General features: G+C 66.7%; 111 protein-coding genes, 1 tRNA gene and 1 pseudogene. 39 read left to right on the top strand and 74 right to left on the bottom strand.

Features of this window, described 5'->3' with window-relative positions:
• From RCH15_RS09960 to RCH15_RS09945, 4 genes and pseudogenes are all read right to left on the bottom strand, one after another.
• Positions 1–257 (bottom strand): annotated as a pseudogene (locus RCH15_RS09960) (aminopeptidase); the annotation flags it as partial.
• A 118-nt stretch (positions 258–375) separates the two neighbouring features.
• The gene (locus RCH15_RS09955) at positions 376–738 is read right to left on the bottom strand and encodes a hypothetical protein (protein WP_326960460.1); all 363 of its coding nucleotides are present in this window, start codon (positions 736–738) and stop codon (positions 376–378) included.
• 36 nt (positions 739–774) lie between these two features.
• On the bottom strand, positions 775–1,068 hold the full coding sequence (locus RCH15_RS09950) for a hypothetical protein (protein WP_326960459.1): 294 nt from the start codon (positions 1,066–1,068) through the stop codon (positions 775–777).
• A gap of 11 nt (positions 1,069–1,079) precedes the next feature.
• Positions 1,080–1,427 carry a hypothetical protein gene (locus RCH15_RS09945; protein ID WP_326960458.1) on the bottom strand — a complete coding sequence of 116 codons (348 nt, stop codon included), beginning with the start codon at positions 1,425–1,427 and terminating at the stop codon, positions 1,080–1,082.
• A 135-nt stretch (positions 1,428–1,562) separates the two neighbouring features.
• On the opposite strand from RCH15_RS09945, the gene RCH15_RS09940 reads away from it, so the two are divergent.
• Both RCH15_RS09940 and RCH15_RS09935 read left to right on the top strand, forming a co-directional pair.
• Positions 1,563–2,684, top strand: a complete 1,122-nt coding sequence (locus tag RCH15_RS09940) for an LLM class flavin-dependent oxidoreductase (protein WP_326960457.1) — start codon at positions 1,563–1,565, stop codon at positions 2,682–2,684.
• Positions 2,684–3,145 carry a MarR family winged helix-turn-helix transcriptional regulator gene (locus tag RCH15_RS09935; RefSeq protein WP_326960456.1) on the top strand — a complete coding sequence of 154 codons (462 nt, stop codon included), beginning with the start codon at positions 2,684–2,686 and terminating at the stop codon, positions 3,143–3,145. The genes RCH15_RS09940 and RCH15_RS09935 overlap by 1 nt, the downstream gene beginning before the upstream one ends.
• Positions 3,146–3,181: 36 nt before the next feature.
• On the opposite strand, the gene RCH15_RS09930 is transcribed toward RCH15_RS09935, so the two are convergent.
• The 5 genes from RCH15_RS09930 to RCH15_RS09910 all read right to left on the bottom strand — a co-directional run bounded on the left by RCH15_RS09930 (position 3,182) and on the right by RCH15_RS09910 (position 6,291).
• Positions 3,182–3,988, bottom strand: a complete 807-nt coding sequence (locus RCH15_RS09930; RefSeq protein ID WP_326960455.1) for a transglutaminase-like domain-containing protein — start codon at positions 3,986–3,988, stop codon at positions 3,182–3,184.
• 72 nt (positions 3,989–4,060) lie between these two features.
• Positions 4,061–4,867: a hypothetical protein gene (locus RCH15_RS09925; RefSeq protein ID WP_326960454.1), complete on the bottom strand. Its 807-nt coding sequence runs from the start codon at positions 4,865–4,867 to the stop codon at positions 4,061–4,063.
• 29 nt (positions 4,868–4,896) lie between these two features.
• Positions 4,897–5,268 (bottom strand): M20/M25/M40 family metallo-hydrolase, encoded by a 372-nt coding sequence (locus RCH15_RS09920; protein ID WP_326960453.1) that lies wholly within the window; start codon positions 5,266–5,268, stop codon positions 4,897–4,899.
• A gap of 301 nt (positions 5,269–5,569) precedes the next feature.
• A complete protein-coding gene (locus RCH15_RS09915) occupies positions 5,570–5,818 on the bottom strand; it encodes a hypothetical protein (protein ID WP_326960452.1) in 249 nt (82 codons plus the stop codon).
• A complete protein-coding gene (locus RCH15_RS09910; RefSeq protein ID WP_326960451.1) occupies positions 5,815–6,291 on the bottom strand; it encodes a hypothetical protein in 477 nt (158 codons plus the stop codon). Before RCH15_RS09910 ends, RCH15_RS09915 begins: the two co-directional genes overlap by 4 nt.
• A gap of 86 nt (positions 6,292–6,377) precedes the next feature.
• Between RCH15_RS09910 and RCH15_RS09905 the strand changes: the two genes are divergently transcribed.
• Positions 6,378–7,052 (top strand): DUF1684 domain-containing protein, encoded by a 675-nt coding sequence (locus RCH15_RS09905; RefSeq protein WP_326960450.1) that lies wholly within the window; start codon positions 6,378–6,380, stop codon positions 7,050–7,052.
• 4 nt (positions 7,053–7,056) lie between these two features.
• On the top strand, positions 7,057–7,578 hold the full coding sequence (locus RCH15_RS09900; RefSeq protein WP_326960449.1) for a GtrA family protein: 522 nt from the start codon (positions 7,057–7,059) through the stop codon (positions 7,576–7,578).
• 111 nt (positions 7,579–7,689) lie between these two features.
• Here RCH15_RS09900 and RCH15_RS09895 read toward each other — a convergent pair whose 3' ends face one another.
• Genes RCH15_RS09895 through RCH15_RS09875 form a run of 5 tightly spaced genes read right to left on the bottom strand, consistent with a single transcriptional unit; the run spans position 7,690 to position 13,550 of the window.
• Complete coding sequence (locus RCH15_RS09895) at positions 7,690–8,850, bottom strand: cysteine desulfurase family protein (RefSeq protein ID WP_326960448.1); 1,161 nt, start codon at positions 8,848–8,850, stop codon at positions 7,690–7,692.
• Positions 8,847–9,767: a carboxylating nicotinate-nucleotide diphosphorylase gene (gene nadC / locus RCH15_RS09890; protein ID WP_326960447.1), complete on the bottom strand. Its 921-nt coding sequence runs from the start codon at positions 9,765–9,767 to the stop codon at positions 8,847–8,849. Before nadC ends, RCH15_RS09895 begins: the two co-directional genes overlap by 4 nt.
• Positions 9,764–11,533 (bottom strand): L-aspartate oxidase, encoded by a 1,770-nt coding sequence (gene nadB, locus RCH15_RS09885; protein WP_326960446.1) that lies wholly within the window; start codon positions 11,531–11,533, stop codon positions 9,764–9,766. The genes nadC and nadB overlap by 4 nt, the downstream gene beginning before the upstream one ends.
• A complete protein-coding gene (gene nadA / locus RCH15_RS09880; protein WP_326960445.1) occupies positions 11,530–12,843 on the bottom strand; it encodes a quinolinate synthase NadA in 1,314 nt (437 codons plus the stop codon). The genes nadB and nadA overlap by 4 nt, the downstream gene beginning before the upstream one ends.
• Entirely contained in the window at positions 12,840–13,550 is a 711-nt protein-coding gene (locus tag RCH15_RS09875; RefSeq protein WP_326960444.1) for an NUDIX hydrolase, read from the bottom strand. Before RCH15_RS09875 ends, nadA begins: the two co-directional genes overlap by 4 nt.
• Before the next feature lie 257 nt (positions 13,551–13,807).
• On the opposite strand from RCH15_RS09875, the gene RCH15_RS09870 reads away from it, so the two are divergent.
• The gene (locus tag RCH15_RS09870; RefSeq protein ID WP_326960443.1) at positions 13,808–14,014 is read left to right on the top strand and encodes a DUF2945 domain-containing protein; all 207 of its coding nucleotides are present in this window, start codon (positions 13,808–13,810) and stop codon (positions 14,012–14,014) included.
• A 4-nt stretch (positions 14,015–14,018) separates the two neighbouring features.
• Positions 14,019–15,218, top strand: coding sequence for an NAD(P)/FAD-dependent oxidoreductase (locus RCH15_RS09865; RefSeq protein WP_326960442.1), 1,200 nt, complete (start codon positions 14,019–14,021; stop codon positions 15,216–15,218).
• A gap of 22 nt (positions 15,219–15,240) precedes the next feature.
• Here the strand turns inward: RCH15_RS09865 and RCH15_RS09860 are convergent, their stop codons facing one another.
• Positions 15,241–15,714: an Lrp/AsnC family transcriptional regulator gene (locus RCH15_RS09860; protein WP_326960441.1), complete on the bottom strand. Its 474-nt coding sequence runs from the start codon at positions 15,712–15,714 to the stop codon at positions 15,241–15,243.
• Between the two features lie 176 nt (positions 15,715–15,890).
• Between RCH15_RS09860 and RCH15_RS09855 the strand changes: the two genes are divergently transcribed.
• The 5 genes from RCH15_RS09855 to RCH15_RS09835 all read left to right on the top strand — a co-directional run bounded on the left by RCH15_RS09855 (position 15,891) and on the right by RCH15_RS09835 (position 20,694).
• Positions 15,891–17,273 carry an amino acid permease gene (locus RCH15_RS09855; RefSeq protein ID WP_326960440.1) on the top strand — a complete coding sequence of 461 codons (1,383 nt, stop codon included), beginning with the start codon at positions 15,891–15,893 and terminating at the stop codon, positions 17,271–17,273.
• A 139-nt stretch (positions 17,274–17,412) separates the two neighbouring features.
• Positions 17,413–18,459, top strand: a complete 1,047-nt coding sequence (locus RCH15_RS09850; RefSeq protein WP_326960439.1) for a thiamine pyrophosphate-dependent enzyme — start codon at positions 17,413–17,415, stop codon at positions 18,457–18,459.
• Positions 18,452–19,501: an alpha-ketoacid dehydrogenase subunit beta gene (locus RCH15_RS09845; protein WP_326960438.1), complete on the top strand. Its 1,050-nt coding sequence runs from the start codon at positions 18,452–18,454 to the stop codon at positions 19,499–19,501. Before RCH15_RS09850 ends, RCH15_RS09845 begins: the two co-directional genes overlap by 8 nt.
• Positions 19,494–19,823, top strand: a complete 330-nt coding sequence (locus tag RCH15_RS09840; protein WP_326960437.1) for a biotin/lipoyl-containing protein — start codon at positions 19,494–19,496, stop codon at positions 19,821–19,823. The genes RCH15_RS09845 and RCH15_RS09840 overlap by 8 nt, the downstream gene beginning before the upstream one ends.
• 4 nt (positions 19,824–19,827) lie before the next feature.
• Positions 19,828–20,694, top strand: a complete 867-nt coding sequence (locus RCH15_RS09835) for an alpha/beta fold hydrolase (RefSeq protein WP_326960436.1) — start codon at positions 19,828–19,830, stop codon at positions 20,692–20,694.
• Here RCH15_RS09835 and RCH15_RS09830 read toward each other — a convergent pair.
• Both RCH15_RS09830 and RCH15_RS09825 read right to left on the bottom strand, forming a co-directional pair.
• The gene (locus RCH15_RS09830) at positions 20,691–21,209 is read right to left on the bottom strand and encodes a hypothetical protein (protein WP_326960435.1); all 519 of its coding nucleotides are present in this window, start codon (positions 21,207–21,209) and stop codon (positions 20,691–20,693) included. The two genes, RCH15_RS09835 and RCH15_RS09830, sit on opposite strands and share 4 nt — an antisense overlap.
• Before the next feature lie 249 nt (positions 21,210–21,458).
• Complete coding sequence (locus RCH15_RS09825) at positions 21,459–22,814, bottom strand: MFS transporter (RefSeq protein ID WP_326960434.1); 1,356 nt, start codon at positions 22,812–22,814, stop codon at positions 21,459–21,461.
• Positions 22,815–23,141: 327 nt separating this feature from the next.
• On the opposite strand from RCH15_RS09825, the gene RCH15_RS09820 reads away from it, so the two are divergent.
• Positions 23,142–23,858, top strand: coding sequence for an IclR family transcriptional regulator (locus tag RCH15_RS09820; RefSeq protein WP_326960433.1), 717 nt, complete (start codon positions 23,142–23,144; stop codon positions 23,856–23,858).
• On the opposite strand, the gene RCH15_RS09815 is transcribed toward RCH15_RS09820, so the two are convergent.
• The 4 genes from RCH15_RS09815 to RCH15_RS09800 form a co-directional block, all read right to left on the bottom strand.
• Positions 23,855–25,198 (bottom strand): MFS transporter, encoded by a 1,344-nt coding sequence (locus tag RCH15_RS09815; RefSeq protein ID WP_326960432.1) that lies wholly within the window; start codon positions 25,196–25,198, stop codon positions 23,855–23,857. The two genes, RCH15_RS09820 and RCH15_RS09815, sit on opposite strands and share 4 nt — an antisense overlap.
• A 136-nt stretch (positions 25,199–25,334) precedes the next feature.
• A complete protein-coding gene (locus RCH15_RS09810) occupies positions 25,335–28,439 on the bottom strand; it encodes an SMC family ATPase (protein ID WP_326960431.1) in 3,105 nt (1,034 codons plus the stop codon).
• A complete protein-coding gene (locus RCH15_RS09805) occupies positions 28,436–29,623 on the bottom strand; it encodes an exonuclease SbcCD subunit D (RefSeq protein ID WP_326960430.1) in 1,188 nt (395 codons plus the stop codon). Before RCH15_RS09805 ends, RCH15_RS09810 begins: the two co-directional genes overlap by 4 nt.
• A 55-nt stretch (positions 29,624–29,678) precedes the next feature.
• Positions 29,679–30,632 carry an MIP/aquaporin family protein gene (locus tag RCH15_RS09800; protein ID WP_326960429.1) on the bottom strand — a complete coding sequence of 318 codons (954 nt, stop codon included), beginning with the start codon at positions 30,630–30,632 and terminating at the stop codon, positions 29,679–29,681.
• 168 nt (positions 30,633–30,800) lie between these two features.
• Here RCH15_RS09800 and RCH15_RS09795 point away from each other — a divergent pair, with 168 nt between their 5' ends.
• On the top strand, positions 30,801–31,913 hold the full coding sequence (locus RCH15_RS09795) for an ADP-ribosylglycohydrolase family protein (RefSeq protein ID WP_326960428.1): 1,113 nt from the start codon (positions 30,801–30,803) through the stop codon (positions 31,911–31,913).
• A gap of 53 nt (positions 31,914–31,966) precedes the next feature.
• Here RCH15_RS09795 and RCH15_RS09790 read toward each other — a convergent pair whose 3' ends face one another.
• The gene (locus tag RCH15_RS09790; RefSeq protein WP_326960427.1) at positions 31,967–32,515 is read right to left on the bottom strand and encodes a DUF4395 domain-containing protein; all 549 of its coding nucleotides are present in this window, start codon (positions 32,513–32,515) and stop codon (positions 31,967–31,969) included.
• A gap of 94 nt (positions 32,516–32,609) precedes the next feature.
• A complete protein-coding gene (locus tag RCH15_RS09785) occupies positions 32,610–33,629 on the bottom strand; it encodes an exonuclease domain-containing protein (RefSeq protein WP_326960426.1) in 1,020 nt (339 codons plus the stop codon).
• Positions 33,630–33,789: 160 nt separating this feature from the next.
• Here RCH15_RS09785 and RCH15_RS09780 point away from each other — a divergent pair, with 160 nt between their 5' ends.
• A complete protein-coding gene (locus RCH15_RS09780) occupies positions 33,790–34,557 on the top strand; it encodes a VTT domain-containing protein (protein WP_326960465.1) in 768 nt (255 codons plus the stop codon).
• A gap of 122 nt (positions 34,558–34,679) precedes the next feature.
• Here RCH15_RS09780 and rdgB read toward each other — a convergent pair whose 3' ends face one another.
• From rdgB to murI, 4 genes are read right to left on the bottom strand one after another with little or no spacing between them, the layout of a single operon-like run.
• Positions 34,680–35,357: an RdgB/HAM1 family non-canonical purine NTP pyrophosphatase gene (gene rdgB / locus RCH15_RS09775; protein WP_326960425.1), complete on the bottom strand. Its 678-nt coding sequence runs from the start codon at positions 35,355–35,357 to the stop codon at positions 34,680–34,682.
• Entirely contained in the window at positions 35,354–36,112 is a 759-nt protein-coding gene (rph, locus tag RCH15_RS09770; RefSeq protein WP_326960424.1) for a ribonuclease PH, read from the bottom strand. The genes rdgB and rph overlap by 4 nt, the downstream gene beginning before the upstream one ends.
• 59 nt (positions 36,113–36,171) lie before the next feature.
• The gene (locus RCH15_RS09765) at positions 36,172–36,969 is read right to left on the bottom strand and encodes an MBL fold metallo-hydrolase (protein WP_326960423.1); all 798 of its coding nucleotides are present in this window, start codon (positions 36,967–36,969) and stop codon (positions 36,172–36,174) included.
• On the bottom strand, positions 36,966–37,982 hold the full coding sequence (murI, locus tag RCH15_RS09760) for a glutamate racemase (RefSeq protein ID WP_326960422.1): 1,017 nt from the start codon (positions 37,980–37,982) through the stop codon (positions 36,966–36,968). The genes RCH15_RS09765 and murI overlap by 4 nt, the downstream gene beginning before the upstream one ends.
• Before the next feature lie 359 nt (positions 37,983–38,341).
• Here murI and RCH15_RS09755 point away from each other — a divergent pair, with 359 nt between their 5' ends.
• From RCH15_RS09755 to RCH15_RS09720, 8 genes are all read left to right on the top strand, one after another.
• Positions 38,342–38,656, top strand: a complete 315-nt coding sequence (locus RCH15_RS09755; protein WP_326960421.1) for a heavy-metal-associated domain-containing protein — start codon at positions 38,342–38,344, stop codon at positions 38,654–38,656.
• Between the two features lie 137 nt (positions 38,657–38,793).
• Positions 38,794–39,264 (top strand): hypothetical protein, encoded by a 471-nt coding sequence (locus RCH15_RS09750; protein WP_326960420.1) that lies wholly within the window; start codon positions 38,794–38,796, stop codon positions 39,262–39,264.
• Between the two features lie 133 nt (positions 39,265–39,397).
• A complete protein-coding gene (locus RCH15_RS09745) occupies positions 39,398–40,036 on the top strand; it encodes a DUF305 domain-containing protein (RefSeq protein ID WP_326960419.1) in 639 nt (212 codons plus the stop codon).
• Between the two features lie 77 nt (positions 40,037–40,113).
• Positions 40,114–40,980 carry a F510_1955 family glycosylhydrolase gene (locus tag RCH15_RS09740; RefSeq protein ID WP_326960418.1) on the top strand — a complete coding sequence of 289 codons (867 nt, stop codon included), beginning with the start codon at positions 40,114–40,116 and terminating at the stop codon, positions 40,978–40,980.
• 117 nt (positions 40,981–41,097) lie between these two features.
• Entirely contained in the window at positions 41,098–42,162 is a 1,065-nt protein-coding gene (locus RCH15_RS09735) for a spore photoproduct lyase family protein (protein ID WP_326960417.1), read from the top strand.
• Between the two features lie 128 nt (positions 42,163–42,290).
• On the top strand, positions 42,291–43,145 hold the full coding sequence (locus tag RCH15_RS09730; RefSeq protein WP_326960416.1) for a phosphotransferase: 855 nt from the start codon (positions 42,291–42,293) through the stop codon (positions 43,143–43,145).
• Positions 43,146–43,302: 157 nt separating this feature from the next.
• Positions 43,303–44,151, top strand: coding sequence for a class I SAM-dependent methyltransferase (locus tag RCH15_RS09725; protein WP_326960415.1), 849 nt, complete (start codon positions 43,303–43,305; stop codon positions 44,149–44,151).
• A gap of 35 nt (positions 44,152–44,186) precedes the next feature.
• Positions 44,187–44,834: a uridine kinase gene (locus RCH15_RS09720; protein ID WP_326960414.1), complete on the top strand. Its 648-nt coding sequence runs from the start codon at positions 44,187–44,189 to the stop codon at positions 44,832–44,834.
• Positions 44,835–45,107: 273 nt separating this feature from the next.
• Here the strand turns inward: RCH15_RS09720 and RCH15_RS09715 are convergent, their stop codons facing one another.
• Positions 45,108–45,641, bottom strand: coding sequence for a GNAT family N-acetyltransferase (locus RCH15_RS09715; RefSeq protein ID WP_326960413.1), 534 nt, complete (start codon positions 45,639–45,641; stop codon positions 45,108–45,110).
• Between the two features lie 155 nt (positions 45,642–45,796).
• Positions 45,797–45,856 (bottom strand): hypothetical protein, encoded by a 60-nt coding sequence (locus tag RCH15_RS19090; RefSeq protein ID WP_442784965.1) that lies wholly within the window; start codon positions 45,854–45,856, stop codon positions 45,797–45,799.
• A 419-nt stretch (positions 45,857–46,275) separates the two neighbouring features.
• Here RCH15_RS19090 and RCH15_RS09705 point away from each other — a divergent pair, with 419 nt between their 5' ends.
• Positions 46,276–46,941: a Pr6Pr family membrane protein gene (locus RCH15_RS09705; RefSeq protein WP_326960411.1), complete on the top strand. Its 666-nt coding sequence runs from the start codon at positions 46,276–46,278 to the stop codon at positions 46,939–46,941.
• Between the two features lie 469 nt (positions 46,942–47,410).
• Here RCH15_RS09705 and RCH15_RS09700 read toward each other — a convergent pair whose 3' ends face one another.
• Both RCH15_RS09700 and clpS read right to left on the bottom strand, forming a co-directional pair.
• On the bottom strand, positions 47,411–47,971 hold the full coding sequence (locus RCH15_RS09700; RefSeq protein WP_326960410.1) for a DUF2017 domain-containing protein: 561 nt from the start codon (positions 47,969–47,971) through the stop codon (positions 47,411–47,413).
• The gene (gene clpS, locus RCH15_RS09695) at positions 47,964–48,332 is read right to left on the bottom strand and encodes an ATP-dependent Clp protease adapter ClpS (RefSeq protein WP_326960409.1); all 369 of its coding nucleotides are present in this window, start codon (positions 48,330–48,332) and stop codon (positions 47,964–47,966) included. The genes RCH15_RS09700 and clpS overlap by 8 nt, the downstream gene beginning before the upstream one ends.
• A 37-nt stretch (positions 48,333–48,369) precedes the next feature.
• Here clpS and RCH15_RS09690 point away from each other — a divergent pair, with 37 nt between their 5' ends.
• The 3 genes from RCH15_RS09690 (at position 48,370) to RCH15_RS09680 (ending at position 50,798) form a co-directional block, all read left to right on the top strand.
• Positions 48,370–49,698 carry a nicotinate phosphoribosyltransferase gene (locus RCH15_RS09690; protein WP_326960408.1) on the top strand — a complete coding sequence of 443 codons (1,329 nt, stop codon included), beginning with the start codon at positions 48,370–48,372 and terminating at the stop codon, positions 49,696–49,698.
• Positions 49,698–50,378: an isochorismatase family protein gene (locus RCH15_RS09685; RefSeq protein ID WP_326960407.1), complete on the top strand. Its 681-nt coding sequence runs from the start codon at positions 49,698–49,700 to the stop codon at positions 50,376–50,378. Before RCH15_RS09690 ends, RCH15_RS09685 begins: the two co-directional genes overlap by 1 nt.
• A gap of 75 nt (positions 50,379–50,453) precedes the next feature.
• The gene (locus tag RCH15_RS09680) at positions 50,454–50,798 is read left to right on the top strand and encodes a hypothetical protein (RefSeq protein WP_326960406.1); all 345 of its coding nucleotides are present in this window, start codon (positions 50,454–50,456) and stop codon (positions 50,796–50,798) included.
• A gap of 83 nt (positions 50,799–50,881) precedes the next feature.
• Here the strand turns inward: RCH15_RS09680 and RCH15_RS09675 are convergent, their stop codons facing one another.
• The 8 genes from RCH15_RS09675 to RCH15_RS09640 all read right to left on the bottom strand — a co-directional run bounded on the left by RCH15_RS09675 (position 50,882) and on the right by RCH15_RS09640 (position 60,675).
• The gene (locus RCH15_RS09675) at positions 50,882–52,675 is read right to left on the bottom strand and encodes a DEAD/DEAH box helicase (protein WP_326960405.1); all 1,794 of its coding nucleotides are present in this window, start codon (positions 52,673–52,675) and stop codon (positions 50,882–50,884) included.
• A 190-nt stretch (positions 52,676–52,865) separates the two neighbouring features.
• Positions 52,866–53,174: a DUF3039 domain-containing protein gene (locus RCH15_RS09670; RefSeq protein WP_326962279.1), complete on the bottom strand. Its 309-nt coding sequence runs from the start codon at positions 53,172–53,174 to the stop codon at positions 52,866–52,868.
• Between the two features lie 100 nt (positions 53,175–53,274).
• Positions 53,275–54,057, bottom strand: coding sequence for a glucosamine-6-phosphate deaminase (gene nagB, locus RCH15_RS09665; protein WP_326960403.1), 783 nt, complete (start codon positions 54,055–54,057; stop codon positions 53,275–53,277).
• 140 nt (positions 54,058–54,197) lie between these two features.
• Positions 54,198–55,769 carry a transporter gene (locus tag RCH15_RS09660; RefSeq protein WP_326960402.1) on the bottom strand — a complete coding sequence of 524 codons (1,572 nt, stop codon included), beginning with the start codon at positions 55,767–55,769 and terminating at the stop codon, positions 54,198–54,200.
• Positions 55,751–56,557, bottom strand: coding sequence for an ABC transporter ATP-binding protein (locus RCH15_RS09655; RefSeq protein ID WP_326960401.1), 807 nt, complete (start codon positions 56,555–56,557; stop codon positions 55,751–55,753). The genes RCH15_RS09660 and RCH15_RS09655 overlap by 19 nt, the downstream gene beginning before the upstream one ends.
• Before the next feature lie 92 nt (positions 56,558–56,649).
• The gene (locus RCH15_RS09650) at positions 56,650–57,750 is read right to left on the bottom strand and encodes an NADH:flavin oxidoreductase/NADH oxidase (RefSeq protein WP_326960400.1); all 1,101 of its coding nucleotides are present in this window, start codon (positions 57,748–57,750) and stop codon (positions 56,650–56,652) included.
• Positions 57,750–58,766, bottom strand: a complete 1,017-nt coding sequence (locus RCH15_RS09645) for a tetratricopeptide repeat protein (RefSeq protein WP_326960399.1) — start codon at positions 58,764–58,766, stop codon at positions 57,750–57,752. Before RCH15_RS09645 ends, RCH15_RS09650 begins: the two co-directional genes overlap by 1 nt.
• A gap of 154 nt (positions 58,767–58,920) precedes the next feature.
• Complete coding sequence (locus RCH15_RS09640; protein WP_326960398.1) at positions 58,921–60,675, bottom strand: hypothetical protein; 1,755 nt, start codon at positions 60,673–60,675, stop codon at positions 58,921–58,923.
• 315 nt (positions 60,676–60,990) lie between these two features.
• On the opposite strand from RCH15_RS09640, the gene RCH15_RS09635 reads away from it, so the two are divergent.
• The gene (locus RCH15_RS09635) at positions 60,991–62,175 is read left to right on the top strand and encodes an AI-2E family transporter (RefSeq protein ID WP_326960464.1); all 1,185 of its coding nucleotides are present in this window, start codon (positions 60,991–60,993) and stop codon (positions 62,173–62,175) included.
• Between the two features lie 107 nt (positions 62,176–62,282).
• Here the strand turns inward: RCH15_RS09635 and RCH15_RS09630 are convergent, their stop codons facing one another.
• Both RCH15_RS09630 and RCH15_RS09625 read right to left on the bottom strand, forming a co-directional pair.
• Positions 62,283–63,089 carry an alpha/beta hydrolase gene (locus RCH15_RS09630; RefSeq protein WP_326960397.1) on the bottom strand — a complete coding sequence of 269 codons (807 nt, stop codon included), beginning with the start codon at positions 63,087–63,089 and terminating at the stop codon, positions 62,283–62,285.
• Positions 63,090–63,122: 33 nt separating this feature from the next.
• Positions 63,123–63,476 (bottom strand): ATP/GTP-binding protein, encoded by a 354-nt coding sequence (locus RCH15_RS09625; protein WP_326960396.1) that lies wholly within the window; start codon positions 63,474–63,476, stop codon positions 63,123–63,125.
• A 59-nt stretch (positions 63,477–63,535) separates the two neighbouring features.
• Between RCH15_RS09625 and nucS the strand changes: the two genes are divergently transcribed.
• The gene (nucS, locus tag RCH15_RS09620) at positions 63,536–64,231 is read left to right on the top strand and encodes an endonuclease NucS (protein WP_326960395.1); all 696 of its coding nucleotides are present in this window, start codon (positions 63,536–63,538) and stop codon (positions 64,229–64,231) included.
• Positions 64,232–64,495: 264 nt separating this feature from the next.
• Positions 64,496–64,699, top strand: coding sequence for a cold-shock protein (locus RCH15_RS09615; RefSeq protein WP_024365900.1), 204 nt, complete (start codon positions 64,496–64,498; stop codon positions 64,697–64,699).
• A 75-nt stretch (positions 64,700–64,774) separates the two neighbouring features.
• On the opposite strand, the gene RCH15_RS09610 is transcribed toward RCH15_RS09615, so the two are convergent.
• The 26 genes from RCH15_RS09610 to argS form a co-directional block, all read right to left on the bottom strand.
• Complete coding sequence (locus RCH15_RS09610) at positions 64,775–67,300, bottom strand: bifunctional lysylphosphatidylglycerol flippase/synthetase MprF (protein ID WP_409016966.1); 2,526 nt, start codon at positions 67,298–67,300, stop codon at positions 64,775–64,777.
• A 26-nt stretch (positions 67,301–67,326) separates the two neighbouring features.
• Positions 67,327–68,706: an alpha/beta hydrolase gene (locus tag RCH15_RS09605; RefSeq protein WP_326960394.1), complete on the bottom strand. Its 1,380-nt coding sequence runs from the start codon at positions 68,704–68,706 to the stop codon at positions 67,327–67,329.
• A 4-nt stretch (positions 68,707–68,710) separates the two neighbouring features.
• Positions 68,711–69,142, bottom strand: coding sequence for a DUF2550 domain-containing protein (locus RCH15_RS09600; RefSeq protein WP_326960393.1), 432 nt, complete (start codon positions 69,140–69,142; stop codon positions 68,711–68,713).
• 10 nt (positions 69,143–69,152) lie between these two features.
• Entirely contained in the window at positions 69,153–69,437 is a 285-nt protein-coding gene (locus RCH15_RS09595; protein ID WP_024366377.1) for a F0F1 ATP synthase subunit epsilon, read from the bottom strand.
• Between the two features lies 1 nt (position 69,438).
• Positions 69,439–70,893 (bottom strand): F0F1 ATP synthase subunit beta, encoded by a 1,455-nt coding sequence (atpD, locus tag RCH15_RS09590; protein ID WP_326960392.1) that lies wholly within the window; start codon positions 70,891–70,893, stop codon positions 69,439–69,441.
• A gap of 79 nt (positions 70,894–70,972) precedes the next feature.
• Positions 70,973–71,866 carry a F0F1 ATP synthase subunit gamma gene (locus tag RCH15_RS09585; protein ID WP_326960391.1) on the bottom strand — a complete coding sequence of 298 codons (894 nt, stop codon included), beginning with the start codon at positions 71,864–71,866 and terminating at the stop codon, positions 70,973–70,975.
• 76 nt (positions 71,867–71,942) lie between these two features.
• Positions 71,943–73,580, bottom strand: a complete 1,638-nt coding sequence (gene atpA, locus RCH15_RS09580; protein ID WP_326960462.1) for a F0F1 ATP synthase subunit alpha — start codon at positions 73,578–73,580, stop codon at positions 71,943–71,945.
• An 81-nt stretch (positions 73,581–73,661) separates the two neighbouring features.
• Positions 73,662–74,486, bottom strand: coding sequence for a F0F1 ATP synthase subunit delta (locus RCH15_RS09575; protein WP_326960390.1), 825 nt, complete (start codon positions 74,484–74,486; stop codon positions 73,662–73,664).
• Complete coding sequence (locus RCH15_RS09570; protein ID WP_326960389.1) at positions 74,486–75,037, bottom strand: F0F1 ATP synthase subunit B; 552 nt, start codon at positions 75,035–75,037, stop codon at positions 74,486–74,488. The genes RCH15_RS09575 and RCH15_RS09570 overlap by 1 nt, the downstream gene beginning before the upstream one ends.
• Positions 75,038–75,091: 54 nt before the next feature.
• Positions 75,092–75,310: an ATP synthase F0 subunit C gene (atpE, locus tag RCH15_RS09565; RefSeq protein WP_003804776.1), complete on the bottom strand. Its 219-nt coding sequence runs from the start codon at positions 75,308–75,310 to the stop codon at positions 75,092–75,094.
• Between the two features lie 80 nt (positions 75,311–75,390).
• Positions 75,391–76,191 (bottom strand): F0F1 ATP synthase subunit A, encoded by an 801-nt coding sequence (gene atpB, locus RCH15_RS09560; protein WP_326960388.1) that lies wholly within the window; start codon positions 76,189–76,191, stop codon positions 75,391–75,393.
• Between the two features lie 91 nt (positions 76,192–76,282).
• Entirely contained in the window at positions 76,283–76,588 is a 306-nt protein-coding gene (locus tag RCH15_RS09555) for a hypothetical protein (protein WP_326960387.1), read from the bottom strand.
• A 16-nt stretch (positions 76,589–76,604) separates the two neighbouring features.
• Positions 76,605–77,090 carry a hypothetical protein gene (locus RCH15_RS09550; RefSeq protein ID WP_326960386.1) on the bottom strand — a complete coding sequence of 162 codons (486 nt, stop codon included), beginning with the start codon at positions 77,088–77,090 and terminating at the stop codon, positions 76,605–76,607.
• Positions 77,091–77,212: 122 nt separating this feature from the next.
• On the bottom strand, positions 77,213–78,238 hold the full coding sequence (locus tag RCH15_RS09545; RefSeq protein WP_326960385.1) for an MraY family glycosyltransferase: 1,026 nt from the start codon (positions 78,236–78,238) through the stop codon (positions 77,213–77,215).
• Positions 78,235–80,109, bottom strand: a complete 1,875-nt coding sequence (locus RCH15_RS09540; RefSeq protein WP_326960384.1) for a polysaccharide biosynthesis protein — start codon at positions 80,107–80,109, stop codon at positions 78,235–78,237. Before RCH15_RS09540 ends, RCH15_RS09545 begins: the two co-directional genes overlap by 4 nt.
• Positions 80,110–80,207: 98 nt before the next feature.
• Entirely contained in the window at positions 80,208–81,161 is a 954-nt protein-coding gene (locus tag RCH15_RS09535; protein WP_326960383.1) for a glycosyltransferase, read from the bottom strand.
• A 6-nt stretch (positions 81,162–81,167) separates the two neighbouring features.
• Positions 81,168–82,076 (bottom strand): glycosyltransferase, encoded by a 909-nt coding sequence (locus tag RCH15_RS09530; RefSeq protein ID WP_326960382.1) that lies wholly within the window; start codon positions 82,074–82,076, stop codon positions 81,168–81,170.
• A gap of 1 nt (position 82,077) precedes the next feature.
• On the bottom strand, positions 82,078–82,845 hold the full coding sequence (locus RCH15_RS09525; protein ID WP_326960380.1) for an L-threonylcarbamoyladenylate synthase: 768 nt from the start codon (positions 82,843–82,845) through the stop codon (positions 82,078–82,080).
• 35 nt (positions 82,846–82,880) lie between these two features.
• Positions 82,881–83,753, bottom strand: a complete 873-nt coding sequence (prmC, locus tag RCH15_RS09520) for a peptide chain release factor N(5)-glutamine methyltransferase (protein WP_326960378.1) — start codon at positions 83,751–83,753, stop codon at positions 82,881–82,883.
• A 17-nt stretch (positions 83,754–83,770) separates the two neighbouring features.
• Positions 83,771–84,844 (bottom strand): peptide chain release factor 1, encoded by a 1,074-nt coding sequence (gene prfA / locus RCH15_RS09515; RefSeq protein WP_326960376.1) that lies wholly within the window; start codon positions 84,842–84,844, stop codon positions 83,771–83,773.
• Positions 84,845–84,934: 90 nt separating this feature from the next.
• Positions 84,935–87,229, bottom strand: coding sequence for a transcription termination factor Rho (gene rho / locus RCH15_RS09510; RefSeq protein WP_326960374.1), 2,295 nt, complete (start codon positions 87,227–87,229; stop codon positions 84,935–84,937).
• Between the two features lie 344 nt (positions 87,230–87,573).
• Positions 87,574–88,560, bottom strand: a complete 987-nt coding sequence (gene thrB / locus RCH15_RS09505) for a homoserine kinase (RefSeq protein ID WP_326960372.1) — start codon at positions 88,558–88,560, stop codon at positions 87,574–87,576.
• 2 nt (positions 88,561–88,562) lie between these two features.
• Positions 88,563–89,669 (bottom strand): threonine synthase, encoded by a 1,107-nt coding sequence (gene thrC, locus RCH15_RS09500; protein WP_326960370.1) that lies wholly within the window; start codon positions 89,667–89,669, stop codon positions 88,563–88,565.
• Entirely contained in the window at positions 89,670–91,016 is a 1,347-nt protein-coding gene (locus tag RCH15_RS09495) for a homoserine dehydrogenase (protein ID WP_326960368.1), read from the bottom strand. It abuts the gene before it with no gap.
• Complete coding sequence (gene lysA, locus RCH15_RS09490; RefSeq protein ID WP_326960366.1) at positions 91,017–92,507, bottom strand: diaminopimelate decarboxylase; 1,491 nt, start codon at positions 92,505–92,507, stop codon at positions 91,017–91,019.
• A 5-nt stretch (positions 92,508–92,512) separates the two neighbouring features.
• Positions 92,513–94,177 (bottom strand): arginine--tRNA ligase, encoded by a 1,665-nt coding sequence (argS, locus tag RCH15_RS09485; protein WP_326960364.1) that lies wholly within the window; start codon positions 94,175–94,177, stop codon positions 92,513–92,515.
• 183 nt (positions 94,178–94,360) lie between these two features.
• Between argS and RCH15_RS09480 the strand changes: the two genes are divergently transcribed.
• The 4 genes from RCH15_RS09480 (at position 94,361) to RCH15_RS09465 (ending at position 97,493) form a co-directional block, all read left to right on the top strand.
• The gene (locus RCH15_RS09480; protein WP_326960362.1) at positions 94,361–94,813 is read left to right on the top strand and encodes an FMN-binding protein; all 453 of its coding nucleotides are present in this window, start codon (positions 94,361–94,363) and stop codon (positions 94,811–94,813) included.
• An 81-nt stretch (positions 94,814–94,894) separates the two neighbouring features.
• Positions 94,895–95,767, top strand: coding sequence for an FAD:protein FMN transferase (locus RCH15_RS09475; RefSeq protein ID WP_326960360.1), 873 nt, complete (start codon positions 94,895–94,897; stop codon positions 95,765–95,767).
• Entirely contained in the window at positions 95,764–97,299 is a 1,536-nt protein-coding gene (locus RCH15_RS09470) for an FAD-dependent oxidoreductase (protein ID WP_326960358.1), read from the top strand. Before RCH15_RS09475 ends, RCH15_RS09470 begins: the two co-directional genes overlap by 4 nt.
• Positions 97,300–97,420: 121 nt before the next feature.
• A tRNA-Arg gene (locus tag RCH15_RS09465) sits at positions 97,421–97,493 on the top strand.
• A gap of 48 nt (positions 97,494–97,541) precedes the next feature.
• Here RCH15_RS09465 and RCH15_RS09460 read toward each other — a convergent pair.
• Positions 97,542–98,519: a cation diffusion facilitator family transporter gene (locus RCH15_RS09460; RefSeq protein ID WP_326960356.1), complete on the bottom strand. Its 978-nt coding sequence runs from the start codon at positions 98,517–98,519 to the stop codon at positions 97,542–97,544.
• A gap of 115 nt (positions 98,520–98,634) precedes the next feature.
• Between RCH15_RS09460 and RCH15_RS09455 the strand changes: the two genes are divergently transcribed.
• Both RCH15_RS09455 and RCH15_RS09450 read left to right on the top strand, forming a co-directional pair.
• Positions 98,635–99,693, top strand: coding sequence for a M4 family metallopeptidase (locus RCH15_RS09455; protein ID WP_326960354.1), 1,059 nt, complete (start codon positions 98,635–98,637; stop codon positions 99,691–99,693).
• A 26-nt stretch (positions 99,694–99,719) separates the two neighbouring features.
• Complete coding sequence (locus RCH15_RS09450; RefSeq protein ID WP_326960353.1) at positions 99,720–100,016, top strand: protealysin inhibitor emfourin; 297 nt, start codon at positions 99,720–99,722, stop codon at positions 100,014–100,016.
• Positions 100,017–100,040: 24 nt separating this feature from the next.
• On the opposite strand, the gene RCH15_RS09445 is transcribed toward RCH15_RS09450, so the two are convergent.
• The gene (locus tag RCH15_RS09445) at positions 100,041–101,006 is read right to left on the bottom strand and encodes a GlxA family transcriptional regulator (protein ID WP_326960351.1); all 966 of its coding nucleotides are present in this window, start codon (positions 101,004–101,006) and stop codon (positions 100,041–100,043) included.
• An 81-nt stretch (positions 101,007–101,087) separates the two neighbouring features.
• Here RCH15_RS09445 and RCH15_RS09440 point away from each other — a divergent pair, with 81 nt between their 5' ends.
• Positions 101,088–101,255 carry a hypothetical protein gene (locus tag RCH15_RS09440; RefSeq protein ID WP_326960349.1) on the top strand — a complete coding sequence of 56 codons (168 nt, stop codon included), beginning with the start codon at positions 101,088–101,090 and terminating at the stop codon, positions 101,253–101,255.
• A 58-nt stretch (positions 101,256–101,313) separates the two neighbouring features.
• On the opposite strand, the gene RCH15_RS09435 is transcribed toward RCH15_RS09440, so the two are convergent.
• Positions 101,314–101,979, bottom strand: a complete 666-nt coding sequence (locus RCH15_RS09435; RefSeq protein ID WP_326960347.1) for an SDR family NAD(P)-dependent oxidoreductase — start codon at positions 101,977–101,979, stop codon at positions 101,314–101,316.
• A 155-nt stretch (positions 101,980–102,134) separates the two neighbouring features.
• On the opposite strand from RCH15_RS09435, the gene hrpA reads away from it, so the two are divergent.
• Entirely contained in the window at positions 102,135–106,172 is a 4,038-nt protein-coding gene (hrpA, locus tag RCH15_RS09430; RefSeq protein WP_326960345.1) for an ATP-dependent RNA helicase HrpA, read from the top strand.
• Between the two features lie 57 nt (positions 106,173–106,229).
• Here hrpA and RCH15_RS09425 read toward each other — a convergent pair whose 3' ends face one another.
• The 3 genes from RCH15_RS09425 to RCH15_RS09415 form a co-directional block, all read right to left on the bottom strand.
• On the bottom strand, positions 106,230–106,658 hold the full coding sequence (locus RCH15_RS09425; protein WP_326960343.1) for an HIT family protein: 429 nt from the start codon (positions 106,656–106,658) through the stop codon (positions 106,230–106,232).
• Positions 106,655–107,818, bottom strand: a complete 1,164-nt coding sequence (locus RCH15_RS09420; protein WP_326960341.1) for an NAD(P)-dependent alcohol dehydrogenase — start codon at positions 107,816–107,818, stop codon at positions 106,655–106,657. The genes RCH15_RS09425 and RCH15_RS09420 overlap by 4 nt, the downstream gene beginning before the upstream one ends.
• A 431-nt stretch (positions 107,819–108,249) precedes the next feature.
• Positions 108,250–109,119, bottom strand: coding sequence for a sulfurtransferase (locus tag RCH15_RS09415; RefSeq protein WP_326960340.1), 870 nt, complete (start codon positions 109,117–109,119; stop codon positions 108,250–108,252).
• A 48-nt stretch (positions 109,120–109,167) separates the two neighbouring features.
• Between RCH15_RS09415 and RCH15_RS09410 the strand changes: the two genes are divergently transcribed.
• Positions 109,168–110,268, top strand: coding sequence for a PLP-dependent cysteine synthase family protein (locus RCH15_RS09410; protein WP_326960338.1), 1,101 nt, complete (start codon positions 109,168–109,170; stop codon positions 110,266–110,268).
• 20 nt (positions 110,269–110,288) lie between these two features.
• On the opposite strand, the gene RCH15_RS09405 is transcribed toward RCH15_RS09410, so the two are convergent.
• Positions 110,289–110,945 carry an MBL fold metallo-hydrolase gene (locus tag RCH15_RS09405; protein ID WP_326960336.1) on the bottom strand — a complete coding sequence of 219 codons (657 nt, stop codon included), beginning with the start codon at positions 110,943–110,945 and terminating at the stop codon, positions 110,289–110,291.
• A 105-nt stretch (positions 110,946–111,050) separates the two neighbouring features.
• Here RCH15_RS09405 and RCH15_RS09400 point away from each other — a divergent pair, with 105 nt between their 5' ends.
• Positions 111,051–111,509 carry a Fur family transcriptional regulator gene (locus RCH15_RS09400; RefSeq protein WP_326960461.1) on the top strand — a complete coding sequence of 153 codons (459 nt, stop codon included), beginning with the start codon at positions 111,051–111,053 and terminating at the stop codon, positions 111,507–111,509.
• The last annotated feature ends 96 nt before the right edge of the window (positions 111,510–111,605 follow it).

Genomic DNA, 111,605 nt, shown 5'->3' with positions numbered 1-111,605 from the left:
GCACGCAACTGCTCCTCCACATACCGGCCCGACGCCTCATACCCCGACGTCCCCGACGCCCGGTTCCCGCCGTTATCATCGGCAATGCGCTGCAAAGCCTCCAAATGCACCCCCATATCCCGGCCCCGAAACGCCGCCAACACCGCCCCCGCATCCACCCCACCCGCAGGCTCCAACCGCGGAGCCGTACAGCCGGACAGAAACAGACTGACGGCAACCAGGATTGCGGCGGCAGTACTTCCGGGCCTTCTGATCATGTGGGCATCCTCCAGGCTACGAAGATAACGTTCCTGTCGTGCCAGCGAAAGACCCTGTCGCGGCTGCGGACACCGCCCCGCCGGTATTGACCGGATTCAGGTCCCGGCGGGTGGCCCCCTAGTGGGGTCCGGCGGGCACGGGAACGGCGACGGGAGCCGGGTCCGAGAAGGCCAACTTCGGCACGAGGACCAGGGCAGCGGCTGCCGCCAGGCCGGTCACGCCGCAAATTGCCCACACCATGAGGTACCCGGCCAGGGGCGCCGCAGTTGCACTGCTCTCTGTCGCAACCGAGCCCGCCTCAGCCAGGACGTGGCTCAGCAGGGCGATGCCAAACACTGCCGAGGCAAAAGCACCGCCGATGGTCTTGGTGGTGTTGGTCAGGCCGGTGGCCATAGCCGTCCGGTTCAGCGGAGCAGCAGCTGCGGCCGCCGAGGGCAGCGCGGCCACGAGGGCTCCGGAGCCGATGCCGGCTACCGCCATATTTGCCCAGCATCGAGACGCCGAACAGGGTTGCAGTCAGCTGGATGGGCCACATGGCCTTCGCGCGCAGCATCCGGATGTCCACCAGCGGGTCTCCCGGCCCAGCCGGTAGCGCGTGAATGGAACGAAAACCAGGATCCCGGCGGTGACGAGCGCCCAGGGCCACCACGCGGCCGGCCCATTGAGCCGCATGAACGTCAGCCCCGAGGTGATCAGCAGGAGCCCGACCGCGAGGAAGGTGAGGCCCCGCGTATCCACCCGGCCGCCGCTGCGCGCGGTGGATTCCGGCACGCCCAAGCGGATGCTGAACCAGCAGGCGGAGACTGCCACTGCCGGAATCATCAGCACCAGCTGCAGCGGGCCGGCGAACGCCTCGACGAGGGACCCGGCGGCAAGCGCACGGCAATGACTCCGAATTCGAGGGCTCCGACCAGGAGCCCGGCCGCGCGCCTGGTGCGGGCAGCGCCGTCGGGCAGCTGGTGGACCCGGCTGAAGATCAGCGCGATTTCCAGCGGCAGTCGGACCACGTAAATGCCCTGCAGAGACCAGGCCGCGAGTAAGGTCCAGAAGTCCGGGGCGAACGCCACAGCCCAGGACGCCGCCGCGGTGAGCGCGGTGGACACCAGCAGAATTTTCCGGTGGCCGTACATGCCGCCGAGCTTGGCGAGCACCTGCAGCGTCCGGGCCACGGGCGGCAAGCCCGACGGGCGCCGGGGGAATATTCGGACAGGGCGGTGGTTATACCGGTCGATAGATGCAAATGCATCTATCTCGGTTATACTGGAAGCAGCTCCCGGAAGACTCCGGCCACGGAAAGGCACATTATGCAGATCGGCGTATTCAGCGTCAGCGATATCACTCCGGACCCCACCACAGGCCGCACCCCTTCGGAGCACGAGCGCATCAAGGCGTCGGTGGCGATTGCTAAAAAGGTCGAAGAAATCGGCATGGATGTCTACGCTCTCGGCGAGCACCATAACCGGCCCTTCTTCTCTTCTTCCCCCACCACCACCCTGGCCTACATTGCCGCGCAGACGGAGCGCATCATCCTCTCGACGGCCACCACACTGATCACCACCAACGACCCGGTGAAGATCGCCGAGGACTTCGCCATGCTGCAGCATCTGGCCGACGGCCGGGTGGACCTGGTCCTTGGCCGGGGCAATACTGCTCCCGTCTACCCCTGGTTTGGCAAGAACATCCAGGACGGCATCGAGCTCGCGGTCGAGAACTACAGCCTGTTGCGCCGGCTCTGGGACGAGGACACCGTGAACTGGTCCGGCAAGCACCGCACGCCGCTGCAGAAATTCACGTCCACGCCGCGCCCGCTCGACGGCGTCGCCCCCTTCGTGTGGCACGGCTCCATCCGCACACCGCAGATTGCCGAGGTGGCGGCCTACTACGGCGACGGCTTCTTCGCGAACAACATCTTCTGGCCCAAGGAGCACTACCAGCAGCTGATCGGCCTCTACCGTGAACGCTACGAGCACTACGGCCACGGCAAGGCCGACCAGGCGATCGTGGGCCTTGGCGGTCAGTTCTTTATGCGGAAGAATTCGCAGGACGCCGTCAAGGATTTCCGCCCCTACTTCGACAACGCCCCGGTCTACGGCCACGGCCCGTCCCTGGAGGACTTCACGTCCCAGACGCCGCTGACGGTCGGCAGCCCGCAGGAAGTCATCGAAAAGACGCTGTCCTTCCGTGAATACTTCGGTGATTACCAGCGCCAGCTGTTCCTGATCGACCACGCGGGGCTGCCGCTGAAGACCGTGCTGGAGCAGCTGGACCTCTTCGGCGAAGAAGTCCTGCCGGTCCTGCGCAAGGAATACGCCGAGAAGACGCCGGCGCACGTCCCCGAACCCCCCACCCACGCCGGACGCGTCGCCGCATCCCTGGCCGCGGCCGGGGAGCCGTCCGCCGCGACCGCCGGCGTTCAGGGGGTGTGATGCCCGCCAAGACGAGCACGTCGCCGGTGCGCCTGGCCGCGGAAACCTGGGAGTCGCTGTTCCGCGCCCAGGTGGCGGTGATGCGCCGGCTCCAGGCCGGACCCGCCTTCAAGGCCCTGGCCGTCAACGAGTACGACGTGTTGTTCACGCTTTCCCGCTGCCCGTCCGGGTGGCTCCGGCAAAATGAGCTCAACGACCACGTGCTGCTGAGCCAATCCAGCCTGAGCCGGCTTGTGGAACGCCTGGAAAAGCGCGGCCTGGTGGAGCGCATGCCGGCACCGGACGACGGCCGCGGAGTTCTGGTCAAGCTCACCGACGCCGGCTGGGAGCTGCAAAAACAGATCGGCCGGGAGCACGTCCGTGACATCGCCGCCCTGGTAGTCCCGGCCCTGACGCCGGCCGAACAGCAGGAGCTGCTGCGGTTGACCGAGAAGCTGCGGGCCTCAGTCACCGCCCGCTGAGCGCCCGGCGGCGGGTTGGGGGTGCCGTTCCCTCAGCTATCGGATGGTGGCGGGTTGGGCCGGGTCCTCGTCCGGCAGGGCGCCGTCGACGACGGCGGTGACGGTCAGGTGCGTCAGCGACAAGCTGCCGCCCACTGTCGAGAGGAATGCGGTATCGGAGGAATCCCGGCCGGTGGTGATCCGGAGGAGACTTTCCCGCGGGGCCAGGCCGGTGGGATCGATGACCTGCCAGACACCGTTGATGTGGGCCTCGGCCACCGCATGGAAGTCCATCGGGCTCAGGCCGGGGGCGTAGACGGCGGCGAGCCGGGCCGGAATGTTTTTGGCGCGCAGCAGCGCGATCGCCAGGTGGGCGTAGTCCCGGCAGACACCGCGGCGGTGCAGGAGCGTTTCGACGGCCCCATCTGTCCCGCGGGAGGATCCGCTGACGTAGCGCAGCTCGTTGAAAACCCAATGGCGCACTGCGAGCAACAGCTCCGCGCCCTGCAGGCCGCCGAATTCAGCGTAGGCGGTGGGCAGGAGCCGGTCGGACTCGGCGTAGCGGCTCGGCCGCACGTAGCGGATAAGTTCCATCAGCCCGGGCTCCTCCGGCACTGCGGCACCTGCCACCGTGGCCGTGTACTCCACGAGAACATCGGCGGAATCCGCGAACTCCATGTAGTGGAAGCGCCCGCCGTGGTGGTCCGACAACTCCGTCACCGGAACGTCGTCGCCGCCGGAAGTAACAGACAGCGTCTCAACGAAGCTGCTGTAGCCGGAATTGCGGGCCACGGACACCGCCAGGGCAACCCTGGTGCCGGCCACGGTCTTGAAACCCATGCGGGCAGCGACAGAGCGTTCCATGTTTCTCCGGGGGTGAGAGGTGAGGGCGGGGACGTCCCCGGTCCCGGCCCTCCGGGTGCGGGCGGAGCAGGACTAGGTGTTGATCTTCAGAGACAGTAGCATCCGCTGGACGTTGGCGAATTCCGAGCCCTCGTTAACGTATGCGGCGGCCTGGTCGAGGGTGTCGAAAGCCTTGGCCGGGGCCACCTTCTGGTCCGGGGCAAACGCCAGCAGGTCCGCCCGGTCACCAAAGGAGTAGTCGCCCTTGCTGTCGGGGCCGCGGACCAGGTTCTGCAGCACGCAGGCTTTTCCCTCGGTGCCTCCGACCACGTTGGTGATGCCGTACGAGCCGAAATACTTGTAGCCCTGGATTACCCGAAACACCACGCGCGGGTCGATGGTGCCCCCTCCGCCACGGTGCGGCAGGTCCACGGGAACGCTGTTGACCACGACGTACGGCTTTGCGGCATCAGCCGGGCAGGCCGCCGCGGGCCGGGGCTGAAGCCCGGTCTGCAGGGTGGCGAGGTAACCGCCGTCGGCGTCCTTGACCTCGATCTTCAGCGCCCCGGGCAGGGTTCCCGGCCCGGGGGTTACCGATTGGACGATCCATTCCTGCGGCAGTTCGAAGCTGATGGTCTTCGCCGGATCGGTGAAGACCTTCCAGCCCGCCGCCGTCGAGCCCGGCGACGCGGAGAGGGAGGGCGAGGCGCCCGGCGTCGTGCTGCCCGCGGACGGACCCGTCGGGGAGGCAGCCGGGCCCGAACCGGACGCGCCGCCCGCTGTCCACGCAGGGACTTCCGGTCCCGCAGCGCTGCAACCGGACAAGGCGGCCGCGGCGAGCGCCAGAGCAGCGGCGATGCGAAGGCCCTGTGTCCCCCGGCGGGTTTCCATCCCAGTCATGGTGCCAGCGTAACGGGACACCGGACTGCTCAGAGTTCCCGGATCAGTATTTCGTAAAAGCGGACGCCGCGCTCCAGCGTCTCCAGGAGGATCTTCTCGTCTGCGGCGTGGATGCTGCCCCTGGCCGCGGCGTCCATGAAGAACGGGGCGAAACGGTACACGGCGCCGCAAATTCCGGTGAAGCGGCGGGAATCCGTGCGGCCCATCATGATGTAGGGCGTCACGAGCGCCTCCGGAAAGACCAGGGCGATGCAACCCTCCAGCAGATCCCACTGCGCCCCGGAATATGGTGAGACCGGCGAGGGGTCATTGCCCTCCACGACGCGCAGTTCCACTTTCGGGTCCCGGATGATCCGCCGCAGCCGCGCCACGGTCCCCTCGACGGTGTCCCCCACAGCCACCCGGATGTTGGGCGTTGGCCCGGGCCGTCGCGGCCAGGACGTTGGCGGCGGTGCTGCCCTCCAGGGTGGTGATGGCGACGGGGGTCCGGGTTATCGCGTTGGTCTCGTTGCCCAGCCGGCCAAAGACCAGCGTCACGGGGGTCCGGAACAAGGACAGCCGGCCGAAGACGGACCGCAGGGGCGCCGGAGCATGCGGTCCAAAGCGCCGGAGCATGCGGTCCAAAGCGCCGGAGCATGCGGTCCAAAGCGCCGGAGCATTGCCACGGTCACGTCCGGCAGCGACGGTGGAAAGGGGCTGCGCTCAATCCTGGTGATGGCGGGCCAGCCGCGCTGTTGCGCCCATCCGGGGAGGAGTGGAGGCGTGGCCGCCGGGGTCCCTGGTCAGCAGTTCCACATCCAGGATCCCCTTTTCCGCGACGCCGACGACGGCGCCCGGGCGGGTCACGCCGGGGAACGCCCCGCCCGCGACTGCGCCTCCCTCGTCCAGCACCAGCCAGGGCTTCACACCGCGGCGTGCCAGCAGTCCGGCGCGGCGCCGCGGCGCTGTCACCGGCCGTCTCCTCGTTGTCGCCGAACGAGAAATAGAGGTCGTGGGCAGGGGCGAACCCTGCCCCGAGCAGGGTTTCGGCGGCCTCCAGGATGGCAGCCAGCTGGCCCTTGTCGTCGAGGGTTTCCCCGGCCCCACAGGTACGTGCCGTCGTTGTGACCGGAGAAGGGCGGGCGGGTCCAGGCGTCGGGATCGCCCGCCGGAACAACGTCGTAATGGGCCATCAGGACGGCCGGACGGGCCGCCGGGTCGGCGCCGGTGCCCGGCCAGCGGAACAGCAGCGCGTGGCCGTTAACGCGTTCGAGCTCCAGTGTGGCGTGGACGCCCGGATACAGCCGCGCGAGAGCCGCGATAAAGCCCTCGAACTCGGCGGGATCCGCCCCGCGCTCCAGCCGGGACGAGACCGTGCGGAACTGCACGAGTTCGGCCAGGGCAGCGGCAGCGCGGGCAACGGACGGCGCGGGAGTGGTTGGCATGCGCGAAAGTCTACGGCCCTGCCGGTACTGGAACCGGGCCACCGGACGCGCGATTCGCTGCTGTTAAAGCGGGATACGCTGGAGATATGGTTGATCAGGATTTTGGCAACGGGGATATCAGAACCCAGGACAACGTAGCGGACATCTCCGCCGTTGACATCGCGGACTGGCGGATCCGGACCTTCGCGCTCTACGCCCATGTGCGCACGGTCGCGGCGGAAGATCCGGCCGAGGCGCATTCATACTGGCGCCAGGAGCGGGACCGGATGTTCGGCACCCATCCCGCCTCACCGCTTACAGCGGCTGCGAAGTCCAGCTTTGACGGGCTTAAGACGGCGGACTACGATCCCATCTACCGTTTCCACATCCCGCTGACCGGCGAAGGCGCGGGGCGGGAAATGAACGTTGAAACGGGCACCGACGGCGTGGTCCGGTTCGTCCGGCTGGGCACCTTCGATTTGCCGGAGCTGGGCCAGCTCGCCGTGTGGAAGCTCCACGGCTACGGCGGCGGCATTTTTGTGCCGTTCCGCGATGCCACGGCCGGCCAGTCCGGCGGCAGCTACGGGGCAGGCCGCTACCTGCTGGACACCATCAAGGGCGCCTTCCATGGCGGCCACGGAACAGGGCCAGCCACTGAGTTCGTGGTTGATTTTAATTTTGCCTACAACCCTTCCTGCGCCTACAACGAGGCCTGGGCCTGCCCCCTCGCCGGCCCGTCCAACCGTCTGGCTGTGGAGATCCCTGTCGGCGAGCTGTACTGAGCGGATGGATGCCCAACTCGAACAGCACGCCCCTGCCCCGGACACGTCAGCTGGCACCGCCCCTGCCCCGGGCCGGCCGGCTGCCCGGCCCTCTGACCGGCGGCGGCACCGCGGCCTGCTCCGGTACCCGCTGGTCCGGCAGCTGCTGAGGTTCACCGCCGTCGGTGTTCTCTGCACAGTGACGTCATTGGCTCTTTATGCCTTCCTCCGCCCGTACCTGGGCCCGCAGCCGGCCAATGCTGTAGCCCTTGTTCTGACCTCCCTGATGAACACGGCACTGAACCGCCGGCTCACCTTCAAGATCACCGAACGCCACCGGATGAAGCGCGACCACCTCAACGGATTAATCGTGATCCTCGTGGCCCTGCTGATCACCGGCGGCAGCCTCGGCGTCCTGCACTGGATCAACCCGGACGCAACGGTCGCCGCCGAGCTGTGGACCACCACCATCTCCGGCTTCGCGGCCACGGCCGTGCGGTTCACCATGCTGCGGCACTGGATCTTCCGCCGGGCACGGCACCGCTAGCGTCCCGGCACCCCAAGTCCCGGCACCCCAAGTCCCGGCACCCCCGTTGCGCTATCAGATACCGTCCCTTTGGAGGCCTGGGAGCAGCATCAAGTGATAGGGCAACCGGGGTCAGGCGCCGGGGCGGAGGGACTGCACGCTGCCGACGGCGGTGCGGACCGCGGCCGCCGCCGCCTGCAGGTCCGCCGCCGTGACGGCGGAGTCGAAGCTGAAGCGGACCGCGGTCTGGGCGGTCGCGGCGTCGAAACCCATTGCCAGCAGCACCGCGGAGGGCTCGTCCGAACCCGCGGCGCAGGCGGATCCGGAGGAGCACATGACGCCCTGGCGTTCGAGCTCCAGCAGCACGGATTCGCCGCTGGCCCCCGGAAAACAGAAGGACGCCACGGAGGGCAGCCGTTCGTCCGGATGGCCGGTCAGGACCGCGCCCGGAACTCCGGCCTGCACGGCGCGGATGAAATCATTGCGCAGGGCCGCGACGCGGGCCGTCCGGTCATCCTGTGACGCCTGCGCGAGCGCCAGCGCTGTTGCCAGAGCTACGGCCCCGGCCACGTTTTCGGTGCCGGACCGGCGCCCGCGTTCCTGCCCGCCGCCGTGGATGACCGGTTCCAGCCGGATCCGGCCCCGCACAAACAACGCCCCGTTGCCTTTAGGCGCCCCAAGTTTGTGCCCGGAGATGCTCAGGGCGTCGACGCCGAGGGCAGCAGTATCGAGCGGGAGCCACCCGGCGGCCTGCACGGCATCGGTGTGGAACGGAATTCCGTGTGAACGGGCGAGCGCGGCCAGCGCCGCCACCGGCTGCACCGTGCCCACCTCATTGTTGGCGTACATGATGCTGACCAGGGCTGTCTCGGGCCGGAGCGCGGCTGCCAGGGCCGCTTCGGTGATGCGGCCATAGGAATCCACCGGCACCACGTCCACGCTGAAGCCGTGCACGCGTTCCAGGTAGCGGGCGGATTCCACCACAGCAGGATGTTCGACGGCGCTGATCACCACCCGGTCCAGCCCGGGGTCGGCTGCGTGGCGGGCAAGTGCGATGCCCTTGACCGCCAGGTTGTCCGCCTCCGTGCCGCCGGAAGTGAACACCACTTCGCCGGCCCGGCAGCCCAAGGCCCGGGCCGTCGCCGCCCGCGCCCCGGCGAGCGCCGTGGCGGCGGAGTCCCCGAGCGAGTGGTGGCTTGAAGGGTTGCCGAACTCCCCCGTGAGGAACGGCCACATGGCCTCGATGACCTCGCGGCGGACCGGTGTGGTGGCCGCAGCGTCGAGGAAGATCACGGCGCGCCGGGACCGAGGTCGATGTCGAGGCCCAGGTCCAGGGCGGTGACGCTGTGGGTGAGGGCGCCGATGGAGATGACATCCACCCCGGTGCCGGCGATACCGGCCACAGTGGCCAGGTTGACGTTGCCGCTGGCTTCAACCCGGGCCCGGCCGGCGACCAGGGCCACGCCGGCGGCGAGATCTGCGAGGGAGAAGTTGTCCAGCATGATGGTGTCCACTCCGGCGGCCAGCACGGGCCCGATCTGGTCCATGCGGTCCACCTCCACTTCGAAGTGTGTGGTGTGGCCGAGGCGCGCTTTGGCTTCCCGCAGGACGGCGGTCAGTTTCGCGGGGTCTCCGCCGGTCAGGACGGCCAGGTGGTTGTCCTTGGCCAGCACGGCGTCCGAAAGGCCAAAGCGGTGGTTCGCACCGCCGCCGCACCGGACGGCATAGCGTTCCAGCACCCGCAGGCCCGGCGTCGTCTTCCGGGTATCGGTGATCCGGGCCCCCGTGCCGTCGACCAGGGCGACAAACTCGGCGGTCCGGGTTGCGATGGCGCTCATCCGCTGGACGAGGTTCAGGGCCACGCGTTCGGCGAGCAGCACGGCGCGGGCGTTGCCGCTGACCCGGGCGAGGACCGCCCCGGCGGCGAAGGCGGAACCCTCCGGGACGAGAAGTTCGACGTCGGCGCCGGGGTCCGTGAGCTTCATCGCGGCCGCAAACACCTCCCCGCCGCTGAGCACGCCGGGGACGCGTGCGGCCAGGACCGCCGTCGCGCGGGCCTCCGCAGGGATAAGTGTCTGCGAGGTGATGTCTCCGTAGGGTGCGTCCTCCAGCAGGGCCGCCCGCAGGACGGCGTCCACGGCGGCGGCCGGCAGCGTTCCTGCGAGCGCCGGCACCGGGAGAGCGGGGCGGGCTGCGGCGGGTGCGGTCATGAGGAAATCCTTTGTTTCGTTCGGATGGCGGCGTGCCGGTGGGCGTGTGGCGCGGCCAGCGGAAAGGAGCGGGCGGGCGCGGCCAGAACGGCGGGTGGAAGGGGGGTGCCTTCCGGATGGTCGGCGTCCGCCCGGTAGTGTGCACCCACCGAGAAGGCCCGGTTCCGGGCGGCTGCGACGAGCAGCCGGGCGGCCAACAGCAGGTTCCGGTCCTCGTGCGCCTTCAGGTCTGCTGCGTCCGTCACTTCCTCGGGGCGGACGACGGCGGCCCACCAGGAAAGCACGGCCTCCGCCTCCCGCAGTTGCCCGCCGCTGCGCAGTATTCCGGCGTGCGCGGTCATCAGCCGGCCCAAAGCATCCCGCGAGAACGGCCCGGGGCCGGCCTCGGTGATCGCGACACCTCCGGGCGGACCAGCCTGGTAATTCGTCTGGCCGGCACCCATGGCTGCCTGCCCGCTGCCCTTGTCGCCATTGAAGAACGACTCCACCGCGCGGCGGCCGAAAACCAGCCCTTCGAGGAGCGAATTGCTGGCCAGGCGGTTGGCTCCCTGCGCGCCGGTGCACGCGACCTCACCGGCGGCGTAGAGTCCCGGCACGGAGGTGCGCCCCCAGAGATCGGTGGCCACCCCGCCCATCCAGTAGTGGGCCGCTGGTGACACCGGAAGCACCTCCGTGGCCCAGTCGTAGCCGGCGGCGCGGGTGGCGGCGGTGATGGTGGGAAACCGCCGGGCCAGGAATCCGGGGCCGCGGGCGGCTTCTATTCCCCGGGCGTCCAGGTATACCGGGCTGTCTGCCGGCGCGCCGGTGGCGGCGAGGTGCAGGGCGATGCTGCGGGAGACGACGTCGCGCGGGGCCAGCTCGGCGTCCGGATGGTAGTCCGGCAGAAAGCGGTGACCGGCGTCATCGAGCAGGACGGCACCTTCCCCGCGGACAGCTTCGGAGATGAGCAGCGCGGGCGGACCGCCGGGGGTCTCGTCGGCCGCAAGGGTGGTGGGGTGGAACTGGAAGAATTCGAGGTCCCGGACCGTTGCGCCCGCCCGCCACGCGAGGGCCAGGCCGTCCGCCGTCGCGACGGCGGGGTTGCTGGTCCGGGCGAAGAGCCGGCCGGCGCCGCCGGTGGCGAGCAGCACCGCATCGGCGGCCAGGTGCTTCAGCTGACCGTCAGAGAGGTAGGTGACGCCGGTGACCCGGGCGGCGCCTGCCGCCGGGCCCGGTTCCTGGGGGCCGGTGAGCAGGTCTGTGACGAACGCACCGGTCTCGACCCGCAGCCGGCCCTGCGCTGCGCGCTCCAGGACCGCGGCGGCCAGGGCACGTGCCAGGCATGCCCCGGTCGCGTCGCCGCCGGCGTGCAGGATGCGGGCGGCGGAGTGGGCTGCCTCCAGGCCCAGCGCCGGTCCCCCGCCGGGTCCGGCGTCGAACTCCACACCGAACCGCTGCAGGCCCGCGATGTCCCGGACGGCCTCGACGCACAGCACCCGGACGGCCTCGGGGTCGTTCAGCCCGGCGCCGGCGGCGAGGGTGTCGGCGATGTGGGCCGCTACGGAATCACCGGGGGCGGCTTCCTCCGGCAGGAGCACGGCCGAGACCCCGCCCTGGGCGTAAAAAGTGTTGCTCTGCTCGAGCGTGCCTTTGGTCAGAAGGACCACCTCGGTGGCCGGGCCGCCGCCTCCCACCGCGTCGGCCGCGGGATCTGCCCGCTCGGTGGCGAGCAGGGCGGCGTACAGTCCGGCGATGCCGCTGCCCACGACCACAAGCCGCCTGGTCACGGCCGCGCCGCCAGCATCCGCTCGAGGGCCACGCGCGCCGGGGCGGCGACGGTGTCCGCCACGGTGATGCGGTTGACCACCTCGCCGCGGACCAGTGCTTCCAGGACCCACGCCAGGTAGCCGGGGTGGATCCGGTACATGGTGGAGCAGGGGCAAATCACCGGGTCCAGGCAGAAGATGGTGTGCTGCGGATACTCCGCTGCCAGCCGGTTGACCAGGTTGATCTCGGTACCGACAGCGAACGTGGTCGGTTCGGTGGCGGCGGCGATCGCTTTGCGGATGAAGTCCGTGGAGCCGGCGGAGTCCGCGGCGTCGACCACCTCCATGGGGCATTCCGGGTGCACGATGACCTGGACACCCGGGAACTCGGCGCGGGCCTTCTGGATCTGGGCCACGTTGAAGCGCTTGTGGACGGAGCAGAAGCCGTGCCACAGGATCACGCGGGAGTCCTGCAGGGTCTGCCCGTCGTTGCCGCCGAGGTCCTTGCGCGGGTTCCACATCGGCATCTGGTCCAGCGGCACCCCCATGGCCTTGGCGGTGTTGCGGCCCAGGTGCTGGTCCGGGAAGAACAGGACCCGCTGGCTGCGCTCGAACGCCCATTCCAGTACCGTGGCTGCGTTCGAAGAGGTGCAGACGATGCCGCCGTGCTCGCCGCAGAAGCCCTTGAGGGCGGCGGAGGAGTTCATGTAGGTGACCGGGATGACCGGAACCCGGCCGTCGGCGTCGGGCTCGGAGCCGAAGAGTTCCTCCAATTGTTCCCAGCACTCGGTCACGGAGTCGATGTCCGCCATGTCCGCCATCGAGCAGCCTGCAGCCAGGTTGGGCAGGATGACCGCCTGGTCCGGGCGGGACAGGATATCGGCCGTTTCGGCCATGAAGTGCACGCCGCAGAAGATGATGGCCTCGGCGTCCGGGCGGGTCAGCGCGGCGTTGGCCAGCTGGAATGAGTCACCGACGAAGTCCGCGTATTCCACGACTTCGTCCCGCTGGTAGAAGTGGCCCAGCACCATGGCACGGTCCCCGAGCGTTGCCTTGGCGGCGCGGATGCGTGCGCCGAGTTCGGCGTCGCTGGCCCTCTTGTACTCCTCCGGAAGCTGGCCCTGCCGGGGGGTCGAGGCCGGGGCGGTGTCAGCGATGGAGGCCCCGGGGCCGTAGGCGGGCACGCCGGCGAGGGCTTCGGCGAGGTCGTAGTCCCAGGGCCCGCGGGCGAGCGCCGGGCTGCAGGTGGAGACTGGTGCCACGCCCTTGGCGGTGGTGCGGGCGGCCTGCTCGCGCGTGATCAGCTGGATGGCTGTGTTGACGCTGCTCATGGTGTGCTCCTGTTGTCCGGGTCAAGGCCTGGGCGGCCGGTAAAGCGGTAAAGGCGGGGCGGGCGGTGTTTGCCGCCCTGCAGGTACTGGTCGGTTTCTTCGATTTCGGGTGTGGCTTTGACCTGGCGGCGGAAGTTGGCCGGTTCCAGTTCACGGTCCAGAACGGCCTCATAGACCTCCCGGACCTGGGCGAGGGTGAAGTACTCGCCGAGCAGGTGGTAGGCGATGGATCCGTAGGCCATCTTGTTGCGCAGCCGCCAGAGCGCGTAGTCGATGATGGCGTTGTGGTCGAAGGCGAGGTCGCCGAGCCGATCGGCCCGGAACCAGCGGACGTTTTCGGATTCGTCCGCAAGTGCGGCCTCGGTGGGCTGGACCAGGGCCCAGTAGACGATCGAGACCACGCGCTGGGTGGGTGAGCGGTGCAGGCCGCCGAAGGCGTACAGCTGCTCAAGGTAGCTGGGAGCCAGGCCGGTGGTCTCCTGCAGGTTCCGCGAGGCTGCGTCCTGCAAGGACTCGGCATGGGTCAGCGGCCCGCCCGGCAGGGCCCACAATCCCTTGAACGGTTCACGGATCCGTCGAACCAGCGGAATCCAGAGGGTGGGGCGTCCGGAGCGTGCGCTGGGGCGCAGCGCAAAGATCACCGTGGAGATGGCCAGCGACGGCGGTGCGAACTGGCGCTCCGCGACGTTGGCGGCTGTGGTGTACATGGCGGGTCCCCCCGGCTTCCCGAGCTGCGGTCCGGCCGTCGGGGAAGGGGCGCGGCCGGTTCCGGCAGGACCGCCGGAGTAGTTACAGTCAAATTGACTAGAACTAAGTCTACGACGATCCGGATTGGGGGCAAAATGGTTCCGGTTCCGCCCGGCCCCGGAGTTAGCGCTACCCAATAAAGCTCATCATGCTTACGATTGAGGCTCCGGGTGCTGGGAACCCAGCGCTGCCGGTACCCCCGACCCAAGGAGCACCGATGTCGTTGACCAAGGGAACAGCCGTGGAATGGAACACGCACCAGGGCCCTACCCACGGCAAGGTCGTGGAGAAGAAAGTCAGTGATTTCGAGCTGGATGGCCATACCCACCGGGCAAGCGAAGACGAGCCGCAGTACGTGGTGGAGTCCGCCAAGACCGGCGCCCGCGCGGCGCACAAGGCCTCTGCCCTGACCGTTAAAAACTAACGCCGTGGCCGGCCAGCACCACGAAGTGCTCATCATCGGCGGCGGCAATGCCGGCGTCTCCCTCGCGGCACGCCTTCACCGTTACGGGGTGAAGGATGTGGCTGTGGTGGAGCCCGCGGACCAGCACTACTACCAGCCGCTGTTTTCCCACATCGCCGGCGGACGGGCGCAAGCCTCCGAAGCCGTCCGGCCGGAGGGCGCCGTTCTGCCCCGGAGTGTGGCATGGATCCGGGACGCCGCGGTGGACATCGACCCGCACGGCAAAACGGTGTCGTTGGCGTCCGGCGGCAGGCTGGGGTTTGAGCACGTGGTGGTGTGCCCCGGCCTGCAGCTGGATTGGGACAAAATACCGGGTCTGGGCGAGGCTGTTCATTCCCCGTCGGGTGCATCCCATTATGAGTTCGGCCTGGCGGCCAAGGCCTGGACCCTGCTCAGCGCCCTCACGGCGGGAACCGCGGTTTTCACCATGCCCGCCGGGCCGATCAAGTGCGGCGGCGCCGCGCAGAAACCGATGTACCTGGCCTGCGATTACTGGCGGGAGCAGGGAGTGCTGCAGGACATTCGGGTCATCATGGTGCAGCCCTACCCGACCGTCTTCGGCGTGGCCGGAGTGGACGAGGAGCTTAACCGCAAGGTTGCCGAGTACGGCATCGAACTGCGGTTGGACAGCGAACTGGTCGCAGTGGACCCGAAGGCCCAGACAGCGCTGATCCGCAACAACGCCGCCGGATCCACCGAGGAACTGCGTTACGACGTGCTCAACGCCGTCCCGCCGCAGTCGGCCCCGGACTGGCTCAAGGCCACGGAACTGCCCGCCCGGGGCGACGCCGGCGGCTTTGTGGAAGTGGATCCGCAGACCCTCCGGCACGTCCGCTTCCCGGCAGTCTGGTCTTTGGGGGATGCTGCGGCGACCAGCAATTCCAAGTCCGGCGGGGCGCTGCGGAAGCAGACAAAAGTCCTGGCGAAAAATCTGGTCGCGGCCCGGCAGGGAAAACCCCTGACCAACAAGTACGACGGATATTCGGTGTGCCCCTTCACGGTGTCCCGCTCCACGGTGGTCTTCGCCGAGTTCGATGACCAGTCCCGGCCCATGCCCACCGTCCCGAAGGTGCCGACGTGGAAAGAGAGCCGCGCATCGTGGGTGGTGGACCGCGACATCTTCCCGCAGGTCTACTGGAACCTGATTCTCAAGGGCCGCGCCTAGGTTCCGAAAATCCGTCCCGGTGTTACTGCCCGGCGGCGGCAGCCTCAAGCAGCGGCAGCGTGCGGCCCTGAAAGTGGGTATTGAGCACAATCACCGAGGACGAGCGAAGAACTGTCCGGGTGGCAATCATGGCGTCCAGCACGCGTTGTAGGTCAGGGTTGGAACGCGCCGCGATCCTGGCCATCAAGTCCGAGCTTCCGGACACCGTGTGGATTTCGATCAGCTCCGGAATCTCCGCGAGGGCCGCGACCACCGCATCGTGGCCCAGGTCCTGGTTGATGGTGAGCGAACAAAACGCCACCACGGGATACCCGAAGCGGGACGGATCCGGATGCGGGACCCAGGAGCCGATGACGCCGCGCTCCTGCATCCGGTCCAACCGCGACTGCACGGTGGCGCGGGCGACTTTCAGCACCCGGGAGGCCTCCAGCACCGAGGCGCGGGGCGAGTCGGTGAAGAATCGGACAATCTTTGCATCCAAAGGATCCACGTCCATCGAAAATCCCTTCTCCCGGGGAACGGGCAGTACAAGGCGCTGGGGATGGCGCGGTATTGGCTGACAATCTGTTCCCATGCTCTCACGGCCGGTGTGCGGGGTGCCCGCCGGGTGGCGGTAAATTCAATAGGTCCCAGAAGGACGTACAGATCCACACCACACAAAGGTTCGCCAGCATGACAATGAAGTCCACCGCGGAGCGCCCCGGCCTGAAACTCGGCCGCAGCATGAAGCCACGCCAGCTCACCATGATGGGACTCGGCAGCGCCATCGGCGCCGGCCTGTTCCTCGGTTCCGGCGCCGGAGTCCAAGCCGCCGGGCCGGCGGTTTTGATCTCTTACCTGGTCGCGGGCACCCTGATCATCCTCGTGATGTGGGCCCTCGGCGAAATGGCCGCGGCCAACCCCAACAGCGGCGCCTTTTCCGTCTACGCCGCCAAGGCGATGGGCAGGACCGCGGGAGCCACCGTGGGCTGGCTCTGGTGGCTCCAGCTGGTGGTTGTCATCGCCGCCGAAGCCCTCGGCGCCGCCGCCCTGCTGGTCACGGTGTGGCCCGTGCTCCCAGTGTGGGCCCTGTCCCTGATCTTCATGGTGCTCTTCACGGCCATCAACCTCGCCGGCGTCAAGAACTTTGGTGAGTTCGAGTTCTGGTTCGCCATCCTCAAGGTGGCCGCCATCCTGATGTTCCTCGGCATCAGTGCCGCCCTGCTGCTGGGCTGGCTCCCCAACGTCCCCTCCCCCGGGCTCAGCAACTTCACCACAAATTTCGCGCCCGCGGGCCTTGGCGGCATCGCCACAGCCCTCTTCGTGGTGATCTTTGCGTTCGGCGGCACCGAAATTGTCAGTGTGGCCGCCGCCGAAACCGAGAACCCCCAGCACAGCGTGGCCCAGGCGATCCGCACGGTCGTGTGGCGCATTCTTGTCTTCTACATCGGCTCGGTGTTCGTCATCGCCGCGGTCCTGCCGTACACCTCGGACGCCCTGGCCTCGCCGTTCGCCGGCGTTCTGGACCTGGCCCGCATCCCCGGCGCCGGTGCCGCGATAACGCTGGTGGCCGTCGTCGCACTTCTCTCGGCCCTGAACGCGAATCTCTACGGCGCGTCCAGGATGGTCTTCTCCCTGTCCGAGCGCGGTGAGGCGCCCCGGTTCCTCTCCACGGTGAACAAGGCCCGCGTGCCGGTGGTGGCAGTCGGCGTCTCCGTCGCGTTCGGCTTCCTGGCCACCGTGCTGGAGCTGCTGTTTCCGGAACGGATTCTGCCCGCATTGTTCCAACTCGTCGGCTCGACCTGCCTGATGGTCTGGGGCTCCGCGCTGGTGTCCCAGTTGGTCCTCCGCCGCCGCGCCGACCGCGAGGGCACCGACCTGCCGTTGCGCATGCGGGGATTTCCGGGGCTGACCATCTTCGGCCTGGTGCTCCTGGCCCTGATCTTCGCCGTCGGCTTCAGCAGCCCGGAGAGCAGCAAGCAACTTGTCAGCACCCTGGTGCTTGTCGCTGGTATCGCCGCGGCCTGTTGGACCGGCGCCCGGATCTCCCGCAACCGGGCGCCCGAGCCGCAGTAATCCGGCGCCGGCGGGGACGGCGCAGGGTTCTGTACAAACTGCCACCCCCGTTGGCGCACTGACTGACACTCCTGTGCAGGCTGACCAGTTTGTTGCGGGCTGATTGCCCACCATGTGCCCGGTGACTAGGGTCACATCCATGGACACACTTCCGCTGGCTTCCGGCTACGCCGCCAAGCCACTGACCCCTGCTGAGCTCCGCGAGCTCTATTCGCTGATGGTGGCCGTCCGGCACCTCGATGCCTCGGCCATCGCCTGGCAGCGCCAGGGCATCATCCCCGGCTACGCCCCCGAGCTGGGCCAGGAGGCGGCCCAGGTGGGCAGCGGCTACGCCGTTGACACCACCCGGGACTTCGTCTTCCCCACCTACCGTGAGATGGGCGTGGCCCGCACCATGGGCGTGGACATGGTGGCTTACATGTCCACCCACAAGGCAACCTGGCACGGCGGCCTTTATGACCCGCAGCAGACCCGGCTCGCCCCGATCCAGGCCGTGGTGGCCGGTTCGGTGCTCCACGCTGTGGGCTGGGCCCACGGCCAGACGCTGGCCGGCACCGCCGACGGCAGCCTCGGCGTTGCCATGACCTACTTCGGTGACGGCGCCTCCTCCCAGGGCGACGTCCACGAGGCCCTGAACTTCGCCGCCGTGATGAAAGCCCCGGTGGTGTTCTTCGTGCAGAACAACGGGTGGGCCATCTCTGTACCCACCGAACGCCAGGTTGCAGGCGGCTCCGTTGCGGCCCGCGCCGCCGGTTACGGCATGCCCGCGCTGCAGATCGACGGCGACGACGTCGTCGCCGTCGTTGAGGCCACCCGGCGCGCCTTCGCACACGCCCGGTCCGGCAACGGGCCCGTGCTCATCGAGGCCATGACCTACCGCCGGGGGCCGCATTCGACCTCCGATGATCCCGGACGTTACCGCTCGCTCGATGAAGAGCGCGACGGCGCAGGGCTGGATCCGCTGGAGCGCTTCCGGCAGCGGCTTCTTGCCGACGGCATCGCCGACGCTGCCTTCTTCGCCGAAGCCCTCGCAGCGGCCAAGGCCGAGGAGGAACACATCCGCACCGGCATCCAGGCGCTCGGGTCCCGCCCCGGCACCGAGATGTTCGACCTGGTCTTCCAGGAAACCACCCCTGCCCTGCAGGCCCAGGCCGCTAACTGGCGCGAGGAGTCCGAACATGTCTAACTCGATACTCGAAGGCGGCAGCACTGCACCGGTCGCGGCGCCTTCCACCATGATGTCCATGCAGCAGGCGTTGAACCGCGCCCTGGACGAGGTCCTCGCGGAGAACCCCAAGGCCGTCATTTTCGGTGAGGACTGCGGCCGGCTCGGCGGCGTTTTCCGCATCACCGACGGGCTGCAGGCCAAACACGGTGAACAGCGCGTCTTTGACACCCCGCTCGCCGAGTCCGGCATCCTGGGGATGTCCGTCGGCCTGGCGATGGCCGGCTTCCACCCCATCCCCGAGGTCCAGTTCGACGGTTTCGCCTACCCGGCCATCAACCAGATCGTCTGCCAGATCGCCCGGATGAACTACCGCAGCCGCGGCACCTTGCCGATGCCCATCACCCTGCGGGTGCCCAGCTTCGGCGGCATCCGCGCCCCCGAACACCACGGCGAAAGCCTTGAGGCACTCTTCGCCCACGCGCCGGGGCTTAAAGTGGTCTCGCCGTCGAACCCGCACGAGGCCTACCACCTGCTCAAGTACGCCGCCACACGGCCGGACCCGGTCATCTTCATGGAGCCGAAGTCCCGATACTGGCAGAAGGGTGAGGTGGACCTCGCCAGGCACGACGCCGCTGGCGGCGGCAATTCCCCCACCGGCGCGAAGGTGATGCGAGCGGGCCGGCATCTTACGCTCGTGGCGTGGGGCGCCATGGTGGCCCGCTGCCTGCAGGTGGCCGAGCTCGCGGCCGAGGACGGCATTGACATCGAGGTCCTGGACCTGCGCTGGCTCAAACCCATCGACGCCGAGGCGCTGGGCGCCTCCGTGCGCAAGACGCGGCGCGCCGTCGTCGTCCACGAAGCGCCGCTGACCTCCGGTCTTGGGGCCGAAGTGGCGCAGCTGATCACGCAGAGCTGCTTCGACACGCTCAAGGCCCCCGTGGAGCGGGTCACGGGCTTCGACGTCCCGTACCCTTCGGGAGACCTGGAAGACGAATACATTCCGAACATTGACAGGATCCTCTTCGGGATCCAGCGAGTACTGGAGTACAAACGTGGCTGAAATTTCCTTCCCCCTCCCCGACCTCGGCGAAGGCCTGATCGAGGCGACAGTGCTGGAATGGCTCGTGGCGGAAGGTGACCAGGTGGAGCGGAACCAGCCCCTGGTGGAGGTTGAAACCACCAAATCGGCCGTGGAACTGCCCAGCCCGCAGGCAGGTAAAGTGGTGCGTATCCACGGCGGACCCGGCGACAAAATCAACGTCGGCGAGCCGTTGATTGTGTTTGAGGTGCCGGACAACACCGCCGGCATCGTGGGCACAGTCCCGAAGGAAGAGGCACCGAAGCGCCGGGTCCGCCTGAGCGCCGTACTTGATGAGGACTGACACCATGAGCGGCAGACACAGCGGCCAGCAGCACTCCCACACCGTCGAAGGGACCGACCCGCAGCTGAACGTCGGAGTGCACGAGCCGGAGGCCGACGCCGGACTTCGGCCGGTGCTGTTGCTGCACGGCTTCTCGTCCTCCACCAAGCTCAACTGGGAGGACACCGGCTGGCTGACTGCCCTGCTGGAAGCCGGCCGCCGTGTCATCACGGTGGACCTGCCCGGCCACGGCCGCAGCGGATCCCCCGAGGACCAGGATTCCTACGCCCCCAGCCGGATCCGCGCGGATCTGTTGCAAATCGCGTTCGACGCCGGCGTGCGCCCCCTGCGCGACGGGGACCCGGCCAGCGGGCTGGACCTGATTGGCTACTCGCTCGGGTCCCGGCTCGCCTGGGAATTCGGCGCCACCCAGCATGAGCTGGTACACCGGATGGTCTTGGGCGGTCCGAACGTTTCCGACCCGCTGGCCGACTTCGATCTGGTGGCTGCCCAGCGCTACCTTGCCGACGGCACGCCGATCGGCGATGCGTCAACCGCCGGGCTGCTGAAAATGGCCCAGATGCTGCCGAGCAACAACATCTTCGCGTTGCTGTCCCTCGTGGAGGCCATCAAGAGTGAGCCGTTCGATCCCGCCGAGGCCGTGCCGCACATGCCCATGCTGCTGGTGGCTGGGGAAAAGGACGAGCGCGCGGCCTCGATGCCGGAGCTCGCAGCGCTGGGCGCCAAGGCCGGCGCCCAGGTGGAGCAGCTGGTCCTGCCGGGCCGCAACCACACCAATGCGATCACCAGCCGCGCCTTCAAGCAGGGTGCCGTCAGCTTCCTCGGCGTCCAGCCTCCCGCCGACTCAAAGCAACGCGGGTCCGGAGTCTAATAGTCGACACCCGGTTCGGGCTTTTCCTCCATCTGGAAGCACGCCGAGGAGGACAGGACGTTAAGCGCGTTCCGCCCAGGGTTGAACTCGATCGCGTGCCTGTAGCCTTCCTCACTCACGATCACCAGTTCCGGGTCGCCATTGGCGCTCGTCTTGTCCCTGACGGTCCAGCCGCTCCTCGCGGACCAGTCAGCCTTGATCCGCTCCAGCAGCGCCGCGCCGTCGGCGTCTTCGCTGAGGACAACATCCAGGGTGCCCGGCCAGTAGTAGCCGCCGGTCTCACATTCGAAGAGGGCCCGGGAGGTGGCGGTCTGCTTCGTCGTCGACACGGCTGCCGGCGGGACCACCAACAGCAGTTCGTCCTGCTGGCTGCGGGTGGACTGTTTCGCGCTGTCAAGATCCATGCCGGGGCTCCGCGGTGCGGCGGCGGGTGGTGCACAGGCCGCCAGCACACCCGCCAGGCAGGAGACGGCGATGGCTGCAGGCAGCCGGGTGAGCAGCGTGGTGACGGTCAATTTCGGCTCCCAAAGATCGTGCGCGGTGTCCGCGCGGGCCTCCCGGTTCGGGGCAGGGTCATCATGGAGCGTCCTCCGCGGGGGCGGCCGGGCGCACCCCGGACATGCTACAGGCAATTTTTCCATTCGCTGGATGGAGCGGCGCGCGCGGAGCATCCCGGTGCCCCGCTGGCCTGAAGACGCGTTGGCTTAAAAGCAAGAGGGGCGCGGACCTCTCGGCCCGCGCCCCTCCAATGCCCCAGTTGCTCGTTAGTGCTTTGCGGCTTCCGCCGGCGCGTGGTGAACGACGCCGAGCGGGCGGCCCTTGGTTTCCCCGGCCAGGAGAACGCCGACCGCGGAGATGACGCAGAGGATCATGATGTAGATGCCGATCGATCCGGTCCAGCCGGTGCCCTGCAGCAGGACCTCCGCGATGGTGGCCGCGAACGCACCGCCCAGAATGGCGCCGAAGGCGTAGCCGATGGAGATACCCGAGTAGCGCACGTTCGCCGGGAACATCTCGGCGTACATCGCGGACATCGGGCCGTAGGACAGGCCCAGGCCAATGGTCAGGACGAAGAGCGCGACGCCGTAGAGGACGATGTTCTTGGTGTCGATCAGGGCGAACATTGGAATCATCCAGACGAAGACAATGCCGTAGCCGATCAGGAACGTCTTGACCCGGCCGATCTTGTCAGAGAGCCAGCCGCCGACGAGGGTGAAGATCAACCAGCCGAAGGATGCCAGCGTGGTGGCGAGCAGGATCTGCGGGGTGGGCATCTTCAGGGTCTTGGTGGCGTAGGAGATGAAGAACGCGATCAGCAAGTAGCCGGCGGCATTGTTGCCAATGAAGATCATCGTCGAGTAGAGGACGGCCTTCTTGTGCTTGCGGATGAGCTCGCCCAGCGGCGCCCTGCTCTCTTCCTTGCGTTCCTGCATTTCCTTGAAGACGGGGCTCTCGGCAACGGCCCGTCGGATCAGGTAGCCGACCACGATCAGGACGATGGACAGCAGGAACGGCACCCGCCAGCCCCAGGAAGCGAAGTCCTCCTTGGACATTCCGGTGTTGAGGAAGTACAGCAGGCCGGTAGCGAGGATCATGCCCACCGGCACACCGATCTGCGGGTACGCGCCGAACAGGCCGCGCCTGCTCATGGGCGCGTGCTCGACGGCCATGAGTGCGGCACCGCCCCACTCACCGCCGGCCGAGAAGCCCTGGATGACACGGAGCAAAATCAGCAGCACCGGAGCCCAGACGCCGATTTGGGCGTAGGTGGGCAGCATGCCGATCAGCGCTGTGGCGGCACCCATCATCACGAGGGTGAAGACGAGCATGGCCTTGCGGCCGAGACGGTCGCCCAGGTGGCCGGCGACGATGGCACCGAGCGGGCGGAACAGGAAGCTGATGCCGATGAGGGCAAAGGAAAGGATCTGCGCCAGGCCCGGATTGGAGGCGTTCAGGGGTGCCAGGAACAGCGGTGACAGCAACGTTGCCGTCAGCTGGGCGAAAATGAAGAAGTCGTACCACTCGATGGTGGTTCCCACCAGGGTGCCCGCGAGGACTTTGCGTTCCTCATGCTTGCTGCTGGGGCCCGCCTCTGTATCGACACGTGAAGTTGCGGTCATTGGAACTCCGTTGCTGGGGGCAGAGGTGCTGCCCGGGGTGGGTGCGAGAGAATAACTGATTGCCTCTGGAATTACTGATCGAACGGTCAGTAAGTATTCAGAATACTACTATGAAATATGCGCCAGGTCACACCTTTTAGAAAAAAGGCATCCCGCCGTGACTGTAGAGTGCCTGCTTCGACAGCGGCGAGAGCCATATAGTTCTATAATTGAACACAAAGTTCACATATGGAACGCTAGCGCAGTGTGAGGCAGGGCACAAGGGCAGCCGGCGCTCCCCGTCGTTCCGCCGCCGCACCCGGGGCGCCGCACACTTAGGATGGACCAATGACTCCGACCGCCGGCAGCGCCCAGGCTTCCCCGTCCCAGACGTTGTCGCGCGGGATCCGCGCCCTGGAGATCCTGGCCGACGCCCCGAACCCGCTGACCATCGCCGAACTCGCCGACGCGATGGGGGTGCACCGCTCGGTGGCATACCGCATTCTGCGCACCCTGGAAGACCACTCCCTGCTGGTGCGCGACGACGGCGGCCGGGTCCAGCCCGGGCCGGGCCTTGCCGTCCTGGCCCGGGGAGTATCGCGGAACCTGCAGACGGCAGCGCTGCCGGAGCTCACCTTGCTCGCAAATTCGTTGACGATGAGCGCCTTCGTGGCCGTCTGGGACCACGAGGAGTGCGTCACCCTTGTGACCGTGGACCCGCGGCGCACCGGGGCCGCCGTCGTCCAGCATCCCGGGTCCCGGCACCCCATCAGCGCCGGCGCGCCCGGCATAGCGATCCAGTCTGCACTGACCGAGGAGGAATGGTCCGTGGCCGCGCCCGGCATTCCCTACCGCGCCGAAGCAGCCGAGGCGCGCCGCCGCGGCTACGCTGCCAGCCACGACGAGGTACTCGCCAACGTTTCCTCACTCGCCGTTCCCATCCGGGTTCCGGGCGGGCGGCCGGCGGCCCTCGCCGTCGTTTATCTGCGTGCCGCCCAGGATCCCGGCGAAGTCGCAGCAGCCCTTGCCGCCAGTGCCGGGCGGATCGAGAGCCAGCTGGGCTAACCGGCGGCGGCAGCCCCGTCGCGCCGCCGGATCACGACGGCGGCTGCCGCGCCCAGCAGGAACAGCGCCGCTGCGGCGCACACGGGCACCACGAAGGCGGCCGAATATCCGTCGTTCTGCGCCAGTTGCCCCGCGATCGAGGAGCCGACAGCCGTACCTGCGACGATGCCGCTGGCCAGAGCAGTCATGACAGTGCCGAGTTTCCCGGCCGGGGCGACGAGCCCGCCAATCGCGAACACCGTCACCATCAGCGGCCCGACCGGCAGTCCAAGGACCAGCAGCACAAAGATCATGGGAAGGGCCGACGAGGGCAGCAACAACAGCAGCGCCAGTCCTGTCATCAGCGCGGCACAGGCGAGCCAGCGGACGTTCGCCGTGAACCGTGCCGGCCAGTACGCCACCGACAGGGCCGCAGCCGCGGAGCTCAGGCCCATCACCGCGTAGAGGAGTCCGGCCAGCTCGGAGGTGGCGAAACTGGCCGAGAAGGAACTCAGCGCGGTCTGCGTGGCGCCGAAAAACGTGCCCATGCAGACCATGGCCAGCACCGGAAGTGCCACGGCAGCAAAGGCACCGATCCGCTGACCGGCCGGCTGCGACGCCCGGAGCTGCTTCGCTTGGGCGGCGCTTGCCGGAGTCCGCGCCGGCGTCAGCTCCACGGCGGAATGCGTGGGATGCACGGCGAAGGCCGGAACGAGGGTGAGGGTCAGCGCCGCAGCGAGGGCGAGCGGCAGCCAGGGCGCGATCAGGCTGGCGAGGATGCCCACCAGCGCCGGGCCCAGGACGAACGTCAGCTCATCGGCGGTGCTTTCGTAGGACAACGCCGTGTCCAGGTCTGCGGAGTTGGCAGCGCGTCCGCCCCGGGAAGTCAGGGCCATCCAGCGGACCCGGGCGAGCGGCCCCACCTGCGGGCAGCTTGCGCCGGCGACGAAGGCGGCCGCGAGGACGGGCAGAGCAGCGCCGAGGTCCTGTCCGCCGGGGATCAGGTAGACGCTGAGGATCAGGGCGATAACCGCGGCGGTGTTGAACACGGCGGCGAACACCAGGACCGGACGCTGGCCGCGGCGGTCTGCGAGCGCACCCAGTACGGGCGCGCCGAGTGCCGAACCGATGCCCACCGCGCCGGCGGAGACGCCGCCAACGGCGTAGGAGCCGGTGACGGCCGTGACCAGGGTGAGGGCGCCGACGGTCAGCATTGCCAGCGGAAGGCGGGCGAAGAGTCCGAGCGGGATGAAGCCTCGCCCGGCGAGGAGCGGCAAGCGGGCGTAGGGGCCGCGGGCAGGAGTTTCAACAAGGTGGGGCGCCGCGGAAGTGGGCGCCTGGGAAGGAGTGGGAAGAGTCATGATTCCGGGTTCGCTCAAGGGTGCGCATCGTCCCTCCTCCCGATGCGCGCGACCCGGTAACAGCTCCAGTGTATCTGCAAACGGGTCCTCCTTCGCGGCCCGGCTGCGCTGCGGCAGCCGGGTTCGCGGAGGCGTCTCAGGCCTGGGCGTCGTCCGAGATGCGCAGGGTGGAACCGTTGCGTCCCTTGACCACCTGGAGCTGGGTGCTGATGCGCTGTTTCATCTCTCCCACGTGGCTCACCAGCCCAACCACGCGTCCGCCGTCCCGCAGACCCTCGAGGGCATCCATGACCTGTTCCAGCGCCTGTTCATCGAGGCTGCCAAATCCCTCGTCGACGAACAGCGTTTCGATGTCCACGCCGCCTGATTCCTGCTGCACGACGTCGGCGAGGCCAAGGGCCAGCGCCAGCGAAGCCATGAACGACTCGCCTCCGGAGAGGGTCGCGGTGTCACGACGCTGCCCGGTCCACTGGTCCACGACCTCCAGCCCCAGCCCTGACTTCTGCCCGCGGGCTGCCTTGGCATCGGTGTGCTGCAACGTATAACGTCCGTCGCTCATGCCGATAAGGCGCTCCGAAGCTGCCACCGCCACCTGTTCGAGCCGGGCGGCGAGAACGTAACTGTTCAGGCTCATGCGGTAGGTGTTGTCGCCTGCACCGCGGGCGGCGTCGGCGACGGCGGCCAGCAGTGCCGCCCGTTCCCGGGGTTCCCGTCCTGCCGCCGCCAGCTGCGCGTAGTTGGCGGTGATGGAGTCGAGGGTCCGAACTGTTTTTTCCGCGAGGCCGGCCGCGAGTTCCGCGTCCCGCGCCGAGCGTTCCGCAGCCACGGCGTCCGCGCGGAGCTGGTCCACGAGTTCTGCCACGAAGGGCCCGGCGGTGTCCCGTTCAGTTGCCGCCAGGACCAGGTCCTCGCTGGCGAACAGTTCTTCGATCCGGGCGGCCTCGTCCTGCGCTGAGCGGATGGCAGCTTCGAGAGCCGCTGCTTCGGGGGACGGGAGCAGCACGGCCCGGGCAGCGTCCGCGGACTCGAAGCCGGCGCCGGGAAGCGCCAGCTCCAGGTGTTGCCGGGCTTCGAAGGAGCGGGCGGTGGCCTGTTCCAGCCGGGTCCGGGCCTCGTCCGCGTGTTCCAGCACGGCCGTGGTGGCCTCCAAAGCCGTGATGCGGGCTGCCAGGACCGGATGGCCGGCCCGGAGTTTATCGAGGGCCAGTTCCAGGGATTCGGCCTGTTCCCGGACTTCCGCGAGGGTGGATCCGGTCTGGGCGATACCGGAAGCCGCAGCCGCCAGGCCCTGCTCCGCGCCCGCGATCTCTTCCTCCAGCTGCGCATGCCGTGCACGGTTGCCGACGAGGTCGGTCGCCGCGCGGCGCGCTTCCGCGGCACGTTCCTTGGCCAGGGCCGCCTCGTGGGCAGCGTCTTCGCACGCGGTGTCGCCACCCTGTGCCGCCAGCACGGCGATGCGCTGCTGGGCCTCGGACAGTTCGCGTTCCAGCGCGGCCAGGGCGGTCTCCGCCAGCTCGCAGGCGTGCTGCGCGGTTTCTTCGGCTTCTGCCACGGTCAGGGCAGAGGCCGCGGCCGGGGCGGGCGCCGGATGGTCGGGGCTGCCGCATACCGAACACGGGATGCCGGGCAGCAATTGCGATGCCAGCTCCGCGGCTGCGTTGGCCAGTCGTTCCTCGCGCAGGTCCAGCCAGCGCTGGCGAAGGTTTTGGTAATTCGTCCGGGCGGCACCATGGCGCTCCGTGACGGCCGTACAAACCGTCAGGGCGTCGGCGTGTCGCCGGACCAGGACAAGCAGCTCCTCGGCGGCGGCAGCTTCCTTGGTCCGCATCTGCTCCTCGCTGGCCAGTTCTTCGAGCGGGCGAAGTCCTGCGAGCAGGCTTTCCGATTCGTGGCGCAGCACGGCCAGGGCGGCAGTTCCGGACGCGTGCTGGTCCTCCAGACGGGCCAGGTCGAGGCGAAGCTGCGTGCTGCGGCCACGGAACCCGGCAAGCCTGGCCTCGTCCGGGAGGCGCTCCTCCAGCACCGCCCGTACCGAACGCAGTCCCCGCAGCGCAGCGCCCAGGGCGCCGGAGTCCACACCGGTGCCGTCTCCGGGGACCATACCGCCTGGGCCGCCTCCGGCCGAGACGCCCGGCCCGGCGTCCCCCGTTCCGCCTCGCAATACCGCGAGTTCAGGGTCTGTGTGCGCCGCGGTCTGTACTTCCTCCGCGGCAGCAGCCATGGCGGTGGCTGCGGCTTCCTCGGCTGTTCCGGCACTGTCCACGGCCTGCAGTTGGCCGCCAAGAACTTCGGCCTGGCGGTGCAGGCCCAGCTGCCGGATCCGGGCGGCCGTGGCGGGGGCCGCCGCCTCCGCCGTGGAGCGCCGGATTTCGGCCGCGGCAAGCCTGGCCACCCGCGCGGCGCGGGCCGTCGCGGCTTCACTGGCGGTCAGGCGGTCGGCGCGCACCCCGTCCGCTTCGGTCGCTGCAGCCCGTAACTGCTCAGCGGCGCCAGCTGCTTGCGCTTGCAGCCGGGTCAAAAACAGGTCCGGATCTGCCTTGTCCGGAGCGACTTCCGTGGCCAACTCCAGCGGGGCAGTTTCGGCCTCCGCCTGGGCGAGGAGGAGTTCCAGCTGCGCAGTGATGGTGGCGACCTCGGCCCGGGCTGCCTGCGCTTTCCGGGCCAGCTCCTGTTCCACGGCTTCGAAACGCTGGGTACCAAACAGGCTCTGGAGCAATTCGAGGCGGTCGGTGGCTTTGGAGCGCAGGAAGGCGGCGAAGTCGCCCTGCGGCAGCATCACCACCCGGGTGAACTGCTCCCGGTTCATGCCCAGGACGTCCGCGATCTCAGCGCCGGCCTCGTCGTTGCGTCCGGACTTCTCAATCCATTGCCCGTCCACACGTTCCCGGAGCAGCGTATTGGCCTGCTGGACGGTGAAGCCGTTCTTGCCCCGGGCACTGGGCTTGTCCCAGGCCGGCGAGCGGGAGACCTCGAAGTGCCGCCCCCGGGCGGAGAATTCGCACGTGACCCGGGGTTCCGCAGCGGCCTCGGCGTGGTCGCTGCGCAGCCGTTTGCCGTCCTGCCGCGCGCCGGGCACCGAACCGTAGAGTGCAAAGCAGATGGCGTCCAGGACGCTGGTTTTACCGGCTCCCGTCGGACCGTTCAACAGGAACAGGCCGTGGGCGCTGAGCCGGTCAAAATCGATGTGCTCCGTGGCGGCGAACGGACCAAACGCGGAAATCTCGAGGCGGTGGATTCTCACAGGGACATTCCTTCCAGGCGCACGGAGTCCAGGGCTTCGGCGAGGACGGCGGCCTCATCAGCGCCGGCTGCCCGGCCACGGACGTGTTCCAGGAAGCCGCAGCACACGGAGAGGTCGTCCTGGGCCGCGGCGAGCCTGCTGCTGTAGCTCATTTTCGCGGCGGCCCCGGCGCCTTCGGGATCGAAGCCCAGCACCAGGGTGTCGGGAAAACGCGAGCGCAGCCTTTCCATGGCCTGCGCCGGGCGCTGGGCGTCGGTCAGGGTGATCTGGCAGTAGGCGGTTTCGGCCCAGGCGTGGTCATCGTCCGTGAGCAGTTGCTCCAGCTTGCCGCGCAACACGGCCAGCGTCCGGGGGGCTTTCCAGAGGACCTCGCGGATCCCGCCGACGCCGTCCGCATCGACGTCCAGGAGCCAGCTGCCCTTGCGGTGCTGCGCTTCGGAGAAGGAGTATGCGAGCGGCGATCCGGAGTACCGGACAGTGGGCGAGAGTTGCTGCCGGCCGTGCAGGTGGCCAAGTGCCGTGTAACTGAAGCCGTCAAACAGATCCAGCGGCACGGCGCCGACACCGCCGATGCTGAGGTCCCGTTCGCTGTCGGAGCTGATCCCGCCGCTGGCGAAGGTGTGGGCAAGCACCACGGAATGGACCGTACGGTTTTCGGCCCGGGCGGTAAGGTCGGCGCGGATGCGTGCGGTGGCGGCCCGCGTCACCTCAAAGTGGCTGGCGGTGTCGACCCCAAGCTGTTCCGCCACGAGCCGGGGTTCCAGCCAGGGAATGCCGTAGATGGCGAGCACAGGCCCGGCGCCGACGTCGGCGTCCGCCCCGGCGTCGAGCGGCAGCAGCACCGGCTGGTCGAGGTCGGTGAGCCGGGTGCGCAGGTGCACTCCCCCACGTTCGAGCAGCCGGGAGGCAAAGCCCAACCGGATGGCGGAGTCATGGTTGCCGCTGGTCAGGACCACCCGGGCGCCGGCGCCGGTAAGACCGACCAGGGCGTCGTCGAGCAACCGGATGACGTCGACCCCGGGCAGCGCGCGGTCGTAGACGTCGCCGGCGATGAGGACGACGTCCACGGCCTCCTCACGGACGTAGGTAACGAGCTGGTCGATGAAGGCGCGCTGGGCATCAAGCATGCCGACGCCGTGGAAGGACCGGCCCAAGTGCCAGTCCGAGGTGTGCAATAACCGCATGCTTCTACGCTATCGGCTGCCACCGACAGGATTGCGGCACCGCTCCGGCGCACGGCTACTTGCCGCGATCTCCGCGCTCTCCATCAAAGAACGCCCGGGCCTCATCGCTGCCGGCCGCAGGCGCCGAATTCTTCTCGAGGCCAATCCGTTCCGCCCCGGGCAGTTCCACCCCGTCAATGGTGGCGACAGTGTCCACGGCGTCGTCGTCGTCCATCTGGTCAGCACCGTCCACGGGGGCGGCCGTGCCGGCCGGCGTCATCAGGGCAACCCCACGGAACACGAGTCCGGCGAGTGCAGCGCCCACCAGCGGAGCGACCCAGAAGAGCCAGAGCTGGCCGAGCACGTCAGGGTTGCTGAAGATTGCCGACGCGGTGGCCCGCGCCGGATTGAAAGGAGCATTCCCGGGCGCCTGGCCGAACTGCAGGAGCACCGCCGTGGTCAGGCCGACGGCGAACGGCGCCGCCAGCCGCGAAGGGTTCCGCTCCGAGGTGGTGCCCAGGTAGACGGCCACGAGGAGGGCGGCGCCGAGCACCTCGATGAGCAGCACCCCGGCCAGGGGGACCTGGATGACGGAGTTCTCACCGAAGCCGGCGGCGACTGTGTCAAAGGCGGTCCTGGAGTCGGCGATGCTGGGAATGGTACGCACGATGCCGAAGAGGGTGACCGCGCCGAGCAGGGCACCGGCCACCTGGGCACTCACGTACGCCGCCGCGGCTACCGGACGGATACGGCCTGCAACAGCGTTTCCCGCGGTCACCGCGGGATTGAAGTGGCCGCCGGACAGATATCCGAACGCCAACATCGCGGCGGTGACCGCGAGCCCTGCCGCGAGCGACGCCGACAAAGGATTCGACTGCGGAAGGGTGAAGAGCGGAACGCCCAGGCCCGCGACCACCACAAAGAACGTCCCGAGGGCTTCGGCGGACACCCTCCCCAGCAGCCCGGGCGCCGCTTCCAACGAAACGGCCGGCCGTTGGGACGGCTCAAGGGCTGACGCGGGCGTCTTCATGGTCGGGAATTCCTCCGTTTGGGTCGGTTCGTTTTGGTCGGTTCGTTTTGGTCGGTTGGTTAGGGTCTGCTGCTGGCGACCAGCGAGCAGTCTGTCAGCGGAATCTGGACGTTCGCTGGACTTGCGCCCTGCTGGGGCCGGAAACGGGGCGGGGTAAAATTCTCTGTCATGAGCACTGAGCCCGCCCGCCCCGCCGCCCCGGCGCCCAGCCCGTCGCACGCCTCCCGGATCCTCGGCTGCCTGCTGGGCGGCGCCCTCGGCGATTCGCTGGGCTACGCCGTCGAATCCAAGGACATTGCCACCATCCGTGGCGCGTTCGGTAAGGACGGACTCCGGGATTTCGCCGCGCTCGACGGCGGCAGTTCGATTTCCGACGACACGCAACTCACCCTGTATACCGTGGACGGACTGCTGGAGGCGCTGGAATGGGCCAACTCGGGCGTGGCCGCGGACACGAACGCGTGCCTGTGGCTGGCGTACCTGCGCTGGTTCGCCACCCAGGGTGCGCCGGTTCCGGAGGCGGCACCGTTCCAGCCGCCGCGCTGGATCGACTCCCACAGCGTCCTGAAGCACCGCCGCGCGCCCGAGCAGGCCTGCCTGAGCGGTCTGGCGACCGGGGCGATGGGCACCTACTTCCGGCCGGTCAACCCCGAATCGAACGGCCACGGAACGGTGATGCGGTCGGCGCCCTTCGGCCTGATCCCCTACATCGCCGCCGCCGACGTCTACAAGCTCAGCGCCGACGCGGCCTCGTTGACCCACGGGCACCCCGCAGCGCGGCAGGGCGCCGGCGTTTTCAGCCTCGTCATCCACGCCCTGGTGGCCGGCCAGGGGCTGCGCCCTGCGGCGGAATACGCGCTCGGGCAGCTAAACGCCGGCATGCTGCGCAAAGACGAAACAGTTGCCCCGCTCCTCCTCGCACGGCTGGACACCGCCCTCCGGCTCAGCGCCGAGGGCACGCTGCTGGAACCCGAGGACCTGGTCCGGGAACTCGGCGAGGGCCAAAGCGCGGAGGAGGCACTCGCCGTCGCCCTCTACGCAGTGCTCGCCACCGAACCGGACCGTTCGGCGCACCCCGGCCCGGAACAGCACTTCCGGGCGGCGATCGCCGTCGCGGTCAATCACAGCGGGAACAGCGGCTCCACCGCGTCGATGGCAGGAAACATCCTGGGCACGTTCTACGGCGAGGACTGCCTGCCGGCGGGGTGGCTGGAGCGGCTTGAAGCACCGGAGGTCATCCGTGGCATGGCCTCCCGTTTGGCGGCCGTCACCGGCGCCTGACCCGGGACCGGCGGGCACTTGCTGTGCCTAGGCGCGGCGGGCACTTGCTGTGCCTAGGCGCGGCGGAGTGAAATGTTGTTGCAGGCCTCGCACACGTCCTCGGGGATCAGGCCGTGGCGCTGCAGGAAACCAAAGACGGCGCAGCCCAGGCAAAATCCTGCGAACGCTTCCAGGGAGGCCGCTACGATCAGGACCGTCAGCAAAATCCATGCTGCGGGCCCCAGCCCGGCGGCCAGCAGGACGACGGCGGCGGTGGACAGCGCAGCCCCGATGCCCTGGGCGAAGCGTTTCGGCGGACCCGGAACCAGCCGGGTCTTGCCCAGCCGCGGCGTGAGGACTTTGACGGACAGCTGGGCGAGGGGCGAGATCCGCGGGCCGAACAGCACACGCAGCCAGAACCCGGCGGCAATGACGGCCAGGCCCCAGCCGAAGCCGGTGAGCAGGGTCAGCACCGACACCAACACCACCAGCGCCGCCGTGACCCGGGCCGCATATTCATTGACCGGGTTGGGAAACGCGAAGACCGTCCGCCAGGGGGATGCGCTGCGCGCGGTGGTTCCGGGTGCCGGCGGCGCGGCGGGCGGCGCAGTCAGGTTGCTCATTGTTCAAGGCTAGGAGCGGCGCTGCCGCCCGCGAAAATCCTGTTGCGCAGTATGACCGGGAAGGGGGTCAAGCCTTAGAGGTTGGGCGGCAGGGTCAGGAAACCGCGGCGGAGGCCACGTGGCCGCCGACCATCTGCAGGAACTCGCCTTCGGAGAGAACCTCGATCCGCTGGCCGCGCTCGTGCAGTTCCAGCACCCGGCGCGCCTTGCCGGTGAGCCTGCCGGAGCGCAGGTCGGCGGCGTCGAACCCGTCGCCCACCACCAGGACGGTGGTGCGGGCGGTGACGCGGCTCTCCGGCCGTGCCCCGTGCTCGGCGGTACGGATCTTGGCCTCGGGACGGGGTATGGCGAGTTCTCCGGTGAACACCACGGTCTGGCCGAACAGGGGGTGGCCAGCCTCGGCGAGAAGGTTCGGCGGCGGGTTGGCGCCCTCTTCCGGCCAGCCGGGCAGGTAGGCCCGCACGGCGGCCGTCGCGGAGGGACCTGCCGCCAAGGCGTCGAGGGCTGACTGGCTGGCTTTGGAGAGGGGATCACGCAGCGGGTGGAAGGCCTCCTGCCGGGACACCGCCAAACCCAGGGAAAGGTACAGTTCGGCGATGCTGGCGGCGCCGTTGCGGGCGGCGATATCGATCAGGATGCCGGCGCAGGCGCGGGCGTCCTCGGCGGCGTCGTGGTGGTTGACCAGTGGCACGCCGGCTTCCTGGGCCGCGTACGGCAGGGAATTGGACACCAGCGAATAGCAGCGGCGGGACAGCATCACCGTGCAGACATAGTCATACGCCGGGCCGGGCAGGCCGGATACTTCGAGGCCGGAACGGATCACCCCGAGGTCGAAGGCGGCGTTGTGGGCGGCCAGCACGTCTCCGCCGATGAACGCACCGATCTCCGGGAAGAGCTCCCCGAAGCGCGGCAGCCCGGCCACTTGCTCGGGCCGGATGCCGTGGATCCGTACGTTGTGGTGGTCAAAACGGTCATGGTTTTGCGGCGGCCGCATCAGCCACGAGGCTTCCTCGACCACGACACCGCCACGCACCTTGCTGAGCCCAACCGCACACGGTGAACCACGGAAGCCATTCGCGGTCTCAAAGTCGATCGCTGTAAAGTCCAAACCCACGCTCCAACATTACCGCCGGGTCCGGGCCTTACCCGTACCGGACGCCGCCGTGGCTGAGGCGGCCGTGCGACTTTGCCGGGACTATCTTGCAGCAGGCTTGGCCGGCCGCCCGCGCCCGACGTCGGGGGTCAAGTACCCTTGACTGGTGAACCTTTTAGCTTTGAATGACTTCGCCGTGTCCACGCTCGGCGGTGCAGGCCCGGTGCAGCCGCAGCTCGCCTCGTTCCTGCCCGACTGGCTGAACCCCCAGGTCTTCCTGGCCGATCCGGCTCTGGCGCCGTGGGTGGTACTGCTGGTCTGCGGCATCATTTTCGCCGAGACGGGCCTGCTGATCGGCTTCTTCCTGCCGGGCGACTCCATGTTGTTCACGGCAGGTCTCCTGGTGGCCACGGGAACCATCAAGGTCAATCTCTGGGCCTTCGTGGTGATGATCATCATCTCGGCAATCCTTGGTAACCAGGTCGGATACCTGATTGGATCCAAAGCGGGCCCGGCGATCTTCAACAAGCCCAATTCCAAGCTCTTCAAGCGCGAGAACGTCGAGAGCGCCCATGCGTTTTTCGAAAAGCACGGCGGCAAGGCCCTGATCCTGGCCCGCTTCGTGCCGATCATCCGGACGTTTGTCCCGGTGATCGTGGGCGTCGCCCAGATGAGCAAGCGCAAGTTCTTCGTGTTCAATGTGATCGGCGCCGTGCTGTGGGGTGGCGGCGTGACCCTGCTGGGCTTCCTGCTGGGCGATACCTTTCCCTGGGTCCGCGAAAACCTCGACATCATCTTCATCGCCATCGTCCTGGTGTCGGTGGTTCCGATCGCCATCGAGGTGGTCCGCGGCTTCGTGGCCAAGCGCCAGTCCGAGAAGTACGGCACCGACATCGTCGAGGAATTCATCGAGGAGCACGAACCCGAAGAAGACCGCAAGACGCCCTAAGCCCTGTTCCGGCCCGGCAGCACGGACCGGACGTCCGGATCAAGAACGCAGGCAGAAGGTGCCCCACACCGTGGGGCGCCTTCTGCCGTATCGGCGTGCAGGCAGAAGCCCCGAGGGCCAGGCTACTTCCCGGCCAGCGCCGCGACGACCGCGGGGAGCAGCGCCCGGAACGCGTGTCCGCGGTGGCTGATCGCGTTCTTCTCCGCCGGGCTCAGCTCGGCGCAGCTACGGTCCAGTCCGGTGGGCTGCAGCACGGGGTCGTAGCCGAAGCCGCCGGCTCCGCGCGGTTCGCGCAGCAGTGTTCCCTCCAGCTGCCCGTATTCCACCACTTCCCGGCCTTCCCCCGCCGCGTTTCCCGGCACGGCCAGTGCCGCGGCGCAGACGAAGGCGGCACCGCGGTGCTCATCGGGAACGTCGGCAAGCTGGTCGAGCAGGAGCTGGAGATTGGCGGCGTCATCCCCGTGGCGGCCGGCCCAGCGAGCCGAGAAGATGCCGGGTGCGCCACCGAGGACGTCGACGGCGAGCCCGGAGTCATCGGCGATTGCGACCAGCCCGGTGGCTTCCGCCACTGCCCGCGCTTTCAGCAGCGAGTTCTCGGCGAAGGTCACCCCGGTCTCGGCGACGTCGGGGGCGCCGACGGCGCCCGCGTCCACCACCTGGGTGTCAACGTCGAGGCCGGGAACCTGCCCGCGCAGGAGTTCCCGGAGTTCCCGGACCTTGCCCTGGTTGTGGGTGGCGAGCACCAGCACCGGCGCCAGGCCGTGCGGCGCTGCACCTTGCGGGGCGGCGTCTGCGGTCACGGAGCTTCGGCCAGGGTGTCGCGCTGGATGGCGGCGAGCTGCTCGGTCCCCAGCAGGGCCAGGTCCAGCAGCTTGTTGAGCTCATCACGGTCAAAGGGGGCGCCTTCGGCGGTGCCCTGGACTTCAACAAACTTTCCGGAGCCCGTAACCACCACGTTCATATCGGTTTCCGCGCGGACGTCCTCGACGTACGGCAGGTCCAGCATCGGAATGCCGTCGATTATACCGACCGAGACAGCGGCGATCGTATCCGTGAGCGGCTGGGCGTTGCGGGCGATCATTTTGTTCTCGCGGGCGAAACGGATGGCCTCCGCCAGCGCCACATAGGCGCCCGTAATCGCTGCGGTACGGGTGCCGCCGTCAGCCTGCAGGACGTCGCAGTCGAGCACGATGGTGATCTCGCCGAGGGCCTTGGTATCGATAATGGAGCGCAGGGACCGGCCGATCAAGCGGGAGATCTCGTGGGTCCGGCCACCCACCTTGCCCTTAACGGACTCACGGTCGGAGCGGGTGTTGGTGGCGCGCGGGAGCATGGCGTACTCGGCCGTGACCCAGCCGCGGCCTTCGCCCTTGAGCCAGCGCGGGACGCCCTCAGTGAGCGAGGCCGTGCACAGCACCCGGGTGTTGCCGAACTCGATCAAGGCCGATCCCTCGGCCTGCTTGGACCAGCCGCGGGTGATGCTGATCGGACGGAGCTGATCGGGAGTGCGGCCATCGGCGCGGATAACGGGGGCAGTAAGGGCTTCGGAAGTCATGCCCCTAGCTTATCGACCCTGACCGGGCCGGCCGGGCACACCGTGCGGGCCGGCCCGGCTCAGATGGTGTAGTGCACTCCCGCAACGGCCACGGCCACGTGCTGTCCGAAGACTCCCCTGGCTTCGGCCATGACGGTGGTCGGGGACGTCCAGACCGGGATGTGCGTGAGCAGCAGCCGGCGGGCACCCGCGGCCACGGCGGCTTCCCCTGCGCGCTTGCCGGTCAGGTGCACGTCCTTGATGCCGTCGTCGCGTCCTTCCTCGAAGGCCGCCTCGCACAGGAACAGGTCCGCGTTCCGGGCCGCGTCCTCCAGCCCGCCGCAGGCATCGGTGTCTCCCGAGTAACTCAACACCCGGGTGACGGGGTTGCCGTCCTTGTCCGGTTCGGTGACCTCGACGCGGAGCGCGTAGGCCTCCTCCACCGGATGGTTGACCGCATACGGCGTGACCGTGAACGGTCCCATGGTCACCGGCTTGCGCTCGGACCAGTTGCTGAAGTCGAATTCCTCATGCATGCCGGGCTCCAGTGCCAGGCCGTAGGCCGTGGCCATCCGGTCCGCGGTGGCGGCGGGCCCGCAGACCGGGATCCTGCCGCGCCCCCAGCCGCCGGGCTTCCACCGCACTGCGACGTGGAGCCCGCACAGGTCCATGCAGTGGTCCGGATGCAGGTGGGTAAGGAAGATCCCGTCGATGTCCTCCAGGTCCGTGTAGCGCTGGATGGCGCCGAGCGCACCGCTCCCGAGGTCCAGGACGATCTTCCAGTTCCGTTCGCCGTCGTTGGCGGTCAGCAGGTAGCACGACGCCGGCGAGCCGGGACCCGGAAAGGATCCGGTGCAGCCCACGATGGTCAGCTTCACAGCAGCGTTCCCCCGCCCGCGGACCCGCCCACGAAGTTGGAGATCCGCGGACGGTGGGTGCCGGCCTGCGCGGCGGCAAGCATCTCCGGCGTGATCCTGGCCAGGCTCCCCGTGGGGTACTGCGCTGCGACATGGTCCACGTGGCGGACGCTGAGAACTTCGGGGCCCAGGAAGCGGCGGGCCAGGTGCTCGAACTGTGCGGCGTCACCTGTGGCGATGAAGTTGTGTGAGGGAGCAGACGTGTCGGTCCGTTCCAGCCCCCGGGAGGCCAGAGCGCGGTATACGTCCTTGGCCGTTTCCTCGGCGCTGGAGACCAGCATGACGTCCTCCCCCAACACGAAGGAGATGACGCCGGTCAGCAGCGGATAGTGGGTGCAGCCCAGCACCACGGTGTCCACGCCGGCCGCCGTGAGCGGCGCGAGGTAGTCGCGGGCGACGGCCAGCAATTCGGGACCGGTGGTGATGCCGGCCTCCACGTAGGAGACGAAGGCGGGGCAGGCCACCGAGGTGATGTGCAGGTCCGGGGCGGCGGCGAAAGTGTCCTCGTACGCGCGGGAGCCGATGGTGGCCGAGGTGCCGAGAACACCGACGCGGCCGCTGCGGGTGGAGGCGACGGCACGGCGGACAGCCGGCTGGATCACTTCGATGACGGGGATGCCATAGCGGGCGGTGTAGCGCTCGCGGGCGTCCCGGAGCACAGCCGCGGATGCGGAATTGCACGCAATGGTCAGCAGCTTTACGCCGGAGTCCACCAGTTCATCCATCACGCCCAGGGCATTGGCCCGGACCTCGGCGATGGGAAGCGGACCGTAAGGGCCGTGGGCGGTGTCGCCGACGTAAAGGATGGATTCGTTGGGCAGCTGGTCGATGATGGCCCGGGCCACGGTGAGTCCGCCGACGCCGGAATCGAAGACACCGATGGGCCGCGATCCCATCAGGCTGCTGGCGGTATTGCTCGCTGGGGAGTCCGCAACAGCACGCGCTGCCGGATCAATGCTCGATGCTGAAGTCATGATTATTCGAGGATAGGGCTAAGCCAAGGGCGCAGCCATCACATTGTGTCAAGCAACTCGTGTCTGATGGGTCACACCCGGGGACCGGCCCCGGCCGCCGGGCCCCAGCGGCAGGCCGGGGCGGGACGCTGAGGATGCGCCGGCGTCATATCGGTCCGGTACGCGAAAGAATTCGAAGCAATCTCAATGATGTTGTCAACGGACTCCCGCGACCGATATGCTTGACGCCTATACCCCCTAGGGGTATGCTCGGGGTGTTGTCAGTGAACCGGTATGTCCCGGCCGTTGCCTGTCTCGGCCCTACAGCTGTTCAACCACATCACCTGTCGCCTCCCCTTATAAGAAGAATGGAAGATGAGATGTGCGGAACTGAAGCACGTGAACAACTGCCCCTGATTTCCTCCCCTGCTTCCGGCTGCGGCTGCTGCTTCAACGAAACAGACGGACCGGCCCCAACGACTTCCGGCGGCGCGGCATACGCTCTGGAGGGACTGACCTGCGGGCACTGCGTTAAAACAGTGGAGAAGGCTGTCGGCACCGTGAACGGGGTGACCGCAGCGTCGGTTGATCTCGTGCCGGGTGGCCGGTCCCGCCTGGTTGTCCAGGGCACAGCCTCGGCCTCGGCAGTCCACGACGCCGTCGCCTCTGCGGGATACACCTTGGCCGGCAGCTGATCCGGGCGCCGCCGCATACGGGTTTTCGGCCCATGGCCGGTACCGGTGTTAAGGACTCCTCCGCGCTGCCCCGGGGGCCACACGGGCCGCCAGCGGGTAGCCTTTAAAAGCAGACCGTGTGGAAAGGAGGAAATGGGATGACCGCAACAAGCCAACGCCGCGTCGCGGCTTTCCTCCACCCCGCGGGGCTCCTTGCCGTAGTCCTGGCCGTCATCGCCGGAATTCTCGGCATGCATGTCATGACTGGTAACCACTCCGTGCATGCACCGGCCGCCGCCACGGCGGGCCCGGCAACACAAACAGCCCAGCCGGGTCACTTCAACTCTTTCAGCGGCCATTCAGGGCTCTTAACGGCCCCCGAAGCCGGCGTCCACGCTCCTTCCGTCGCGGCGGCGCAGTGCCCGGACCCGGCGGGCTGCCCGGACATGCAGGCCATGGCCCCGGGGTGCATCCCGGCGGCGAATACCGTATCCCTGGCTGCCCCGCTGCCAGGGACCGCGGTCCTCACGGTCGATAATAAGACGGGCCCGTTCCTGGCACGCGCCGCCGGGTGGTCCTATCTTCCCGGGAGCCCTTCGCCCGGTCAGCTCTGCATCAGCAGGACGTAGAAAATGGCCGCCGGATTCATGCCCGGCCGCTTCACGCCTTTCGCCTGAGCGGCCCATCCCCCGCCATGCCGGGACACCAAACTCTCCGCCGGCGCCCCAGCGCCCCCTGTTACCTTGAAGGACCTGATTTTCCATGAAGAATACATTTCTTGCCGTTTCCGCCACTGCCCTCGCTTCCGTGCTCGCCCTCGCCGGCTGCGCCTCCGGAACCGGCACCTCCGGCAGCACCACACCGGCCACCAGCTCCGCCAGCAGCATGCCCGGCATGAACCAGGGCCCGGGAATGATGTCCAGCAGCGCCCCGACCGCCTCAGCTGAACACAACGCCGCCGACACCATGTTCGTCCAGGGCATGATCCCGCACCACACCCAGGCCGTGGAAATGAGCGACATGATGCTCGCCAAGAAAGACATCCCGGCTCCCATCACGGCCCTTGCGACAAAAATCAAGGCCGCCCAGGGACCGGAGATCACCACCATGACCGGCTGGCTCAAGGACTGGAACGAAGCACCCACGATGTCCCCCGGCCACGGCATGGGCGAAGGGATGATGGGCGATAATGACCTGAAGAAGCTCGAAACCGCCCAAGGCACCGAAGCGTCCAAACTCTTCCTGACCCAGATGATCGCCCACCACCAGGGCGCGATCATGATGGCCAAAACCGAAACCACGCAAGGCAAGAACCCCGATGCGCTCCGGCTCAGCAAAGACATCGCCACCTCCCAGGAATCGGAAATCCAGGAAATGCAGCAACTGCTGGCCACCCTCTAACCAGCCCCGCCCGCAGGCGCCGGCCCCCTCCAGGGGCCGGCGCCACCTTCCTGCCCCCTCCCCACTTTGGAGTCACCGTGGCCTTCGCCTTCATCCTCCGCCGCCCCGCCGCGACCATAACGTGTGCCGCTGCTGCCCTCGTTCTGGCCCTCTCAGCCTGCAGCCCGGCACCCACCGCACCTCCACAAACCGGCAACGACCTGCCCGACGCCCACATTCACGGGTTGAACGTCAACGGCGAAACCGGCCAGGTGCTTCTGGCCACGCACAAGGGCCTCTACGACATGTCCGCAAACCCGGCCGTCCGAGTCGGTCCCGAGAACGACCTCATGGGATTCGCGTCCGCCAAAGACCCCGGCGTGTTCTTCGCCTCCGGCCACCCGGGCCCCGGATCATCCCTCCCGAACCCGCTCGGGCTGATCAAAAGCAGCGACGGCGGCAGGACCTGGGAACAACTCTCCCGGCAGCGCGAATCGGACTTCCACGCCCTCACCACCACCAAATCCGGGATCGTCGCCTTCGACGGCGCACTGCAGACCAGCCCGGACGGAAAAACCTGGCAGACCGCCACAGCCGGGTTCCAGCCCGCCACCCTCGCCGGGAACCCCTACTCAGACACTGTCCTGGCCACCACGGCCGACGGCGTGCAACGCTCGACCGACGGCGGCCGCACCTGGGCACTGACCACATCCTCTCCCGTGATCCAATTCGCTGCTTTCGCCGACGCACAAGAGGCTTTCGGGGTTGAACCCGGCGGCGCCGTCCACTACTCCCCCGACGGCGGCGCCACCTGGACCCGCCAAGGCCAGGTCAGCGCGGACGTACAGGCAATCGCCGCAACGAAAGGCCCCGACGGCAAGACGGCCCTCTGGGCCGCGAGCCCCACCGCGCTCTGGGTCTCCACTGACGGCGGCGCCACCTTCCATCCAGCCAATGCCTCCTGAGCGGACCACCACTGCCACCCGACCCGCTCGTCGCCGACCAGGAAGCCCGCCGGGGTCGTCAGCCCGCGCCCGGCCAAGCCGTCCTGGATCTCACCTCCGGATAGGGAGAATGGAACCATGGAATTCAACCGTCTGCTGCAGATTCGGCGCATTTACGCGCAAGGTGCCGCGCTCGAGCTTCCCCGAGGCAGGGAGATCCTCGCGCGCTGGCCGGATGCCGACGTGGTGCTTGTCGACAATCACTGGAACATCCCTGAGGTGCACGGCGATGAAACCAACGTGCCGCGCTGGTCCCGCATCAAGACGGAAGCGTTGATTCTGGGGGTCAAGAAGGCGCTGACCGTCAAGCCCAACGGCAGGTCCGCGGACTTCATTGCGCCTTCCACCGCCAACGGATGCGCCATGGCGTGCGCCTACTGCTACGTGCCCCGGCACAAGGGGTACAGCAACCCAGTAACCGTGTTTGCGAACATCGACCAGATTGCCCGTGCGCTCGAACGGCACGCCACACGCCAGGGCATGAAGCTGGAGCCGAACCAGTGCGACCCCGAACTTTGGGTCTACGACATCGGCGAGAACAGCGACTGCTCCGTCGACGCGCTGATCAGCGACAACGTGGAAGATCTGGTCGTGCTCTTCCGCGACCTGCCCACCGCGAAGCTGTCCTTCGCCACCAAGTACGTGAACCGGGCGATGCTCGGCTGGGACCATGGCGGGCATACCAGGATCCGCTTTTCCCTGATGCCTGCGGATTTGGCGAAGTCCATTGACGTCCGGACCTCGCCCGTCGCTGAACGCATGGCTGCTATTAACGACTTCGTCGACGCCGGGTACGAGGTGCATGTGAACTTCTCCCCCGTCATCATCACGGACACCTGGCTCAACGACTGGGAGCAGTTGCTCCGTCAGCTTGATGCCACCCTGACGGCCGCCGCGAAAGCGCAGCTCGCGGCGGAAGTCATCTTCCTGACCCACAACGAGCGGCTCCACGAGGTCAATCTGGGGTGGCACCCACAGGCCGAAAACGTGCTGTGGCGTCCGGAGCTCCAGGAATCCAAGGTCTCCTCCAACGGTTTTACCAACGTCCGCTACCGTTCGGGCGCCAAGGCGGGCTACGTGCGCCAACTGACTGCGCTAATTGAGGACATCGCGCCATACTGTCGCATCCGCTACGCGTTCTGAGGCGCGCGGGTTGCCGGCGGCACCCCGCCTGGTCGTGAAGAAGAGACGTGCAACGCCACCAGTGCCGCGTCTGACATCCTCTGGTTTCTGACGATGAACTTCACGGCAGTATTCCCCAGGAGCAAGTCTTGCTCGGTGAGACCGTCGCCCGCTTCTTCGTTCCCGAGGCGTGCAGCGGAACCACTACGGGCGTTGGCTTGGCCAGCTTGTTGGCACGCGGTAGCGTTCTTCGGGTGAAGGAGGAAGCTGAAGAACTTGCAGGCGGAAACGCCTCAGGGAGTGTCCTTCGTGTTGGCGATACGGTGCGCAAACCGTGGCTGGAGAACTCTGCCGCCGTCCAGAAGTACTTGAGAGTCCTCCAAGTAGCCGGCCTCGACGTTCCCAAACCCCTCGGCAGAGATCACGCTGGGCGGCATGTCACCGAGTACGTCGAGGGTGTCTCCGCGCTTGACCAGTTGCCCCTCGGAAAGCATGACCTCCTGCGGGTCGGCCGCCTGATTCGTCAGATTCACGATGCCAGCGAAGGATTTGAACTCCCAGATACGACCGGATGGAACGTTTTGCTTCCTGCCGAGAATCCGAACCTGATGTGCCACAACGACCTCGCTCCCTGGAACTTCATTATGGGAGAACGGTGGGTGTTTATCGATTGGGACGCGGCGGGCCCGAGTACGCGCCTATGGGACCTCGCATATGCAGCGCAGTCCTTTGGAATGCTCTTTGAGGGCCAACCGGTTCCAGAGGCCGCTGCCAGGCTCCGCGCTGTTGTCGACGGTTATGGGCCCGACGAGATCCTACGGGAAGCGTTGCCCGAGGCCTTGGGAAAGAGGACGGCGGCCATGCACGGGCTGCTGAAGTCCTCTCATGAAACCGGAGTCCAGCCTTGGGCCGACATGTACGTCAACGGACACGGCGCGCACTGGCACACTGCGGCTGACTATGTCCTACGCAATCACGACGCCTGGAAACAGGCCCTGACCTAGATTGCGGCTGGCCTGCATGGACACAAGGATCGTCTACCGGGCGCAGTCGGCAAGCGACGCGCCAACGCATGGCGTGAACAAGAAACCGGGCAGTCCCGATCGTGATGTCCCACACTGGACTGTGAGAATGGGTGACTAGTCTGGGGGCGAAGATCAGGTGACGACGATTGGTGCTGACAAAAGGGGCCCTAGCAACTGGGCTGGCGTGGGTCGCTCATACTCACAGAGTTTTGCGCATTTGTGCGCTGGGGCGATTGTGCCGTTGCTGGACGCGACAGAAGCCTTGGTTGGCGGATTTGCGGGGCGTCCTCTGGCGGATGTTGGCTGCGGAACCGGGAACCTCACGGCCCTAGCCACCAGCCGCGGTGCAGAGGTGACCGGCATCGATCCTGACGTTGAGATGCTCGCCCTAGCGCGTGCAGCGGCACCTCAGGCAGAGCTGCTCCGGGGCGGGGTACCGAATTTGCCCTTCGCACCAGATACTTTTGACGCAGTTATGGCCAACTTCGTCGTCAATCACGTGGGCAATCCCCGCGCCGCCGTGGCTGATCTCAAGCGTGTCTGTCGACCGCGGGGAGTCGTCGCTGTGACGATATGGCCCTCTGAACTCTCTGCCATAAACAGGCTGTGGTCAGATGTGGTGGAAGCCAGCGGGGCAACCGTGCCCGGCCAGCAAAAACTCCCAGCCGATATGGACTTTGACCGCACGGAGCAGGGGTTGAATGAACTGCTCGCCGGGGCCGGCCTGGACGCGGTGGAGACGAAGACTCTTGCCTGGGATTTCACTGTCGATGCTGAGGACCTGTGGGCAGGCCCGGCAGGCGGCGTGGGTGGAATCGGCAAAATCGTAACCAGTCAGACGCCATCGATGCAGTCCGCAATGCGGCATGAATACTTGCGCCTAGTCTCGCCCATGCTGAGAAATGGAAAAGTGGTTTTACCTGCCGTTGCTCTGCTCGGGATTGGGCAAACCCGGCAGCCAGATCTTCCCGATGCCAGCTACTAGCCATCCTCGTCGTGTCCGGCGATATGAAGAAGTTCATGAGATCACTGGCCGCTGACATTCTCGACGCCGCCGGTCCCGGGCGCCGCATGGTGGCAATCGACGGCGTTGATGGCAGTGGCAAGACATCCTTCGCCGCCAAGCTGGTACTCGCGATCCAGGACCGCCCCGTAATAGTCATCCATGCCGACGACTATCTGAACCCCTCGCCCGTGAGGCACGCCAAGGGACGTGCTTCGCCAGAAGGGTTCTGGGAGGACACCTACAACTGCGCGGCCCTGCAGGACCAGTTACTCGCACCGCTCGGCCCAACGGGGGACGGCTGGTACTCGCCGGCATCCTATGACGCAGTGACCGACCGAATCGTGCACGTGGAGCCCGTTCACGCTCCATCAGATGCGCTGGTTGTTGTGGAAGGCATGTTCCTGCACCGTGATGAACTTGCCTCCTACTGGGACGCGTCCGTTTTCCTGGACGTTCCGTTCACCGAGACCGCAGCGCGAATGGCGGTCCGGAACGGCAGCAATCCCGACCCGGAGCACCCAACAATGCGCCGGTATGTCGGAGGACAGCGCCTCTACTTCGACGCTGCACGGCCCTGGGAACGTGCCACGCTCGTCGTGGACAACTCGGATTTCACGGCACCGAAAGTCATCCGCCCCGACATGGTTGCAACGACCGGTTGAGCCCGCCGATCCTTTACCGGGCGCTTGGCGCGCCAAGTCCTAGATGGCCGTCTGCTGGAGTGCAGCTGGGATATACGACAGCGTGTTGAACAGAGCCCAGGTTGATCTGATTCAACGAGACATGTCCAGCTCCCACGGCGAAAACGGCAAGAACCCCGGTAAAGGCTCCCTTGCTGAGATGGTAGTGGTTGAGGTGGCCGGGATGCCTCAGCTATTAAACCGGCGGCTGGCGGCTGGCCGGGACGCCCAACGGGTAGCCATCATGGGGTGGGGTTAGGGTGCGCCTGATTGTTCGGTGTCGGCCCAGTAACGCCGTTTGCCGTTGCGGGAGTCCTCGTAGACGCCGCCATTCTTTTCGATAGCCGCACGGGAGCCGAGGTTGTCCTCATCGCAGGTGACCAGAACCCGGGAGATACCAAGTTCTTTGGCCAACAGCAGGGCATCGGCCAGTGCCTTCGAGGCGTGACCGCGGCGCCGTGCCGACGGCCGCACACTGTAGCCGATGTGCCCACCCTCGTTGAGGAGGAAGTCGTTCAACTCGTGCCTGATGGCCAGGGAGCCCAGGAACGTGTCGCCGTCCATGATCCACAAGTACGTGCACGGAACGTACCCTGGGTTCCGGGGGCTCTCCGGCAACGCGTCGTCGACAAGGGTTTCGACGAAGCGGCGGAATGATCGAAGGTCCCGGAGCTCTTCCAGAGGCCGGTCTTCACCACCGCCGCCGTCCCTGTGGGCGCCGTCGAACTCTGCGGAGCCTTCCAGCCAAGAGGAGTGGTACCTTGCGTCCGGAGCGATAAGGCGGGCCATCACACGATCGTAACGCTGAAAGTCACCGAATGCGGCCAGCTGAAAGGCTGAAGTCCCGAGCGGAGCGTGGATGCGTACTCTCCGTCCTATTGGGCCGTTTCCGTGCAGATGGATTCGTTCTGGCCCGAGTCTGCCAGGGTGACGCCGGCGACCGATCAGTTCTCGCGAGGGAGCTCGTGCAAAACGACCCGGATGGTGTCGGGGCGGATTTCCATGACTTCCGCGTACGTGGCCGTCAGCGCAGTGAGCAGCTGACGCTTTTTTCGGTGGAGGACGGTGATGCGTTCAGAACCTGGATGAGCGACATCTTCTGATGCTCGCATTGTCGGCGAAGGATCAGGCTGGTGTCGAACCCGCAGGCTCCGCAAGTGCAGCGCGAAACAAGAGACGGAGAGCTGCCGAACCAGTAACAAACGGTGACCGGGAGAGGATCCTTGAGCGCGCATGGCTCTGACTGATCTTTTCCCTAAATCATCGTGGCGATGGCACCATCCCGGTGAGGCGGACTTTCCTGAGGCCATGTACGGACCAGCTAACCCGATGCGCCCAAATATGTTGTCAACCTTGACGCTGAGCCGCCGCCGCCACGACCAACCTCAGGGCCTCGACGTTTTCGGCCCCATAGAATCCCTGTATGACATCCAATCGAGGGCTCGCGCTCTTCAGGTTCTGGTTTGCCCTGCTTGGGCTTCTCGCCATACTTTTCCAGCTGACACACCTGCTCCAGAACGTTCCCGGGGCCTCCGCAGGGAACTTCTTCAGCTACTTCACCATCGAATCAAACATCATCGCGTTCATCACCCTGGCGATTGCTGGCGTGTACGCGTGGAAAGGCGAAAGCCCCCGCTGGCTTGAGCTCCTGCGCGGTGCTGCCACCATCTACATGACCATCACAGGGATCGTTTACAACCTTTTGCTAAGCAACATTGACGTCAACACTCCAATCCCCTGGATCAACGTCGTGCTGCACTACACCATCCCGACAATCATGGTGATCGACTGGCTTGTTGACCTTCCCAAAACCCGGGTTCCTGTCCACACATCGCTGGTTTGGCTCGCGTTCCCCCTGCTCTACCTGATCTACAGCCTGATCCGCGGTCCCATCGTTGACTGGTACCCCTACCCGTTCCTGGACCCCCGGGCCAGCGGTTACGGCACCGTCGCTGTCATGGCGCTGGCCATAGCGGCAGCAGCTTTCCTCTTCGCCCTCATAGCAGCGTTCTCCACGCGACTCCACATCGCCCCGACACCTGCGGCCACCGGCGAACCCCGTCGACCGGCCGCCAGCACCATCAACTAACAATCCGAGGGCTCCCTGAATTTGATCCTTGCCGACGCGATTAGCAAGGCACCCCAGCGGCTCGCATGGCAGCCCATACACCTCACCCGGCTCGACGACGTCTGCGCCAGCCTGGGCATCCGCCAATCCGTCGGACGCACCGGGGTGTGCCGGGACTGTCAGTCTGGTCTTGTCGAATCATCAGCCGTAGATTCGGCAGTCCTGGTCGTGGGGGCTTGACCCTCGTTGGGATAGACCCTTTGGTGTCTTTGCGTTGATCTGTCAGTCCCGCGGCCGGGCACGCAGTAAGCACTGCCGCCGGATCGGGCGTGACCTGTCAGGAGCCTGGAGCCAGCATTCGACAGCGTCCCCGTGACAGTGCTGTCCACCCGCCGGCGCCTGCACGTACCAAGACCCAGCTCGGCCCAGGAAGGCGGACTCGGGCCTTGGGCGGATAGATGTGGCCACTGGGCAGATTAGAAGCTCAGACCTACGCCTCCAGGGACTGCAGCATTGCCTGGACGAGGGATTCCTGCAGCCAGGTGGTGAAGTTGTACACCAGGGCCAGGTAACTCTCGACGTCCTCGGCCTGGGACCAGTCCTGCATGAGGTGAACGTGCCCGGCGTCCTCGTCGTCCCGGATGTCGAGGCGCTCGGCCAGCACCAGCCGGACATCGTTAAGCGCCATCGACCAGTGCCGCGCATCGGCGGCGGTCAGGACAAGCTCGTCCTTGTCCAGCCCCAGGGAAGCGGCTTTCAACGCGCCGATCTTGCTCTCCCGCAGGGACCGTTCGGTGTACCGGCGGAACTCCAGGGACGCTGCGTCGTCGGTCTTCGAGACGTTCGGCAGCAGCCGGCGCAGGGCCCGGTCCGACGGTTCGCGCGCCTCCGCGTCGAGTCCGACGAGCGCAGCCAAAGGGTCTTGATTGGCGCGTTCCTCCGGTTCCAGCATGGACACGACGTCGTCGAAGAGACTGCGCAACAGTTCCCGCTCGGGCGGCTCCAGGTAACCGGTGATGCCTTTGATGCCGAATTTAAATGCCTTAGCCACGTTTTCCTTTGCCCTTGCCTGATCCGGCGCCGCCGGAGCCGCCGGTGGCTTTTTCCACGGTGGCCCAAAGACCGTACCCGTGCATGGCGACCGCGTGCTGCTCCACCTGCTCCTTGCTGCCGTGCGCCACAATGGAGCGGCCCTTCTTATGGACTTCGATCATGAGCTTGTTGGCTTTCGCCTCCGAATAGCCGAAGTAGCTGCGGAACACGTAGCTCACGTAGCTCATCAGGTTCACCGGATCGTTCCAGATCACGAGGTTCCAAGGGATGTCCGGGGCGGTCAGGGCATCGGTGGATGTCACTGTTCCGGTCTGGGTGCTCTCCTGGGTGTCAGGGCCGAGCGCAACGCTGAGGGTCATCTGTCCATTCTATGGGGATGCGCACTAGAGTGAATTTGTGAGTTCATCAGCTGGGCGGGACCGTCCCCGCACGTCCCTGTACACCGACCATTACGAGCTGACCATGCTGCAGGCCGCGTTGCATTCCGGCGCCGCCCACCGCAAGTCAGTGTTTGAGGCCTTCGCCCGGCGACTGCCAGACGGGCGCCGGTACGGCATTGTGGGAGGCACAGGCCGGCTGCTGGAAGGCGTCGCGGACTTCCGCTTCGGCGACGAGGACATCGATTTCCTTCGCCGCACCAACGTGGTCAATGAGGAGACGCTGGAGTACCTGGCCGGTTTCTCCTTCTCCGGCGACATCTGGGGCTACGCGGAGGGCGAGGCGTACTTCCCCAATTCACCCATCCTGATCGTCGAATCAACGTTCGCCGAGGCCTGCATCCTGGAGACGTACGTTCTCTCGGTCCTCAACCATGACAGCGCCATCGCCTCGGCAGCATCACGCATGATCACCGCGGCCGGCAGCCGCCCCTGCGTGGAGATGGGCTCGCGCCGCACGCAGGAGGAATCCGCGGTCTCGGCCGCCCGGGCAGCCATCATCGCCGGTTTCGACAGCACCTCCAACCTGCAGGCCGGCCTGCGCTACGGGCTCAAAACCGTCGGCACCGCCGCGCATTCCTTCACCCTTTTGCACGACACCGAGCGCGAGGCTTTCCAGGCGCAGATCGCCTCAATGGGGGCCGGCACGGCACTGCTGGTGGACACGTATGACGTCGAGTCGGCGGTGCGCACCGCCGTCGACCTGGCCGGCGACAAGCTCGGCGCCGTGCGCCTGGACTCCGGCGATCTCGTGGCGCAGGCGCAATGGGTGCGCCAGCTCCTGGACGACCTCGGCAACGAACGGACCCGCATCATCGTCACCTCTGATCTGGACGAGTTCGCGATCGCCGCCCTGCAGTCCGCTCCTGTGGACTCCTACGGCGTCGGCACCTCGCTGGTGACCGGCTCCGGCGCTCCGACGGCCAGCATGGTTTACAAGCTGGTCAGCCGCACCGACGACGCCGGCAACTTCGTTCCGGTGGCCAAGGCCGCGAAGAACAAGACCAGCAAGGGAGGGCGCAAGTACGCCCTGCGCAAGCTCAACGAGCGCGGCACCGCTACTCAGGAGATCGTCGGCATCGGGCACCGCCCGGACGACGACGGCAACGACCGGCCCCTCCTGCAGCAGTTCATCAAGAACGGCGAACTGCTTCCCGGCTGGACCGGGCCCGAAGGCGTGGTCCGTGCACGTCAGCGCCACGCCGATTCCATGAGGGAACTCCCCTCCGTCGTCAACCGGCTGCAGCGCGGCGAAGCGGCCATCCCCACCATTTACGAGGAGAACTGATGTCCCGCGCCCTGATCATCGTTGACGTCCAGAACGACTTCTGCGAAGGAGGCGCCCTGGCCGTCACCGGCGGGGCGGAGCTGGCCGGCGCCATCAGCGAGTACGTCGACGCCCACCATGGAGAGTTTGACCATGTGGTGGCCACCCAGGACTGGCATATTGATCCGGGAGCGCATTTCTCGGACGACCCCGACTACGTCGACAGCTGGCCAAAGCACTGCGTCGCCGGAACACGCGGGGCCGAGCTTCACCGGGACCTCGACACGGAATACATCCAGGCCTACTTCCGCAAAGGCCAGTTCACCGCCGCCTACTCCGGTTTTGAGGGGCTGCTGGCACCGGACGACGCCGTCCCCACCGGGGAACGGAAGCCCGGAGCCATGCCGGCATCCGCGGGTTCTTCCGAGACCACCGGCGGCGCCGCGGACGGAGGCCTCGCAGCCGGCGACTTCGCCGGGGGCGAGGACGCCATCGGACTCGACGACTGGCTCCAGAGCCATGACGTCGAGGACGTCGTGGTGGTCGGGATCGCCACCGACCACTGCGTGAAGGCAACAGCGCTGGACGGGGTCCAGGCGGGATACTCCGTCACCGTGGTGCGGGACCTCACCGTGGGGATTGCCGACGACCTTGACGATGCCGTTGCCGAGATGGAACTCGGCGGGGTCGATGTCATTTGAGCCGGAAAACGCCGCCCTCGAAGTAGACTCGAAATCCTTGCCAATCGTCTGACCCGCAAAACCCCGGAGTACATCATGAAGAAGACCCTTACTGTCCTGATCGCTGCCGGGGCTCTGCTCGGCGCCGCCGGCTGCTCTGCCCCGCTGGACACCACCCAGGAATCCTGCGCACGGGTCCAGACGGTCGGCGCGGGGCCGGCGTCGAACTCCGACAAGGCGGGCATGATCCGCCTCGCCAACCGCATCCGGCCGATTGAGGCCTCAGCGTCCGAGGAGATGAGGGCTCCGCTGCAGTCGATCCTCGAGTATCTGGACGAAGCCGCGAAGGAGAACCCGGACTCCGCGAAGCTTGAGCAGCTCCAGGGTTCCTACACCGCCGCCGGGCAGACCCTCAGCGGGCTCTGCAGCACCGGACAGTAACCTCCCGGCACCGCCAGCAGTCAAAGAGAGGGCCGGGAATTCCCGGCCCTCTCTTTATTGCCTAACGTTCACGCGGGAGACTGTTACTTCCGTCCGATGAACCAGTCCTGGAGCTTCCGCAACCTGGTCTGCAGCTGATCCTCATTGGCCTGCGCCACGGCAGGGCCGCCGCAGACCGTCCTGAGCTTGGTATGGATGACGCCGTGCGGGGTCCCGGTGCGGGCGGACCATGCGGCGACGTTCTTTGCCAGTTCCGTGCGCAGGTCCATCAGCATGCGGTGGTCCGGCACGGCCGGGACCGCGTCGGCGGCACGCACGGCATCAGCCTGCGGGCCACGCGAGTTCTTGCGGTTGAGCTGCTCGTGCTGGCGTTGGCGCAGCAGTGTGCCCACCTGTTCGGCGTCGAGCAGGCCGGGAATTCCAAGGAAGTCCAGCTCATCCTCCGAGCCCACCTCGCCGCCGGTACCGAACTCGCCGCCGTCGAACAGCACGCGGTCGAAGGAGGCCTGCGAGTCCAGGGCCTCGAATTTGCCCTTGGTCAGGGAATCGGAGGCCTTCTCCTCGCGGTTCGCCTCGTCCATCAGCGAGTCTTCCGGGTTGAAGAGGCCGTCACCGTCTTCTTTCTCCGGGCGGTCCAGTGCGTGATCACGCTCGGCTTCCATGGAGTTCGCGAGCGCCATGAGCTGCGGCACGGACGGCAGGAACACCGATGCCGTTTCGCCGCGTTTCCGGGCGCGGACGAAACGCCCGACAGCCTGTGCGAAGAACAACGGTGTGGCCGTCGAGGTCGCGTACACGCCGACAGAGAGCCGCGGAACGTCGACACCTTCGGAGACCATCCGCACGGCCACCATCCAGCGTTTCTCGCTCGCGGTGAACTCCTCAATCTTGCTGGAGGCCTTGGCGTCATCCGAGAGAATGACCGTGGGCGACTCGCCGGTGATCCGCTTCAGCTGCCCGGCGTAGGCGCGGGCGTCCTCGTGGTCGGTGGCGATGACCAGGCCGCCGGCGTCGGGAACGGTCCGGCGCACCTCGCTGAGGCGCTTGTCCGCCCCGGCGAGCACCGCAGGGATCCATTCCCCGGCGGGGTTCAAGGCGGTCCGCCAGGCCTGGGAGGTGATGTCCTTGGTGACGGCTGATTCCCCGAGGGAGGCCGCCATCTCCTCGCCGCCGCTGGTGCGCCAGCGCATCTGCCCGGAGTAGGCCATGAACATGACGGGCCGGACCACATGGTCCCGGAGCGCCTTGCCGTAACCGTACGTGTAGTCCGCCTTGGACCGCCGGATACCGTCGCGGTCTTCTGCGTACTCAACAAACGGAATCGGCGAGGTGTCGGAACGGAACGGCGTACCTGTCAGCGAGAGGCGGCGGGCTGCGGGCTCGAAGGCTTCGCGGAGGCCGTCGCCCCAGGACAACGCCTCGCCGCCGTGGTGGATTTCGTCCAGGATCACCAGCGTGCGTGCCGCCTCGGTTTTGGCCCGGTGCAGCATGGGCTTGCTCGCCACCTGCGCGTAAGTGACCGCGACGCCGATGAACCCGCGGCCGTGCTGGCCGTCGGCGTTCTTGAAGTTCGGGTCAATGGCGATGCCCACCCTGGCTGCGGCGTCGGCCCACTGCCGCTTCAGGTGGTCCGTGGGTGCCACGATGGTGACGCGGTTGACGATGTTGGCCTCGATCAACATGGACGCCACCCGCAGCGCGAAGGTCGTCTTGCCGGCCCCGGGGGTGGCGACGGCGAGGAAATCCTTGGGGTGGGAGCTGAAGTAGCTGTCGAGGGCCTCCTGCTGCCAGGCCCGAAGCTTCTGCGCGGTGCCCCAGGCTGCCCGCTCGGGATACGCGGGAGGCAGTACGGGACCGCCAAAGAGCGTCTCTGTCAATTGGGACCCCCCAGTGTGCGCACTGCAGCCGCTGCCGGAGAAACCCAATTAAACACAAAACACCAATCTTCGTCGGATGAACCGTCAGCAATCACCGGCGCCATCATGGGCCGGGCATCATGCGCCTGAACGGCAGGACTGCCTGCCGGCGGCGTGCTTGGGGAGCGGCGCGCCGTGTCCCAGGAGTGGGCTACTTGTCGCCGGAACCTTTGCCGCCGCTGCCGTCCGGGCGGAGGCCGTCATAGACCTCTTTACATTCGGGGCAGACGGGGAATTTCTTCGGGTCGCGGCCCGGTGTCCAGACCTTGCCGCACAGGGCGATGACGGGTTCGCCGGACAGGGCGGATTCCATGATCTTTTCCTTGCGCACATAGTGCGAGAAGCGTTCCCGGTCGCCGGGCTCAACTTCCTGGCGCAGTTCCTCGCGCTCGATCGTGGCCGTCGACGTCCCGGCTCCGGAGAGCTCGCGCATCGGGTCGTTTTCGAGGGGTTCGGTCATGGCGTTCATGAGTTCCATCTTAGCCGCTGGAGGGGGCGGTGTGGCGACGGCGTGGCGGCCGGACGGCGGCTGCAGCCTGCCTGGCCGGCCGGAACGGACGTTACAGGTCCTGCCATGACGGCTTGTTCTCATAGCTGTGGCGGTAGTAGTCGGCGAGCCGCAAGGACGACGCCGCCGCCTCATCCGCCAGGACCGTGGCATGCGGATGGAGTTGCAGCACAGACGCGGGGCAGATCGCGGCAACGGGTCCCTCCACCAGGTCGCGGACCGCCTGGGCTTTCTGCGCTCCGGTGGCGAGAAGGATCACATGCCGGGCTTCGAGGATGGTTCCGAGGCCCTGGGTGAGAACATGGTGGGGAACGTGGGACAGGCTGCCGAAAAACCGCGCATTGTCCCGGCGTGTCTGCTCCAGCAGGGTCTTGATCCGGGTCCGCGAGGCCAGGGAAGAACCGGGCTCGTTGAACGCGATGTGCCCGTCAGTGCCAACGCCCAGCAATTGCAGGTCGACTCCCCCGGCCTTGTGGAGGGTTTCCTCGTAGTCCCGGCAGGCGGCGGGGATGTCGGCTGCCGAGCCGTCGGGGCCGGTAACGTTCGACGGTTCGATGTTTACCCGCTCGGTGAATTCCCGCCTGATGACCTCCCGGCAGGACTCGGGATGGCCCGGCGGCAAACCCACATACTCATCGAGGACGAAAGCACGCACCCCGCTGAAGTCCAGCCTGTCCCGTTTGTACCGCAGCGCCAGTTCGTCGTAGACCGGCAGCGGCGAGGAACCGGTGGCCAGACCCAGGACGGCGCCGGGTTTTCGTATCAGCAGGGCCTGCACCGCGTCCGCCGCGAGGGCGGCAATTGGCCTGCTGCCGGCGAGAATGACGACTTCCATGGCGTGCCCTTACGGTTACTTGCGGCGCCTGCGGCTGCCCTTGCGGGTCCCGTGGCAGTGGGGTTAACGGTTGTTGCCTCCGACGTGCCCTTGGCGGGGGCTTAGTGGCAGGGTATCGCAGTCCCGGCTGCGGCGCGCCGTCAACGGTTGACGGCCAGCTGGGCCAGCAGTTCCGGCCCCCGCGCGTCGAGCCATTTTCCACCCAGCCGGATCCCGATGACGAACAACGCCAGCCCCAGGGCCGGGCCCAGGACCAGGTTGATCCAGCCGTAGGTGGCACTGCCGGTGGCGAATTGCGCCACCAACAGCACCGATTCGGGGAGCGTGAGCAGCAGGAGCACTCCCATGCCGCCAAACTGCACCGCCATGGTCTGCGCGACGTTGGCGGGCGGCTTCTTGAAGGGGCTGTCCCCGGGAAGCGGCACCGCCACGGTGTACCGCGCCGAGACCACGGAGGACAGTCCAACACCGCTGAACAGGACCCCGAGGGAGAGTCCGAGCACTCCGGGCAGGAGCGCCCAGTCCGCGCCGACGAGGTAGGGCAGGACGTTGAGCGCCAGCACCACCGGCAGGGCGATGAGCAGGCATGCCACGGCACGGCCGAGCCGGTCGTTGACCCCCCTCACTCCCGTCGAAAGGTGCAGTGCGAAGGCGGTGCTGTCGTAGGAGACGTCGGCTGAGATCGACCAGGCAAGCAGGAACGCTGTCAGCGGGCCGACGAGAAGGAGCATGCCGTAGGACCCGGTCTGGCTGGTCTGGAACAGCATCAGCACCGGCAGCAGCGGCACGATCACCAGGGAGCCCGCGTACCGGGGGTCCCGAAGCCAGTAGCTCAGGGACCGGGCCGCGACTGCGCCCGTTGGCGTCGCCGGGAACAACCCAAAAAAGCCCAGTCCGCCGGCCCGTTTCCTGGCCGTTCCGGCGTACGGCGGCGTGACAAGGGCCCGTTGGAGCAGTAGCTTCCAGCTCAGCACCAGCCCGGCGAGGGTGGCGGCGGCGATCAGGAGCTTTACCGCGGCCGCGCCGTAATTTCCCGTGGCGAGGTCACCGCCGAGCGCCCAGGCGGCCCCGGCCGGAGTCCAGGACAACGTCTCGGCAAGTCCGGGGAGGAAGTCCCCCGAGTTCGCGATGCCCTCGGAGATGCCTGCCAGGATGGGGCCCAGCAAAACCAGCGGAATCAGGAAGACAATTGCGCTGGCATCTTTGAACCGGCGGGAACCCGCCAGTCCGGCGGTGGCAGTGGTGACCACCTTGGACACCACGATGCAGGACAGCACCCCAAGGACCGCTCCGAGAAGTGCACCTCCCGCGCCGGGAAGATTCCGGGACCAGGTCCCCACAGTGCCCAACGCGACCAGCAGTGTGGCTGTGCCTGGAATTCCGATGAGCCCGCCAAGCGCCAGCCCGGTGAGCAGCGCCGGCATGGGTACGGCGAAGGTGGTGAACCGCGCAGGGTCCAGGGTCGAATCAGCGGCGGAGGCCGCGACCGGGACGACGGCCCACCCCAACAGTGCCGCAGCTCCGCCGAGGACCACCACGGTCTGCGCCAGGCCGGCGTCCGCCCCGCGGAGGACCAGCAGCCCCCAGATCCCGAGGGCTACCAGGCCCAGCGCATAGAGTGCACCGATGACAAGGCCGAACAGTTGCCAGGGGCTGCGCCGGACGCCATTGCGCAGCAGTGTCAGCTTGAGCTTCAGAAGGTGCGCAACCATTCCAGCCCCCCTGAATGGTTGCGCCCGCCGACCAGCTGGACGAAGCGGTCCTCGAGGGATTCGCCCGCGCGGACAGCGTCCACAGTCCCGGCCGCAAGGACGCGCCCGGCGGCGACCACAGCGACGTGGTCGCACATCCGCTGGACCAGGTCCATGACGTGGCTGGAAACGATGACGGTGCCCCCGGACGCCACGTACCGGTCCAGAATGTCGCGGATGTTGGCAGCGGAGACCGGATCCACAGACTCGAACGGCTCATCGAGGACCAGCAGCCGGGGCGCGTGGATCAATGCGGAGGCGAGGGCTATCTTCTTGGTCATGCCGGCGGAGTAGTCCACCACAAGAGTTCCGGCGTCGGGGCTGAGGTCCAGGGCGGCCAGCAACTCCTTGACCCGCTCGGCAACAACGTCCCGGCCCATTCCGCGCAACAGCCCGGCGTAGCTCACCAGTTGCTCGCCGGTCAGCCGGTCAAAGAGCCGGACACCGTCGGGCAGGATTCCCATCAGCTTTTTCGCCTCCAGCGGGTGCTGCCAGACGTCAACTCCGTGCACCAGCGCCGTGCCGAAATCGGGCCGCAGCAGTCCGGTGGCCATCGACAGTGTGGTGGTCTTGCCGGCCCCGTTCGGCCCGACGATCCCGTAGAAGGAACCGGCGGGCACGTCCAGGTTGATGCCGTCAACGGCGATCTTGGTGCCGAAGCGCTTGGCCAGCCCGCGAAGTGACAGTGCCGGCACCGGAGGGCCCGGCTGCTGGCCAGGGGTGTGCGGATGCGGTTGCTGAAAAGTCATGTCGATAGACTAACCGCCGCAGCCCCCTCAGCGGATCGTCCGGAAGGCGTATCCTCGTCCGTACCGTCCAAAACGCCAGACGCTCCGGAACGTCAAAATGAGTGCCGGGGAACTGCCCGTTCGTACTGCGGGGGCCAGGGAAGCTCGTGGCCGAGTTCGAACGCTGCCCGCAGCCACCAATGCGGATCGCGCAGGGCTGCCCGGGCGATGAAGACGCCGTCGGCCTGGCCGGTCGCGACGGCGTGTTCGGCCTGGCCGGCGGAGGTCAGAAGCCCCACGGTCCCGGTCCGGACCCCTGTTTCCCGCCGGATCCGGGCCGCGAAGCCGGTCTGGTAGCCGGGTCCTACCGGAATCTGCTGGTACTCCACGGCGCCGCCGCTGGAGACGTCCACGAGGTCGACGCCGTGTTCAGCGGCCGTCCTGGCCAGCCGAACCGACGCTTCCACGTCGATGCCGCCCTCGGCCCAATCGGACGCGGAGATCCGCAACAGCAAGGGCATGGAGTCGGGAATAACGTTGCGCACGGCATCGATCACAGCGAGGGTGAGCCGGTTCCGGCCGGCCTCGTCACCGCCCCACCGGTCCGTGCGGTCGTTGACGAGCGGGCTTTGGAACTGATGCAGGAGGTAGCCGTGGGCGCCATGGAGTTCGATCGTGTCGAAACCGGCCGAAACGGCCCGAACCGCGGCCGCGGCGAAGTCGGCAATCACTCCTTCGATCTCCTGTTCGGTCATGGCCGAGGGAGCCTCGTAGCCGTCGAAGGCTCCGGTTCCGGGTCCGACGGTGGGCCAGCCGCCGTCGTCGGCCGGGACGGTGCCCTTCTGTCCGGAGAACGGCCAGTAGGAGGATGCTTTCCGGCCGCCGTGCGCCAGTTGGGTGCCGATTTTCGCGTCCGCGGCACCGTGGCGGTGCACGAACGCGGTGATCCGTTCCCACGCTTCCGCTTGGCTGTCGTTGTACAGCCCGGCGTCCCGGGGACTGATCCGCCCGGCGGCGTTCACCGCTGCAGCTTCGGTGAGGATCAGGGCTGCTCCGCCGGTCGCGAAGGAACCCAGATGCATCAGATGCCAGTCAGTGGGAACGCCTTCGCCGGTGCCCGGATCGCAGCTGTACTGGCACATGGGAGACACCCAGCCGCGGTGCTGCAGGTGCAGGGAACGCAGTTCCAGCGGCGCGAAAAGGGCCGAGCCCACTAGAACAGCACCCGTGCGAGATTCTGCCGTGCTTTTGCAACGCGGTCATCACCGGTGCCGACGACGTCGAACAGTTCCAGCAGCCGTACCCGTGCCGTTTCCCGTTCCGGACCGAAATTCCTGCCGATGAACGCGACGATCCGCCCCAGGCCGTCCTCGACGTGGCCGCCGGCGACGTCCACGTCGGCCACGGCGAGCTGGGCTTCAAGGTTGTCCGGCTCGGTTGCGGCCTTCTGGCGCAAAGCGTCGGTGTCCGTTGCCGAGAGCGGCTGGAGCCGGCCCATCAGCTCCACCTGGGCAAGACCGGCCTTGGCGTCGGCGTCGGCCGGCATCTCCAAAAGGGCCTGGCGGTAGGCCTCCGCGGCTGCGGCGTAGTCACCCACCTCTATCGCGTCGAACGCTTTCTGGTGCAGGGGCGGGAGCGGCGGAGCCTCAGGCTCGGTGTCGCCTGGTCCGCCCGCACCGATCCGTCCGGTGACGCCGTTGGCGGAGGCAACCTTGAGCAGTTCATCGAGCAGGGTGCGGACCTGCGGCTCCTCGGCACCACCTTGGAAGAGCGGAACCGGCTGGCCCTTGACAAGGGCAACGGCGGTGGGCACGGCCTGGACCTGGAACGCCTGGGCGAGTTGGGGGAACGCCTCGACGTCCGCAGCGCCGAGAACCAGTTGCCCCGCGTAGCTGTCCACGATCCGTTCGAGGACATCCACCAGGTCGGCGGATCCCGGGGAATAGGCGGCCCACAGTGCAACAACCACCGGCACCTGGGCCGACAGCTCCACGAGTTCCTGAAAGTTCGCCTCGGTGATGTCCACCCGGAGCGGCCGGCCGGATTGCTCCGTCCCGCCGTCTCCACCGGCGGGCGCACCCGGCACCACGGGCGCACCCGGCACCACGGGCGCACCCGTTCCGGAAGGCGGTGCAGGACGCTGTTTCAGGGCGGAGAGGTCGACGGCGCCCCGCAGGTTCAGCGGGTTGGCAGCAGCTGGCGGGACGGGACGGGAAGCTGGCGAAGTCATGGTTCCACTCTAGCCACAACGCCCCGGGCCAATGCCACTCGACCCGGGGCCATTTGGTCCGGCCCCGGGTCAGAGGCCACAACAGGAAGGACCCGGCCTGGCCGGCCGGGTCCTTTCGGGTCGTGCAGTTTAGGTGGATTCGTGCAGTTCGTCGTTACTTGAAGTTGGCTCCCACAAGCCCCCGGGTGGCGGCCACGAGTTTCATCGGGTCCTGGGACCCGGCCGGCGGGATGTAGACGGCTACGGACTCGGCAAAGTTCAGGACCATGCCGGTACTTGTCTCCTTGCCGCCGGCGAGGGCCGCGGCGTCGTCACCGATCGTCAGCTTGTCACCGGCGGCCTTGGGGGTGCCGTCGAACCCAAAGTCGAGGCGGCCCAGGGCCAAGGCCCCGCCGTCGGCGGTCCGGAACACCACGAGGCTGTCCGGCCCGATCGTGTGGGCGAAGGAGAACGTGCCGTTGACCCCTGAGTTCACCACGTCCGTCTGGTAGGCCAGAGTGTCCGCAATGTACGGGGAGGACGCACCCTCGGCGAGCTTGTCCTTGAACGCGGAATCGGCTGATTTCAGCCGGTCGCCCAGCCCGGCGAGCGCTTCCTCGCCGCTGTACAACAGGCCGGTTTTATCCGAGGGTGCCAGCGTCCCGGTGCCGCCGCGGGTGATCTCCGGGAAAGTGGTGCCCGGCTGCAGCGGCGTGGCGAGGACCAGTTTGTAGTTCTCCCGCGGGGCGGTCTGGGTCAGGGTGAGCAGCTGGGGAACGACGTTGCCCTCGCCCTGCGTGACCGCCAAAACCGTGCGCGGCCAGGAGCGGTTGTCGGGGATAACGGTGGTGAGAAGCTTGGTGGCGCGGACCGGCATCCGGGCCTCGTAGGAGCCCACCTGGGAGCGGATCCTATAGTTCTGCGTGCGGACGTTGATCTCGGTCCCCGCCACGCGGGACGCCAGCTTGCCGGCGTCCTTGGCGGCGTCGCCGGCATCCACGGCACTCGCGACCTGCTCAAGGATGCGGCGGACCTGCGCATCGACCAGGACCGGGGAAGCGGGGCCCTGCCCGGCGGCTGCGGAAGAAGTGCTCGGCGACGGCGTCGGCGTTTGGCTGGCCTGCGCGGCAACACCGCTGCCGGCGAGTGCGGTGGCCGTCAGTACTGCGGCGACTGCACCGGTGCGCCGGCGGCGCTTGGCTGCGGAGACCGGTGCGGCGGCGAGCTGTTCGATGGTGTTCTTCGGCTCATCCGCTGCGGCGCCGGCCACGGGAGCCGTTCGTGCAGCCGCGGCGGTTTTCCCGCCCCTCCCGGCGCGTTTGCCGCCCTTGGGCTTGAACGCAAGGAGCGCCGCACCGACCAGGATCAGGAGGCCGCCAAGAACCATCAAAGGAATGGCCCACGGAGTGGACGTGTCGTTCGGGAAGGTCATGCTGATGGAACTGGGGGCGGGTTTGGTCCCATCTGCTGCCAGCAGCAAGGACCAGTCACCGTCCGCCGGCGGGGTCCAGTTGTACTTCAGCTCGCCATTGGCGTCTTCGGTCGTCACCCACAGATCCGAGCCGGCCGGCGAGGGCGCCGTGGCGTCGCCGTCGGTACGCGTCACCTGCAACGCCTTGCTGTCCTCGGAAACACCCGAGACAGTGTTGTGCGCAGTGTTCCCCACCCACGCTTGAACATCGTCCGGCCGGCCGGCCGCGAGCATAAAACTCCCCTCGCCCTTGACGTTGATGGTCACCGTGCCGTCGTGGAGAGTGCGGAGTTTCCCGTCAAACACGGTCAGCGGCGCATCGGTGCCGGCGGGTGCGCTGGCGGTGACGGTTTCCGGCGGAGCCCAAAAGGTCTTCTGGCCAATGCCGGCCAGCAGTGTCAGGAGGCCCAGCAGCAGTACTGCAACTGCAGTCTTGAAACGCAAAATATTACCTATCATCAGCGGACACTTAGCTTCAATGGTAACCAGTTTGTTACCACAGAGTCAGATCGGTCCGGTTGTCAATCCCTTCGGTGGCACCTTTCCCGGCTGTCCGGGCGCGCAGCAACAAGCCTGCTGATAGTGTTTGCGAAGATCATCACACGGGGGCCGCTACCGCGTCCCCCGCCGGTTTTAACAGCAAAAAGGGCATTTAGCGCAGTGACTGGACACACGGATTCGTCCCCCTCAGGACCGGAAGAAGCACCGGAATCCGGCAGCACGGTGGGAAGTCCGGACGAGCAGGTCTCGCCGCGGCGGGCGGCCCTGGCCGGGATGCTGAACACCATGGCCCAGCGGTTGCGCCAGCCCCTGCCGGGAGCCCAGCCCCGGCTTCGCTTCGAATTCCCGCCGGAGCATGAGGAGGACGAGACGGCACCGGAGACCGACGCGGACACCCGCTTCGGCCGCCCCGGCCCGCGGATGTCCTCCCAGCACCCCTTTTACGTCGGTTTCATGGGCACCGTGGGTGTGGGCGTCGCACTGCTTGTTTACTGGATTGGTTCCAACACCACGCAGTTGCTGCTCTGGATCGTCGCTGCGCTTTTCATCGCCCTGGGCCTGGATCCCGTGGTGCGCTGGCTTGAAACGAAAAGGGTGCCGAGGGCCGCCGGCATCGTGCTCGCTGTAGCCACGCTGGGCCTGGCCATCGCCGGTTTCTTTGCCACCTTGATCCCCACGATCGTCCAGCAGGTCACCCAGATCGTCCAGGAAGCGCCGCACTGGATCACGGACTTCGTCAACTCCAATTTCTTCCGCAGCATCGATAACCAGTACGGGGTGCGCGAGCGCGTGACCCAGGAACTGGCAAAGTTCGTCAATAACCCGGAGACCATGGGCGGAATCTTCGGCGGAGTGGTGGGCTTCGGGTCCACGGTGGCGAACGGCCTGTTCGGTGCACTCATTGTGCTGGTGCTGAGCCTGTACTTCCTCGCCGCGCTGCCGGCCATGAAGAAGTGGGGCTACCGCCTCGCACCACGGTCCCGCCGGGGCAGGGTCGAGGCCTTGTCGGAGGAAATCACCGGGTCGGTAGGCAACTACGTGATCGGCCAGGCTGTCGTGGCCCTGGTCAACGCCATCTTCGCGTTCATCGTGATGTCGATCGTTGGTGTCCCGTTCGCCGTGCTGCTCGCCTTCGTCGTGGCCCTGCTGGCCTTCATTCCGCTGGTCGGCGGCATGATTGCCGGGGTCATCGTGACGCTGATCGCCCTCACTGCAGGATGGCAGACCGCCGCGGTGTACGCCATTTGCTACTTTGCCTACCTGCAGTTCGAGGCCTACTTCATCTCTCCGCGCATCATGCAGAAGGCCGTCGCCGTGCCCGGCGCCGTTGCCGTTATCTCGGTGATTGCCGGCGGCAGCCTGCTCGGTGTCCTGGGCGCACTGATCGCCATTCCCACCGCCGCGGCGATCATGCTCCTGATCAAGGAGATCTTCATCGTCCGCCAGGACCGGCACTAGGAATCCGTCAGGTTCTCCGCGACTTCTCCGCGACGGAAAGGGCCGGCCCGCTGCGTGGATCCATGCAGCGGGCCGCCCTTTTCTTTGCTCTCTCCGGACGTGCCGGCTTAGCCGTGCGCTGTGGCGACCGGACCGTCCCATTGCAGGGGCAGCGCGGACGGTGCTTCGCCGGGGAGCGCCGGCAGGACCTCATCGACGATCTCGTTGAGGACGCGGCCGGCATACTTCTCCCCCACCCACAGGTGTTTGGCACCGTCCACGCCCACCACCCGGGCCTGCTGCACCACGCCGAAGCGCTGCGCGGCCTCGGCCGGCTGGAGGTAGTCGTCAAGCTCAGGAACCAGGACCTTGAGCGGTTTGCCGGACGCCGCCCACTCCAACAGGTGCACGTCGGCGGCCCGGTGCAACGGCGGTGACAGCAGGATGGCGCCCTGCACCTCCGAGGCCACCGGCTCGGACGCTCCATACATGAGGGCCAGCTCGGTGCCAAAGGACCAGCCTACGAGCCAGCGGTTCGGCAGCTCGCGGTCCACGGCGAACTTTACGGCCGCCTCGACGTCGAGGCGTTCCCCGATACCCTCCTCGAATGCTCCCTCGGACGTTCCCCGTGGCGAGCCGGTGCCGCGGGTGTTGAACCGGAGCACGGCGATTCCGGCCAGGGCAGGCAGCCGGTAGGAGGCCTTCCGGTAGATGTGGGAGTCCATGAACCCCCCGTGGGTCGGCAACGGGTGGAGGGTGATCAGGGTTGCCTTGATGTCACCGGATTCCGGGAGGGCCAGCTCACCGACGAGCCGGTGCCCGTCGCCCGTGCGGAGCTCCACGTTCTCGCGGCGGGCCGGCAGCACGGTGGAGGCACGGATCGCGGTGGGGGCGGCTGGCTGGCTGAAGACGTACGACGCCGGGTCAAAACTCATGCATCCAGCTTAGCGACAGCGGCCGCCCACTTCTCAGCGGTAGCGGTAGCTGCGCGACGCCCAGCAGTTGGTATGCCAGTGCCGGCGCTCAGCAAGCCCGGCTGCCGCCCCAAACAAGTGGTCTTCCGACCAGACCACAAGGTGCGCTACTCCAGGCAGCACCGCCGTCGAGCAGCCGGGACAGATGTACGTCTTCTCCGCGCGCCCAGCGGTGATGGGCCGGACCGTCCACTCCCCGTCCGGCGCACTCTCCCGGCGCGCGAACCCGGTGCGCGCGCGCTCCAGGTCAAGCTCAGGCACCGGGCCGCCTTTGGCTCCGGGCTTGGCTGCTTTGCCGGAACCGGCCCGGCCCGGGGCAGCGCGGCGGGGTCGGTTGGAACGGGGCATGGTTCCATTCTGCCCCAGTCGGGGCGTCCCCTGCCCCGGTAGACGGTAGTGTTGTGCGGGTGCGTTTAGTCATTGCCCGTTGCTCCGTTGATTATGTCGGCCGGCTCAAAGCCCATCTCCCACTGGCCACCCGGCTCCTGCTGGTCAAGGCCGACGGCTCCGTGCTGGTCCACTCCGACGGCGGATCCTATAAGCCGCTGAACTGGATGAGCCCTCCGGCGTCCCTGCGGGTCTCCACTCCGGACGAGGTGGAGGTGGAAATCGGCGTGATCGAGCAGTGGACCGTTCAGTCCGCCAAAACCGATGACCGGCTGATCATTAATATCCATGAACAGCTTCACGACACCTCCCATGAGCTCGGCCAGGACCCTGGACTGATTAAGGACGGTGTGGAAGCTGACCTGCAGCGCCTGCTGGCCGACCAGATAGAGCTCCTGGGCGCCGGTTTCTCCCTGATCCGCCGCGAGTATTTCACGGCGATCGGTCCGGTGGACATCCTCGCGAGGGATTCCACTGGCGGGACGGTGGCCATCGAGCTCAAACGGCGCGGCGACATCGACGGCGTCGAGCAGCTCACGCGCTACCTTGAACTGCTCAACCGCGATCCGCTTCTCGCACCGGTCCGCGGCATTTTCGCCGCCCAGCAGATCAAACCCCAGGCGAAGGTCCTCGCGAACGATCGCGGGATCGACTGCGTCACCCTCGATTACGATGCCATGCGCGGTGTCGACGACGTCGAATCCCGGCTCTTTTAACCGCCGACACCATTCGTCGATTCTTTGTACAAAATTTGGAGAATTGTGCTCACTGACCGTTGACCTGGCGCAACGGGCATGAAATTCTTATACGAGTCTTTGTGTAGGTGTTCTTCATGCTCGCAAGACGTGTTGCGAGCGGAAAGCGCCTGCCGCCTAAAGTCCGGCTTCCCCGGTCCTACAGCCACGGTTCTTCTCGCGGAGTGACCAAGCCCGGCACGCAGTGTGCCGTTCTTATTCAACATCCATAATCAGGAGAAATACATGGCACAGGGAACCGTCAAGTGGTTTAACGCTGAAAAGGGCTTCGGCTTCATCACCCCGGATGACTCCGACGGCGATGTCTTCGTTCACTACTCCGAGATCCAGACCGGTGGCTTCAAGACCCTCGACGAGAACGCCCGCGTTCAGTTCGAAATCGGCCAGGGCGCCAAGGGTCCGCAGGCCACCGGCGTAACGCTGGTCTAGTACCCCGCAGCAGGACTGCCAACGGCAGTTCCGCGCGGAAATGGTCCCCGGCTCGTACAGCCGGGGACCATTTCTTTAGCGCACGAGGCTTCTCAGCAGGCGCGCACTTTGCCGCACCGAGAGGCCCGGCAGGTACGCCTGGCTCAGTGCCCGTCCCATGGCGGGCAGCTGCAAGGGATCCTGGTAATAGAGGTAGAGCGTCCGGTATTCCGGTTGGAAACGGGATTTGAAGGAAGCCAGGGAACGGAACCCGTACACCGGCTCCAGCGCCTTTCCGACGACGTCGAGGATCCTGGCGAGCGACTCGGAACCGGAGTCCTCGCCGGCCACGTCCGCCACGGCCGCCGCATCCTTCGCCAGCGGCGATCCGGACAAGGAAATGACCTCCACCGAGCTGCGCAGCTCCAGCACCGCCGAAGCGATCAAAAACTCCATCACGCCGGGAAATGCGTCTCCGCGCCTGCGCATGAAGTCCAGCGTCCAGCTCACCAACCGGCCGTCCGCGTGGACCGGCAGCCAGCTGGTCACCCCGTGGACCTGCCCCTCGGCGTCCACGGCGAGGCAGCACAGCACCTCCTCATCCTCCAGCTCGTCGATGCCGCCGAGCGTGAAACCCATCTCCGGGACGGACTTTTGCGCGGCCCAATCCTCCGAGACTTCACTCAGCTGGGCCCGCACGGCCGGCGCGAAATCAGCGTAGCGGCCCCACACCGCGTGCACTCCGGTCTTCGCGGCCCGGTTCAGGGCCGTCCGGACGTTCTGCCAGTCCTTGCCTTTGAATTCAAGGGAGCGCACGGCCAGCCGGGTCTCCTGAGCCACCGCGACCCGACGGAAGCCCCGGCTCTTCAACAACGGCCACAGTGCATCCGTGCAGGAATAGAAACACGGGATGAGGGCATGATCGGTGCAATACCTGATGAAACCACTGGCGGCCTCCGCATGGCAGGCGGCCGGGCCGAAGGGACCCGCCAGAGTCAACGCGACGTTGCCGTGCTGCTGATAGGCCACTCCCCCGCGGCCCTCCGGGGCGAACCAGTATTTGTTCGGCTCCCACAGCGCCATCCAGGACAGCGAGTCGCCGCCCTGGCGGATCAGGCTGCGGGCCACATCGCGATCGCCCGCGCCGGCGTCGGTGCGGTGCAGCCGGTGCTGCAGGACGATCCATACAGCAACCAGGGCCACCGCCCAGAAGATGATGCCGGAGGTGGCGAACAGGAAGGCCTCGGCCGGATGCCGGCCCTCAAAGATGCGGCTGTAGGTTCCCGGGATGGGAAGCGGCAGGTACTGGCGGGAAAGTTCGGCGGCCAGGCCCAGCAGGCCGCCGTCGCGGTCCATGCCTCCGGCGGCCAGCCAGACGCCGGTGTAGGCGCCGGCCAGCACCAGCCAGGTACCGCCGACCACCACGGCGAGGGCCCGGCGGGCGCGGGGACCCGTTTCCACGCGGAACTGCCGCCGGTTGGCTGCCAGGAGAACCACGAGCACCAGCGGAACAATGACCAAGGGGAGCACGTGGACAAAACTTGAGCCCATGACACCGGAACGGGGCCGGCCGGAGTACTGCGGAATCCTCGCGAAGAGGGACAGGTACACGGCGGCCAGGGCGGTGACGGCGAGCTGGACTATGATCGCGATCCGTAGGGCCAGCCGCCGGCCATGGCGCATGCCGTCCGCACAGATGAGCAGCAGCACCACCGGAACGACGGCCAGCGCGAGGCCCAGCGGCCCTGCGAAACCGGCCCGGCCTGCTTCCAGGCAGGTGACGTCGATGGCCCCGCCGCAGTACTGTTCCAACTGGTTTAGCGTGGGCAAGGGATTCAGGACGACGTCGCGCAGCAAGGCCAGCGGCCCGGTGGGGCTCCGGACGGTGGCAGTGACGATGGGACCGCTGGCGAAGATCGCCACCGTGAGCGCGAGCAGGTTCCTTGTTTCGCGTCCCGTGGAGCGGTGGCGGTGCAGGGTGCCCTTGTCGCCCTGGATCCACCAGCCGGCGGCCAGTCCTGCCAGTGCCCCGGTGAAGCCCACGACGGTCTCCGCGTGCCCGACGTACAGCACCAGCATGAGTGAAATGGACAGCACCGTGGTGCGCAGCCGCCGCTGCCACAACGTGGGCAGCAGGCCGCTGGACGCCAGGGAAACGGCCAGCACCGCGGCGTACGGACCCATGAGCCGGGCATTGACCATGCGGCCGAGCCAGCCGTCGTCGGCATAGTGGGCAAGTTGTGTCACCAACAGGAAAAGGGTCACCGCCGCGAACTGCGCAGCGAAATAGAAAACGGCTGTCCGCAGGCTGCCCAGCTGCCGCTCAGCGAGGCCCAGAAGGAGCAGAATCATCAGCGCAGCCGCAGCATACGCGGGCGGGTTGGTGGCGAAGAACAGGGAGGTGAACAGGGACCACCAGTGCCCGGCTTTGAGTCCCTGGGCGCTGACGGAGGCGACGCCGAGCAGGGATTCCGGCGGCCCGTTGAGGAAACTGCCGGTGACCGCCCCGGTCAGCAGAAAACCAGCCAGGACCGCCAAGGTGAACGGTATGGCCCGCAGATGGCCCAGGGACCGTCGCAGAGTCTCCCCCGCGAGTTCTAGCAGGGAGCCGACACCGGAGATCTGCCGGTGGCCCGTTCCGGTCCGGCTCACTGGGTGATCCCCCACCGGGACGCGAGGAACTCAAGCCCTGACGGCAGCCCTTTGGAGCCGGTCTCCCAGGAATGCCCGGCGCCGGCAATCCTGCGGGTAGCCACGGTGAAGCCGGCATCGCGGGCGGCCGCGGACAGGACATCCATGTAGCCGACAAACTCCGGGTCCCGCTCGCCGGCGCCAAAGTAGATGGCGTCCCCGTCAAAGCGGCGGTCCATCATGAGCCGCAGCGGCGTCTGGCGCTCGAAGGCTTCAACATCGCCACCGAAAGCGGCAGCGATGGTCTTGTCCCGCTCCTTGGCGAGGGCGGGTTCGCGTTCACTGGAGAAAGCCAGGGCGGAGCTGTAGACGTCCGGGTGCCGGGTGACCATTTGCACGGCGCAGGTAGCTCCGAAGGAGAATCCCCCGGCCGCCCACAGCCTGGGATCAGGATCAACCTCCAGGGTCCGGTTAATCCAGGCCGGCACATCCACGGCGAGGAACGTGTCGGCCTGCGCGATTCTGCTGTCCATGCAGAGGGTGTTGCCTGCGGACGAACCGTTGGGGTCCACCACCACCACCACCGGAGCCACGCCGTGGTGTTCTGCCGCGAACCGGTCCAGGCGGCTGCGGAGCGCCCCCCCGGTAAGCCAGTCCGCCGGCGCCCCGGGCTGCCCGGCGAAGAGAACCAGCACGGGCAACGCCGGCCGGGAAGCGGAGAGGTACGCCGGCGGCAGGTAAATGTACGCCTCCCGGCTTTGAAAGCCGGAGCTGGTGCCCGGAATGGCGGCACGGCGCAGCACGCCGCCGTCGGGCAGGTCAGCGGGCGGGACCCACTGGGACAGACTGCTTCCCGGTGCGCCTCCGGAGGCACGGCGCAGCGCATCCTCCAGCGGGGGGATGCGCGCCACGGCTGTGCCTGTGAGGTCACTCACCGTGTGGTTGAGGCCAAAGTAGGCGTTGATCTGGACGGCGGAAAGCAGCACGACGCCGAACAGGGCGGCGGTCGATACCGCCGTCGTGCCGACCGAGCGCCACAACCCGGACCGGCCGTCCGTGCGCCCGGCGCCCCGCCAGGTCCGCCACAGGTGCAGGATCCACAGCAGCAACGCCGTGACCCCGGGCAGGGACCAGGCGAGGACCTCGGGCGGAAGCTCGCCGGGGAAGACCGAGAAGAGATAGATCAGCGTCCAATGCGCACCGGCCAGCAGGCCAGCGGCACACAGGAGGCAGACCGCAACAGGCAGCACGAGGGCCAGCCAGCGGGGGCCTGCGGGAGTGCGGGTGCGGAACCGTCCGCCCTGCCGGAGGAAGTAGAAAAAGCCGGCGGCACCGGCAGCCCAGGCGACCAGCAGCACCGGCCCGTCGACAATCCGCAGGTCCTCAAGAAAGTCCACCGGGCTAGCGCCAGGTGCCGACGCCGATGACCGGGCCGGCTTCAAGCCAGGAGCACAATCCCGTGTAGGCATCGAACCGCATGGCGAGCCGGATGTCACCGCCCTCGTACCGGAGCTCCACGATCACGGCATTCGGCTGGACCTGAACGAGCTCGGACTCAGTGGGTTTGCGTCGGGCGATCAGCTCCAGCGAACTGCGGCGGAACGTGTGCTTGGGCCGCGTGCTCAGCGAGGCGAGACGGAACCACTCGAGGTCGTTGTCCTGATAACGACAAACCCCCATCTGCCAGCTGTTTCCAACCGTGCAAATGGAGGCGTCCACCGTGCCCAGGGCACGCCGCAACGTGAAGCGGCGCACCCCGGAGAGGCACAGTGCTAAGACCAGCAACGCAAAGACCGTCGCCAGAATGATGAACGGCAAACCCATATCGTTCATCAAGGTCGTGCTAGCGGATCCCCGCAGTAGCCGCGTCGCCCATTTGGGCGTTGTCAGCAACAATGACGACCCGGTTGTTGTCGACGGAGAAGAACCCGCCGTCCACAACTACTGCAATACGGTCACCGGAGACCGGCTGGATGGCCAGTTCACCTTCGGCCAGAATCGCCAGCAGGGGCGAGTGGCCGGGCAGGATTCCGATTTCACCATCGCTGGTGCGGGCCTTGACCATGGTGGCTGCCCCGGACCACACGAAGTGGTCCGCTGCGACAATTTCAACCTCAAGCTCAGCCATATTACTTGGTCTGTTCCTGGATCTTGGCCCACTGGCGCTCAACGTCATCGAGGCCGCCGACGTTGAAGAACGCCTGCTCCGCGATGTGGTCCAGCTCGCCGTCGCAGATCGCGGTGAAGCCTTCAACGGTGTCCTTGATGGTCACGGTGGAGCCCTCGACGCCGGTGAACTGCTTGGCGGTGTAGGTGTTCTGCGAGAGGAACTGCTGGATGCGGCGTGCGCGCGAGACGACGATCTTGTCTTCTTCAGAGAGCTCGTCAACGCCGAGGATGGCGATGATGTCCTGAAGTTCCTTGTTCTTCTGCAGGATCTGCTTGACGCGGACGGCCGTGTTGTAGTGGTCGTTACCGATGTACTGCGGATCCAGGATGCGGGACGTCGACGTCAGCGGGTCAACGGCCGGGTACAGACCACGGGAAGCGATTTCACGGGAAAGTTCCGTGGTCGCGTCGAGGTGTGCGAAAGTCGTGGCCGGTGCCGGGTCGGTGTAGTCATCTGCGGGAACGTAGATGGCCTGCATCGAGGTGATCGAGTGGCCCTTGGTGGAGGTGATGCGCTCCTGGAGGAGGCCCATCTCATCTGCCAGGTTGGGCTGGTAGCCCACGGCCGAGGGCATGCGGCCGAGGAGGGTGGAAACCTCGGAGCCTGCCTGGGTGAAGCGGAAGATGTTGTCGATGAAGAGCAGCACGTCCTGGTTCTGCACATCGCGGAAGTACTCCGCCATGGTCAGGGCGGACAGGGCGACGCGAAGACGCGTTCCCGGCGGCTCATCCATCTGGCCGAAGACAAGGGCGGTGTCCTTGAGGACGCCGGCTTCTTCCATTTCAACCCAGAGGTCGTTGCCTTCACGGGTACGCTCGCCCACGCCGGCGAACACCGAGGTGCCGCCGAAGTTACGGGCAACACGGGTGATCATTTCCTGGATCAGCACGGTCTTGCCGACACCGGCACCGCCGAAGAGACCGATCTTGCCACCCTTGATGTACGGGGTGAGAAGGTCGATGACCTTGATGCCGGTTTCCATCATCTCGGTGGAACCTTCAAGCGTCGCGAAGGCAGGCGCCTTGCGGTGGATGGGCCAGCGCTCGGTAATTTCGAGCTCCGACTCAGTCACGTCAAGCGGCTGTCCGAGGACGTTGAAGATGTGTCCCTTGACGACGTCGCCGACAGGCACGGAGATCGGGGCGCCCGAGTCCACCACTGCGGTGCCGCGGACAAGTCCGTCGGTCGCCTGCAGGGAGATGGCGCGAATGACGTTGTCGCCGAGGTGCAGGGCAACCTCGAACGTGATCGTCTTGGTCTCACCGTTGAGGGTTACCTCGGTGGTGAGTGCGTTGTAAATCGAGGGGATTGCGTCAGCCGGGAATTCGACGTCGACAACCGGGCCAATAACACGTGCAATACGGCCGGTAGCACCGGTCGTCGCTGCTACGTGTTCGGTAGCTGTGGCAGTCATCTCTCTCACTTCACTCAGTAGATGGCGTTGGGGTTAAGTTTACTTTGGTGCAGGTACAGCTGGATCCGGGTTCGTGGGGCTAGGACGCGTTCAACGCGTCGGCACCGGCCACGATCTCGGAAAGCTCCTGCGTAATTTCAGCCTGGCGGGCGGTGTTGCGCAGACGCGTGAACTTCTTGATGAGCTCCGTGGCATTGTCACCGGCGGACTTCATTGCCCGCTGGCGGGCAGCGAGTTCGGAAGCTGCTGCCTGCAGCATCGCGGCGAAGATGCGTGATTCGATGTAGCGCGGCAGCAGAGCGTCAAGGACCCGCTCCGTTTCCGGCTCGAACTCATAGAGCGGCAGGAGGTCCGACTCGGACGCCGCCGTCTCTTCGACAACCTCAAGCGGGAGAAGACGGACAACCGTCGGCTCCTGCGTGACCATGGACTTGAAGCGGGTGTAGACGACGTGGATTTCGTCGACGCCTCCCTCTGCGTAGTCGGTCGCAAAGTCAGCCAGCAATGCCTCGCCGATTTCCTGTGCCGTGGCAAATTCCGGCGCATCAGTGCCGCCGGTCCAGACACGCCCGTACGGACGGTTCCGGAAGTCGAAGTACGCCTGCGCCTTGCGGCCGACCAGGTACATCTTGACTTCCTTGCCCTCCTCGACGAGCAGCTCGTTCAGGCCTTCCGCCTGCTTGAGCACGCTGGCCGAGTACGACCCTGCAAGGCCACGGTCCGAGGTGATTACCAGGACGGCGGCCCGGCGGATCTGCTCCGGCTCGGTGGTCAGCGGGTGGTCGATTTCGCTCTGGCTTGCGACAGCAGAAACGGCACGCGTGATGGCGTTTGCGTAAGGCAGTGAAGCTGCTACGCGTGCTCGGGCCTTGCCGATGCGCGAGGTAGCGATCAGTTCCATCGCCTTGAAGATCTTGCGCATCGACGTCGTCGAGCTGATCTTCTGGCGGTAGACCCGGATCTGGGCTCCCATACTTATCCTTTCCTAAGATCCCGGTGGCCGGGACTGCCGGAACCCGGTGGGGTTCCGGCAGTCCCTGCCAGCGGAACTAGCGCTTCTGCTTGACGATTTTTTCCTGGTCGACCTGTGCCTCGTTGATGGCGGCATGTTCTTCGTGCCCCGCACCTACCAGGTGGTTGTCTCCCTCGCCGAAGAAGCCTTTTTTGAAGTCCACGATCGCGGTCTTCAATGCTTCTGCAGTGTCATCGCTCATGACGTTGGTCTGGGCCAGCGTCGTCAGGATGGAGGACTTGTGCTTGAGGTGGTCCAGGAACTCGGTCTCGAACCGGTTGATGTCCTCAACCGGAACATCGTCGAGGTGACCATTGGTGCCGGCCCAGATGGAAACGACCTGGTTCTCAACCGGGAACGGCGAGTACTGGCCCTGCTTGAGCAGTTCCATCAGGCGCGCACCACGGGTCAGCTGCTGGCGCGATGCGGCGTCGAGGTCCGACGCGAACATTGCGAAAGCCTGCATGTCCCGGTACTGGGCCAGTTCCAGCTTCAAGGTACCGGAGACCTTCTTCATGGACTTGACCTGGGCGGCGCCACCAACGCGGGAAACAGACACACCCACGTCGACAGCCGGACGCTGGTTGGCGTTGAAGAGGTCCGACTGCAGGAAGATCTGGCCATCAGTAATGGAGATCACGTTGGTCGGGATGTAGGCCGAGACGTCGTTTGCCTTGGTCTCGATGAGCGGCAGGCCGGTCATCGAACCGGCACCGAGCTCGTCAGAGAGCTTGGCACAACGCTCCAGCAGGCGGGAGTGCAGGTAGAAGACGTCGCCCGGGTAGGCTTCGCGTCCCGGCGGGCGGCGGAGCAGCAGCGATACTGCACGGTAGGCCTCGGCCTGCTTGGAAAGGTCATCAAACACGATGAGGACGTGCTTGCCGCCGTACATCCAGTGCTGGCCGATCGCCGAACCGGCGTACGGTGCGAGGTACTTGAAGCCGGCGGGGTCGGACGCGGGGGAAGCCACGATCGTGGTGTATTCCAGGGCGCCGTTGTCCTCAAGGGTCTGACGGACGGCCGCGATTGTTGATGCCTTCTGGCCGATGGCTACATAGATGCAGCGCACCTGCTTGTTGACATCCCCGGAAGCCCAGTTGGCCTTCTGGTTGATGATCGTGTCGATGGCAATTGCCGACTTGCCGGTCTGGCGGTCACCGATGATCAGCTGGCGCTGGCCGCGGCCGATCGGGATCATGGCGTCGATCGCCTTGAGGCCCGTCTGCATCGGTTCGTGGACCGACTTGCGCTGGGTCACGCCGGGCGCCTGGAGTTCCAGCGCACGGGTGGTTTCTGCCTTGATCTCGCCGAGGTCGTCGATGGGCTCGCCCAGCGGGTCAACCACGCGGCCGAGGAAGGCGTCGCCTACCGGCACGGACAAAACCTGTCCGGTGCGGTGGACTTCCTGGCCTTCTTCGATTCCCGTGAAGTCACCGAGGACGATGACGCCGATTTCGCGGACGTCGAGGTTCTGGGCCAGGCCCAGCGTGCCGTCTTCGAAGCGAAGCAGCTCGTTCGCCATGACCGAGGGAAGGCCCTCAACACGGGCGATGCCGTCACCTGCGGTTGTTACACGGCCGACCTCTACGCGCTCGGCGTTTCCGGGTTCGTAGGACGCCGCGAACTCGTTCAACGCATTACGGACGTCGTCGGCGTTGATGGTCAATTCGGCCATCTGCAGTCCCTGCTCTCCTGTTTTCGTGATCATCGTTGCTCACGATGACCGGGGTTTCGTTTAGTTGTGCTGGCCGGCTGGTTAAGCAAGCTGGCGGTGAAGCTGGCCCAGGCGGGCGAGGACCGAAGCGTCTACCACTTCGTCGCCAACCTGGATCCGGATCCCACCGATTAGTGCCGGGTCAACGTTCATGTTGATCTTGAGCTCGCGTCCGTAGAGGGCATTAAGGCCCGTCTGCAGACGGCTGGTCTGGGTCTCCGTCAACGGACGGGTGACATGGACCGTTGCAATCCAGCGCTGCTGGCGCTTGGCTGCAAGCTCCGCGAAACGACGAACCAGCTTGGTGACCTTCAGGCCGCGGGGCTGCGAAACTGCTTGTCCGACAAGGACCTTCGCTTCCTCGCTTGCACCGGGTACCAGCTTTTCGGCGAGGGCTACTTTCGCAGCCGGGCTTGCCTGCGGTTCGGCCACGGCACGCTGAACCTCGTGGTTGGCATCGACGGCCTGGTTGAAGGAGAACAAATCGTTCTCCAGCGTTTCCAGCCCGGTGCTGCCTGAGGCAGAGACGGCAGACTTGTTCTCAGCAACGGCAATTACCACCGAAGCGGCAAGAGTCTCGAGTGCATCGCCGATATCCCGGGCGGATGCCCAGCGCGAGCCGGCCAATCCGCTCGCGATTTCCACAGCGTCCGCGGAGACTTTCCCGCCGAAGAGCTGCTTGATAAGCGCCGACTTTTCGTCACCGCTGCGGGACGGGTCAGTCAACGCCCGGCGCAAACCGGCCGAACTGTCCACCGTTCCCAGGATTCCGAAGAGTTCCTTAGCCAACGGCAGCGAGGCGGAAGGAAGCTTGGCTTCCAATGCCACCAACGCCGCAGTGAGCGATTCGCTCGATACACCTGCCATTACTTCGCTGCACCTGCGTTCTGGTTCTCCAGATCTGCCAGGAAGCGGTCAACCACACGGGCCGAGCGCGCATCGTCCTCGAGGGACTCGCCTACGATGCGGCCTGCCAGGGTGGTGGCAAGCGTGCCGACCTCCGAGCGAAGCGACACAACGGCCGCCTGGCGCTCGGACTGGATGGCTGCGTGAGCCTGTGCCGTGATGCGGGCAGACTCTGCAGCTGCCTTCTCCTTCAGGTCCGCAAGGATCTGAGCGCCTTCGGCACGTGCTTCCTCGCGGATGCGGTTGGCCTCGGCACGGGCATCAGTGAGTTGCTGCCTGTACTCTTCGAGTGCAGCGGAAGCCTCTGCCTGGGCCTTTTCAGCCTTGGCGATGCCGCCTTCAATGGCCTCGGCACGCTCTGCAAAGGTCTTCTCGAACATCGGGACAACGTACTTGACCACGATGAACATGAGGACAGCAAAGCCTACGAGGACGACAAACATTTCCCAGATGTTGGGAACGAGGGGGTTGGTCTCACCCTCGGTGGCGGCTGAGATGATCAGCTGCTTCATATTTCACCCGTCCTTTTCTACTCGGTTCTGGATGTTCGCTCGGGTTCTGAAGGTTTACTTGAGAACGAACGCGAAGACCAGGCCGAGGATGGCGAGGGCTTCAGTCAGTGCAAGGCCAAGGAATGCGATCGGCTGGAGAACGCGCTGGGCTTCCGGCTGACGTGCGACGCCGTTGATGTAAGCAGCGAACACGAGACCCACACCGATACCACCGCCGATGGCCGAGAGGCCGTATCCGATGAGGTTGAGGGAGCCGTTGATGGAGCCTTCCATTTTTCTTCCTTTCAAGATGCCACCCGTGTGGCAGGTTGTTTGGGTTGCTTCATCCCCCGGAGGGGAAGTTTGTGGGTGCCTTAGTGGCTGTCGGCGTGCAGTGCGCCTTCGATGTAAATCGCGGTCAGCAACGTGAACACGTATGCCTGCAGTGCCATAATCAGCGCCTCCAGCATGTACATCGCGATCGAGCCGGCCAGGACCAACACAGAGGCGCCCTTGAGCAGGACGTTCTCCTGCATGATCAGGAACTCGATGCCGGAACCGGCAATCATCACGATCAGGTGACCGGCCAGCATGGTGGCGAACAGTCGGAGGCTGTGTGTGACGGGCCGGACCAGGAAGTTGGAGATGATCTCGATCGGAATGACGATCGGAAGGATGTAGATCGGAACGCCGCTGGGCACGGTGGCCAGCTTGAAGTACTTCAGGCCGTTCTTCTTGACACCGATCGCGATCCACGTGATGTAGACGATCGCTGCGAGCACGTAGGCGCCGCCGACGTGGGAGAAGCTCGGGAGCTGGATCACCGGGATCGCGCCGTAGATGTTGTTCACCAGAATGAAGAAGAAAAGGCTGAACAGCAGCGGGACGTACTTCATGAAGTCTTTGCCGCCGATGATGTCCTTGGCGATGCCGTTGCGGACGAAGCCGTAGGCGGCCTCGCCGGCGAACTGCAGTTTGCCCGGGACGAGCTGGCCCTTACGGGCAGCTAGCAGAAAGAATGTGGCGATAATGACGACCGAAAAGATTACCAGCAGCATCTGCTTGGAGAATCCATCGGCCGCACCCCAGGGCAGAATAGCCGGCAGGTGCAGTTGTTCAATTCCTGGAGGAGTAAACTCCCCTGAATCTTGGGCCGGGAGCGCAAGCGCGATCAACGCGTTTCCTCTCTGCAGTGTCCATCATTGGGCGTTGGGCGGGGAGCGGCATCATTGCTGACAGCTATTCCCCCTGTGAAATTATTTGGCATTACTGTTCCGCGTCCTTGGACGGGCCACCTGCAGCGCCGTCTTCACCAGCCGGGTTTCGGAGGCTGGTGAGGCCGTGCATATGAGAAAGATAGAACCCTCCCGCAGCTCCAAGCAGACCGCCTGCGAGCACAATCCAGCGGGTTCCCCACAGATTATCCAGACCCCAGCCTATCAAACTCCAGACAAGGATTCCGCCAACGATGTAGCTGAAGACGGCGATTCCGGCGTTGTATCCGCCGTCGCGTCCATTGTCCGAAACGCCGGGTGCTCCGGCAGATTTATTCGAGGTGGCACGCTTGTTCATGTGTCGGTCTTTGCGGCTAATCATGGGTGCCGCCCTCCGGCGTCTCGGGGTCGTTGTAGATCTGCAGCCGGGCGGTGCTGAAACCGTAGATTTCGGCGGTTTGCCAGAGGACCACGGTTACGACGGCGCCGGCCAGGAACCAGCTCCGGTCCAGCCAGTCGGGGGTCCCGATGGCGAACAGGACCACGGCGAAACCGACCACCTTGATGAAGTAGGTGGCGACGAACAGGCCCACGGCACCGGAGGGGTTGTTACGTCCCGCGTAGTGGCCGATCGCAAGGCTGATGGCGAAGAATGCGACCACCAGTCCCCCGCCGAAAATCCAGGAAAGTGCAGCCGCGGAACCGGTCAGGAGGGTGGCTGCGAGGGCCCCCAACAGCAATCCGCCGCCGCTGACGGCCGAGCAGATCCCCAGTAAGCGCAGCCACAGTGACCGGGTGGGACCGGAGACAACGACGGGCCCGTTACCGGACAGGGGTCCGGGATCGGCGTTGGAGGTCATGGGATCCCAATCGTCGCGGGGCGGGTGCTGGTCAGAAGTCGCGGCGTCAACCCGCCCCTGAATTCTACACGAGATAGAACACGACGGGTGCCCGGTCGGGGCGGTCGGCGGCGCCGCGGCTCTTAGGAAACGGGCACCCTGGTGACCTTCCGCCGGCGTCGGAAACGTCTGATCAGGTCCGGAGAGGCGAGATAGAGTGCCAGCACGGCGAGGCTCCCGGCCACACACAGCACCACCTCGGGCAGTGAGGCTGTCGCGGCGATGAAGCCGAGGACGATCACTGCTGCGGTGCACCCTGCCACGGTGCCGGCGGACTGAAGGTGCGAGAAGCCGACGTCGGTCAGCCGCTGGTAGACGTGCTCACGGTGGGATGCGTACCACCGTTCGCCAGCGTTGATCCGGCGGAGAAGGGTGTAGCCGGTGTCGGCAACGTAGACCAGGATGGGCGAGAGCACGTATTCCACGTAGACGCCGCTCAGGAATCCTGCCACGGCGAGGGCAGCGACCGAGGCGCCGAGCAGGTAGCTGCCCACATCGCCCAGAAAAACGGAGCCCCGGGACAGATTCCACGGCAGGAAACCCAGGAAGGCCGCGGCCAGGATGGCGCCGCCCGCGGTAAGCCACGGCTGGTCAGCCAGGGCTCCGGCGACTGCGTAGGCGGAGCCGGCGAGGATGCCATGAAGACTGGAAATGCCGTTGATGCCGTCCATGAAGTTGGCAATGTTGATGTATGCCGCAACGGCCAGCGCGGCCAGCGGCAGCCACCAGAACGACTGCCCGGTGAGGGCCACGAGGGCTGCGGAGCCGGCGACGCCGATCCCCAGCTGCGCGGCGGCACGCCCGCGAATGGAGAGGCCCCGCAGGTCTTCTATCCATCCGACGGCCGCGCTGGCCGCGATGATGGCCAGGACCACGCCGAAAACGGACCGGTCCACTGACACCGCTCCGAAAAGGACCGCAGCACCGTATCCGATCGCGGTGGCGACGGCCACGGCCACTCCCATGCCCCGGATGGTGGTCCGGGCGTGGGAGGACCTGGCCGACGGAACGTCGACGACGCCCATCCTGACCAGCCACGGCTTGACGGCGAAAGGAAGCAGGACGCTCGCGAGCAGGGTCACGCCGGCTGTGACGACGAGTGGCATCATGACGCGGCCCGGATGCTCTCGCCCGGTTCATCCGCTTCGTCATCGGGGATGGAGGCGATGTCGATGCCCTGTTCCGCCTCGCAGCGGGCCAGCCAGACGGCGAGGTCAAGCGCGGCGGGATCCTGTTCGTGCGCCCGCGTGTGGGAAATCTTCGGGTGCAGGGGCCGCTCGTCGAGCTCGCCGATCCCCACCAGCTCCTCATGGAGCTTCTCGCCGGGGCGTAGCCCGGTGTACACGATGTCGACTTTCTTTCCGGACATCGCGATCATGCGCTGCGCGACGTCCAGAATCTTCACGGGTTCCCCCATATCCAGGATCATTACCTCGCCGCCGCGTCCGATCGCACCGGCCTGGATGACCAGCTGGCAGGCCTCCGGAATGGTCATGAAGAACCGGGTTACCTCCGGGTCCGTGACTGTCACGGGTCCGCCCACCCGGATCTGCTCTGTGAAGAGCGGCAGCATGGACCCCCGGCTGCCCATCACGTTGCCGAACCGGACGGAGACGAACCTGTGGCCGGTGTGGCCCGCCATCCAGGCGGCGAGCTTTTCAGCGACGCGTTTGGAGTGGCCAAGCGCCGTCGTCGGGTTGGCTGCCTTGTCCGTGGAGATGTTCACGAAGTGTGACACGCCCGTGCGTTCTGCGGCGCGCAGGACGTTCAAGGTGCCCAGGACGTTCGTCTTCCACGCTTCGAGCGGATACTGCTGCAGCAGCGGTGCGTGTTTAAGGGCTGCGGCGTGGAACACCACCTCGGGGCGGCGGTCCTCGAAAATCTCCTGGAGGGCGGCCGCGTCGCGGATGCTGGCCAGGACCGTGTCGCGGCCGGCAAGCAGTCCGCGGCCGGTGATGGAAATCTGGGTGTGTTGCAGCCCGGTTTCGTCGTGGTCGAGCATGATCAGTTCCGCCGGGGAGAACTGGACAATCTGGCGGCACAGCTCGGAACCGATGGAACCGCCGGCGCCCGTCACCAGGACACGCTTGCCCTTGATGTAGCCCGCAATTTCATCAACTTTGATATCTACCGGGCGGCGCCCGATCAGGTCTTCGACCGCCACGTCGCGGAAATCGGAGAATCCCTGGGGCGCGCCGCCGCCGAGCATGTCCCGCAACGGGGGAAGGACCAGCACGCGGACGTTGAGCCCGGCGACCGCGTCGGAAATCCGCCGGACCACGGAGGCCTCGACGTTGGCGAAGGCCAGTACCAGGACCGTGGCGCGGGTGCGCCGGATGATGGCCGGAAGGTCATCACTCCGGCCCAGGACCTGGACCCCGGAGAGCCGCAGGTGCTTCTTTGCAGGGTCGTCATCGATCAGCCCGACCGGGAAATACGGCGAATCGGTGTCCTGCAGCATCCGGGTCAGCAGGGAGTTGCCGAGGAAGCCTGCACCATAGATCAGGGTGTTTTGGGCACTGTCGCCGGGACGGTTCTTGCCCTCGACGTAGAGCCGCTTGGCGTAGCGGGCCGCGCCCATGAAGAGACAGGCGAACGGGAAGGCGATGAGCCCGACGCTGCGGCCGATGCCGATGGCCTCATAGAGCACCAGGAGGCTCAGGGTGATGGAGGCGGCCACAATTACGGTGACGATGACGAGGGCCTTGGCTTCCTGGAAGCTGCCAAAGGGATACCTGCCCCGGTAGAGAGCCAGGCCGTAACCGGCCACAGCCTGCACCACGATGGCGACGGCCATGATGATCATGGCACTGACGAGCTGCTCTTCCCTGATGCCCATTTCGTAGCGCAGCAGCAGGGCCAGGACGATCGCCACCACCCACGACATCGAGTCGAGGAAAAGCTGGATCCAAATCCAGAGCGGAGGCTTTTTCTCATCCGGTGCCGCGGCTGGTTCGCGCGCTTCAAATTTCGTAGTCAACAGAGATTGCAACCGACTTCCACTACCACGGCGGCCATCCGCCTGTTTCAAAAATTCCCGGCGTACACTGCCGGACAGTACCCGGGTCTTCCTCGATACTAATCGCTATGGGGCTCCGACTCCGGCACCTTCGGCATGGGTTCCCAGCCGCGGTCGGCGAGGATTTCGCGTGATTCCCGCCATCCTTGCCATAGCGCGCCAGCACCCTTGATGCTGTGTTCAACCAGTACCAACCGCGCAATTTCCTTGAGGTAGGTCAGGGCGGTGCCGGCTCCAAAGCCGACCCGGTTGAACTTGCCGTAGAGGCGGAGGTACTGCGCCACGTGGCCCCGGTTCCGCATCACGTAGCGGCGGCTCAGGTCGGAAGAATCGTTGAGGTGGCGCACACCGAGGTCCACCTGGCGCTGGGCCCGGACCTTTTTGATGACGAAGGCATCGACGTAGACCACCGGAGTTTGCTGTGCAGCCAGCCAGCCGTAAATGAGGTCGTCCCAGGTGATGAAAAACCGGGGGTCCGGCAGTCCGATGTCACGGGCCAGCGAGGCCTTGATCAACATGCCTTCGAAATTGCCCACGTTGGTGGGGAAGACCGCAGATTTGCGGAAGACGTCCCCCGCTACGGGCAGAAAGACACCGAGCGCCTCAACAAAATGGTGCTGCCAGAAGAACGGTTTGCCGGCGGCGTCGTAGCGTCGGCCGATGATGCAGGAGTAACTGTGGGTGAATTTCTCCAGCGCGTCGAGCGCCTTCGGGAGCACCTCCACGTCGTCGTCCATGAGCCACAACCACTCGGCGCCGGCCTCGAGGGCCAGCTCAACCCCGCGGCAGAAGCCGCCGGAGCCGCCCACATTCGTGGCGAGCCGTTCGTACTGGATCGGCAGTTCCCCGGCCTCCAGTGCCCGGGAAACAACTTGCGCGGTGTGGTCGCTGCTGGCGTTGTCCACCACCACGATCCGCTGCGGCGGTGTGGCCAACCGGCCGAAGGATTCAAGCAGGTTCTGCAGGAAATCGGCACGGTTGTAGGTGACCACGACGGCGTAAAGGTTATTCACGCCGGCCTAGCTCCTGGCTGACATGAGCTGGCCGGGCGAGCCGAAGCCCTTGCCGCGGAACCCGGTGGTGTACGCCTTGAACCAGTGCGCAAGGCCCTTGAGGTCGCCGGTCTTCAGGAAGTAGTACGGGAAGCCGACAATGTCCGCGCCGAACCAGCGCACGTTCCGGTACTTCCGGGTCAGGTAGCCGCGGTTGCGGAAGTAGCAATACCGCTTGAACTCGCCCTCCGGAATGACCGGAGTGATGAAGCCGCCAAAAACCGGTTTCATCTCGGTCCATGTGGCCGGATGCCGGACCGCAACGGTGGCCAGGGTGCCGTATTTGAGTCCGGCCTTCTTGACCCGCGACAGGAAGTCCACTTCGTCACCGCGGATGAAGAACTTCACGTCGGGGATGCCGATCTTGTAGAACACCTCCGTGCGGATCAGGGCGCCGTTGAAGAAGTGCACCATGTCCGGCAGGTAGCCCATCGGGGCAAGTCGTGAGCGGTCGTTGGTCAACAGCCCGTTGATGCGGAAATTGAAAGAGAGCCGGCTGGGGTCCGCCGTGGCGGCGACGAGCGGGCTCACGATATCGAGCTGGTGCTCCGCAGCGGTCTTCAGCAGCTCCGCGAGGCAGTTGGCGTCCTCGGGGTGGCCGTCATCGTCCATCATCCAGATCCATTCCGCGCCGCTGGCCATGGCGGCGAGGATCGCGTACGCGAATCCCCCGGCGCCGCCGAGGTTCGCCTCGGAGCGCAGGTAGTTGATGTTGTCCCCGGCGGCGTCGACGACCGCGGTCGCAGGGACAGTGCCGGAGTCCACCAACGCGACCGAGTGGATAGGGGCGGTCTGCTCGGCCAGTCCCTTCAGGAGCAGGGTGAGTTCCTCGGGGCGGTCGAAGGTGACTGCGGCGACGGCGACTTTGGGCTGCATGTCAGTTCCTCGGGGTGTCGTCGCCGGCGGTGCTTGCCGGAACCTCGACGGCGGCGGGTTCCCCGTCGTCGCCGGCGGTGCTTGCCGGGGCTTCGGCGCTGGCCGGTTCCCCGTCCACGCCGAGCACATCCGGCACCACCTCACGGAGCCGGTCCAGGCTGATGGCGCCCTGGCGGACCACCCGCAAGGGCATGGCAGTAGCATCGACGATGGTGGAAGGCAGCGCGTCGGCGCCCTCCGCCGGACGGAGCCCGCCCTCAAGGTAGACCTCCACGGATTCGGCGAGCTGGGCTTCGGCCTCGGCGGCGGTCTGGGCAGCCGCCTGGCCGGTGCGGTTCGCCGAGGAGACGGCGAGCGGGCCAGTCAGTGTCAGCAGGTCCTGGGCGACGTCGTCGGCCGGGAGCCGCAGTGCCACGGTGCCCTTGGTCTCGCCGAGGTCCCAGTCCAGGGAGGGCTGGGCGTGCAGGATCAGCGTGAGGCCGCCGGGCCAGAAGGCCTCGGCGAGGCGACGGGCTTCGGCTGGAACATCCGTGGCGAGTCCGTCGAGGGCATTGAGCCTGGGAATGAGCACTGGTGGCGGCATCTTGCGGCTCCGGCCCTTCGACGCCAGCAGCAAGGTCACCGCGAGGGGGGAGAAGGCGTCAGCGGCGATCCCGTACACGGTGTCGGTCGGCAGGACCACACACTTGTGCTCCCGGATGGCCCGCTGGGCATGTTCGAGTCCTGCAGCGCGTTGCTCAGCTGCCGTGCAATCGTAGCTAGTCGTCACTGGCCCATTCTTTCATTCCGGAGTGCGTTGCCCGGTTACCGTGAGGCAGCCGGGTCGGCGAGGACGGCGCTGGTGGCCCGATCCCTGCCGTTGAGGTCGCGGTGGGTGCTAACACCGGTCCAAAAACCGGTGCTCTCAAGCATGGTGGCGATCCAGGCCGACTGGACTTCGGCATGCTCCATCACGAAGTAGCCGCCGGGAACCAGCAGCCGCGCCGCGGACGCCGCCGCCGCCGTCGGAAGCTCCATCCCGTCCGCTCCCCCGCCGTACAGGGCCACGGGAGGATCATGCAGTGCCACTTCGGGTTCGTTGGGGACCGCTGCGGCGGGGATGTACGGCGGGTTGGAAACGACCACGTCGAACGTTGCGTTATGTTCCGGCAGGGCATCGCGCAGATCACCGAGGATGAGGTGCACGCCAAGGGGCAGCAGGTTCTTAGCCGCCCAGGCATGCGCGAACTCACTGTATTCGACAGCGTGGACCTCCGCGCCGGGAATCTCGTGGGCGAGGGAACCGGCAATGGCCCCGGACCCGGTGCCGAGATCCACCACCTTCGGATGCGCGCGGCCCTGCAGTTTGTCAATCACCAGCTGCACCACGGATTCCGTTTCGGGGCGGGGAATGAATACTCCCGGTCCGACCGCCAGTTCCAGGTAACGGAAATAGGCGACGCCGGTGATGTGCTGCAGCGGGATGCGCCTGGCCCGTTCGGCAATGAGTTCCCGGTAGCCCCCGGGCGCAGGCGTGTCCCCCGGCATCAGGGCGCGCAGCCGGCCCAGCCCGACGCCGAGCAGGTGCTCGGCCAGGAGTTCGGCGTCGGCCCGCGGGCTGGGAACCCCCGCTTCGGCCAGGACCTCCGTGGCCTCGCGGACGGCGTCAGCAAGGCTGGTCCCGGTTCCTTCAGTCATCACGGCGCGGGCCCGGGCTAGTCGCCGATGGCGTCGAGGCGGGCCTGTTCGTCCATCTCGATGGCGGACTGGATGACCGGCTCCAGGTCGCCGTTCATGACCTGGTCAAGGTTGTAGGCCTTGTAGCCGGTGCGGTGGTCGGCGATCCGGTTTTCCGGGTAGTTGTACGTGCGGATGCGCTCGGAGCGGTCCATGGTGCGGATCTGCGACTTGCGCTGGGCAGAGTTTTCGGCGTCGATCTGTTCCTGCTGGTGTGCCAGGATCCGGGCCCGGAGGACGCGCATGCCGGCTTCCCGGTTCTGCAGCTGGGACTTTTCGTTCTGCATGGCCACCACGATCCCGGTGGGAAGGTGGGTGATCCGAACGGCGGAGTCGGTGGTGTTCACGGACTGGCCGCCGGGGCCGGAGGAACGGTAGACGTCGATCTTGAGATCGTTCTGGTTGATCTCGAGCTCTTCGGGCTCGTCCACTTCCGGCAGCACCAGCACGCCGGCGGCGGAGGTGTGGATCCGGCCCTGGGATTCCGTCACGGGCACCCGCTGGACCCGGTGCACGCCGCCTTCGAACTTGAGCCGGGCGTAGACGCCCTCGGCCGGATCGTTCGAGTTGCCCTTGATGGCCACTTGGACATCCTTGTAGCCGCCGAGGTCCGATTCGTTGGCAGAAATCATCTCAGTCTTCCAGCCGCGGGATTCCGCATACCGGGTGTACATCCGCAGCAGGTCTGCCGCGAACAAGGCAGCCTCGTCGCCACCTTCGCCGCCCTTGACCTCGAGGATCACGTTGCGGGCGTCGTCGGGGTCGCGCGGAATCAGCAGCCGGCGGAGCCTGGCCGCGGCCTTCTCCAGGGCAGCCTCCAGCACGGGAACCTCAGCAGCAAACTCGGGGTCCTCATCCGCCATTTCCTTGGCTGCCGCCAGGTCGTCCTCAATGCCGTGCCAGGCATGGTACGCCTCGACAATGCCGTTCAACTGCGCAGAACGCCGGCCCAGCTTCCGGGCAATCTTCTGGTCAGCATAAACAGCAGGATCCCCAAGCTGCGCCTGGATGGCATCATGCTCATCCAACAGGCCCTGTACGGACTCAAACATTTTCAAAACCTCTTTCGACTTTTCTCAAGTCTAATGACGCACGAAAGGGCGGGGCCGGCAGAATATGCGACGGCCCCGCCCCTAACTCAGCTATTTGTCGTTATCGGACTTCGCGCCAAGCGTCGTCTTCTGCACCTGCATGAGGAACTCGACGTTGCTCTGGGTCTCCCGGATCTTGTTGGTCAGCAGCTCAAGGCTCTGCTGCGTTTCGAGTCCGGAAAGGACGCGGCGCAACTTCCACATGATCTTGACTTCCTCCGGCGAGAGCAGGTTCTCCTCGCGGCGCGTTCCGGACGCGTTGACGTCCACGGCAGGGAAGATCCGCTTGTCCGCGAGCTGGCGGGACAGACGCAGTTCCATGTTGCCGGTGCCCTTGAACTCTTCGAAGATGACCTCGTCCATCTTCGAACCGGTCTCCACGAGTGCGGTCGCCAGGATGGTGAGCGAGCCGCCGTTTTCGATGTTGCGGGCTGCACCGAAGAAGCGCTTCGGCGGGTAGAGCGCCGCGGAGTCGACGCCACCGGACAGGATACGGCCGGAGGCCGGTGCTGCCAGGTTGTAGGCACGGCCCAGACGGGTCATCGAGTCCAGCAGGACCACAACGTCCATGCCCATTTCCACGAGGCGCTTGGCGCGCTCGATGGAGAGTTCGGCCACGGTGGTGTGGTCATCGGCGGGCCGGTCGAAGGTGGAGGCAATGACCTCGCCCTTGACGGTGCGCTGCATGTCCGTGACTTCTTCGGGGCGTTCGTCAACAAGCACCATCATGAGGTGGACCTCAGGATTGTTGGTGGTGATGGCGTTGGCGATGGACTGCAGGATGAGCGTCTTGCCGGCCTTGGGCGGTGACACGATCAGGCCGCGCTGGCCCTTGCCGATCGGGGCGACGAGGTCGATGACGCGGGGGCCGATCTTCTTGGGATCGGTCTCGAGGCGCAGACGCTCCGAGGGGTACAGCGGGACGAGCTTTGCGAATTCAACGCGGTCCTTGAGTTCCTCGGGGGTCTTGCCGTTGACCGAGGTGACACGGACCAGGGCGTTGAACTTCTGCCGCGCGGTCTGCTGCTGCTGGTTAGCCTGCTGGGACTCACCTTCCCGGGGGGCGCGGATGGCGCCGACGACGGCGTCGCCCTTGCGCAGGTTGTACTTCTTGACCTGGGCGAGGGACACGTACACGTCGTTCGGACCCGGCAGGTAGCCGGAGGTGCGGATGAACGCGTAGTTTTCCAGCACGTCAAGGATGCCGGCGACGGGCAGCAGGACGTCGTCCTCGGTGACCTCGACGTCGTCGACGTCCGGTCCCTGGACCCGTCCGCGACGGCGGTCGTTGCGGTCGCGGAAGCGGTCGTTGCGCGGGTTGTTGTCGCGGCTGTCCTGGCCACCGGAGCGGTCGGGACGGTCATTGCGGTCGTTGCGGTCGCGCCGGTTCCGTCGGTTCCGGCGGCTCCCGCCGTCGGTGTCATCGTTGTCGCGGCTGTTGTCGCGGGCGCCGGCGTTGTTCTCGCGGGCTCCGGCGTTCTCGTCGCGGCCGGCCCGGGTGCGGGTGTTCTCGCGGCGCTGGCCGTCGTCGCTGCCCTGTTCAGGCTGGCGCTGGTCGGGCTGGCGCTGTTCGGTGCGCTGGTCGGGCTGGCGCTGGTCGGTGCGCTGGTCGGGCTGGCGCTGGTCGGTGCGCTGGTCGGACTGGCGCTGTTCGGTGCGCTGGTCGGACTGGCGCTGTTCGGACTGGCGCTGTTCGGCCGGGGCCTCGACAGCCGGTGCGGCCTGGCCTGCGGACTGCGCCGTGCCCTGGCCTGCGGACTGCGCCGTACCCTGGCCTGCGGACTGCTCTGCGGCTTCGCCGCGGCGGCGGTTGCGGGTGCGGGGCTGGCGGGTGCGTTCGCCGTTCTCCGCCGGGGCGGCCGAACCTGCTTCGGCAGCGCCGGAGTGGGATGTACCGGACTCGGCGGGAGCCGCCGGAGCCTCGGCTGCTGCCGGGGACTCGGAAGCGGGGGGCGTGATGACGCCGTCGCTGCCGGCGCGGCGGCTGCGGCCGCGTCCACGGGCACGCGGGTTTTCCTGGGCCGGGGCTTCGGACTCAGGAGCGGCAGCAGGCGCAGCGGCCGGAGCCGCGGACTGGGAGACGGTGCCGTTGTCGGTAGCCTTCTCAGCGCCGCGGGCCGGAGCCTTGCTCACGGGAGTACCGGCACGGTGGGCGGAGATGGCAGAGACAAGATCGCCCTTCCGCATCCGGGAACCGCCGGAAATCCCCAGCTGGCTGGCAAGAGCCTGGAGCTGGGCGAGCTTGAGGCCAGCGAGGCCGCTGCTCTTGGCGGGTGCTGCCGTAGACGATCCGGCAGCAGAAGATGATGTTTCCACAGCTGAAGACAGCTCAGTGGTTTCGGTCACGAAGGATCCTTCCCCCTCGACGGCGCCCAGGCTAGGAGCTGGACGCGATGATTTGATCTGGGTTGCAGTTCAGATTTGCAACCGGGATTTCGGCCTTGCCGGATGGATATTGGCCAGCACGGCCGGATGTAGATTCACCTGGCGCGCTCCAAAAAAGAGATAAGGAACGGCGGGCTGACGTTTCAGGGGAGCAGACATTGTTGCTGCGGAATCCTGCGTCAGACCGAAAGCAGGTGGCACCGAAAAATATTGCGCAGAAAAAGATGAGAGCGGCAACTAGGCCAACATCGCGGTCTTTTGGAACAGCAACTACTTTATTGCCTGCGTGATTACTGCCTGCGTGATTACCGCCGGTGCACTTCCACTTTAGCACCTTCAATGTCTACGGCCAGCTTCATCACACGCCAGCGCACGTCGGGCGTGTTGCCCGCTGTGAAGGTCCGGATGAACTCGGCGGCCGCGGCCGCCCGGGCTTCTCCGTTGGCCAGGACCAGCACGGTGGGTCCGGCGCCGGAGACAACGGCGGCGAAGCCGGCCCCCCGCAGGGCCGCGATGAGGTCAGCGCTCGGACGCATGGCTGCCGCCCGGTAGCTTTGGTGCAGGTAATCCTCGGTGCCGGCGAGGAGGAGTTCCGGCTTCTGCGTCAGCGCGTGGATCAGCAGTGCCGCCCGTCCGGAGTTCATGGCCGCTGCATGGTGGCCCACGGAGGCGGGCAGCAGGGCCCGGGCGGCCTCCGTGGACAGTTCGAAATCCGGCACGGCAACAACGGGAATCACCGTGGCAGCGACAGCCGCGCAGGTGCTGCTGTACTGGTCACTGTCCTGCCATGACAGCGCCAGCCCGCCGAAAATCGCGGGTGCGACGTTGTCCGGGTGCCCTTCCATTTCGCTCGTGAGCTGCAGGATCCAGTCCCTGCCCCGGCGCGAGCCGTCAGGGACCAGTGCATTCGCAGCGGTCACCGCGGCCACGACGGCACTGGCCGAAGATCCCAGTCCCCGGCCGTGAGGGTTTACGTTTTCTGCCGTGATCTTCAGGCCGCCGTGCCGAAAGCCCAAGCGGTGCAGCGCTTCGGTGATGGCCTTGACCACGAGGTGGCTGGCGTCGCGGGGCAGGGATTCCGCTCCTTCCCCGCTGAGCTCGAATTCCAGCTCGCCGCTGTCCAGGGTTTCCACAGTCAGGGTATCGAACAGGGTGAGCGCCAGTCCGAGGCTGTCGTAGCCGGGGCCGAGGTTCGCGCTGGTCGCCGGCACACGGACGGTGACGCGTTGCCCGGACAGAACCGCCGGCGTGTCGGCGGCGGACTCGGCCGGGACGGTGAGGGTGGTCGCCACGGTTACTTTTCTTCCAGTCCCAAGGCCGTGGCCACGGTGACCACGTCGTTCGAGACCTTGACGGGCTGCACTTCGCTGCCGTCCTCGGTGCGGAGCGCCCACTGCGGATCCTTGAGGCCGTGCCCGGTGACCGTGATGACGATTGTTTTGCCGGCCGGAACCTCGCCGGCCGCGTGCTTCTTGATCAGACCGGCGACCCCGGCGGCCGAGCCGGGCTCAACGAAGACCCCTTCGCGGGCGGACAGCCAGCGGTGGGCGGACAGGATTTCCGCATCGGTGACGGCTTCGATCACGCCGCCGGACTCGTCGCGCGCTGCGATCGCGGTGTCCCAGGACGCGGGATTCCCGATCCGGATGGCCGTCGCGATCGTGTCGGGCTCTGTGATGGGGTGGCCGGCGACGAACGGTGCGGCACCGGCGGCCTGGAAGCCCCACATCACCGGAGTCTTCGTGGCGACCGCAGGCAGGGTGCCGGCCGTTGCAGACTCAAAGCGTGCACTGTATTCCTTGTAACCCTTCCAGTACGCGGTGATGTTGCCGGCGTTGCCAACCGGCAGCACATGGAAGTCCGGAGCGTCGCCGAGAGCATCGACCACTTCGAAGGCGCCGGTCTTTTGGCCCTCAATCCGCGCCGGGTTGACCGAGTTCACCAGGAACACCGGGTAGGACTCGCCCAGTTTGCGGGCGATGTCCAGGCAGTTGTCGAAGTTGCCGTCCACCTGCAGAAGCGTCGCGCCGTGCGCGATCGCCTGGCTGAGCTTGCCCATCGAGATTTTGCCTTCAGGCACCAGCACAACGCATTTCAGCCCGGCGGCGGTGGCGTACGCGGCGGCGGAGGCGGAGGTGTTGCCCGTGGAGGCGCACACCACCGCCTCGGCGCCGGCCGCAACGGCAGCCGTCATGGCCATGGTCATGCCACGGTCCTTGAAGGAGCCTGTCGGGTTCATGCCTTCGACTTTGAGGTACACCGTGCTGCCGGTCAGCGCGGAGAGCTGCTGCGCGTGGACCAGCGGCGTGCCGCCCTCGCCCAGGGTGATGATTTTCGTTGCCTCGGTGACGGGCAGACGGTCGGCGTATTCGCGGATAACGCCGCGCCATTGGTGAGCCACTTAGACTCCTTCTACCCGGAGTACGGATGTAACGGAATTGATAACGTCCAGGCCCTTGACGGCCTCGACGGTCGCTGCCAGTGCAGCCTCGCTTGCGCGGTGCGTGACGATCCGCAGCTCCGCCGATTCGACAGTGGAATCAGCATCGCGGTGGATCGTTTGCCGCATGATTTCGATGGAGACGCCGTGCTCAGCGAAGAGCCGGGCGATCTTGGCGAGCACCCCGGGCTGGTCAGCGACGTCCAGGCCGATGTAGTAGCTGGTGACCGCGGCGGTGATGGGCAGGGCAGGGACCTGGCCCGTGGTGGTCTCGGCGCGGCCGGGACCGCCCAGGACAATGCTGCGGGCGGCCGAGACGAGGTCGCCCATAACGGCTGATGCGGTCGGTTTGCCGCCCGCACCCTGGCCATAGAACATCAGTTCCCCCGCATTTTCCGCTTCAATGAAGACAGCGTTGAAGGCGCCGCGCACCGCTGCCAGCGGGTGTTCGCGCGGCAGCAGCGTCGGGTGCACCCGGACGGAGACACCTGCGCCTTTTTCCGTGCCTGTTTCCGTGCCTGTTTTGGTGCCTGCGGCGGTGAGCTTCTCTGCGATCGCCAAAAGCTTGATGACGAAGCCTGCATCCTTTGCCGCGGCGATATCGGCGGCTGTGACGGCGCTGATGCCCTCGCAGTACACATCGTCCAGCGAGAAACGGGTGTGGAAGGACAGCGATGCGAGAATCGCGGCTTTGGAGGCGGCGTCGTAGCCCTCGACGTCGGCGGTGGGGTCAGCTTCCGCGTACCCCAGGCGCTGGGCCTCGGCCAGGGCGTCGGCGAACTGCGCCCCGGTAGAGTCCATCTGGTCCAGGATGAAGTTGGTAGTGCCGTTGACGATGCCGAGCACCCGGGTGATCCGATCGCCGGAGAGGCTGTCCCGGATGGGCCGCAGGATGGGAATCGCCCCGGCGACGGCAGCCTCGTAGGACAACTGCACGCCGGCTCGGTCAGCTTCCTCGTGCAGAATGGGGCCGTCCTTGGCTACGAGTGCCTTATTGCCGGTCACGACGCAGGCACCATTGCGCATGGCCGTCAGGATCAGCGTCCGGGCAGGTTCAATACCGCCCATCAGCTCGATCACCAGGTCGGCGTCCTTGAGAAGGGTCTCGGCGTCGGTGGTGAAGAGAGCGCGCGGCAGGTCCGCCTCACGGGGGGCCTCAAGGTTGCGCACGGCAATACCGGCCAGCTCCAGGCGGGCTCCGGCACGGGACGCCAGCATCTCGGCGTCGTCAAGGAGAATCCGCGCAACCTGGGCCCCGACGTTGCCACAGCCCAGCAGGGCCACTTTCAAGGTTCGCAATTCGGTCATTCAGACTCCCATGTCGCGGTTGAGCAGATCTTCTTCGGTTTCCCCGCGGACAATCAGCCGGGCAGATCCGTCGCGCACAGCAACAACGCCCGGCCGGGCCAGATAGTTGTAGTTGCTGGACAAGGCCCAGCAGTAGGCGCCGGTCCCCGGTACAGCGAGCAGATCACCGGCTGCCACGTCCTCGGGCAGATATACATCTCTAACAACTATGTCGCCGCTCTCGCAATGTTTGCCCACCACGCGGGACAACTGCGGTGCCGCGTCGGAGATCCGTGAGGCCAGGATCGCCGAGTAATCCGCGTCGTACAGCACCGGACGCGGGTTATCGCTCATTCCGCCGTCCACCGACACATACCGCCGCGGGTACGTAACGTTTTCGCCGGGTTCGCCGGAGAATCCGTCCGCGGCGGCGGGGGCATCGACCCGGACCGTCTTCAGGGTCCCCACCTCGTAAAGCGTGAAGGTGGTACTGCCGACAATCGCTCGGCCCGGTTCGATCGAAATCCGCGGGGCGGAAATGCCCAGTTCGGCGCATTTGGAGCGCACGACGGCGGCCATCGCCTGCGCGATTTCGGCTGCCGGGCGCGGGGTGTCCACGGGAGTGTAGGCAATGCCGTAGCCGCCGCCGAGGTCCAGTTCGGGAAGCAAGATGGAGTACTTGGCCTGCATTGCGGCGAGGAAGTCCAGCAGCTTTTCCGCGGCGAGGGCGAAGCCGTCGGGTTCGAAAATCTGGGAGCCAATGTGGCAATGCAAACCCAGCAGGTCAATCCCGGGGTAGCCGGAGGCCGCGGCGACGGCTTCCTCGGCCGCAGAGAGCCCCGCCTGCTCGGTGGAGTCCGCTGCCATGGACAGGCCGAACTTCTGGTCCTCGTGGGCGGTCGCAATGAACTCGTGGGTGTGGGCATGCACCCCGGGGGTCAGCCGGAGCATCACCTTGGCGGTTTCGCCGCGCGCGCCGGCAATCCTGGCGACGCGTTCGAGTTCGGCGAGGCTGTCCACCACGATCCGGCCCAGTTTCAGGTCCAGGGCCCGGTGGATCTCGCCGTCGGATTTGTTGTTGCCGTGCAGTGCCACGTCGGCGCCGGGAATGCCGGCGCGGGAGGCGACCGCGAGTTCGCCTCCGGAGGCCGTGTCCAGGCGCAGCCCTTCTTCCTCGACCCAGCGCACCACGGCGGTGCAGAGGAAGGACTTGCCGGCGTAGTACACGTCCACTCCCCCGCAGATGTCGGCGAAGGCGTCATTGAAAGCGTCGGAAAAGGCGCGGGCGCGGGCGCGGAAGTCGTTCTCGCTCAGCACAAACAGCGGCGTGCCGAACTGTCGCTGCAGTTCGCTGACGGCCAGCCCGTCGATGGTGAGTTCGCCGGCGTCGTTCCGGGACACGCCCCCGGCCCACATCGGCTGGTGCAGGGCGTTGAGGTCGGTGGGGACGGCCAGCCAGTCCGGAGCCAGCGGGGACGCTGCGCCGGAGCGGGGGGACGGGTTCGTGGTCATGGCGGTTACATCCGTTCCGGCGCCGAGACGCCCAGCAGTTCCAGGCCGTTGGCCAGCACCTGGCTGGTGGCGTCGTTGAGCCACAGCCGGGTGCGGTTGAGGTCGGTGATGGCTTCGTCGCCCAGCGGCGCGACACGGCAGGCGTCATACCAGCGGTGGTAGGCGCCGGCGATGACCTCGAGGTGGCGGGCCACGCGGTGCGGCTCCCGCAGTTCCGCGGCCCGGGCCACAATTGACGGGTAGCTGCCGAGGTAGGAGAGCAGTTCATTCTCGGTGGGGTGTTCCAGCAACGAGGCCTCGAAGCTGTCTTTGCCGTGCACCCGGCGCTCCACTCCTGCGGCCATCGCGTTGCGGGCCGTGCCGCGGGAGCGGGCGTGGGCGTACTGGACGTAAAACACCGGGTTCTCGTTGCTGTGCTTCTTCAGCAGTTCCGGGTCCAGGGTCAGCGGCGAATCGGCCGGGAACCGTGCCAGCGAGTAGCGGACCGCGTCCTTGCCCAGCCAGGAGATGAGGTCCTTGAGTTCGATGATGTTGCCGGCACGCTTGGAGAGCTTGGCGCCGTTGACCGAGACCAACTGGCCGATCAGGACCTCGATGTTGACCTCGGGGTCGTCGCCGGCGGCGGCCGCAATGGCCTTGAGCCGGTTGATGTAGCCGTGGTGGTCGGCGCCGAGCAGGTAGATTTTTTCGGTGAAACCCCGGTCCTTCTTGGACAGGTAGTAGGCGGCGTCGGCGGCGAAGTAGGTGGGTTCGCCGTTTGCGCGGATCAGCACGCGGTCCTTGTCGTCACCGAAGTCGGTGGTGCGCAGCCAGACCGCACCGCCGTCGTCGTAGACGTGGCCCTGCTCCCGGAGCCGGGCCACGGCGTCCTCGATCGCGCCGGCGTCGTGGAGTTCCTGCTCGGAGAAGTAGACATCGAACGCCACACCGAACTCGGCCAGGGTCCGCTTGATGTCATGCAGCTGGGCTTTGTAGGCCGCACCGCGGATCACCGGCAACGCTGCGACGTCGGTCAGTTCGCGGATATCCGGGTGCTGGGTCAGCACCTCGTGGCCCAGCTCCGCAATGTACTCCCCGGGGTATCCGCCCTCGGGCACACCGCGGCCGTGCAGCCGGGAGAGCACGGAGTTGGCGAAGACGTTCATCTGCGACCCGGCGTCATTGACGTAGTACTCGGCCGTCACGTCCGCGCCGGAGGCCCGGAGTACCCGGGCGATAGCATCGCCGAGGGCGGCCCAGCGGGTGTGGCCGATGTGCAGCGGGCCGGTGGGGTTGGCGGAGACGAATTCCATGTTGACCGTATGGCCCGCGAGCGCGGTGTTGGTACCGTAGGCAGCGCCTGCTTCGACGATGGCCTTGGCCAGGGCGCCGGCGGCTGCGGCGTCCACGGTGATGTTCAGGAACCCGGGTCCGGCGATGTCGACGGCGGACACCCCGTCGATGGACTTCAGACGGGCACTGAGGACGGAAGCGAACTCCCGGGGGTTGGTGCCTGCGGTCTTGGCCAGCTGCAGCGCGATGTTGGTGGCCCAGTCGCCGTGGTCCCGGTTCTTCGGACGCTCCACCCGCACATCATCCGGGACGTCGGAGACGGAAAGCCCGATCTCACCGGCGGCGACGGCATCTTTCAGGCAGGCGGATATGGCGAGGGAGAGTTCTTCAGGGGTCACTTCTCCAGCCTACCGGTGGCCCGCAGTGTGGCGGAATTTGGCGGTTGTGCCGGCCGCCGGGTCACAGGGTGAACCACTACGCTGATTTGGACGTTGTGATAGGAGAACCGGTGCGGCCCCACGCCTGCGGGTTCAGTTACCAGCCACTTCCCCTGATTCCCGCTAGAGAAATTGAGCCCCCGCATGAACACCTCTCTCCGTAAAAGCTTCGTGGTCGGCATCGCCGGACTGTCCTTGGCCGGTTCCGCCGCGGGCTGCGCGCCCGGGCAGGCTGCCGAGTCCCCGGCGACGGGCGCCGCACCGTCTGCCGCTGCGGGTTCTGCCGCTGCGGGTTCGGCCGCCTACAAGGACGGAACCTACAGCGCGGACGGCAACTACGTCTCCCCGAACGGCCAGGAGACAGTGGGCGTGACCTTGACGCTCGCCGGCGGTGCGGTGTCCGACGTCCAGATCACCCCGCACCCGTCCAATCCGAACACCAAGAAATTCCAGGGCGAATTCGCGGGCGGCATCAAATCCCAGATTTCCGGCAAGAAGCTCGACGAGATCAAGGTCTCCAAGGTGGCCGGCTCCTCCTTGACCAGCGGCGGCTTTAACCAGGCTGTCGAGAAGATCAAGTCCGATGCCCGGTCATGACCGCACCGGCACAAACGCCCGGTCGTGACCAGCCCGTCAGGAACGCCACATCGTGACCGACCAGTAGCGGCAGGAGGAACCGTGGCGCATCCGGGCTGGACGGACTTCAGTTTCGACGGGATCGGCACCCGGTGGGTGGTCTCAACGCCGTTCCCGCTGTCCGGGGTGATCCGCCGACGGTTGCTCGCTACCGTGGCCGGGTACGACACCGCCTGGTCCCGGTTCCGGCCGGACTCCCTGATCGCCGGCGCCGCACGGAAGCCGGGCCGGTACGTCCTGCCGGCCGGGGCCGCCGAGCTGGGCGTGCTCTACACCACCTTGTACCGGATCACCGGCGGGGCCATGACCCCGCTGATTGGCGGCAGCCTGGAACAGCTCGGCTATGACGCGAACTATTCACTCCGCGCTGGCGGGCCCGCGCTGCCTGCGCCGGCCTGGCCCGAGGTGCTCGACTGGCAGGGGACGGTACTGACCACCCGCGCCCCGGTGGTGATCGACGTCGGGGCGGCGGGCAAAGGGCAGCTCGCGGAGCTGCTCTCCGCCGAACTGCGCGCGGCGGGCGTACCGGAGCAGTTCATCGACGCGGGCGGGGACTTGCTCAACGCTGGATCCGCGCCGGTCGACGTCGGACTGGAGCACCCCTACGATCCGTCCCGGGCGATCGGCATCGTCAGCCTCGGAACCGGCGCCCTGTGCGCGTCCGCTGCCAACCGCCGCGCCTGGGGGGACGGGCTGCACCACGTGCTGGACGGCACCACCGGGGCGCCGGTACGCACGGTCGTTGCCAGCTGGGCGATGGCGCCCAGCGCCATGGTGGCCGATGCACTGGCGACTGCCCTGTTTTTCGTCGAGGGATCCCGTTTGCAGGAGGACTTCGACGTCTCCTGGCTGACGGTGTACTCGGACGGCCATGCCGAGTACTCGGCCGATTTTGAAGGGGTATTGTTTCCATGACCGTAACCATCTCCACTCCCATCAGCTCACGGCTGGACACGGCGCTGGGCCGGCTGACGATGTACCGGCTGGTCCTCTGGGTCCTCGCGGTACTGGCCGGCTACAGCCTGCTGCTGGAGGTCCTCGGCTGGCTGACATTCGGGCTTCCGGAGATGACCGCCCATCTGGCGCTCTGCCTTGGCCTGACGTACGCCTCCAACCGGGCGCTCGCCGCCGTCTTCTCTGTGGCCCCGCACTCGGAGTCCGCACTGATCACCGGTCTGCTGCTGTTTTTCCTGTTCTGGCCGACGCAGTTCTCAGCGGGACTGCAGTACCTGGACCTGGCCGGCGTCGCCCTCGCGTGCGTGCTCGCGTCGGCGACCAAATACGCCCTGGCCTGGCGGGGCCGGCACATCTTCAATCCGGCGGCGGCCGGGGCATTCATCACCGGGTTGACCGGCCTCAACATCGCCACGTGGTGGGCGGCCACCCCCGCCATGCTCTGGCTGGTGCTGCCGGGGGTCCTGCTGGTCCTCTACCGAGTCCGCAAGCTGCTGATGGCGTCCGTGTTCATGCTGGTGGCCGTCTCAATCATCGCCGCGGAACTGCTGCGCACCGGCATGGGGCCGGGTGAGGCGCTGTGGCAGACCCTGGCCCAGCGCCCGGTACTCTTTTTCGTCGGTTTCATGCTCACAGAGCCGCTCACGCTGCCGCCGCGCCGGTGGCAGCAGCTGGCACTGGCCGCCGTCGTGGGGGTGCTGTTCGCCGTACCGTACAACCTGGGCGTCGTCGCGAACTCCCCCGAACTCGCGCTTCTGGTGGGAAACGCGCTCGCTTTCGCAGCCGGTCAGCGTGGCCGCGTGCTGCTGCGCTTCCGGGGAACACGTCCGTTGACGCCGACGTCGACGGAGTTCGCCTTCGAACCGGTTCGGCCACTCCGTTTCGCGCCGGGACAGTACATTGAGCTGAACCTGCCGCACACGAAGGCCGACCGCAAGGGCCGCCGCCGGGTGTTCAGCCTTGCCAGCCCGCCGGGTTCGGCCGAGGTCAGGATCGGCGTGGGTACGGCCGCGCCGCTGTCCACGGCGAAGCAATCGCTCTTCGCACTGGTGCCCGGGGACGAGCTGACGGCCACAGCAGTGGGCGGCGACTTCATCCTGCCGCGGACACCGGGAGCCCGGGTCCTCCTCATCGCGGCTGGCATCGGTATCACCCCGTATCTGGCCCAGCTGTCCGGCGGTCCCGCCGAAGACCGGGACGTGGTCCTGCTGTACCTAGCCCGGAATTCCGCCGAACTCGCGTACGCTCCGGAAATCGAACGCACCGGCGTCCGCGTCCTGGCCCGGCTCGCCGACGGCTCCGCCCCGCCGGCGTTTATGGAGGATGCAGGCGCGGCCCGGATCGACGGCGCCTCTCTGAAGGCTCTCGTACCCGACATCGCGGACCGGGAGGTCTACGTGTCGGGGTCCCCGGCGAGCGTGCGGTCCCTCCGTTCCGCCGCCCGCGGCGCCGGGGCACGCCGGATCCATGTGGATTCCTTCGCCGGGTACTAGGTGTTCCCCAGCTACCGGACGCCCTGCGTTTTCCGCCTGCTTTCCGCCCCGATTTTTCCTTCCAGCCCACCTTCCTGCTAAGCTCTAGGACGTCCCGCCGGTAACGGCAGGAACCCTGAAGGCCCTCGTAGCTCAGGGGATAGAGCGTCTGCCTCCGGAGCAGAAGGTCGTTGGTTCGATTCCAATCGAGGGCACAGAGGAAAACCCCGCCACTTCAACGAAGTGGCGGGGTTTTCTGCTTCCTAGTCGCCGGCGCGGCCTTCCGTGGAATCAAAGCTCAGAGCGGCCTCGTCCGGCGTTGCCAGAGTTAAGACGGCTTCTTCGACCGTTTCACGGTCTTCCAGCTCGCGCTCTATCCGTCGCAGGGTCACAGCCACTTCGTGCTCCGGGTGGTCCCCCTGCAGGTCCACCGCCGCGACGAGGTACAATCTGCGGGGGCCGACAAACTCCAGATGCATGTAGGTGAGCCGGGCGATGTCCGGGTGCTCCAATATCCGAAGAGCCATGGATCGTTCGATGTCCGGGGTTACGCCCTGGCCCACCAGGAACCGCCGGTTGCGGTCGATCAGGACGACGGCCACGACAGCCAGCAGTACGCCGACGACGATCGATCCCAGGGCATCCGGCAGCGGCGAACCCGTGACCTGGTGCAGGAACACCCCTGCAAAGGCCACAACCAGGCCGACCAGTGCCGCGGCGTCCTCCGCGAAGACGGCGCGCAGTGTGGGATCTGAGCTGATCAGGACCTGTTCCAGGGTGTGGCGTTCGAGCTCGTGCGCGGCCTTCCTGGTCTGGCGGAAGGCCTGGATGAAGGAGATCCCCTCCAGGACGAAGGCCACGGCCAGGACGACGTAAGCCACTTCAAAGTCGGCCGCCGGCTCTGGCGAAATGATCTGCTGGATGCCGTGCATGATGGAGACCACGGCGCCGGCGGTGAAGAGTCCGAATGCCGCAAACATCGACCAGACGTAGGCTTCCCGGCCGTAGCCCATGGGATGGCTCTCGTCCCGCGGCTTGACCGACCGCCGTTCCGCGAAGAACAAGAACACCTGATTTCCGGTGTCCGCCCAGGAATGGGCTGCCTCTGCCGTCATCGAGGCTGATCCGGTGAGGACCGCGGCCACGGACTTCGCGGCTGCGACGAGAATATTCGCCACAAAGGCGATGATGACCGTCAGAAGGGTCGAGTTGGATTCTTTTCGCTTCTTGGGGTGTGCCATTGGCCTACCGTATCCAATGGGCAGCATCAACCGTGCTCCCAGGGTTCCGCCCCTGCCAATTGTCGGCGCTGCCTCGTAGGCTGTCCACACATTGGCAGAAGCTAAGGGGTCTCACATGTACTGCTCCATCATTCCTCCGTACTTGCTCCGCCGCCTGGCAGCGCACCACGAACCGGAGTTCTCCGACGTCTCCCGTGCAGCGAAAAACGCACTGCTGCACGTCCCGGACTTCCAGGCCTCCCGGGCTGTCCCGGGTCCCGGCAGCCATCCGGGAATGCGGGAACTCCAGCCGTCCCCGCCCGAACGCACCATCTTTGACGCGAAGTCCACCGAGCAACTGCCCGGCAGCGTGGTACGCAAAGAGGGGGATGCGGCCACCGGGGATACTGCCGCGGATGAAGCTTATGACGGGCTGGGAGACACCCACCGGCTCTACGCCGAGGCCTTCGGCCGGAACTCCATCGACGGCAACGGCCTCCACCTCAATGCCACGGTGCATTACGGCAGCCTCTACGACAACGCTTTCTGGGACGGCCAGCAAATGGTCTTCGGAGACGGCGACGGCCAGGTGTTCGAGCGGTTCACCAAGTCGTTGAGCGTCATTGGCCACGAGCTGGCACACGGCGTCACCCAGTACTCGGCCGGGCTGGCCTACCGCAACCAGGCCGGGGCGCTCAACGAATCGATGTCCGACGTCTTCGGTGCCCTCGTTGAGCAGTTCGTCAGGAAGCAACCGGCGTCGGAAGCCAGTTGGCTGATCGGCGAAGGCCTTTTCACCGACCAGGTCCAGGGCGCGGCCCTGCGGTCCATGAAGGCCCCGGGCACGGCGTACGACGACGACGTGCTCGGCAAGGATCCACAGCCGGACTCCATGGACGGCTACGTGCATACGAGCGCCGACAACGGTGGTGTGCACTTTAATTCCGGCATCCCCAACCGGGCTTTCTATCTGGTTTCTTCAGCCGTCGGAGGCAACGCCTGGGAGGCGCCGGGCCGGATCTGGTATGAGACGCTGACGGGTGGGACCCTGGCCCCGAACGCCACCTTTGGCGCGTTCGCCAAGGCCACCGCCGCTTCTGCCGGGGAGCTCTTCGGAGCGGAGTCCAAAGAGCATGACGCCGTGCTGTCGGCGTGGGAAACTGTGAAGGTAAAGTTCCCCGGAGCGAGGCGATAGGCCGAGCCCACAACGATCCGAGTCCTGTGAAGATTACCGTCCAGCGCAGCGGCGGAATTGCCGGCCTGAAGCGGACGTGGACCGTCCAGCCCACGCCGCCGGAGGATACCGACCAATGGCAACCGCTCATTGAAGCGTGCCCGTGGGACGACGTCGGCGGGACCGGGGGAGCGTCCGGCCAGCCGGACCGGTTCATGTACAGCATCCGGGCCGATCAACGCCGGGCGGTCCTGCCGGAGCGAGAGGTCACCGGTCCCTGGCGGGACCTGGTCGAGTGCGCCCGCGCTGCCGCAGAGGCAGCGGCCGTACCGGATCCGGACTAGCTGCCTGATCCGTAGCCATTCCCCCTAGGCCGTCACGAGGTGTCCGCGGAAGGTGCGGCGGTAGGACTGCGGGCTCGTGTCCAGCACCTTGCCGAAATGGTGCCGCAACAGCACCGGATGGCCAAAACCGGATTCGCGGGCGATTTCGTCGATGGTATGGTCTGTGGTCTCCAGCAGTTCCTGAGCGCGCAGCACCCGCTGGGAGTTAAGCCAGGCGGCCGGCGTGGCCCCCGTCTCGGAACGGAAGCGCCTGGCGAACGTCCGCGGCGACATATGCACGCGTGCCGCGAGGTCGCTGACCGGGTGTTCCTCCCCCAGGTGCCGCACCATCCACTGGAGCAGTTCCTCCATCGGCTCGGAGCCGCACGCCGGGATGGGCCGGTCAATGTACTGGGCCTGGCCGCCGTCGCGGTGCGGTGGAACCACCATGTCCCGGGCGATCGCGGCTGCCACCGTGGCGCCGAACTCCTCCCGGACCAGGTGCAGGCAGGCATCGATGCCTGCGGCTGTCCCGGCGCTGGTGATGATGCGGTCATCCTCGACGTAGAGGACGTTTTCATCCACCAGGGCGGCGGGGTACCGGCTGGCGAGCTCCTGGGAATTATGCCAGTGCGTGGTGCAGCGGCGTCCGTCCAGCAGCCCGGCCCGGGCCAGGGCGAAGGCTCCGGAGCAGATGGACATCACCCAGGCTCCGCGCGCGTGGGCGGCGCGCAGAGTTTCCAGGACGGAGTCCGGTACATCCTCCTCCCGGCCGTAGGGGGTCATGATGACCAGGTCCGCATCCGCCGCCGCGTCGAGCCCCAGAGCCACCTGCATGGAGAGTCCGGACTCCAGCGGAACGTCCCCCGGCGACGGCGTGCAGACCCGGAAGTCAAAGGCCGGCACACCACTCCCCCGGCCCGACCGGTCCACTCCGAAGACTTCAAAGGCGGTCCCGAACTCGAAGATCGAGAAGTTCGACACCACGATGAGGGCCACTGATTTGATCATGCCTCCAGTGTGGCAGAAATTATAGTATTTTGGTCGTTTCTGCCACTTTTTTCTGTTGCCCTCCGGGAGAACCATGGAGGTATGGAACTCATCGGAATCGCCCTCATTCTGCTCGTGATCATCGCCTCCGCCGCCACGGTCGCCGCTCTCCGCAAGGACGGCCTTGGCCACACTCCGCCCGTCCGCTCGGAAGAGTACTGGATGGCGAAGGACCTCCCCAGCACCAGTTACACCTTCCGGATCTTCTAGCCGGGGCCACGGACGTCCCCGGCCGCCGGTCAGCCCAGCGGCGGCCGGCCGGGCGCTGCTAGTCGGCGCTGACCTGAAGGCGGAACCGGTCCCGCCGGGTGTGCAGGTCCCACAGGTGTCCGGCAAGGACAGCAGGATCCTTCTCGGGATCCCCTTCAATGATTCGGCCGCCGATAATGAGCTGGGATACCTGGATGCCCTCCTCGCCGAGGGCCTCATTGAGCAGCTGCGCGTACGCTGCCTGCCCGGCGAAGGCCACCGAGGTGCCTGTGACGTTGCGTCCGGGCTTCACAGCGGAGCCGCCATTGACAAAAAGGATTGTTCCCTTGTTCTCGCCGAGGAACCGCATGCCGGGAAGGACCTGGTGCACCGCCGCGACCGGACCGTAGATGGAGAATTCCACCGGTCCCACGAGGTCGGCGGGCGTGGTCTCGAGAACCGGCCGCATAAAATCCTTTTGCGGCAAGGGGCTGTACTGCAGGACCTCAATCGGTCCGAGGGTCTCCGTTGCGCGCTCCAGCGCCCGGGTGATCGATGCCGGGTCCCGCACGTCAGCTGCGAAGCCCATCGCTTCGAGGCCTTCGCTTGCCAGCCCTTCGGCCAAAGCGTCAACGCGTCCCTGGTTGCGGGATATGAGCGCAACGGCGAAGCCTTCCGCGCCAAAGCGCCTCGCGACGGCGGTTCCAAGCCCGGATCCTGCGCCAATAATTGCGATAGTAGTCATGCCTACTCCAAGGCCCACCTGCTGCCAGCTATTCCTCAGCACCCTTAGTTTCTCGATGGGACAACCGTCCGGCAGCCTTCAGGCGGCCCCTTTCAGACCGGGCGGCAGCGGGCATCCTGATGTCCGGCCGCCGGGACAGTAGACTGTTTGAAGCCATGACATTGCATATTTCCTACCCCGCCGAGCTGCCGGTTTCCGAGCGCCGCGAGGACATCATGGCCGCCATCGCGGCCAACCAAGTGACCATCATCGCCGGCGAAACCGGTTCGGGTAAGACCACCCAGATACCGAAGATGTGCCTGGAGCTGGGGCTCGGCGAGAATGGACTCATCGGCCACACCCAGCCGCGCCGGCTCGCCGCCCGCACGGTTGCCGAGCGCATCGCGGAGGAACTCGGCGTCGAAATCGGCCAGGAAGTCGGCTTCCAGGTGCGCTTCACCGGCGAGGTGGGCCGCACCACCAAGGTCAAGCTGATGACCGACGGCATCCTGCTGGCCGAGATCCGTCGCGACAAGCTGCTGCGCAGGTACAACGCCATCATCATTGACGAGGCACACGAACGCAGCCTCAACATCGACTTTATCCTCGGTTACCTCAAGCGGATCCTGCCCCAGCGGCCGGACCTCAAGATCATCATTACCTCGGCCACCATCGATCCCCAGCGTTTCGCGAAGCACTTCGGCAGCGACGATGAGCCGTCGCCGATCATCGAGGTTTCCGGCCGCACCTATCCGGTCGAAATCCGTTACCGGCCGTTGTCCCAGCCGGCCGGGGGTCCCGGCGACGCCGGTTCAGACGACGCCGGCTCCGATGATGAGCTGGAAGAGGACCGCGACCCGCTGGACGCCGTCTGCGACGCCGTCGATGAACTTGCCCAGGAGGCGCCCGGCGACATCCTGGTTTTCTTCTCGGGCGAGCGCGAGATCCGGGATGCGGCCGAGGCCCTCAACGGCAGGATCCAGTCCAACCGTAAGCTGGCCGGCACCGAGGTTCTCCCCCTCTTCGCCCGGCTCAGCCTGCAGGAGCAGCACAAGGTCTTCCACCCCGGCAGCAAACGCAGGATTGTCCTTGCCACCAACGTCGCAGAGACCTCCCTGACGGTGCCCGGCATCAAATACGTCATCGACACCGGCACCGCCCGCATCTCCCGCTACTCGCACCGGACCAAGGTTCAGCGGCTGCCGATCGAGCGTGTGTCCCAGGCTTCCGCCAACCAGCGCTCCGGCCGCTGCGGCCGTGTCTCTGACGGCATCGCCATCCGGCTGTACTCGGAGGAGGACTTCGAGACCCGGCCGCCGTTCACCGATCCGGAAATCCTGCGCACCAACCTTGCCGCGGTCATTTTGCAGATGACGGCGATGGGCGTTGCCCGCGGACCGAAGGATGTGGAGAACTTTCCCTTCGTGGAGCCGCCGGACTCCCGTGCCATCAACGACGGCGTCTCCCTCCTCCGCGAGCTCGGTGCCCTGAGTGCCGCCCGCCCGCAGGAACAGCCTGACGCCGCCGGTGCCCGCCACGGCCGCCAGCCGTCTGCCGGCAGGAACGGCGGCGGCCTGACCGCCGTCGGGCAGCAACTCGCCCAACTGCCCGTGGACCCGCGGCTTGGCCGAATGATCGTCGAGTCGGGCAAACGCGGCTGCGTCAGGGAAGTCATGATTCTGGCCGCTGCACTCACTATCCAGGACCCGCGCGAGCGCCCCCAGGGGGACGGCTCAGGCAAGCAGCAGCTCGCCGCGGAGAAACACGCCCGCTTCCGGGACGAGAACTCGGACTTCACCGGCTTCCTGAACCTTTGGAACTACTTGCAGGAGAAGCAACAGGAGCTCTCCTCCACGGCCTTCCGCCGGCTCTGCCGTGCCGAGTTCATCAACTACCTGCGAGTCCGCGAGTGGCAGGATCTGTTCGCCCAGCTTCGCCAGTTGGCGCGGCCGCTGGGCATCAGCCTGGACAACAACCGCCTGGCCGATCCGGTGGGCCACCACGAGGGTATCCACATCAGCTTGCTGTCCGGTCTGCTCAGCCATGTGGGCATCCTTGACGACCGCAAGCGCGAGTATGCCGGAGCCCGCGGCAGCCGTTTCGCGATCTTCCCGGGCTCGGCCCTGTTCAAGAAATCCCCGACCTTTGTCATGGCCGCCGAGCTTGTCGAGACCAGCCGGCTGTGGGCCCGGGTGGCCGCGAAGTTCGATCCCCTCTGGGTGGAGCAAGTAGCGCCGGATCTTCTCAAGCGCAGCTACAGCGAACCGCACTGGTCAAAGAAGATGGGCTCGGTGATGGCCCACGAGAAGGTCACGCTGTACGGCGTGCCCATCATCCCGAGCCGCCGGATCAACTACGGCAAGGTGGATCCGGAGCTTTGCCGGGAGCTGTTCATCCGCCATGCCCTGGTGGAGGGCGACTGGCAGACCCATCACAAGTTCTTCCACCGCAACCGGGCCCTGCTGCACGAGGTCGAGGAGCTGGAGGCACGGATGCGACGCCGGGACATCCTGGTGGACGATGAGACGCTTTTCGAGTTCTATGATGCCCGGATCGGCAAGGACGTCGTGTCCGAGCGCCACTTCGACAAATGGTGGAAGGATGCGCGGCAGCAGGACCCTGCGTTGCTCGACTTCGACCAGGCGCTCCTGATCAGCGAGGACGCCGACGCCTTGGACGACTCGGCGTACCCGAAGACCCTGCTGCACAAGGGCTTTGAGCTGCCGTTGAGCTACGAGTTCCATCCTGTTGCTCCCGGTTCACCGCCCAACCCGTCCGACGGCGTCACTGCCGAAGTGCCCGTGCTGTTCCTGAACCAGCTCGACGACGCGGCGTTCCGCTGGCTGATTCCGGGCCAACGCGTGGAGCTGGTCACCGCCCTGATCAAGTCCTTGCCCAAGCACGTGCGCAAGAACTTCGTGCCGGCCCCTGATGTTGCCCGGCAGGCTGTGGCCGCGCTGGAGGCGGACTTCGATCCGGCCACCGATGAGCTGGAGGCATCCCTGGAACTGGTGCTGCGCCGCATCCGCGGCCAGGTTATCCCGCCGAACTCCTGGAACTGGAACGCCGTTCCGGCCCACCTTCGGGTGAGCTTCCGCGTGGTGGATTCCCGGGGGAAGGTGCTGGACGAGGGCAAGGACCTGGGCGTGCTGCAGGAACGGCTGGCGCCGGCTACCCGCCGGGCGATCGCAGAGTCGCTGGGGGCCACGCCCGCGACCACGGCGCCGTCAGCCAACGGCCGGACAGCCGGAACGGCGAACGGCAAGACGACCGGCAGGACCGACCAAACGGCCCACCCGGCAGCAGCCGCGGGGTCCGGCCCGTCCGCAACCTCGACCGGCTTCGCCGAGACATCGGGCCTGACGGCCTGGTCCTTCGGGACAGTGCAGCGCCAGGTCCAAGGCACGGTGAAGGGGCACACCGTCACCGGCTACCCCGCGTTGGTGGACGAAGGTACGTCCGTGGCGCTGCGGCTCTTCCAGACCTCCTCCGAGCAGGAACAAGCCATGCGCGGCGGCGTTATCCGCCTGCTCGCGCTGAGGGTGCCGCCGCCGGACCGCTACGTGCTCGAACACCTGAACAACTCCGAAAAGCTGACATTCAGCCAAAACCCGCACGGCTCCGTCTCGGCGCTGATCGCCGACTGTGCCCTCGCGGCCATCGACAAGCTGACCCCGGCGGAACTGCCGTGGGACGAGGCGTCCTTCAACGCCCTCTATGAGAAGGTCCGCGCGGACTTGATCGACACCGTGTTTACCGTCACCGCCGTCGTGGAACGCATCCTGGCCAGCACCCGCCGGATCGAGAAAGCCCTCAAGGGCACCACCAGTCTGGCGCTCATCAGCGCCCTCAACGATGTCAAGAGCCAGCTGGAACAGCTGGTGTTCCCCGGTTTTGTGGCACGCACAGGCTACAGTCAACTCAGCCAGCTGCCACGCTACCTCGCGGCGATCGAGAAGCGCCTGGAGAAACTTCCCACCATTGTCCAGCGGGATGCCCAGCACATGGCCGCGGTCCAGGCCCTGGAGGATGACTACGACGACGCCGTGTCTGCCCTGCTCCCGGGCCGACGGGCGGGATCCGAGTTAACCCAGGTGCGCTGGATGATCGAGGAGCTCCGGGTGAGCCTCTTCGCCGTCGAGCTGGGGACCGCTTACTCAGTGTCCGAGAAACGCATCCGCGCTGTGCTTAACAAGGCGCTGGCGCCGGCCTGACGCCCGGTTTGGGGCAGCCAGACCCGCGCCAGCGGCGGGGGTTAAGCGGACGCCGCCTCAGCCGGCCGGAACGTGAGCTGCGTGTCCGGCTTTGCGGAGCCCTTCGCGCAGTTTCTCTGCATTGGCGTCAAGCCGCGCGGGGTCGGGGTTCTGATCCACCGAAGCGAAGTTGAAGTCGGCCATGGTGTTCGAGGGCCAGACATGGACGTGCAGGTGGTTGATCTCGTATCCGGCCACAATGAGTCCGGCGCGCGCCGATTCGAACACCTCGACCTGGACAGCGCCGATCTTTTGGGCCACCTGCATCACACGGCCCAGCACCTCAGGGGACGCGTCCGTCCAGCGGTCCACTTCCGCGGTCGGCACCACCAGGGTGTGGCCGTCAGCGAGCGGGCCCACCGTCAGGAACGCGACGACGTCTTCCTCGCGCCACACGAAGCGGCCGGGAATCTCGCCGTTGATGATCTTGGTGAAGAGAGTGCTCATGCGTCTGCCCTTTCTGAAGGCGAACCGAGGGTGCTGGTGTCCAGAACAAAGCGGTACTTCACGTCCCCCGCGACCATGCGGTCGTAGGCCTCATTGAGCTGAGCCGCACCCACCACCTCAACATCCGAGGTGACCCCGTGCCCGGCGCAGAAGTCCAGCATCTCCTGGGTCTCGGCAATGCCGCCGATCAGCGAACCCGCATACGCAACCCGGCGCCGGATCAAAGCGCCCGGGTTTACCGGGGGCATGTCCTCTGAAGGCAATCCCAGCTGGAACAGGGCCCCGTTAACCCGCAGGGTACGGAAGTAGGGGTTGAGGTCGTGCGGCGCGGCGACGGTATCGATAATGAGGTCGATGCTGCGATTGGCAGCCTCCATCGCGGCCTCGTCGCGGGAAAGTACCACCTGGTCCGCGCCGAGTTCGCGGGCCGCGGCAACCTTGGCCGCCGACGTCGTAAAGACCGTCACGTCCGCGCCCATGGCCTTGGCCAGTTTCACTGCCATGTGCCCCAGTCCCCCCAGGCCGACGACGCCGACGGCGTCGCCTTCCTCGACGTCGAAGTGGCGCAACGGCGAGTAGGTGGTGATGCCGGCGCACAGCAGCGGGGCAGCCGCGGCGGGGTCGAGGCTCTCCGGGACGTGCAGCACATAGCGGCGGTCCACAACGATCGATGTGGCGTAGCCGCCCTGGGTGACGGCGTCGCCGTTGCGGCTGTCCTTGGCGCCGTAGGTGCCGGTCATGCCATTTTCGCAGTACTGTTCGAGGCCATCGAGGCAGCTGTCACATTCGCGGCAGGAATCCACCATGCAGCCCACACCGACCAGCTCGCCCGGGGTGAAATCATCGACGGCGGAACCGACGCGTCTGACGCGGCCCACGATCTCATGGCCGGGAGCGAGCGGGTAGTTCTGTGTCCCCCATTCACCCCGGGTGGCGTGAACGTCCGAATGGCAGAGCCCGCAGAATTCGATGGCAATCTCGACGTCGTCTTCCTTCGGCGCCCGACGCGCAAGTGTCAGGGGAACCAGGCCGCTGTCGCTCGCTGTCGCGCCGTATGCGGCAACGAGGCGGGGACCCGGGATGGGGGTGTCCGAGGGGGCCGCGGTCAAATCGGGAAGCGGTTTGGCAAGGGGCGGCGGTACGGGGCGTCCAGGTGTCATGGTTCGACGCTACCCTCGGGACCGGCCACCATGCTACCTGGACGGGGGCGGAGGGCCGCTGTGGCTACCTCGGACAGTCCCGCTTGGACCGCATCGCTGGCTCCAAGCACCGCGGCTGGAACGCGGTGACCCTGAAAAGTCGTAGCTGACCGCTGGTTTGGTTGTATGGATGGCGGCCAGAGGCCTGAGACCAGCAACAAGACGCACCTTTCGAACTCACTGCGCCCACCGGACACACCTACCAATCCGCCGCCCCACCCCTGCCCGGAACCACGCCCCGAACGGCAGCCGGCGCTGTCGGGAAGGAACCCGGCGCCGATGCCGGTCACTGCTCCGCCGCCCGAACGGCGGTTCTGGCCCTGTCATGAAGCCTGCCGACAGGCCGGACTCAGGAAGAGGGCCACCAGCGGCGCACCGGAAAGTCCGTGCTGCTACAACGTGGAGCCGCCGTCGGCGTAGGGCGCCGACCCAGTCACCACCGGGTTGGAAGCGGTGTTTGACCACTCGGAAAACGAACCAGGGTAAAGGGCCGCAGAAAAGCCGGCGATTTCGAGGGCCGCAATTTGGTGCGCGGCAGTGACACCGGAGCCGCAGTAAACGGCGGTGGCGACGTCGGGGCGCACTCCGAGACTGGAAAACCGTTCCCGCAGCGCGGCCGGGGACAGGAACCTGCCATCCGCGCCAAGGTTGGCGGCAGTGGGGGCGCTCACGGCTCCGGGGATGTGGCCGGCCCGCGGATCAACCGGTTCGATTTCGCCGCGGTACCGCTCCCCCGCCCTGGCATCGAGCAGCAAACCCTGCCCGCCCCACGAGGCCGCCTGGCCGGTATCAATCGCGGGCATCGCGCCTTCAGCCAGCGTCACGTCCCCGGGTTCGGCGCGCCACTCACCGCTTTGAACCTCGTAGCCCGCGGCGCGCCAGGCGGACAGTCCGCCGTCGAGCAGGCATACGTCGGAAAAACCGGCGTTCCGGAGCATCCACCAGAGCCGGGCGGCGGCCAGATTGCCGCTGTCGTCATAGGCCACCACAACGTCACCGTTGCAGATACCCCAGGACCGCACCGACTCCCGGAACTGCTCCAGGGCGGGAAGCGGGTGCCGGCCGCGGCCAGGATCGGCCGGTCCGGCCAGTTCACGGGCAAGGTCCACAAAGACCGCGCCGGGGAGGTGCCCGGCGAGATAGTGCTCCCGGCCGTGCGGATCACCGAGCGCCCAGCGGACATCCAACAACACAAGCCTGCGGCCGGCGCGCTCTGCGCTGAGCAGGTCCTGCAACGCGGCCACATCCATCAAGGTCTGCATCCCCCAACTTTAGCCGTGGCCGTCCGCCGCCGCCGGTAGGCTGGTGCGGTGAGCACAGCGCGACAGCACCACAGGGCCTGGGCCGACGAGGCCATCCGCAGAATCAACGCAGAGAACAACCGGTCCGCCGACACCCACCTGTATTCCGTCCCGCTTCCGGAGCATTGGGGCGTCCAGCTGTACCTCAAGGACGAGTCGACGCACCGGACCGGAAGCCTCAAGCACCGGCTGGCCCGCTCCCTCTTCCTCTTCGGCCTGGTCAACGGCTGGATCTCCGAAGGCACCACTATTGTGGAGGCCTCCAGCGGCAGCACCGCCGTGTCGGAAGCCTATTTCGCCCAGCTGCTGGGCCTGCCGTTCATCGCGGTCATGGCCCGGACCACCAGCCGGGAGAAAATCGCGCTCATTGAGCAGTTCGGCGGTTCCTGCCTGCTCGTGGACCACGCATCGGAGGTCTACGACGCCGCCGCGGACCTCGCCGAACGCACTCACGGCCACTACATGGACCAGTTCACGTACGCCGAACGGGCCACAGACTGGCGGGGCAACAACAACATTGCGGAATCAATCTTCGACCAGCTTGGGCTGGAGGAGCACCCGGTTCCCGACTGGATCGTGGTGGGGGCCGGCACCGGCGGCACCAGTGCCACCATCGGCCGGTACCTGCGGTACCACCAGCACGCGACGCAGCTCGCCGTCGTCGATCCGGAAAACTCCGCCTTTTACCCCGGCTGGCTGCAGACCCGCGGAACGCCCCGCGGCACGGCCGCCGCCTGCACCGGGCAGCCATCACGGATCGAGGGCATCGGCCGGGCGCGGCTGGAACCCAGCTTTGTCCCGGCCGTCATCGACCACATGATCCAGGTCCCGGACGCGGCCTCGGTGGCCGCCATGCGCCACCTGCACCGCCACGCAGGCCTGCTTGCCGGGCCCTCCACCGGCACTAATCTCTGGGGCGTCTGGCAGCTGATTGCACAGATGCTTGCCCACGGCCAGCGCGGGAGCGTCGTATCACTGATGTGCGACGGCGGGGACCGTTATGCAGGCAACTACTACAGCCCGGGCTGGCTGCAGTCCCAAGGCCTGGACCCGGAACCGTACGAGGAGACCATCCGGGAGTTCTTCACCAACGGATCCTGGCCGCCATAGATCCAGGCGCAGCTTGCCGCCTAGACTTCCACCGTGTCTCCGGTCGACAGGTGACGGTATTCCGTGCCGTATTTGGCACCGAAACGGGTTACGTGCCCCTCCACCAGGCCGCGGCCGGCATCATTGAGCAGAGCGTCGTGGATCGGAAAGGCCTTCGCGGCGCGGACGCCGATCACGAAGTCGACCACCTCCCCCACCTTGTTCCAGGGCGCGTGGATCGGCACCAGCAGCGTCCGGACGTCCACGCCGTCGGGGACTATGAAGGAATCCCCGGGGTGGTAGACGTTGGCATCAACGAGGTATCCGATATTGGCGACCACCGGAATTTGCGGATGGATCAGTGCGTGCTGGCCGCCAAAGCAGCGGATGGCGAACCCGGCCGCCTCGAAGTCCCCGCCCGGAACCACCGCGTGGATCCTCGACCCGGCGTCCGGGGCCTTTTCCCGCAGGTGCGCCGCGACGCCGGCCGGTGCGAAAAGCTGCAGTGCCGGGCTGGCCAGCAGGGCGGAAGCGACGGGGTCGACGTCAATGTGGTCAGCATGTTCGTGGGTCACCAGCACAGCATCGGCGCCGGCCAGGGCCCGGTCCGTCTCCGAGAAGGTGCCCGGATCAAAAACCAGCACTTTGCCGTCCTTCTCGAGCCGGACACAGGCATGGGTGAATTTTCTCAGCAGCATCCGGCCAGCCTAGGGTCCTTTAACAGCGGTGTCCACGTGCCCAACTGGTAATCTGGGACCTTGCCACCACCCCGTATTGAGACCACCAGCGAAGCGAGTTCCACGATGTCCCACGGCGCCACAGCCGACGGCGGCCGGGCAGCCGCGACCGCCCCTGCCGCGGCGAAGGAGCAGCGGGTCACCAAGCAGCGGCTGGCGGTCAGCGCGGTCCTCGACGAACTGACGGACTTCGTCAGCACGCAGGAGCTGCACCGCATCCTGCAGGACCGCGGCACAGCGGTGTCCCTCGCCACCTCATACCGGATCCTCCAGTCCCTTGCGGACGAGGGCCTGGTGGACGTCCTCCGAAACGCCGACGGCGAAGCCGTGTACCGGCGGTGCGCCGTGACCGGGCACCACCACCATCTGCTGTGCCGCAGCTGCGGGAAGGCCGTTGAAGTTGAGGCACCCGCGGTTGAAGCGTGGGCGGCCAGGACGGCAGCCGAGCACGGTTTTACCGCCGTGGAACACACCGTCGAAATCTTCGGCTTGTGCCCGGACTGCACGGCCAGGGCCGCCCCCTAGCTGTACTCAGCCAGCAGGTTGGTTACATCTGCTGATGGGTGGTCGTCCTCCGAGGGCTGCGTGGTTTCTGCGGTGGTTGTAGAAGTCTAGCCAGCC

Origin of the sequence: Arthrobacter sp. MP_M4 (assembly GCF_035984855.1) — a bacterium.
Classification (GTDB): Bacteria; Actinomycetota; Actinomycetes; order Actinomycetales; family Micrococcaceae; genus Arthrobacter.
This window is presented reverse-complemented; position numbering and strand designations above follow the sequence as displayed.

Bases quoted from the DNA above. Each gene is read 5' to 3' on its own strand.
- RCH15_RS09955 (WP_326960460.1), bottom strand. From the start codon at position 738: ATGGCGGTAGCCGGCATCGGCTCCGGAGCCCTCGTGGCCGCGCTGCCC.
- RCH15_RS09940 (WP_326960457.1), top strand. From the start codon at position 1,563: ATGCAGATCGGCGTATTCAGCGTCAGCGATATCACTCCGGACCCCACC.
- RCH15_RS09935 (WP_326960456.1), top strand. From the start codon at position 2,684: ATGCCCGCCAAGACGAGCACGTCGCCGGTGCGCCTGGCCGCGGAAACC.
- RCH15_RS09930 (WP_326960455.1), bottom strand. From the start codon at position 3,988: ATGGAACGCTCTGTCGCTGCCCGCATGGGTTTCAAGACCGTGGCCGGC.
- RCH15_RS09925 (WP_326960454.1), bottom strand. From the start codon at position 4,867: ATGACTGGGATGGAAACCCGCCGGGGGACACAGGGCCTTCGCATCGCC.
- RCH15_RS09910 (WP_326960451.1), bottom strand. From the start codon at position 6,291: ATGCCAACCACTCCCGCGCCGTCCGTTGCCCGCGCTGCCGCTGCCCTG.
- RCH15_RS09905 (WP_326960450.1), top strand. From the start codon at position 6,378: ATGGTTGATCAGGATTTTGGCAACGGGGATATCAGAACCCAGGACAAC.
- RCH15_RS09900 (WP_326960449.1), top strand. From the start codon at position 7,057: ATGGATGCCCAACTCGAACAGCACGCCCCTGCCCCGGACACGTCAGCT.
- nadC (WP_326960447.1), bottom strand. From the start codon at position 9,767: ATGACCGCACCCGCCGCAGCCCGCCCCGCTCTCCCGGTGCCGGCGCTC.
- nadA (WP_326960445.1), bottom strand. From the start codon at position 12,843: ATGAGCAGCGTCAACACAGCCATCCAGCTGATCACGCGCGAGCAGGCC.
- RCH15_RS09875 (WP_326960444.1), bottom strand. From the start codon at position 13,550: ATGTACACCACAGCCGCCAACGTCGCGGAGCGCCAGTTCGCACCGCCG.
- RCH15_RS09870 (WP_326960443.1), top strand. From the start codon at position 13,808: ATGTCGTTGACCAAGGGAACAGCCGTGGAATGGAACACGCACCAGGGC.
- RCH15_RS09860 (WP_326960441.1), bottom strand. From the start codon at position 15,714: ATGGACGTGGATCCTTTGGATGCAAAGATTGTCCGATTCTTCACCGAC.
- RCH15_RS09855 (WP_326960440.1), top strand. From the start codon at position 15,891: ATGACAATGAAGTCCACCGCGGAGCGCCCCGGCCTGAAACTCGGCCGC.
- RCH15_RS09850 (WP_326960439.1), top strand. From the start codon at position 17,413: ATGGACACACTTCCGCTGGCTTCCGGCTACGCCGCCAAGCCACTGACC.
- RCH15_RS09845 (WP_326960438.1), top strand. From the start codon at position 18,452: ATGTCTAACTCGATACTCGAAGGCGGCAGCACTGCACCGGTCGCGGCG.
- RCH15_RS09835 (WP_326960436.1), top strand. From the start codon at position 19,828: ATGAGCGGCAGACACAGCGGCCAGCAGCACTCCCACACCGTCGAAGGG.
- RCH15_RS09825 (WP_326960434.1), bottom strand. From the start codon at position 22,814: ATGACCGCAACTTCACGTGTCGATACAGAGGCGGGCCCCAGCAGCAAG.
- RCH15_RS09820 (WP_326960433.1), top strand. From the start codon at position 23,142: ATGACTCCGACCGCCGGCAGCGCCCAGGCTTCCCCGTCCCAGACGTTG.
- RCH15_RS09815 (WP_326960432.1), bottom strand. From the start codon at position 25,198: ATGACTCTTCCCACTCCTTCCCAGGCGCCCACTTCCGCGGCGCCCCAC.
- RCH15_RS09805 (WP_326960430.1), bottom strand. From the start codon at position 29,623: ATGCGGTTATTGCACACCTCGGACTGGCACTTGGGCCGGTCCTTCCAC.
- RCH15_RS09800 (WP_326960429.1), bottom strand. From the start codon at position 30,632: ATGAAGACGCCCGCGTCAGCCCTTGAGCCGTCCCAACGGCCGGCCGTT.
- RCH15_RS09795 (WP_326960428.1), top strand. From the start codon at position 30,801: ATGAGCACTGAGCCCGCCCGCCCCGCCGCCCCGGCGCCCAGCCCGTCG.
- RCH15_RS09790 (WP_326960427.1), bottom strand. From the start codon at position 32,515: ATGAGCAACCTGACTGCGCCGCCCGCCGCGCCGCCGGCACCCGGAACC.
- rph (WP_326960424.1), bottom strand. From the start codon at position 36,112: ATGACTTCCGAAGCCCTTACTGCCCCCGTTATCCGCGCCGATGGCCGC.
- murI (WP_326960422.1), bottom strand. From the start codon at position 37,982: ATGACTTCAGCATCGAGCATTGATCCGGCAGCGCGTGCTGTTGCGGAC.
- RCH15_RS09755 (WP_326960421.1), top strand. From the start codon at position 38,342: ATGTGCGGAACTGAAGCACGTGAACAACTGCCCCTGATTTCCTCCCCT.
- RCH15_RS09750 (WP_326960420.1), top strand. From the start codon at position 38,794: ATGACCGCAACAAGCCAACGCCGCGTCGCGGCTTTCCTCCACCCCGCG.
- RCH15_RS09745 (WP_326960419.1), top strand. From the start codon at position 39,398: ATGAAGAATACATTTCTTGCCGTTTCCGCCACTGCCCTCGCTTCCGTG.
- RCH15_RS09735 (WP_326960417.1), top strand. From the start codon at position 41,098: ATGGAATTCAACCGTCTGCTGCAGATTCGGCGCATTTACGCGCAAGGT.
- RCH15_RS09720 (WP_326960414.1), top strand. From the start codon at position 44,187: ATGAGATCACTGGCCGCTGACATTCTCGACGCCGCCGGTCCCGGGCGC.
- RCH15_RS09715 (WP_326960413.1), bottom strand. From the start codon at position 45,641: ATGGCCCGCCTTATCGCTCCGGACGCAAGGTACCACTCCTCTTGGCTG.
- RCH15_RS09705 (WP_326960411.1), top strand. From the start codon at position 46,276: ATGACATCCAATCGAGGGCTCGCGCTCTTCAGGTTCTGGTTTGCCCTG.
- clpS (WP_326960409.1), bottom strand. From the start codon at position 48,332: ATGACCCTCAGCGTTGCGCTCGGCCCTGACACCCAGGAGAGCACCCAG.
- RCH15_RS09685 (WP_326960407.1), top strand. From the start codon at position 49,698: ATGTCCCGCGCCCTGATCATCGTTGACGTCCAGAACGACTTCTGCGAA.
- RCH15_RS09680 (WP_326960406.1), top strand. From the start codon at position 50,454: ATGAAGAAGACCCTTACTGTCCTGATCGCTGCCGGGGCTCTGCTCGGC.
- RCH15_RS09670 (WP_326962279.1), bottom strand. From the start codon at position 53,174: ATGACCGAACCCCTCGAAAACGACCCGATGCGCGAGCTCTCCGGAGCC.
- nagB (WP_326960403.1), bottom strand. From the start codon at position 54,057: ATGGAAGTCGTCATTCTCGCCGGCAGCAGGCCAATTGCCGCCCTCGCG.
- RCH15_RS09660 (WP_326960402.1), bottom strand. From the start codon at position 55,769: ATGGTTGCGCACCTTCTGAAGCTCAAGCTGACACTGCTGCGCAATGGC.
- RCH15_RS09655 (WP_326960401.1), bottom strand. From the start codon at position 56,557: ATGACTTTTCAGCAACCGCATCCGCACACCCCTGGCCAGCAGCCGGGC.
- RCH15_RS09645 (WP_326960399.1), bottom strand. From the start codon at position 58,766: ATGACTTCGCCAGCTTCCCGTCCCGTCCCGCCAGCTGCTGCCAACCCG.
- RCH15_RS09640 (WP_326960398.1), bottom strand. From the start codon at position 60,675: ATGATAGGTAATATTTTGCGTTTCAAGACTGCAGTTGCAGTACTGCTG.
- RCH15_RS09635 (WP_326960464.1), top strand. From the start codon at position 60,991: ATGCTGAACACCATGGCCCAGCGGTTGCGCCAGCCCCTGCCGGGAGCC.
- RCH15_RS09630 (WP_326960397.1), bottom strand. From the start codon at position 63,089: ATGAGTTTTGACCCGGCGTCGTACGTCTTCAGCCAGCCAGCCGCCCCC.
- RCH15_RS09625 (WP_326960396.1), bottom strand. From the start codon at position 63,476: ATGCCCCGTTCCAACCGACCCCGCCGCGCTGCCCCGGGCCGGGCCGGT.
- RCH15_RS09615 (WP_024365900.1), top strand. From the start codon at position 64,496: ATGGCACAGGGAACCGTCAAGTGGTTTAACGCTGAAAAGGGCTTCGGC.
- RCH15_RS09600 (WP_326960393.1), bottom strand. From the start codon at position 69,142: ATGAACGATATGGGTTTGCCGTTCATCATTCTGGCGACGGTCTTTGCG.
- RCH15_RS09595 (WP_024366377.1), bottom strand. From the start codon at position 69,437: ATGGCTGAGCTTGAGGTTGAAATTGTCGCAGCGGACCACTTCGTGTGG.
- atpD (WP_326960392.1), bottom strand. From the start codon at position 70,893: ATGACTGCCACAGCTACCGAACACGTAGCAGCGACGACCGGTGCTACC.
- RCH15_RS09585 (WP_326960391.1), bottom strand. From the start codon at position 71,866: ATGGGAGCCCAGATCCGGGTCTACCGCCAGAAGATCAGCTCGACGACG.
- atpA (WP_326960462.1), bottom strand. From the start codon at position 73,580: ATGGCCGAATTGACCATCAACGCCGACGACGTCCGTAATGCGTTGAAC.
- RCH15_RS09575 (WP_326960390.1), bottom strand. From the start codon at position 74,486: ATGGCAGGTGTATCGAGCGAATCGCTCACTGCGGCGTTGGTGGCATTG.
- RCH15_RS09570 (WP_326960389.1), bottom strand. From the start codon at position 75,037: ATGAAGCAGCTGATCATCTCAGCCGCCACCGAGGGTGAGACCAACCCC.
- atpE (WP_003804776.1), bottom strand. From the start codon at position 75,310: ATGGAAGGCTCCATCAACGGCTCCCTCAACCTCATCGGATACGGCCTC.
- RCH15_RS09555 (WP_326960387.1), bottom strand. From the start codon at position 76,588: ATGAACAAGCGTGCCACCTCGAATAAATCTGCCGGAGCACCCGGCGTT.
- RCH15_RS09550 (WP_326960386.1), bottom strand. From the start codon at position 77,090: ATGACCTCCAACGCCGATCCCGGACCCCTGTCCGGTAACGGGCCCGTC.
- RCH15_RS09545 (WP_326960385.1), bottom strand. From the start codon at position 78,238: ATGATGCCACTCGTCGTCACAGCCGGCGTGACCCTGCTCGCGAGCGTC.
- RCH15_RS09530 (WP_326960382.1), bottom strand. From the start codon at position 82,076: ATGCAGCCCAAAGTCGCCGTCGCCGCAGTCACCTTCGACCGCCCCGAG.
- prmC (WP_326960378.1), bottom strand. From the start codon at position 83,753: ATGACTGAAGGAACCGGGACCAGCCTTGCTGACGCCGTCCGCGAGGCC.
- prfA (WP_326960376.1), bottom strand. From the start codon at position 84,844: ATGTTTGAGTCCGTACAGGGCCTGTTGGATGAGCATGATGCCATCCAG.
- RCH15_RS09495 (WP_326960368.1), bottom strand. From the start codon at position 91,016: ATGACCGAATTGCGAACCTTGAAAGTGGCCCTGCTGGGCTGTGGCAAC.
- lysA (WP_326960366.1), bottom strand. From the start codon at position 92,507: ATGACCACGAACCCGTCCCCCCGCTCCGGCGCAGCGTCCCCGCTGGCT.
- RCH15_RS09480 (WP_326960362.1), top strand. From the start codon at position 94,361: ATGAACACCTCTCTCCGTAAAAGCTTCGTGGTCGGCATCGCCGGACTG.
- RCH15_RS09470 (WP_326960358.1), top strand. From the start codon at position 95,764: ATGACCGTAACCATCTCCACTCCCATCAGCTCACGGCTGGACACGGCG.
- RCH15_RS09460 (WP_326960356.1), bottom strand. From the start codon at position 98,519: ATGGCACACCCCAAGAAGCGAAAAGAATCCAACTCGACCCTTCTGACG.
- RCH15_RS09455 (WP_326960354.1), top strand. From the start codon at position 98,635: ATGTACTGCTCCATCATTCCTCCGTACTTGCTCCGCCGCCTGGCAGCG.
- RCH15_RS09445 (WP_326960351.1), bottom strand. From the start codon at position 101,006: ATGATCAAATCAGTGGCCCTCATCGTGGTGTCGAACTTCTCGATCTTC.
- RCH15_RS09440 (WP_326960349.1), top strand. From the start codon at position 101,088: ATGGAACTCATCGGAATCGCCCTCATTCTGCTCGTGATCATCGCCTCC.
- RCH15_RS09435 (WP_326960347.1), bottom strand. From the start codon at position 101,979: ATGACTACTATCGCAATTATTGGCGCAGGATCCGGGCTTGGAACCGCC.
- hrpA (WP_326960345.1), top strand. From the start codon at position 102,135: ATGACATTGCATATTTCCTACCCCGCCGAGCTGCCGGTTTCCGAGCGC.
- RCH15_RS09425 (WP_326960343.1), bottom strand. From the start codon at position 106,658: ATGAGCACTCTCTTCACCAAGATCATCAACGGCGAGATTCCCGGCCGC.
- RCH15_RS09420 (WP_326960341.1), bottom strand. From the start codon at position 107,818: ATGACACCTGGACGCCCCGTACCGCCGCCCCTTGCCAAACCGCTTCCC.
- RCH15_RS09415 (WP_326960340.1), bottom strand. From the start codon at position 109,119: ATGCAGACCTTGATGGATGTGGCCGCGTTGCAGGACCTGCTCAGCGCA.
- RCH15_RS09405 (WP_326960336.1), bottom strand. From the start codon at position 110,945: ATGCTGCTGAGAAAATTCACCCATGCCTGTGTCCGGCTCGAGAAGGAC.
- RCH15_RS09400 (WP_326960461.1), top strand. From the start codon at position 111,051: ATGTCCCACGGCGCCACAGCCGACGGCGGCCGGGCAGCCGCGACCGCC.